116 protein-coding genes and 2 tRNA genes (1 of these 118 running past the window's edge) are annotated in these 110,876 nt (G+C 68.5%); 71 read left to right on the forward strand and 47 right to left on the reverse strand.

Translation table 11 applies throughout. The features are described from left to right. Positions 1-314 precede the first annotated feature (314 nt). The 8 genes from ASG69_RS19075 to ASG69_RS19110 all read left to right on the forward strand — a co-directional run bounded on the left by ASG69_RS19075 (position 315) and on the right by ASG69_RS19110 (position 8,060). Positions 315-986, forward strand: a complete 672-nt coding sequence (locus ASG69_RS19075; RefSeq protein ID WP_056443308.1) for a SipW-dependent-type signal peptide-containing protein — start codon at positions 315-317, stop codon at positions 984-986. Positions 987-1,007: 21 nt separating this feature from the next. Then, positions 1,008-1,682 (forward strand): hypothetical protein, encoded by a 675-nt coding sequence (locus ASG69_RS19080; RefSeq protein WP_056443312.1) that lies wholly within the window; start codon positions 1,008-1,010, stop codon positions 1,680-1,682. Positions 1,683-1,730: 48 nt separating this feature from the next. Further along, positions 1,731-2,261 carry a signal peptidase I gene (locus ASG69_RS19085; RefSeq protein ID WP_056443316.1) on the forward strand — a complete coding sequence of 177 codons (531 nt, stop codon included), beginning with the start codon at positions 1,731-1,733 and terminating at the stop codon, positions 2,259-2,261. Positions 2,262-3,007: 746 nt separating this feature from the next. Further along, positions 3,008-3,727, forward strand: coding sequence for a hypothetical protein (locus tag ASG69_RS23160; RefSeq protein ID WP_235579012.1), 720 nt, complete (start codon positions 3,008-3,010; stop codon positions 3,725-3,727). A 50-nt stretch (positions 3,728-3,777) separates the two neighbouring features. Beyond that, the gene (locus ASG69_RS19095) at positions 3,778-4,443 is read left to right on the forward strand and encodes an HAD family hydrolase (protein WP_056443322.1); all 666 of its coding nucleotides are present in this window, start codon (positions 3,778-3,780) and stop codon (positions 4,441-4,443) included. Further along, positions 4,440-6,248: a glycoside hydrolase family 15 protein gene (locus tag ASG69_RS19100; RefSeq protein ID WP_056443326.1), complete on the forward strand. Its 1,809-nt coding sequence runs from the start codon at positions 4,440-4,442 to the stop codon at positions 6,246-6,248. Before ASG69_RS19095 ends, ASG69_RS19100 begins: the two co-directional genes overlap by 4 nt. 6 nt (positions 6,249-6,254) lie before the next feature. After that, the gene (locus ASG69_RS19105; protein ID WP_056443328.1) at positions 6,255-7,055 is read left to right on the forward strand and encodes an SDR family NAD(P)-dependent oxidoreductase; all 801 of its coding nucleotides are present in this window, start codon (positions 6,255-6,257) and stop codon (positions 7,053-7,055) included. Between the two features lie 15 nt (positions 7,056-7,070). Next, positions 7,071-8,060: an LLM class F420-dependent oxidoreductase gene (locus ASG69_RS19110; protein ID WP_056443331.1), complete on the forward strand. Its 990-nt coding sequence runs from the start codon at positions 7,071-7,073 to the stop codon at positions 8,058-8,060. A 12-nt stretch (positions 8,061-8,072) separates the two neighbouring features. On the opposite strand, the gene ASG69_RS19115 is transcribed toward ASG69_RS19110, so the two are convergent. From ASG69_RS19115 to ASG69_RS19140, 5 genes are all read right to left on the reverse strand, one after another. After that, entirely contained in the window at positions 8,073-9,464 is a 1,392-nt protein-coding gene (locus ASG69_RS19115; RefSeq protein WP_082544397.1) for a nucleobase:cation symporter-2 family protein, read from the reverse strand. Between the two features lie 78 nt (positions 9,465-9,542). Continuing rightward, on the reverse strand, positions 9,543-9,821 hold the full coding sequence (locus ASG69_RS19120; RefSeq protein WP_027506667.1) for a hypothetical protein: 279 nt from the start codon (positions 9,819-9,821) through the stop codon (positions 9,543-9,545). 13 nt (positions 9,822-9,834) lie between these two features. Beyond that, complete coding sequence (locus ASG69_RS19125) at positions 9,835-11,397, reverse strand: DUF2207 family protein (protein WP_027506668.1); 1,563 nt, start codon at positions 11,395-11,397, stop codon at positions 9,835-9,837. A gap of 51 nt (positions 11,398-11,448) precedes the next feature. Continuing rightward, entirely contained in the window at positions 11,449-13,716 is a 2,268-nt protein-coding gene (locus tag ASG69_RS22920; RefSeq protein ID WP_235579056.1) for an FGGY family carbohydrate kinase, read from the reverse strand. 2 nt (positions 13,717-13,718) lie between these two features. Next, complete coding sequence (locus ASG69_RS19140; protein ID WP_051613560.1) at positions 13,719-14,750, reverse strand: LacI family DNA-binding transcriptional regulator; 1,032 nt, start codon at positions 14,748-14,750, stop codon at positions 13,719-13,721. Between the two features lie 75 nt (positions 14,751-14,825). On the opposite strand from ASG69_RS19140, the gene ASG69_RS22300 reads away from it, so the two are divergent. Further along, positions 14,826-16,043 carry an HAD-IA family hydrolase gene (locus tag ASG69_RS22300; RefSeq protein WP_162246755.1) on the forward strand — a complete coding sequence of 406 codons (1,218 nt, stop codon included), beginning with the start codon at positions 14,826-14,828 and terminating at the stop codon, positions 16,041-16,043. Here the strand turns inward: ASG69_RS22300 and ASG69_RS19150 are convergent. Both ASG69_RS19150 and ASG69_RS19155 read right to left on the reverse strand, forming a co-directional pair. Then, a complete protein-coding gene (locus tag ASG69_RS19150; protein ID WP_027506670.1) occupies positions 16,032-17,042 on the reverse strand; it encodes a LacI family DNA-binding transcriptional regulator in 1,011 nt (336 codons plus the stop codon). The two genes, ASG69_RS22300 and ASG69_RS19150, sit on opposite strands and share 12 nt — an antisense overlap. 40 nt (positions 17,043-17,082) lie before the next feature. Further along, positions 17,083-17,823, reverse strand: a complete 741-nt coding sequence (locus tag ASG69_RS19155) for an SDR family oxidoreductase (protein WP_027506671.1) — start codon at positions 17,821-17,823, stop codon at positions 17,083-17,085. Positions 17,824-18,192: 369 nt separating this feature from the next. Between ASG69_RS19155 and ASG69_RS19160 the strand changes: the two genes are divergently transcribed. The 6 genes from ASG69_RS19160 to ASG69_RS19185 all read left to right on the forward strand — a co-directional run bounded on the left by ASG69_RS19160 (position 18,193) and on the right by ASG69_RS19185 (position 23,850). Beyond that, complete coding sequence (locus ASG69_RS19160; protein WP_082544399.1) at positions 18,193-18,951, forward strand: nucleoside/nucleotide kinase family protein; 759 nt, start codon at positions 18,193-18,195, stop codon at positions 18,949-18,951. Continuing rightward, positions 18,948-19,727 (forward strand): ATP-binding cassette domain-containing protein, encoded by a 780-nt coding sequence (locus tag ASG69_RS19165; protein WP_027506672.1) that lies wholly within the window; start codon positions 18,948-18,950, stop codon positions 19,725-19,727. The genes ASG69_RS19160 and ASG69_RS19165 overlap by 4 nt, the downstream gene beginning before the upstream one ends. Continuing rightward, positions 19,724-20,821: an ABC transporter permease gene (locus tag ASG69_RS19170; RefSeq protein ID WP_027506673.1), complete on the forward strand. Its 1,098-nt coding sequence runs from the start codon at positions 19,724-19,726 to the stop codon at positions 20,819-20,821. Before ASG69_RS19165 ends, ASG69_RS19170 begins: the two co-directional genes overlap by 4 nt. 72 nt (positions 20,822-20,893) lie before the next feature. Continuing rightward, entirely contained in the window at positions 20,894-21,862 is a 969-nt protein-coding gene (locus ASG69_RS19175; RefSeq protein WP_056443334.1) for an ABC transporter substrate-binding protein, read from the forward strand. A 107-nt stretch (positions 21,863-21,969) separates the two neighbouring features. Beyond that, on the forward strand, positions 21,970-23,436 hold the full coding sequence (locus ASG69_RS19180) for a mannitol dehydrogenase family protein (RefSeq protein WP_056443337.1): 1,467 nt from the start codon (positions 21,970-21,972) through the stop codon (positions 23,434-23,436). Between the two features lie 48 nt (positions 23,437-23,484). Beyond that, positions 23,485-23,850 carry a DUF1330 domain-containing protein gene (locus ASG69_RS19185; RefSeq protein WP_056443341.1) on the forward strand — a complete coding sequence of 122 codons (366 nt, stop codon included), beginning with the start codon at positions 23,485-23,487 and terminating at the stop codon, positions 23,848-23,850. A 69-nt stretch (positions 23,851-23,919) separates the two neighbouring features. Here the strand turns inward: ASG69_RS19185 and ASG69_RS19190 are convergent. Both ASG69_RS19190 and ASG69_RS19195 read right to left on the reverse strand, forming a co-directional pair. Further along, positions 23,920-23,993, reverse strand: a tRNA-Pro gene (locus ASG69_RS19190). 36 nt (positions 23,994-24,029) lie between these two features. After that, the gene (locus ASG69_RS19195; RefSeq protein WP_056444262.1) at positions 24,030-24,995 is read right to left on the reverse strand and encodes a metallophosphoesterase; all 966 of its coding nucleotides are present in this window, start codon (positions 24,993-24,995) and stop codon (positions 24,030-24,032) included. 75 nt (positions 24,996-25,070) lie between these two features. Here ASG69_RS19195 and ASG69_RS19200 point away from each other — a divergent pair, with 75 nt between their 5' ends. Beyond that, positions 25,071-25,544, forward strand: a complete 474-nt coding sequence (locus ASG69_RS19200) for a GatB/YqeY domain-containing protein (protein ID WP_027506679.1) — start codon at positions 25,071-25,073, stop codon at positions 25,542-25,544. A 30-nt stretch (positions 25,545-25,574) separates the two neighbouring features. On the opposite strand, the gene ASG69_RS19205 is transcribed toward ASG69_RS19200, so the two are convergent. Next, complete coding sequence (locus ASG69_RS19205; protein ID WP_027506680.1) at positions 25,575-27,944, reverse strand: penicillin-binding protein; 2,370 nt, start codon at positions 27,942-27,944, stop codon at positions 25,575-25,577. A gap of 285 nt (positions 27,945-28,229) precedes the next feature. Between ASG69_RS19205 and ASG69_RS19210 the strand changes: the two genes are divergently transcribed. The 3 genes from ASG69_RS19210 (at position 28,230) to ASG69_RS19220 (ending at position 30,468) form a co-directional block, all read left to right on the forward strand. Next, a complete protein-coding gene (locus tag ASG69_RS19210) occupies positions 28,230-28,553 on the forward strand; it encodes a WhiB family transcriptional regulator (RefSeq protein WP_027506681.1) in 324 nt (107 codons plus the stop codon). Positions 28,554-29,131: 578 nt separating this feature from the next. Then, the gene (locus ASG69_RS19215) at positions 29,132-29,800 is read left to right on the forward strand and encodes a hypothetical protein (RefSeq protein WP_056443346.1); all 669 of its coding nucleotides are present in this window, start codon (positions 29,132-29,134) and stop codon (positions 29,798-29,800) included. Between the two features lie 8 nt (positions 29,801-29,808). Continuing rightward, the gene (locus ASG69_RS19220; protein WP_056443348.1) at positions 29,809-30,468 is read left to right on the forward strand and encodes a hypothetical protein; all 660 of its coding nucleotides are present in this window, start codon (positions 29,809-29,811) and stop codon (positions 30,466-30,468) included. Between the two features lie 10 nt (positions 30,469-30,478). On the opposite strand, the gene ASG69_RS19225 is transcribed toward ASG69_RS19220, so the two are convergent. After that, the gene (locus ASG69_RS19225; protein ID WP_056443351.1) at positions 30,479-31,603 is read right to left on the reverse strand and encodes an ArsA family ATPase; all 1,125 of its coding nucleotides are present in this window, start codon (positions 31,601-31,603) and stop codon (positions 30,479-30,481) included. After that, on the reverse strand, positions 31,600-32,646 hold the full coding sequence (locus ASG69_RS19230; protein ID WP_307109624.1) for an ArsA-related P-loop ATPase: 1,047 nt from the start codon (positions 32,644-32,646) through the stop codon (positions 31,600-31,602). Before ASG69_RS19230 ends, ASG69_RS19225 begins: the two co-directional genes overlap by 4 nt. Before the next feature lie 41 nt (positions 32,647-32,687). On the opposite strand from ASG69_RS19230, the gene ASG69_RS22925 reads away from it, so the two are divergent. Together ASG69_RS22925 and ASG69_RS19235 are read left to right on the forward strand one after the other, a co-directional pair. After that, positions 32,688-32,852, forward strand: coding sequence for a hypothetical protein (locus tag ASG69_RS22925; RefSeq protein ID WP_197027831.1), 165 nt, complete (start codon positions 32,688-32,690; stop codon positions 32,850-32,852). A gap of 1 nt (position 32,853) precedes the next feature. Further along, positions 32,854-33,315: a RidA family protein gene (locus ASG69_RS19235; RefSeq protein WP_056443354.1), complete on the forward strand. Its 462-nt coding sequence runs from the start codon at positions 32,854-32,856 to the stop codon at positions 33,313-33,315. Between the two features lie 10 nt (positions 33,316-33,325). On the opposite strand, the gene ASG69_RS19240 is transcribed toward ASG69_RS19235, so the two are convergent. Further along, positions 33,326-34,210 (reverse strand): Gfo/Idh/MocA family protein, encoded by an 885-nt coding sequence (locus tag ASG69_RS19240; protein ID WP_056443355.1) that lies wholly within the window; start codon positions 34,208-34,210, stop codon positions 33,326-33,328. 62 nt (positions 34,211-34,272) lie between these two features. Here ASG69_RS19240 and ASG69_RS19245 point away from each other — a divergent pair, with 62 nt between their 5' ends. Next, entirely contained in the window at positions 34,273-35,073 is an 801-nt protein-coding gene (locus ASG69_RS19245; protein WP_056443358.1) for an MBL fold metallo-hydrolase, read from the forward strand. On the opposite strand, the gene ASG69_RS19250 is transcribed toward ASG69_RS19245, so the two are convergent. Further along, the gene (locus ASG69_RS19250) at positions 35,070-35,744 is read right to left on the reverse strand and encodes a Crp/Fnr family transcriptional regulator (RefSeq protein ID WP_027506688.1); all 675 of its coding nucleotides are present in this window, start codon (positions 35,742-35,744) and stop codon (positions 35,070-35,072) included. The genes ASG69_RS19245 and ASG69_RS19250 overlap by 4 nt on opposite strands. 150 nt (positions 35,745-35,894) lie before the next feature. Further along, positions 35,895-36,167, reverse strand: a complete 273-nt coding sequence (locus tag ASG69_RS19255) for a hypothetical protein (RefSeq protein WP_027506689.1) — start codon at positions 36,165-36,167, stop codon at positions 35,895-35,897. Between the two features lie 184 nt (positions 36,168-36,351). Here ASG69_RS19255 and nth point away from each other — a divergent pair, with 184 nt between their 5' ends. From nth to ASG69_RS19285, 6 genes are all read left to right on the forward strand, one after another. Next, on the forward strand, positions 36,352-37,038 hold the full coding sequence (gene nth, locus ASG69_RS19260; protein ID WP_082544442.1) for an endonuclease III: 687 nt from the start codon (positions 36,352-36,354) through the stop codon (positions 37,036-37,038). Further along, positions 37,035-37,700 carry a TlpA family protein disulfide reductase gene (locus tag ASG69_RS19265; protein WP_056443364.1) on the forward strand — a complete coding sequence of 222 codons (666 nt, stop codon included), beginning with the start codon at positions 37,035-37,037 and terminating at the stop codon, positions 37,698-37,700. Before nth ends, ASG69_RS19265 begins: the two co-directional genes overlap by 4 nt. Continuing rightward, entirely contained in the window at positions 37,697-38,392 is a 696-nt protein-coding gene (locus ASG69_RS19270; protein ID WP_056443367.1) for an NUDIX hydrolase, read from the forward strand. Before ASG69_RS19265 ends, ASG69_RS19270 begins: the two co-directional genes overlap by 4 nt. After that, a complete protein-coding gene (locus ASG69_RS19275) occupies positions 38,389-39,579 on the forward strand; it encodes a MarP family serine protease (protein WP_056443370.1) in 1,191 nt (396 codons plus the stop codon). Before ASG69_RS19270 ends, ASG69_RS19275 begins: the two co-directional genes overlap by 4 nt. Positions 39,580-39,830: 251 nt before the next feature. Beyond that, on the forward strand, positions 39,831-40,958 hold the full coding sequence (locus tag ASG69_RS19280; RefSeq protein ID WP_156380588.1) for a GGDEF domain-containing protein: 1,128 nt from the start codon (positions 39,831-39,833) through the stop codon (positions 40,956-40,958). A 16-nt stretch (positions 40,959-40,974) separates the two neighbouring features. Next, positions 40,975-42,000 (forward strand): Rv1355c family protein, encoded by a 1,026-nt coding sequence (locus tag ASG69_RS19285; protein ID WP_056443373.1) that lies wholly within the window; start codon positions 40,975-40,977, stop codon positions 41,998-42,000. On the opposite strand, the gene ASG69_RS19290 is transcribed toward ASG69_RS19285, so the two are convergent. Together ASG69_RS19290 and ASG69_RS19295 are read right to left on the reverse strand one after the other, a co-directional pair. After that, positions 41,988-42,962 (reverse strand): alpha/beta fold hydrolase, encoded by a 975-nt coding sequence (locus ASG69_RS19290; protein WP_027506695.1) that lies wholly within the window; start codon positions 42,960-42,962, stop codon positions 41,988-41,990. The two genes, ASG69_RS19285 and ASG69_RS19290, sit on opposite strands and share 13 nt — an antisense overlap. Before the next feature lie 24 nt (positions 42,963-42,986). Next, positions 42,987-43,517, reverse strand: coding sequence for a phage holin family protein (locus ASG69_RS19295; RefSeq protein WP_056443376.1), 531 nt, complete (start codon positions 43,515-43,517; stop codon positions 42,987-42,989). A 356-nt stretch (positions 43,518-43,873) separates the two neighbouring features. Here ASG69_RS19295 and ASG69_RS19300 point away from each other — a divergent pair, with 356 nt between their 5' ends. Then, positions 43,874-45,166 (forward strand): MFS transporter, encoded by a 1,293-nt coding sequence (locus ASG69_RS19300; RefSeq protein WP_082544444.1) that lies wholly within the window; start codon positions 43,874-43,876, stop codon positions 45,164-45,166. Positions 45,167-45,235: 69 nt separating this feature from the next. On the opposite strand, the gene acs is transcribed toward ASG69_RS19300, so the two are convergent. Beyond that, on the reverse strand, positions 45,236-47,203 hold the full coding sequence (acs, locus tag ASG69_RS19305; protein WP_056443379.1) for an acetate--CoA ligase: 1,968 nt from the start codon (positions 47,201-47,203) through the stop codon (positions 45,236-45,238). A gap of 429 nt (positions 47,204-47,632) precedes the next feature. On the opposite strand from acs, the gene ASG69_RS19310 reads away from it, so the two are divergent. The 5 genes from ASG69_RS19310 to ASG69_RS19330 all read left to right on the forward strand — a co-directional run bounded on the left by ASG69_RS19310 (position 47,633) and on the right by ASG69_RS19330 (position 53,659). Continuing rightward, complete coding sequence (locus ASG69_RS19310; RefSeq protein WP_027506698.1) at positions 47,633-49,249, forward strand: peptide ABC transporter substrate-binding protein; 1,617 nt, start codon at positions 47,633-47,635, stop codon at positions 49,247-49,249. An 86-nt stretch (positions 49,250-49,335) separates the two neighbouring features. Beyond that, a complete protein-coding gene (locus ASG69_RS19315; RefSeq protein ID WP_027506699.1) occupies positions 49,336-50,259 on the forward strand; it encodes an ABC transporter permease in 924 nt (307 codons plus the stop codon). A gap of 5 nt (positions 50,260-50,264) precedes the next feature. Then, positions 50,265-51,191, forward strand: a complete 927-nt coding sequence (locus tag ASG69_RS19320) for an ABC transporter permease (protein WP_051613564.1) — start codon at positions 50,265-50,267, stop codon at positions 51,189-51,191. Between the two features lie 5 nt (positions 51,192-51,196). Continuing rightward, complete coding sequence (locus ASG69_RS19325; protein WP_056443382.1) at positions 51,197-52,885, forward strand: ABC transporter ATP-binding protein; 1,689 nt, start codon at positions 51,197-51,199, stop codon at positions 52,883-52,885. A 21-nt stretch (positions 52,886-52,906) separates the two neighbouring features. After that, entirely contained in the window at positions 52,907-53,659 is a 753-nt protein-coding gene (locus tag ASG69_RS19330; protein ID WP_056443385.1) for a hypothetical protein, read from the forward strand. Between the two features lie 376 nt (positions 53,660-54,035). Here ASG69_RS19330 and ASG69_RS19335 read toward each other — a convergent pair whose 3' ends face one another. Further along, positions 54,036-54,851, reverse strand: a complete 816-nt coding sequence (locus tag ASG69_RS19335) for an HAD-IB family hydrolase (RefSeq protein ID WP_056443389.1) — start codon at positions 54,849-54,851, stop codon at positions 54,036-54,038. A 342-nt stretch (positions 54,852-55,193) separates the two neighbouring features. Here ASG69_RS19335 and ssd point away from each other — a divergent pair, with 342 nt between their 5' ends. From ssd to ASG69_RS19370, 7 genes are read left to right on the forward strand one after another with little or no spacing between them, the layout of a single operon-like run. After that, entirely contained in the window at positions 55,194-56,252 is a 1,059-nt protein-coding gene (ssd, locus tag ASG69_RS19340; RefSeq protein WP_056443393.1) for a septum site-determining protein Ssd, read from the forward strand. Then, the gene (locus tag ASG69_RS19345) at positions 56,249-57,430 is read left to right on the forward strand and encodes a TadA family conjugal transfer-associated ATPase (protein ID WP_056443395.1); all 1,182 of its coding nucleotides are present in this window, start codon (positions 56,249-56,251) and stop codon (positions 57,428-57,430) included. The genes ssd and ASG69_RS19345 overlap by 4 nt, the downstream gene beginning before the upstream one ends. Then, positions 57,430-58,203, forward strand: a complete 774-nt coding sequence (locus tag ASG69_RS19350; protein WP_056443398.1) for a type II secretion system F family protein — start codon at positions 57,430-57,432, stop codon at positions 58,201-58,203. The genes ASG69_RS19345 and ASG69_RS19350 overlap by 1 nt, the downstream gene beginning before the upstream one ends. Continuing rightward, positions 58,200-58,769, forward strand: a complete 570-nt coding sequence (locus tag ASG69_RS19355) for a type II secretion system F family protein (RefSeq protein WP_027506706.1) — start codon at positions 58,200-58,202, stop codon at positions 58,767-58,769. The genes ASG69_RS19350 and ASG69_RS19355 overlap by 4 nt, the downstream gene beginning before the upstream one ends. 57 nt (positions 58,770-58,826) lie before the next feature. After that, positions 58,827-59,027 (forward strand): DUF4244 domain-containing protein, encoded by a 201-nt coding sequence (locus ASG69_RS19360; RefSeq protein WP_027506707.1) that lies wholly within the window; start codon positions 58,827-58,829, stop codon positions 59,025-59,027. Positions 59,028-59,062: 35 nt separating this feature from the next. Continuing rightward, the gene (locus tag ASG69_RS19365; protein ID WP_197027832.1) at positions 59,063-59,368 is read left to right on the forward strand and encodes a TadE family type IV pilus minor pilin; all 306 of its coding nucleotides are present in this window, start codon (positions 59,063-59,065) and stop codon (positions 59,366-59,368) included. Continuing rightward, on the forward strand, positions 59,361-59,705 hold the full coding sequence (locus tag ASG69_RS19370; protein WP_037186496.1) for an Rv3654c family TadE-like protein: 345 nt from the start codon (positions 59,361-59,363) through the stop codon (positions 59,703-59,705). Before ASG69_RS19365 ends, ASG69_RS19370 begins: the two co-directional genes overlap by 8 nt. 157 nt (positions 59,706-59,862) lie before the next feature. On the opposite strand, the gene ASG69_RS19375 is transcribed toward ASG69_RS19370, so the two are convergent. Further along, the gene (locus ASG69_RS19375; RefSeq protein WP_056443401.1) at positions 59,863-60,474 is read right to left on the reverse strand and encodes a DUF998 domain-containing protein; all 612 of its coding nucleotides are present in this window, start codon (positions 60,472-60,474) and stop codon (positions 59,863-59,865) included. 113 nt (positions 60,475-60,587) lie between these two features. Here ASG69_RS19375 and ASG69_RS19380 point away from each other — a divergent pair, with 113 nt between their 5' ends. After that, the gene (locus tag ASG69_RS19380; RefSeq protein WP_056443404.1) at positions 60,588-61,925 is read left to right on the forward strand and encodes a cytochrome P450; all 1,338 of its coding nucleotides are present in this window, start codon (positions 60,588-60,590) and stop codon (positions 61,923-61,925) included. Here the strand turns inward: ASG69_RS19380 and ASG69_RS19385 are convergent. Next, positions 61,922-64,216 carry a DEAD/DEAH box helicase gene (locus ASG69_RS19385; protein ID WP_056444270.1) on the reverse strand — a complete coding sequence of 765 codons (2,295 nt, stop codon included), beginning with the start codon at positions 64,214-64,216 and terminating at the stop codon, positions 61,922-61,924. The genes ASG69_RS19380 and ASG69_RS19385 overlap by 4 nt on opposite strands. Positions 64,217-64,560: 344 nt before the next feature. On the opposite strand from ASG69_RS19385, the gene ASG69_RS19390 reads away from it, so the two are divergent. The 4 genes from ASG69_RS19390 to ASG69_RS19405 all read left to right on the forward strand — a co-directional run bounded on the left by ASG69_RS19390 (position 64,561) and on the right by ASG69_RS19405 (position 69,207). Beyond that, complete coding sequence (locus ASG69_RS19390; protein ID WP_005248460.1) at positions 64,561-64,764, forward strand: cold-shock protein; 204 nt, start codon at positions 64,561-64,563, stop codon at positions 64,762-64,764. 128 nt (positions 64,765-64,892) lie between these two features. Next, positions 64,893-65,480 carry a hypothetical protein gene (locus ASG69_RS19395; RefSeq protein ID WP_056443407.1) on the forward strand — a complete coding sequence of 196 codons (588 nt, stop codon included), beginning with the start codon at positions 64,893-64,895 and terminating at the stop codon, positions 65,478-65,480. A 167-nt stretch (positions 65,481-65,647) separates the two neighbouring features. Next, the gene (gene topA, locus ASG69_RS19400) at positions 65,648-68,596 is read left to right on the forward strand and encodes a type I DNA topoisomerase (RefSeq protein ID WP_056444273.1); all 2,949 of its coding nucleotides are present in this window, start codon (positions 65,648-65,650) and stop codon (positions 68,594-68,596) included. 62 nt (positions 68,597-68,658) lie between these two features. After that, positions 68,659-69,207 (forward strand): mycothiol transferase, encoded by a 549-nt coding sequence (locus ASG69_RS19405; protein WP_056443410.1) that lies wholly within the window; start codon positions 68,659-68,661, stop codon positions 69,205-69,207. Here the strand turns inward: ASG69_RS19405 and ASG69_RS19410 are convergent. Then, complete coding sequence (locus tag ASG69_RS19410) at positions 69,204-70,331, reverse strand: hypothetical protein (protein ID WP_056443413.1); 1,128 nt, start codon at positions 70,329-70,331, stop codon at positions 69,204-69,206. The genes ASG69_RS19405 and ASG69_RS19410 overlap by 4 nt on opposite strands. Positions 70,332-70,363: 32 nt before the next feature. On the opposite strand from ASG69_RS19410, the gene ASG69_RS19415 reads away from it, so the two are divergent. The 3 genes from ASG69_RS19415 to ASG69_RS19425 all read left to right on the forward strand — a co-directional run bounded on the left by ASG69_RS19415 (position 70,364) and on the right by ASG69_RS19425 (position 72,654). Further along, entirely contained in the window at positions 70,364-71,317 is a 954-nt protein-coding gene (locus tag ASG69_RS19415; protein WP_056443416.1) for a DUF808 domain-containing protein, read from the forward strand. Between the two features lie 11 nt (positions 71,318-71,328). Beyond that, positions 71,329-72,516, forward strand: a complete 1,188-nt coding sequence (locus ASG69_RS19420; protein ID WP_056443419.1) for a DNA polymerase III subunit delta' — start codon at positions 71,329-71,331, stop codon at positions 72,514-72,516. 62 nt (positions 72,517-72,578) lie between these two features. After that, positions 72,579-72,654: transfer RNA gene (locus tag ASG69_RS19425), tRNA-Thr, on the forward strand. A 64-nt stretch (positions 72,655-72,718) separates the two neighbouring features. On the opposite strand, the gene ASG69_RS19430 is transcribed toward ASG69_RS19425, so the two are convergent. The 3 genes from ASG69_RS19430 to ASG69_RS19440 all read right to left on the reverse strand — a co-directional run bounded on the left by ASG69_RS19430 (position 72,719) and on the right by ASG69_RS19440 (position 75,635). After that, a complete protein-coding gene (locus tag ASG69_RS19430; RefSeq protein ID WP_056443421.1) occupies positions 72,719-73,105 on the reverse strand; it encodes a VOC family protein in 387 nt (128 codons plus the stop codon). After that, positions 73,102-73,923, reverse strand: a complete 822-nt coding sequence (locus tag ASG69_RS19435) for an alpha/beta fold hydrolase (protein WP_056443423.1) — start codon at positions 73,921-73,923, stop codon at positions 73,102-73,104. The genes ASG69_RS19430 and ASG69_RS19435 overlap by 4 nt, the downstream gene beginning before the upstream one ends. 95 nt (positions 73,924-74,018) lie before the next feature. Then, a complete protein-coding gene (locus ASG69_RS19440; protein WP_056443426.1) occupies positions 74,019-75,635 on the reverse strand; it encodes an MFS transporter in 1,617 nt (538 codons plus the stop codon). A gap of 146 nt (positions 75,636-75,781) precedes the next feature. Here ASG69_RS19440 and ASG69_RS19445 point away from each other — a divergent pair, with 146 nt between their 5' ends. Beyond that, complete coding sequence (locus tag ASG69_RS19445; protein WP_056443428.1) at positions 75,782-76,189, forward strand: alpha/beta hydrolase; 408 nt, start codon at positions 75,782-75,784, stop codon at positions 76,187-76,189. Positions 76,190-76,197: 8 nt separating this feature from the next. On the opposite strand, the gene ASG69_RS19450 is transcribed toward ASG69_RS19445, so the two are convergent. The 3 genes from ASG69_RS19450 to ASG69_RS19460 form a co-directional block, all read right to left on the reverse strand. Beyond that, positions 76,198-76,857: a sigma-70 family RNA polymerase sigma factor gene (locus ASG69_RS19450; protein ID WP_162246756.1), complete on the reverse strand. Its 660-nt coding sequence runs from the start codon at positions 76,855-76,857 to the stop codon at positions 76,198-76,200. A gap of 238 nt (positions 76,858-77,095) precedes the next feature. Then, complete coding sequence (locus tag ASG69_RS19455) at positions 77,096-77,608, reverse strand: MarR family winged helix-turn-helix transcriptional regulator (RefSeq protein ID WP_056443434.1); 513 nt, start codon at positions 77,606-77,608, stop codon at positions 77,096-77,098. A 55-nt stretch (positions 77,609-77,663) separates the two neighbouring features. Further along, positions 77,664-78,020, reverse strand: coding sequence for a nuclear transport factor 2 family protein (locus ASG69_RS19460; protein WP_056443437.1), 357 nt, complete (start codon positions 78,018-78,020; stop codon positions 77,664-77,666). Between the two features lie 247 nt (positions 78,021-78,267). On the opposite strand from ASG69_RS19460, the gene ASG69_RS19465 reads away from it, so the two are divergent. Both ASG69_RS19465 and ASG69_RS22930 read left to right on the forward strand, forming a co-directional pair. Next, positions 78,268-78,432: a hypothetical protein gene (locus tag ASG69_RS19465; protein ID WP_156380590.1), complete on the forward strand. Its 165-nt coding sequence runs from the start codon at positions 78,268-78,270 to the stop codon at positions 78,430-78,432. Positions 78,433-78,477: 45 nt separating this feature from the next. Next, the gene (locus ASG69_RS22930; protein WP_200933861.1) at positions 78,478-78,636 is read left to right on the forward strand and encodes a hypothetical protein; all 159 of its coding nucleotides are present in this window, start codon (positions 78,478-78,480) and stop codon (positions 78,634-78,636) included. Between the two features lie 9 nt (positions 78,637-78,645). Here the strand turns inward: ASG69_RS22930 and ASG69_RS19470 are convergent, their stop codons facing one another. The 3 genes from ASG69_RS19470 to ASG69_RS23170 form a co-directional block, all read right to left on the reverse strand. Next, a complete protein-coding gene (locus ASG69_RS19470) occupies positions 78,646-79,215 on the reverse strand; it encodes a maleylpyruvate isomerase N-terminal domain-containing protein (protein ID WP_056443441.1) in 570 nt (189 codons plus the stop codon). Positions 79,216-79,486: 271 nt separating this feature from the next. Then, positions 79,487-79,876 carry a transcriptional regulator gene (locus ASG69_RS23165; protein WP_051613526.1) on the reverse strand — a complete coding sequence of 130 codons (390 nt, stop codon included), beginning with the start codon at positions 79,874-79,876 and terminating at the stop codon, positions 79,487-79,489. Beyond that, on the reverse strand, positions 79,873-80,367 hold the full coding sequence (locus tag ASG69_RS23170) for a hypothetical protein (RefSeq protein WP_056443444.1): 495 nt from the start codon (positions 80,365-80,367) through the stop codon (positions 79,873-79,875). Before ASG69_RS23170 ends, ASG69_RS23165 begins: the two co-directional genes overlap by 4 nt. A gap of 74 nt (positions 80,368-80,441) precedes the next feature. Between ASG69_RS23170 and ASG69_RS19485 the strand changes: the two genes are divergently transcribed. After that, a complete protein-coding gene (locus ASG69_RS19485; protein WP_056443447.1) occupies positions 80,442-80,918 on the forward strand; it encodes a hypothetical protein in 477 nt (158 codons plus the stop codon). Further along, the gene (locus tag ASG69_RS19490; protein ID WP_056443450.1) at positions 80,915-81,583 is read left to right on the forward strand and encodes a hypothetical protein; all 669 of its coding nucleotides are present in this window, start codon (positions 80,915-80,917) and stop codon (positions 81,581-81,583) included. The genes ASG69_RS19485 and ASG69_RS19490 overlap by 4 nt, the downstream gene beginning before the upstream one ends. A 6-nt stretch (positions 81,584-81,589) precedes the next feature. Here ASG69_RS19490 and ASG69_RS19495 read toward each other — a convergent pair whose 3' ends face one another. After that, positions 81,590-82,015 carry an SRPBCC family protein gene (locus tag ASG69_RS19495; protein WP_037186314.1) on the reverse strand — a complete coding sequence of 142 codons (426 nt, stop codon included), beginning with the start codon at positions 82,013-82,015 and terminating at the stop codon, positions 81,590-81,592. Between the two features lie 95 nt (positions 82,016-82,110). Between ASG69_RS19495 and ASG69_RS19500 the strand changes: the two genes are divergently transcribed. Next, positions 82,111-83,349, forward strand: a complete 1,239-nt coding sequence (locus tag ASG69_RS19500) for an AGE family epimerase/isomerase (protein ID WP_156380591.1) — start codon at positions 82,111-82,113, stop codon at positions 83,347-83,349. A gap of 130 nt (positions 83,350-83,479) precedes the next feature. Here the strand turns inward: ASG69_RS19500 and ASG69_RS19505 are convergent, their stop codons facing one another. Both ASG69_RS19505 and ASG69_RS19510 read right to left on the reverse strand, forming a co-directional pair. After that, complete coding sequence (locus tag ASG69_RS19505) at positions 83,480-84,166, reverse strand: phosphonatase-like hydrolase (RefSeq protein ID WP_056443453.1); 687 nt, start codon at positions 84,164-84,166, stop codon at positions 83,480-83,482. After that, positions 84,163-84,924: a GntR family transcriptional regulator gene (locus ASG69_RS19510; protein ID WP_156380592.1), complete on the reverse strand. Its 762-nt coding sequence runs from the start codon at positions 84,922-84,924 to the stop codon at positions 84,163-84,165. Before ASG69_RS19510 ends, ASG69_RS19505 begins: the two co-directional genes overlap by 4 nt. Before the next feature lie 182 nt (positions 84,925-85,106). Here ASG69_RS19510 and ASG69_RS19515 point away from each other — a divergent pair, with 182 nt between their 5' ends. The 5 genes from ASG69_RS19515 to ASG69_RS19535 are packed head-to-tail and all read left to right on the forward strand — an operon-like array spanning position 85,107 to position 89,846. Further along, positions 85,107-86,240, forward strand: a complete 1,134-nt coding sequence (locus ASG69_RS19515) for a TIGR03364 family FAD-dependent oxidoreductase (RefSeq protein ID WP_056443454.1) — start codon at positions 85,107-85,109, stop codon at positions 86,238-86,240. A 48-nt stretch (positions 86,241-86,288) separates the two neighbouring features. Beyond that, positions 86,289-87,203 (forward strand): phosphate/phosphite/phosphonate ABC transporter substrate-binding protein, encoded by a 915-nt coding sequence (locus ASG69_RS19520; protein ID WP_056443457.1) that lies wholly within the window; start codon positions 86,289-86,291, stop codon positions 87,201-87,203. Continuing rightward, positions 87,200-88,000, forward strand: coding sequence for a phosphonate ABC transporter ATP-binding protein (locus ASG69_RS19525; protein WP_082544404.1), 801 nt, complete (start codon positions 87,200-87,202; stop codon positions 87,998-88,000). Before ASG69_RS19520 ends, ASG69_RS19525 begins: the two co-directional genes overlap by 4 nt. Next, complete coding sequence (gene phnE / locus ASG69_RS19530) at positions 87,997-88,818, forward strand: phosphonate ABC transporter, permease protein PhnE (protein ID WP_056443461.1); 822 nt, start codon at positions 87,997-87,999, stop codon at positions 88,816-88,818. The genes ASG69_RS19525 and phnE overlap by 4 nt, the downstream gene beginning before the upstream one ends. Beyond that, a complete protein-coding gene (locus ASG69_RS19535) occupies positions 88,815-89,846 on the forward strand; it encodes a zinc-binding dehydrogenase (RefSeq protein WP_056443464.1) in 1,032 nt (343 codons plus the stop codon). The genes phnE and ASG69_RS19535 overlap by 4 nt, the downstream gene beginning before the upstream one ends. Here ASG69_RS19535 and ASG69_RS19540 read toward each other — a convergent pair. Genes ASG69_RS19540 through ASG69_RS19560 form a run of 5 tightly spaced genes read right to left on the reverse strand, consistent with a single transcriptional unit; the run spans position 89,823 to position 96,346 of the window. Further along, positions 89,823-90,464 carry an isochorismatase family protein gene (locus tag ASG69_RS19540; RefSeq protein ID WP_056443467.1) on the reverse strand — a complete coding sequence of 214 codons (642 nt, stop codon included), beginning with the start codon at positions 90,462-90,464 and terminating at the stop codon, positions 89,823-89,825. The genes ASG69_RS19535 and ASG69_RS19540 overlap by 24 nt on opposite strands. Beyond that, on the reverse strand, positions 90,461-92,350 hold the full coding sequence (locus ASG69_RS19545; protein ID WP_037186312.1) for a hydantoinase B/oxoprolinase family protein: 1,890 nt from the start codon (positions 92,348-92,350) through the stop codon (positions 90,461-90,463). Before ASG69_RS19545 ends, ASG69_RS19540 begins: the two co-directional genes overlap by 4 nt. A 35-nt stretch (positions 92,351-92,385) precedes the next feature. Further along, complete coding sequence (locus ASG69_RS19550; RefSeq protein ID WP_056443473.1) at positions 92,386-94,440, reverse strand: hydantoinase/oxoprolinase family protein; 2,055 nt, start codon at positions 94,438-94,440, stop codon at positions 92,386-92,388. A 38-nt stretch (positions 94,441-94,478) separates the two neighbouring features. Continuing rightward, the gene (locus tag ASG69_RS19555) at positions 94,479-95,684 is read right to left on the reverse strand and encodes a CaiB/BaiF CoA transferase family protein (protein WP_056443476.1); all 1,206 of its coding nucleotides are present in this window, start codon (positions 95,682-95,684) and stop codon (positions 94,479-94,481) included. After that, entirely contained in the window at positions 95,681-96,346 is a 666-nt protein-coding gene (locus tag ASG69_RS19560) for a GntR family transcriptional regulator (protein ID WP_027506512.1), read from the reverse strand. Before ASG69_RS19560 ends, ASG69_RS19555 begins: the two co-directional genes overlap by 4 nt. Positions 96,347-96,483: 137 nt before the next feature. Here ASG69_RS19560 and ASG69_RS19565 point away from each other — a divergent pair, with 137 nt between their 5' ends. Further along, complete coding sequence (locus ASG69_RS19565) at positions 96,484-97,380, forward strand: hydroxymethylglutaryl-CoA lyase (RefSeq protein ID WP_056443478.1); 897 nt, start codon at positions 96,484-96,486, stop codon at positions 97,378-97,380. A 163-nt stretch (positions 97,381-97,543) separates the two neighbouring features. On the opposite strand, the gene ASG69_RS19570 is transcribed toward ASG69_RS19565, so the two are convergent. From ASG69_RS19570 to ASG69_RS19585, 4 genes are all read right to left on the reverse strand, one after another. After that, positions 97,544-97,945, reverse strand: a complete 402-nt coding sequence (locus ASG69_RS19570; protein ID WP_056443480.1) for an ASCH domain-containing protein — start codon at positions 97,943-97,945, stop codon at positions 97,544-97,546. Between the two features lie 116 nt (positions 97,946-98,061). Then, positions 98,062-98,571, reverse strand: a complete 510-nt coding sequence (locus ASG69_RS19575) for a GNAT family N-acetyltransferase (protein WP_056443483.1) — start codon at positions 98,569-98,571, stop codon at positions 98,062-98,064. Beyond that, positions 98,568-99,779, reverse strand: coding sequence for an MFS transporter (locus ASG69_RS19580; RefSeq protein ID WP_082544405.1), 1,212 nt, complete (start codon positions 99,777-99,779; stop codon positions 98,568-98,570). The genes ASG69_RS19575 and ASG69_RS19580 overlap by 4 nt, the downstream gene beginning before the upstream one ends. Continuing rightward, a complete protein-coding gene (locus ASG69_RS19585) occupies positions 99,757-100,401 on the reverse strand; it encodes a TetR/AcrR family transcriptional regulator (protein WP_027506507.1) in 645 nt (214 codons plus the stop codon). The genes ASG69_RS19580 and ASG69_RS19585 overlap by 23 nt, the downstream gene beginning before the upstream one ends. 150 nt (positions 100,402-100,551) lie before the next feature. On the opposite strand from ASG69_RS19585, the gene ASG69_RS19590 reads away from it, so the two are divergent. The 9 genes from ASG69_RS19590 to ASG69_RS19630 all read left to right on the forward strand — a co-directional run bounded on the left by ASG69_RS19590 (position 100,552) and on the right by ASG69_RS19630 (position 108,469). Then, a complete protein-coding gene (locus ASG69_RS19590) occupies positions 100,552-101,355 on the forward strand; it encodes an SDR family NAD(P)-dependent oxidoreductase (protein WP_042574244.1) in 804 nt (267 codons plus the stop codon). A gap of 57 nt (positions 101,356-101,412) precedes the next feature. Continuing rightward, positions 101,413-102,540: a DUF5938 domain-containing protein gene (locus ASG69_RS19595; protein WP_056443486.1), complete on the forward strand. Its 1,128-nt coding sequence runs from the start codon at positions 101,413-101,415 to the stop codon at positions 102,538-102,540. A gap of 1 nt (position 102,541) precedes the next feature. Next, positions 102,542-104,074: an AMP-binding protein gene (locus tag ASG69_RS19600; protein ID WP_056443491.1), complete on the forward strand. Its 1,533-nt coding sequence runs from the start codon at positions 102,542-102,544 to the stop codon at positions 104,072-104,074. An 87-nt stretch (positions 104,075-104,161) separates the two neighbouring features. Next, positions 104,162-104,446: a hypothetical protein gene (locus ASG69_RS19605; RefSeq protein ID WP_056443494.1), complete on the forward strand. Its 285-nt coding sequence runs from the start codon at positions 104,162-104,164 to the stop codon at positions 104,444-104,446. A gap of 123 nt (positions 104,447-104,569) precedes the next feature. Continuing rightward, positions 104,570-104,851 carry a hypothetical protein gene (locus ASG69_RS19610; RefSeq protein WP_056443497.1) on the forward strand — a complete coding sequence of 94 codons (282 nt, stop codon included), beginning with the start codon at positions 104,570-104,572 and terminating at the stop codon, positions 104,849-104,851. Between the two features lie 36 nt (positions 104,852-104,887). Further along, entirely contained in the window at positions 104,888-105,775 is an 888-nt protein-coding gene (locus ASG69_RS19615; RefSeq protein WP_056443500.1) for a LysR family transcriptional regulator, read from the forward strand. A 74-nt stretch (positions 105,776-105,849) separates the two neighbouring features. Next, the gene (locus tag ASG69_RS19620) at positions 105,850-106,977 is read left to right on the forward strand and encodes a TDT family transporter (protein ID WP_056443502.1); all 1,128 of its coding nucleotides are present in this window, start codon (positions 105,850-105,852) and stop codon (positions 106,975-106,977) included. Between the two features lie 35 nt (positions 106,978-107,012). Next, on the forward strand, positions 107,013-107,582 hold the full coding sequence (locus tag ASG69_RS19625; RefSeq protein ID WP_027506500.1) for a hypothetical protein: 570 nt from the start codon (positions 107,013-107,015) through the stop codon (positions 107,580-107,582). Next, positions 107,582-108,469, forward strand: coding sequence for a polysaccharide deacetylase family protein (locus ASG69_RS19630; protein ID WP_056443505.1), 888 nt, complete (start codon positions 107,582-107,584; stop codon positions 108,467-108,469). The genes ASG69_RS19625 and ASG69_RS19630 overlap by 1 nt, the downstream gene beginning before the upstream one ends. On the opposite strand, the gene ASG69_RS22610 is transcribed toward ASG69_RS19630, so the two are convergent. Genes ASG69_RS22610 through ASG69_RS19640 form a run of 3 tightly spaced genes read right to left on the reverse strand, consistent with a single transcriptional unit; the run spans position 108,450 to position 109,686 of the window. Beyond that, positions 108,450-108,626: a hypothetical protein gene (locus ASG69_RS22610; protein WP_155957085.1), complete on the reverse strand. Its 177-nt coding sequence runs from the start codon at positions 108,624-108,626 to the stop codon at positions 108,450-108,452. The two genes, ASG69_RS19630 and ASG69_RS22610, sit on opposite strands and share 20 nt — an antisense overlap. After that, positions 108,623-109,174: a DUF2231 domain-containing protein gene (locus ASG69_RS19635; protein ID WP_027506498.1), complete on the reverse strand. Its 552-nt coding sequence runs from the start codon at positions 109,172-109,174 to the stop codon at positions 108,623-108,625. The genes ASG69_RS22610 and ASG69_RS19635 overlap by 4 nt, the downstream gene beginning before the upstream one ends. Continuing rightward, positions 109,171-109,686: a hypothetical protein gene (locus ASG69_RS19640; RefSeq protein WP_056443507.1), complete on the reverse strand. Its 516-nt coding sequence runs from the start codon at positions 109,684-109,686 to the stop codon at positions 109,171-109,173. Before ASG69_RS19640 ends, ASG69_RS19635 begins: the two co-directional genes overlap by 4 nt. A gap of 81 nt (positions 109,687-109,767) precedes the next feature. On the opposite strand from ASG69_RS19640, the gene ASG69_RS19645 reads away from it, so the two are divergent. Further along, positions 109,768-110,514: a 3-hydroxybutyrate dehydrogenase gene (locus ASG69_RS19645; protein ID WP_027506496.1), complete on the forward strand. Its 747-nt coding sequence runs from the start codon at positions 109,768-109,770 to the stop codon at positions 110,512-110,514. Here the strand turns inward: ASG69_RS19645 and ASG69_RS19650 are convergent, their stop codons facing one another. After that, a protein-coding gene (locus ASG69_RS19650) for a GAF and ANTAR domain-containing protein (RefSeq protein ID WP_056443510.1) crosses the window boundary here: on the reverse strand, positions 110,515-110,876 show its end. It continues 451 nt past the right edge of the window; the window shows 362 of its 813 coding nt (coding positions 452-813); its start codon lies beyond the right edge, outside the window — the gene reads right to left on this strand; the stop codon is at positions 110,515-110,517.

Raw genomic sequence — 110,876 nt, forward strand, 5'->3', positions numbered from 1 at the left:
TCGCACCCTCAGCGGGTTCGGCGGGCGTTGCCGTGTGTGATGTAGATCACGTTTGAAACGTGTGGTCAGAATTCTCTGCCGGCTCGCTGCTTCGGGCACCGAAGCGGCGGCGGCAACGCCGACAGGCTCACGTCCCGGCCCGGTTCATCGAACGGCCTCGTCGTATCGCCCCGATCGGTCTGTGTGACCCCGAGTACCGATCAATGGTTCGCAGAAGTTGAAGAACGTTCGGTATGTGTGGTTTCGAGAATGGATCTACAGTTCGCTCGCAGCCATTGCGGTAATGGCTCGTCGAAGCGAAACGGGGACCTGCCATGACCACCGATCTCACCGTCGAGACAGAGCGTGAGCAGCGTGATGTCCGTCGCCGCAAGGTTCGAGCGCTCCTCGCGGGCGGGTTGGTTCTCGGCGTCGGAGCGGCGGTGACATTGGCTGCATGGAGCGACAACGTGTTCGGCACCGCGCAGTTCACAGCGGAGAACTGGAACGTGCAGGGTGACTTCTCGGCCGCCGGCAGTGGGGCGTGGCAGGAATACAACACCGCCGAGACTGCGGGCACTTTCAACTACACGACGGGCTTCTCCGCGCTGAGCCCCGGCACGACGGTGTACGCGCCGGTTGCCCTGCGCGTCGGCTTGGGAACCAGTGCAGGCGGCGCATACGACGCGGCCGTGACCCTCCGAGGGGCCACGCCGACGACGGGGGCGCTGACACCCCTTCTCACCTATCAGGTCGTCAGCGGCGTCACCGCGGCGAACTGCGCGGCCGGAACGATCACCGGAGGCGCGAGTGTCGTCCCCGTCGGCAGTGCCCTCGGCACGGGAAGCGCCTCCAAGGCCATCACGCTGCCGAAGACCGGCACCGCTCTTCCTCTGTGCTTCGCCGTGACCCTGCCTGCGACCGTGACCGCGGACCAGGCGGCCGGTAAGACCACCAATACGGTCACCTGGCAGTTCCAGGCCGAGGCCGTGGTGCCGACGCCGTAATCGGCTGCTCCTCGTCACCCCATGTCTCGTCACGCACCATCTCGGCACACTGCGGCGGAACCGCGGACGCACGACGCCGTCGTCGGACGACGGGCTCGGCTCGGTGCCGTGATCGGTCTGGTCGTAGGACTCGTCGTCGCGGCACTCTCGGCCACCGACGTCGCGGCGTCGTGGACCGACCGGGTCCTGGGCGGATCGGCATTCAGCACAACACCGTTCGGCTTCGAGTCGGCGACGCTCGGGGCGCCCTTCGCGACCCACTCGGAGGCCGCGCCTGCCGTGCTCTCTCTGCTTCCGGCTGCGCCGCTGCTCCCGGGTCAGTCGGTCTACGGCGCGATCTCGTTGCGTTCGGTTGCCGGGTCGCCGGCGGTGGCCGTGACCATCGACGGCACGGCGTCGGTGCCCTCGGGCCTCGCATCGTTGTTGCAGTACGCAGTCGTTCGATCGCCCACGTGCGACAGCACCTCGTTCGGCTCGACGGCATCGTTCGTCGTCGGCTCGGTCACGGGCGGTGTCCCGTTGTCCGCCGATTCGGCGAGCGGGGCCGTCGTACTCCCGGCAGGATCGCCGACGACCACGGGAACCGTTGTGCCTCTGTGCTTCAGGATGACGCTGCCCGACACCCTCGCGGTGTGGACCGCCGGGGCCGCGTCGTCGACCGTTCGGGCCACGTGGACCTTCCTCGGTACCGCCTGAGTCCACGTGCCCGATCACCCCTTCGCGCCACCAGAAAGTGCTCACACCATGTCGACTCGTCACGCAGCGCCCCCTCGGCGTCGTTCGGCCTTCTCCCGCCTGGGTGACGCCGTTCTCAACGTTCTCGCGCTCGGCGGTGTCGTCTGCATCGTGCTGGTGGTTCTGTCGTTCACCCTGAACATCTCGTTGATCATGTTCAAGACGGGATCGATGGCACCGACGATGCCGACGGGGTCACTCGCGGTGGTGCGGGAGGTACCTGCGGACTCCGTCGTTCCCGGGGATGTCGTGACGATCGCACGGGTCGGCGAGCTGCCTGTCACGCACCGTGTGGTCGAGACCTCGCCCGGCCGCGACGGCGCAACGTTCCTCGAGCTGAAGGGCGATGCCAACGAGTACGAAGATCCGGCCGGATACGACGTCACCGAGGTGCGCAAGGTGCTGTGGTCGGTGCCCGGCCTCGCGAAGGTGGTGGTGTGGTTCTCTAGTCCCCTGGTTCTGGCGCTTCTGACCCTCTCGATGGCGGCTCTCGTCGTGGCGATGTTCTGGCCGAGAACGCCGAAGCGGCCGGTACCGTGAGCCGCCCGCGCTCGGTGGCACTGGTCCTGATCGCTGCTGTGCTGACGGTCGTGTCGGTGGTCTCGAACACCGATGGCACCGTTGCCGCCTGGCAGGGGCGGGACCACGCAGCGGCCACCGTGTCGATCGGATCATGGCCCAGCGCCGGAAGCGCGTACGCGGAGATCGGACGCGTCGGTTCAGCGTCGGGTCTCGCATTCGATCTGCTCGCGGGCGGAACGAACCCGCCGTGGCCCGGACCGGCAGCGACGCGATCGCAAGCGGCTCCGGGAACAGTCACCAGCACCACGGCCGGGCCGTACAGCAGCGCCGGGGTACTCGGGTTGGCCAACGAGCTGACTTCGCGAGGCGCTGCTCCGGGAACACCGATTCAAGGCTCGTCGTGCGCGGCCTACGGATGGGCGCCGAACACGCCGGCACCGTGCACGACGGTCCCGTCGCAGAGAGTGAACGCGCGCGCAACTCTGTCGTCCTACACGCTGTACGCGTCACTGCTGTCGCTTCTCGGCCTTGGGTCGACAGACGTGGTCTCGGTGCCGTCGCCTGTGACATCGGCCGCATCCTGTGACCTGACCACCTCCGGGCCGACCTACACGGCAACACCTCCGAGTGCGGCAAACGTGACGACGCTGAACCCTCGGGGTTCGATCACCGTTCGAGGCGGAAACGCCGTCGCGATTCCGCCTGCGGGCGGCACGGTGTCGTTCGATTTCCCCCAGAGCGGGTCCACCGTCGTGGTGCCTGGCGTGTCGGGAACACTTCGCAGTGTCGTCGACAACTCGTCGTCTGCGCGCTCGAGCCTCGTGCTGGAGAACGGCCGGATCCTGAGGCTGGGACTGCTCGGGGGCATCCTTCTCGACATCAGGTTCACCCTGGTGCTGGTCGACGCGGCGTGCGGAGGCGGACCGACCGGGCCCGTGTCGATCACCGCCGCATCTGCGCGAGTAGCCGCAGCGGAACCGCCGGCTGCGACGACACCGGTCACGACGACACCGGTCACGACGACACCGGTCACGACGACACCGGTCACGACGACAGCGGCCGCGACGACAGCGGCCGCGACGACAGCGGCCGCGACGACACCGGTCACGACGACCAGCGCTCAGCCGTCGGCGTCCTCGGTGGTGTCACCGACCGACGCGACGACGATTCCTGCATCGTCGAGCACCGCCGCAACGACCACGACGTCTCCGGCGCCGACCACCACCACCACCACTCCCGCTGCAGCCTCCGCCACGGTGTTCTCCGGGGCGGGGCCCATCACGTCGATCACGACATCCGACGGGCTCGAATGCTCCGTCGGTCCTGATGCGGTCACCTTCACGTGTTCGGACGGCAGCACCCTCGTCTTCACTCCGGTGGCGCTGTCGCCACCTGGCATCGCCGCTGCCACGACCGACGGGCTCTGGTCGCCGAGGACGCTCACGGGGGAGACGGTGCCGGTGGAGGCGGCCACCCGGTCGTGACGCTGCCCTCCCGCCGTTTGTCGTCCCCCACCCCCGGGTAGTCGAGGAGGGTGACTTCTCCCGCCGTTCTGTTCGACATCGACGGCACGCTTGTCGATTCGAACTACGCCCATGTCCACGCCTGGGCTCGTGCCTTCTCCGACGCCGGTATCGCTGTGGACTCGTGGCGGATTCACCGCTCGATCGGCATGGACGGCGTGAAGCTGCTCTCGTCGTTGGCGGGTGACGCACCCGAGGGCGCGGCGGAACGCGCGAAGGAACTACACACGCAGTACTACGAGGAGATGTCCTCCCTGCTGTCGCCGCTGCCCGGTGCGCTCGACCTGCTCGGCGCGGTAGCAGACCGCGGGCTGCAGGTGGTGCTGGCCACCTCGGCACCGGAGAACGAACTCGCGATCCTTCGCGGACTTCTCGGGGTCGAGGAGATCGTCTCGGAGTTGACGTCGTCGGAGGACGTCGAGACGGCGAAGCCTGAGCCGCGCATCGTCGACATCGCGCTGGACCGTGCCGGCGTCGGTGCCGAGCGCGCCGTCTTCGTCGGGGATTCCGTGTGGGACGTGAAGGCATCCGTCACAGCGGGCGTCCCGTGTATCGGAGTGCGCAGTGGCGGCGTCTCGAGTGCCGAGTTGACCGAGGCCGGCGCCACCGCGGTGTACGACGATCCTGCAGACCTGTTGGCGCACATCGACAGTTCGATGATCGCGCGCCTCGGATGAGAGAGAACGGCTACGCACCGATCGAGAACTACGCGGCGATCGGCGACGGCCGCACCGTCGCGCTCATCGCGGACGACGGGCGCATCGACTGGTTTCCCGTTCCCAATCTCGACACCGCGCCGGTGTTCGCGGCACTGCTCGACGCCGAGTCCGGCGGCTACATCTCGATGCGCCCGGCGGAGGAGTTCACGACCACGCGTCGGTACGCCGACGGCACCAATGTCCTGGTCACGACGTTCACCACCGAGTCGGGCGTCGTGAACGTCACGGACTCGCTGAACACCGGTGTGGCGGGACGCCTTCCGTGGACCGAGCTCGCACGGCGCGTCGAGGGCGTCGAGGGCAGTGTCGACATGGAGTGGTCCGTCGCTCCGGGGACGTGTCTGGGAACGGCGTCGCCGTGGTCGTACGAGACGGTGCACGGTACGGTGCTGCGCGTCGACGGTGTCACTCTGGGCGTGCGCACTCTCAATGCCGACGACATCGAGCTCGAATCTCGTTCCATCAGTGGTCGATTCACCACCGCGGTCGGTTCGCGCTCCCTCGTGGCCGTGGTCGGTACCGAGGTGGAACCGTTGTATCTCCCGGTGCCGGAGGACGTCGATTCGGGCATCGATCGCACGATCGCCAACTGGCAGATGTGGTCCGAGGAGTTCCGGTACGAGGGCCCCTGGCACGACGAGGTCCATCGCAGCGCCCTCGCACTGAAGCTGTTGTTGTACAGCCCGTCCGGTGCCATCGCGGCGGCGGCGACGACCTCGCTGCCGGAGCGGTGGGCCGGTGCCAAGAACTGGGACTACCGCTACGCGTGGGTGCGTGACACCGCGTACACGATCAAAGCGCTGATCCGCTTCGGTCTTCGCGAGGAGGTCCACGCCGCGGTGGCGTGGCTGCTGCGCATCATCCGCAGCAACGAGCAGATCACGCAGGTGTTCTACACCCTGAACGGTGAGATCCCGGGCGGCTCGACATATCCCGACGTGCCGGGGTGGCGCGGGGTCGGTCCGGTGATCAACGGAAACGAGGCGGCAACTCAGTTGCAGCAGGGGATCTTCGGTGACCTGTTCGACATCGTTTCCCTCTACGTGGACGCGGGCAACGTACTCGACGCGCCCACGGGCCGACTCCTTGCGGAGATCGCCGACACGACGTGTGACATCTGGCGCCGCAAGGACGCCGGAATCTGGGAGCTGCCCACGATCCGGCACTACACATCTTCCAAGATGGGCTGCTGGCACGCGCTCGACCGTGCGGTGCACCTCTCCGAGCAGGGCATGATTCCCGGCATCGCGGACAGGTGGGTGACCGAGCGCGACCACATCGCCCAGTGGATCGACGACAATTGCTGGTCCGAGTCCCGCGGCGCCTACGTCTGGTACCCGGGCACGGATGAGCTCGACGCCTCCGTGTTGCTGCACGCGGGCAGTCGGTGCGTCGACGACGAGCGGATGTCGAGGACCGTCGACGCTCTGCGCGACGAACTCGGTTCCGGCGACCACCTCTATCGCTACTCCGGCATGCAGATGGTCGAGGGTACGTTCGTCGCCTGCTCGTTCTGGGTCGTCGGCGCCCTCGCCAAGCTCGGCCGCGACGACGAGGCCACCGCACTCATGGATCGACTGGTCACCAGCGGCAACGACGTCGGCCTCTTCGCCGAGATGATCGATCCCGACCGGTCGGCCGAGGACGAACCGTCGACCTTTCTGGGCAACTTCCCGCAGGGGCTCTCCCATCTCGCTCTCATCAACGCTGCGCTCACGCTCGCCAGCGGCCACGACCACACGACCTCCGACACAGGAAAGTAGGACCACATGGACCTCGGAATCACGGGCAGAACTGCTGTCGTCACCGGCGCGGACTCGGGAATCGGGTGGTGCACGGCGCAGATGCTGCTCGACGAGGGTGTCCGGGTCTTCGTCACGGACAAGGACCAGGACAAGCTGGCCGCCGGCGCTGCCGAGCTCACCGGACCGGAGGGTGCCGTCACGGCGTTCGCCGCGGACGTGACGAAGCCCGCCGACGTCGAGGCGATGCACGCGAAGGCGGTCGAGGCGCTCGGCACCGTGGACATCCTGGTGCAGAGCGCCGGCATCACCGGCGCACAGGGCATGTTCCACGAGATCGACGACGACGGGTGGTCGACGACGATCGAGGTCGACCTTCTCGGGCCGGTGCGCGTCGTGCGCGCCTTCCTTCCCGAACTCCGCGCGGGCGGATGGGGACGCATCGTGTTGCTCGCGTCCGAGGACGCGGAGCAGCCCTACATCGACGAGCTGCCCTATTGCGCGGCCAAGGCCGGCATCCTCTCGCTGGTCAAGGGACTGTCGAAGACGTATGCGTCCGAGGGTGTCCTGGTGAACGCGGTGTCTCCGGCCTTCATCCACACCCCGATGACGGACGCGATGATGGACAAGCGAGCCGACGAGCGTGGCACCGACCGCGACGAGGCCATCGAGAGCTTCCTGAAGGAGGACCGGCCGTTCATGGAACTCGGCCGACGGGGTACCCCGGAGGAAGTGGCGTCGGTGATCACGTTCCTGTGCTCGGGGCGCGCCAGCTTCGTCAACGGCTCGAACTACCGCGTCGACTCCGGTTCCGTCGCGACCATCTAGAGAGGACCCACGCCCATGACACGTTTCGGCTACACCCTCATGACCGAGCAGAGCGGACCCAAGCAGCTCGTCGACTACGCCGTGAAGGCGGAGGACGTCGGGTTCGACTTCGAGGTGTCCAGCGATCACTACTCACCCTGGTTGTCGTCGCAGGGACACGCGTCCTACGCCTGGACGATGCTCGGCGCGGTGGCGCAGGCGACGTCCCGAGTCGGCCTCTACACGTACGTGACCTGCCCCATCATCAGGTACCACCCGGCGATCGTCGCGCAGAAGGCGGCAACGCTGCAGATCCTCGCCGACGGCCGTTTCACGCTGGGCCTGGGAAGCGGCGAGAACCTGAACGAGCACGTCGTCGGCGAGGGTTGGCCCTCGGTGGACAAGCGTCAGGACATGTTCGAGGAAGCGGTCAAGATCATCCGGCAACTTCAGTCGGGTGAACTGATCACGTGGCAGGGCGAGCACTACCGCGTCGACTCGGCGCGCCTGTGGGACACCCCCGAACACCCGCTCGAGATCGGCATCGCGGTCTCGGGGTCGAAGTCGATCGAGCGGTTCGCGCCGCTCGGCGACCACATGATCTCGACGGAGCCGAAGTCCGAGCTGGTCGAGGGCTGGGACAAGGCCAGGCACATCGGCACGGGCCTGAATCGGGAGTCGAAGAAGATCGGCCAGATCCCCATCTGCTGGGGTCCGGACGAGAAGGCGGCCACCGAGCTCGCGCACGACCAGTTCCGCTGGTTCGCGGGTGGGTGGGCCGTGAACGCGGACCTGCCGACGACGGCCGGTTTCGCGGGTGCGACACAGTTCGTCCGAACGGAGGACGTGGCCGGAACCATCCCCTGCGGACCGGATCTCGATGCGATCGTCGAGAAGGTGGCGCCCTACTGGGAGGCCGGTTTCACCGACATCGCACTCGTGCAGGTCGGCGACGAGACCCAGGAGCGCTTCCTTTCCGAGGCCGCCGGGCCACTGCTCGAGAAGCTCCGCGCAGCGTCGTCCTGACCGACGGATCGATCAGAGCGCCGGTCCACGCACAGCATCGTGGGCCGGCGGATCCGTGTCGGTGGACAACTTGTCGCGCAACGACTCCGAGTTCAGCAGCATGTTCAGGACCACCGCGCACAGCGCACCCGCGCTGATGCCGGAATGGAAGATGGTCTGAAACCAGTCGGGGAACCGGTCGTAGAGGTCCGGCGACACCGTGGGCAACAGTCCGACGCCCACCGCGACGGCGACCACCAGGATGTTCGTGTTGTTGAACGACACCTGCGCGAGCGTGCGGACGCCACTCGCGGCCACCATGCCGAACAGTGCGATGCCCGCGCCACCGAGCACGGGAAGCGGCACACCCTCCACCACGGCACCGAGTTTCGGCAGCAACCCCAGCAGGATGAGGATGCCGCCGGCGAACGTGGCCACATGGCGGGTCTTGACGCCCGTGATCGCCACCAGCCCCACGTTCTGCGCGAACGCCGTGTACGGGAACGTGTTGAAGATGCCACCGAGCATCGTCGACAGGCCGTCGGCGCGCAGACCGTCGGCCAGACGGCGAGGCGGAACCTTCTTGTCGACGATCTCGCCGACAGCGATGATGTCGCCCGTGGTCTCGGTCATGATGACCAGCGCGACGATGCACATGGTGATGATCGCGCTGACCTCGAACGTCGGGAATCCGAAGTGGAACGGCGTGGTCACGCCGACCCAGTCCTGTTCCCGCACACCACTGAAGTCGGTCATGCCCAGCGGGATCGCGATGACGGTGCCGGCGACGAGTCCGAGCAGGATGCTCAGTCGCTTGGCGGCCGGGGGAGCAAACCGTTCGATCAGCAGGATGATCAGCAACGTGAGTGCGCCCATCCCGATGTACTTCGGATCACCGAAGTCCTCGGATCCCGTTCCGCCGCCGAACCATCCGGCCGCCACCGGCATCAGCGACAGGCCGATGATCAGGATGACCGTGCCCGTGACCAGAGGCGGGAACAGGTGGAGCAGCTTCGCAAACACCGGCGCCAGCGCCATCATGAACACGCCGGACGCGATCACGGAACCGTAGATGGCGGTGACGCCGTACTGCGAGCCGATGGCGATCATCGGCGTCACCGCGGCGAACGTGCAGCCCTGCATCAGCGGTAGTCGTACCCCGAAGCGCCAGAACCCGACCGCCTGGATCAGTGTCGCGATCCCGGCGACGAACAGGTCGGCCGTGATGAGGTACGGCAGGTCGCTCGACTGCAGTTCCCCCGCAGCGACCAGGGCGCTGCCGACGATGAGAGGGACGGCGACCGCGCCCGCGTACATCGCGAGCACGTGCTGCAAGCCGAGTGGAGCCAGCACCGACAGCGGGGGAATGTGGTCGACCGGATGCGTGCCCGCCCGACCGCGAGTGAACCTCGACAACGACACCATGGGACACAGTGTCGGCCCTGCCCGTGTCGTTCGTCGGTCTTCTCGGTTTCCGCGCCGTTACGGCGGCACTCCGTCGGCTCAGAGGGTGGTGGCGGCGAAGGACACGAAGACGACGAACAGTGCGGCGCCGCCCAGCGCGGCTCCGATCATCGCCTCGCGGCCGTTGGTGGCCGTGCCGTCCTCGTCCCGGCCGATACCGACCCATCCGCACACCACCGCGAGGATGCCGGTGGGCACCGCGACGATGTCTCCCACGAAGGGCACGAACGCGCAGACCAGCGCGACGATGCCCGCGACCAGCGCGCTGCTGCCCGCGCCGTTGCGATACGCGGGACGTGATGACGGAGTGTCGGTCACACCCGGAATGGTCTCAGGTGCTCCCCGCGGCGCCGCCACCGCCACCCGCGCCGGCCCCGGACACCGTGCCGGCGCTGCTGTTGGTCGAGGTGAACACCGAGGAGAAGACGACCCAGTTCAGCAGTGCCGGGTCCGAGGCGTGCAGTGATCCGGACGGTGAGGCGAAGGCACGCAGCGTCGTTCCGCCGTCCGCGTCCGTGGCCGCCTCGAGGCGCTTCGTGAACGTGGAGCCGAGCCCCAGCGCGACGATGTCGGGCAGTGCGTCGTCCAGATCGAGCGAGGAGTCGTCGTCCTTTCCCGACTGCTTCAACCCGTCACGGTAGGCCTCCCAGGGACGAGCGGCGTCGAGACCGGCAGCCGAGAATCGTGAGTAGGCGACCGTCATGACGAGGCCGGCGATCAGCAGGATCCCGCCGGGAATCGCGGCGACCAGCATGATCGGGGCCCCGGAAGCAGCGACCACGCCTGCGCCCACCATGACTGCACCGCCGAGAAGTGCCAGTCCGACCAGACCCCAGCGTGGTCCGGCCGTACCGTGGCGCACCCACCCGTTCGCCTCGAGGTGCGCGTCGACGACGGCCTTCGTCGCGCCGTGACCCTGCGCGAGCTTCGTGAGCGCGGCGCTGTCCACCACGTCGCCCTCGGCCTTCTCGGACAGCATGGTCCAGACGGCGTCCTGCACGTCGCCGCGTACCTTGCCGCGGTCGAGCAGTCGGACTCGGAGCGTGTCCTTGCCACGTTTCTTCGACCCGGAACCCGGCTCGGACTCGAGAGCCACTGCGTCGGCCGCCGCGAGCGCCAGCAGCGTGGCCGGCACCGCACTCGCCTGCGCGCTCCGATGGACCAGAGCCGTGACGATCGCGGGATCGGTGGTGTGATCGGGTCGGTAGGTCGTCGGAGGCTGCGCCGACACCGTGGGCCGCGAACGGCGACGGTAGATCTGCGCCGCGCCCGCGGAGCCGACCAGCACGACGGCGAGACCGGTCCACGGGAGCCACGTCGACCCCGGCCCGGCGGCGAACTCGTCGAGCGCCGTCACCGGTGGCCCGACCAGGATGGAGGACTCGAGCCGGTCGATGCCGTTCGTCAGACTGCCCGCGACGTCACCGTCGCGCAGCGGCGGCACCAGGGCGTCCTCGATGATCGCTTCCTGCTCGTCGCGGGGAACATTGCCGTCGTCGAAGGTGGAACCGAGGAAAATCCCGGCCCGAGCCTCGTCGTCGGTACCGGGCTCGCGGTTGATCAGGATGGCACCGGCGACGTCCTGATCGACGTCCGCCGTCGACACCCACGCCTGCTGGAGTGCCTCCACCTGATCGAGGGTGTCGTCCGAGTCGGCGTCCAGTTCGCGGACGTACGCGACGACGTCGGCCCCGGTCTCGGCGCGCAGCGCGTCGAGTCGCTGCTCCAGCGCCTCGACGTCGGCCGGACCCAGCGAGTCCCCGGTGCGGTCGTACACGCGTTGACCGACCGTGAGCCCGTCGAACTGTGTGTCACCGGAGCTGTCGGAGCAACCGGCGAGACCGAGCACTGCTGTCGCCGCGATGAACGCGACCGCGAACCGGAACCGTGTCATGCCGTCATGATAGGCAGACTCGACGGTCCGGTATCGCGTGTCGCGTGTCGGTCAGCGGTTGTCGACGGCCTCGGCCAGCTCGCGCAGGCGCGGCAGCGCGCGGTCCGTCAGCAGCTGCTCGCGGGTGTCGGCCGAGACGGCCATGCTGTCCTTCCAGAGGGAGCGACCCGCCATCGCGCCGCTGGCGCCGTTCGCCACGGCGGTGCGCACCTGCTCGATGAACGTCTCGTGATCCACACCGGCGGACAGGACGGCCCACGGCACGCCGTTCGCGGCGGCGGTCACGGCGGCACAGGCTTCGGCCGATCCGGGGTACTGCAGCTTGAGCACCTTGGCACCGCACTCGACGGAGATGCGGGCGGACTCGGCCACGAGGGACGGGAAGCGCTCCGCGTAGTCGACGGCCGATTCGCCCTCGAGCCGGTACGTGAGGATCTCGACGATCAGCAGCAGACCCTCGGCCGAGCACGCCTTCACCAGTTCGGCGATCTCCTGGCCGACCCGCGAGTCCGCCGTCTGACGGTCGGGGCGCATGTACCACAACATCTTCGCGACATCGCCGCCCAGATCGCGCACCACGCGCGGGGTGACGCCGTCGACGAAGCGGGTGAACTTCAGGCCGTCCACGGTCTCGAATCCCGAGGCGTCCATCCCGACCACGAGCGCGGTGTCCCGCGACAACGTGCCCTCGTCGACGACGCGGGGGAGCGCCACCTCCGGGTCGAGCAGGATGGCGGGAGCGTGGTTGCCGAGGTACCTCACGAGATCGCCCTTGGCATCGGCGAGTTGATCCTTCGAGATGGAGTCCGGACCGTCCGGGGCGTCGTTCATGACGGCCTTCATGCCGTTGCGCTGGTCGCCGGCCACGATCAGCATGTTGCCGTTCGCAGTGGAGATGGCGGCCATGCCGCGTCGTTCCAGTGTGGTGAGGTCGTTCATGTCGGAGCTCCTGTCGGTGGTGCGAGATGGGGTTCGGTCGCTCGAGTCGAGCAGTCTGGAGGCGAACAGGGCTGCGCCGTAGGCGGTGTCCTGTGTTCGGCCGGAGGTGGTGATGTCGGGCAGGACGGCGGCGCGGGCGTCGCGGACGCAGGCCATGCTCGCCCAGCCACCGGTGAGGATGCTGCGCCGTGCGGGCGGGACCTCACGGTCGAGCGCGGCGACCAGCAGGGCCACCTCGTCGTTCCCGTGGAGCAGCACGGCGCGGAAGAGTTCGGCGGCGTCCACCCCGTCGGTCCGGATGGTCAGTGCGAGCACACCGTCGTCGTTGCGTGCACCGGAGACGGTGACACCACCCTCGGCGACGGATCCCGCGGACGGCAGTGCCTGCACGCGCTGGTCCAGCCCGTCTCGCCCGGCGCGATCGGTGATGTCGCACAACTGCAGTGCGCGGCGCATGAGCAGTCCCGACTTCACACCGGCCACCAGCACGTACTTGCCGGGCACGACGTGGCGGACCGAGTTGATCAGGTGCTCGGCCAGTCGCGCGCGACTGGCCGCGGACGGTGGCGTGTCCAGGACGCGCAACAACACCTCCGCGGTACCCATCGAGACGAGGTAGGTGTCGTCGGCGATGTCGCCGCCGGACACCGCGGACACGAGGTGGTCGTGGCCCGCGACCGTGAGGGCGGCCCCGCGTACGAGCTCGGGAAGCCATGGCGCCGAGGCGAATCCGAGTGCGGTGCCGGCAGCGACGAGCGGCGGGAGGAAGGTGTCGTCGACACCGAGGTGCGCCAGCATGTCCCGCCAGGGGGCGCCGGTGTCCTGGTCGAGCAGCCCCGTTCGCGACGCCAGCGAGTACTCGCTGACAGCCCGTCCGCCGAGAGCGGCGACGACGAACGCGGGCAGATCCAGCCATCGGAGTCCGGTGAGGTCCAGTCCGCCGGACTGCAGATGCAGGATCTTCGCGACCGAGACCTGCACCCCGAGAGGGATTCCCGTGGTCGCTGCGAACGCGGCCCGCAGCGGCTCGGGCAGGGCGGCGACCTGCTCCCCGCCGCGCGGGTCGAACCACGCGAACGACGGCGCCACGACCTCCAGCCCTGCGTCGACGAGGAAGCCCGTCTCGCCCATGCCCGAGACGGCGACGGCATCGAGCCGGGCGTTCGGATCACCGGTGACGTCCGGCAGTCGGCGCGCGACGATCTCCACCAGGTGACGCACGGTGTCGAGGAGATCGTCCGCCGCCATGTCGGTGGTACCGCCGGCCCCGTGCGTCCAGGGAGTGGCGAGTTGCTCGATCAGGACCTCGGAACCCGAGGAGTCGCTGACGAGGATCTTGATTCCGGTGCTGCCGAGGTCGAGACCGGCGACGAGGGACATGCTCACGGGCGGTACCGCTTTCCAGCGCTGGGGGACTGTCGATTCGGGGGAGCGAGATGCGAGCTGCGCTCGACGAGTGTCGTGTCGGCGAGGCCGGCCACGGCGTCGAGGGTGGGATCGTCGAAACGCAGCAGCAGACGGTCGAACGCCGCGGCTCCGATCTCGTACGGGTTCTGGTCGATGCAGGTGACGGGCGGATCGACGGCGTCGGCCAGAGCGAAGCTGCCGAACGACACCATGGCCACGTCCGTGCGGTGGATCTCGTGCAGGACCGACACGACGGCACTGGCGTGGCGGGCGTTGGAGACGAACAGCGCCGTGGGGGGTTCAGGGAGGGCGAGCAGGTCGAGCACCACCGGGCGCACCGCGTCCGGCGACGGCGCCACTTCGGGAATGCCGTCGCCCGGGGCGCTGAGACCGTGCTCGGTGAGGACGTCGACGTACGCGTCGCGTCGACGTTGCGCCGTCTGCAGTCGCGCATCGTGACCGACGAGGGCGATCCGCCGGTGCCCCGCGTCGACCAGCACCCGGACGGCGCGTCGAGCCGCCGAGTAGTCGTCGACGGTGACGGAGTCGAAACCCGGGATCGAGCGGTCGACGGTCACCACCGGCAGGGTGTGGCGGCGCGGGGTGAGGAACGACGAGTGATCGCCGACGGGGGCGAGCACGATGCCGCGCACGTGTTGACCGGCGAGGCGGGTGAGTTGCGACAGTTCGCGCTCGGGATCGAACCCGGTGCTGCCGACCATGACTCCCATGCCGCGATCGAGCGCACGCTCCTCGATCGCGCGTACCAGGGAGGCGAAGAAGATGTCGTCGATGGAGTCGACCACGATGCCGATGGTGGTGCCGGATCCGGACTTCAGTGATCGTGCGGCGGAGTTGGGAACGTAGTTCAGTTCCGCCACCGCCGCTTCGACGCGCTCGCGCAGCTCGGGGAGCACCGTGTCGACACCGTTGACCACGCGCGAGACAGTCTTGAAGCTGACGCCTGCCAGTGCGGCGACGTCCTTGATGCTGGCGCGGTGGGTCACGGGAGAACTCTCGATCGAGGGTGGGTGACGGTCCGGCATTGCTGCGAGACAACGTTGTCTTCTATGATCGTCATCGTGCACACCTCCTGTCAAGAGATCGCGTGGAACAGCGGCCCGCACGTGGTGATCGCCGGGGTCGCCGGCAGTGGCAAGTCGACCCTCGGAGCAGCGGTCGCCCGTGATCTCGCAGCGCCGTTGCTCGACCTCGACACCCTGACGGCGCCGCTGCTCGACGTGCTAGTTCCGCTGCTGGGCAGTGGACACTGGAACGACTCCGGCGACGCGGCGCCCCTGATCCGTGCCGGTCGATATGCCGTGATGCGTTCCGTCGCAGAAGAACTGACGTCGGTGGGCGTGCGGTCCGTGATGGTCGCGCCGTTCACCCGCGAACTGCAGGGTGGTGACGAGTGGGCGGCTCTTCTCGAGTCCGTGGCCCCTGCGCCGGTGGTCGTCGTCCATGTCGACGGCAGCGAGGCGTTGCTCGCCCGGCGCCGCGCGGACCGCGGTCTGGACCGGGATCGCCACCGCGCCGACACGCCGCACTCGAGCCCCACGGTCCCGCATCTGCGCGTCGACGCGTCTCTCACCACCGCGCAGCAACTGTTCCGTGTCCGCCGGGCGCTGGGACTGGTGTCCCCGCCCGCGAACCGGGGTGGTGTCGTCGGGCGGACGTTCGACGCGATGCTGTTCGACCTCGACGGCACTCTCGTCGACTCCACGGCGGCCGTCGCGCGGTGCTGGGCCGAGGTCGGCGCGGAGTACGGATTCGCGGTCGCGGACATCGCGCACGGAATGACGGCGGCGGAGTCGATGGCGCTGCTTCTCGGCGACGTGGAGGGGCCGGCAGCGGCGCTGCGGCTCGGTGATCTGGAGACCCGCGACGTGGCCGACGTGGTCCCCACTCCCGGTGCGCTGGAGTTGTTCTCGGCACTGCCCGCCTCGCGGGTGGCGATCGTGACGTCGGGTGCACCCCCCGTGGCGCACGCCCGTCTCGCAGCGGCGGGTCTGGCCGCACCCACCGCGATGGTGACCTCTGCGGACGTGGCACACGGCAAGCCGGACCCGGAGCCCTATCTCCTCGCGGCGCGCACGCTCGGGATCGATCCGAGCCGCTGCCTGGTCGTCGAGGACGCGCCCGCCGGAGTGCGATCGGCACGGGCCGCGGGCTGCACGGTGATCGGTGTGGGAGGCACGCACGACCGAGCCGACCTGGACGCGGACCTGCAGGTCGACACCCTGGATCAGCTGACGGTCACCCTCGCCGAGGGAGGCGTCACCGTGTCACTGCGGTGACGCGGCGCCGTCGGGGAGCGTGCACGATTCCCTCTCGATCAGCTCGACTCCGAGCACGTTGCGGCGGCGGTAACGCCGGCGCGGGTTCTCGATGCGTCCGAGAATGCGATCGATCGCTTGGAGCCCGAGTTCGGCTGGGTTCTGGTCGATCACGGTGACGGGCGGGCACAGAGCGTCGGCCAGCGGGAAGTCGCCGAAGCCGACGTACGCGGGGCGCGTCGCTCCGCGCTTCTGCAGTTCGGGCACGCACGCCATCGCGGTGCGGGCGTTGGACAGGAACAGCGCCGTGGGCGGCGCGGAGGAGTCGAGCAGTGTGCGCATCGCCTCCCGTGCCTGATCGCGGCCGAGGACTCCGGTGACGACCAACGTGTCGTCGTACTCGATCCCGTTGCTCTCCAGCGCATCTCGATACCCGGAGAGGCGGTTGAACGCGGTGCTGATGGAGATGTCGTCGCCGACCAGAGCGATGCGCCGGTGGCCCCGATCGAGAAGATGGGTGGTGGCCGTCCAGGCACCGCCGTGATCGTCGTCGACGAACGTGTCGGCGGTGAGCCCGGAGGGCGCGCGGTCCACGAACACGGTGGGGGTGCGCTCGGCCCACCGCTTGAGATAGGCGTGGTCGGTACCGATGGGCGCGATCACCAGGCCGCTGAGTTGTCTGCGCAAGAGCGATTCCACCAGTGAGCTCTCGAGGGACGCGTCGTGACCGAGGCTGGTCATGATGACGGCCATGTCGTGCAGCCGGGCTCGGTTCTCCACCGCACGCGCGATCGACGCGAAGAAGGGATCGTCGATGTCCGGAACGGCGACCCCGATGGCACCGGTGTGGCCGGCGCGGAACGATGTCGCGATGGTGTTGGGAACGTAGTTCAACGATTCGAGCGCCGCGTTGACCCGAGCGCGAGTCTCCGGATCGACGTGCGGATCGTCGTTGTAGACACGGGACACCGTCTTCGCGCTGACGTTGGCCAGTGTCGCGACATCCTGCATCGTGGTCATCGGGCCACCTTCTTCGTACGTGCCGGGACAGTATGACGGGTCAGCGGCTGGTGTACCCGCCGTCGACCGGAAGAGACACCCCGGTGATCATCGAGGCGTCGTCGCTGAGCAGGAACGCGATGGGGGCCGCGATCTCGGCCTCGGTGGCCCACCGACCGAGCGGCATCTGCGACAGGAACGGGCCCTCGATCTCCGGGCGCCCCCAGTAGAAGGCGGACATCTCCGTCATGACGACGGTGGGATTGACGCTGTTGACCCGGATGCCGTGCTTCCCGAGTTCCAGTGCCGCGACGCGAGTGATGTTGTCCAGGGCCGCTTTCGAGGATCCGTACGAGATGTGTCCGGGGAGCGCTGCGAGCGATGCCTGGCTCGAGACGTTGACGATGGCCCCGGCTCCGGCGGCGATCATCGCGGGAGCCGCGTACTTGATGACGAGGAGGCTGCCGCGCGCGTTGATGGAGATGACCTTGTCGAAGATGTCGATGTCGGTGTCCTGGGGGGTGGCGATCTCGCCGCCGAAGCCGCCGCAGTTGACCACGCCGTAGAGCTCGAGGCCCGACAGGGCCTCACGGATGCTGTCCTCCGACGTGAGGTCGAACGGCAGCGGACGTGCGCCGGTCTCCTCCTGCAGAGCAGCGAGCGCGGCCTCGTTCCGTCCGGACGCGATGACGTCGGCGCCGTCGGCGACGAGGCGCCGCACGGTGGCGGCGCCGATACCGCCGCTGGCCCCGGTGACGAGGATCGTGCGGCCGCTGAACTTCGACGGGGAACTCTGCGACATGTCGGTTCTGCCTTCTGGGGAGTCGTGGGTGTGGCGGTGATGCGATGTCATCGATGTCATGACCTCCGTTGCGGTGGTCCATGACATCGATGACACGGACCGTACGTCACCGTGTGCAATTCTGCGCCCGATTGCCGAGAAACATCGCTGAACTGCGCTGATCCTTCTCTCGGGAGTGTCCTCCACGAATCGGGGAGGCTCGACCGATCGGTGCCCATGTCACCGGTGACATGAATTTTCGCGAAACGCGTGACACGGTGAGTTGCGTGGGTCACACTGATCCGCATCGCGATGCGGCTCGGGCCGCACGACGACCCGCCCCCACGATGGTCGGGTCGATCGAGTTCCGCGATTCGACGAGGGACGGACATGTACGCAGCTTCGAACGACGCCGGCACGCCGGACGGCCGCGAGGACCGTCGGCGCTACGCGCCAGCCGATCTCACCGAGATGGTGAGCCACCTGGCGTCCGTGCTGCGCGACGGATCCGGCGGTCGCCGGCTGCTGGGTGTCACCGGTGCACCGGGCGCGGGCAAGTCGACCTTCTGCGCACTGCTTCAGGCGGAACTCGGTACCGACTCCACGCTGGTGGGGATGGACGCGTTCCACCTCGCCGACGAGGAGCTGATCCGGCTCGGGCGCCGTGGACGCAAGGGTGCGCCCGACACCTTCGACGTCGACGGATACGTCGCGCTCCTGCGCCGCCTGCGGAACCAGACGGCGGAGACGATCTACGCACCGCGGTTCGAGCGGTCGATCGAGGCCGCGATCGCCGGCGCCGTCCCCGTGCAGCGCGACACCGCGATGGTGATCACCGAGGGCAATTACCTCCTGCTCGACGACGGCGGGTGGGACGCGGTGCGCTCGGAGCTCGACGAGGTCTGGTACCTCGACGTTCCGAAGACGGTGCGCGCGGAACGACTCGTGGCCCGACACCGACACCACGGCAAGTCGCGTGCGGACGCCGAGCAGTGGACCCGCGACGTCGACCTCCGCAACGCGGAGATCGTGGCCGCGGCGGCCCGCCGCGCCGACCTGATCATCGAGGTGCCGAACGACCCGCTTCTCGCACCCGCTCACGACACCGACTCATCACGCGACACCGACTCATCCGAGGAGCTCTCATGAGCAACCACCCCGACGGCGCCACGCCCGTCCTCGAGGCACGCGGGCTCTCCCGCAGCTTCGGGAACGTGCGCGCGCTCGACGACGCCGATTTCGACATCTACGCGGGCGAGGTGGTCGCACTCATCGGCGACAACGGCGCCGGCAAGTCGACGATGGTCAAGGCGCTGTCCGGCAGCCTGGCGCTGGACTCCGGCGAGATCCTCTACGACGGCGTGACCGTCGACCTGGACAACCCCACCGCAGCAGCAGATCTGGGCATCGAGACGGTGTTCCAGGACCTGGCGCTCGCTCCGCACCTCAACGCGGCCCAGAACATGTTCCTGGGGCGCGAGATTCCCGCGGCGGGCCTGCTGGGCAAGCTCGGCTTCCTGAACACGGCCGAGATGCGCACGCAGTCGCGTGCGGCGCTCGACGAACTGGGGGCCACCGTCCGCAGCCTCACCGATCCGGTCGGAGCCATGTCCGGTGGCCAGCAGCAGGCCATCGCCATCGCCCGCGCCGTGGCCTGGGCCAAGGGTGTGGTGTTCCTCGACGAACCCACCGCCGCACTCGGCGTGGTCCAGACCCGCAACGTGCTCGACACCATTCGTCGAGTGGCCGACAAGGGCGTCGCCGTGGTGTTCATCAGCCACTCGATGCCGCACGTCATGGAGGTCGCCGACCGCGTCCAGGTATTGCGCCTGGGCAAGCGCGTCGCGACGCTCGATGCCAAGAACACGACCATGGAAGCACTCGTCGGCGCGATGACCGGCGCGACGGTGGGAGCCGCGAGATGAGCAATCAGACCTTGCCGAAATCAGCGGGATCCTCGGCCCCCGAACCGTCGTCGAACGGCAGCTCGTTCGATCTGCGGAGCAGCCTCGCCGGCCTCGCCCGTGTCCAGGTGTTCCAGATCGTCATCGTGCTGCTGGCGATCAGCATCCTGTTCTCGATTCTCGCGCCGAACAGTTTCCCCGAGTGGGGCAACATCCGGCAGATCATCCAGAACGTCTCGATCCTCGCCGTCCTCGGCATCGGGATGACGTTCGTCATCGTCACCAGCGGTATCGATCTCTCCATCGGCTCTGTCCTCGTCTTCTCCGGCGTCGTCGCCGCGAAGGTGATGCGGGCCGTCGGCGGCGAGGGCTGGAGTGTGGCCGTCATCGGTATCCTCGTGGCTGTCGCCTGCGGGCTGGCGTGGGGGCTGCTCAACGGGTTCCTCATCGGTATCGCGAAGGTGCCTCCGTTGATCGCGACGCTGGGTACGCTCGGCGGCGCACTGGGTCTCGCCCAGGTCATCACCGGTGGTGTCGACATCCGCGACGTGCCGCCGGTGCTGGTCGACACGATCGGCTACGGCAACGTGCCCGCGACCACCATCCCGCTCATCTCGTTCATCGCCCTGGTGTTCGTCATCGTGTTCGGTATCGTGCTGCACCGCACAAGGTTCGGCCTGCACACCTTCGCTGTCGGGTCCAAGGAGCAGTCCGCCCGGCGCGTCGGCATCAAGGTCGACCTGCACCTGATCAAGGTCTACGCGCTGTCCGGCACGCTCGCCGGTCTCGCGGGCATCCTGTCGCTCTCGCAGTACGGCACCACGGCCATCGCCGGCCAGTCGCAGACCAACCTCAACGTCATCGCCGCGGTCGTCATCGGCGGCACCAGCCTCTTCGGCGGTGTGGGCACCATGTTCGGCACCGTCATCGGACTCTTCATTCCCGCCGTGCTCCAGAACGGCTTCGTCATCGTCGGTGTGCAGCCCTTCTGGCAGCAGGTCGCCGTCGGTGCCGTGCTCATCGCCGCCGTGTACTTCGATCAACGCCGCCGAGCCGCCGCCACCCGCGGGGCGTCGACGTCTTCACTGAAACGACTGTGGGCTCGAAACCCCTGACGTACCACCGTCGCTCGGCCTCATCGCACACTCCACTCACCACGCTCGGCCTACCGGAAAGATCACTCACCCATGCGTACATCCCGGACCGTCGCCGCCGCTGCGCTGGCAGCCGCGTCACTCTCCACCTTCGTGCTCGCCGGCTGTTCGTCCGACTCGGGCGGCGGTGAGAAGAAGCTCGCGTTCATCCAGGGCGTCAGCGGCGACGAGTTCTACATCAGCATGCAGTGCGGCATCCAGGACGCCGCTCAGGCCGCCGGTTACACGGTCGACGTCCAGGGTCCCGCCAAGTTCGACCCGACCCTGCAGAAGCCGATCGTCGATTCGGTCGTCGCCTCTCGTCCCGCCGCGATTCTCATCGCCCCCACCGACGTGTCCGCGATGCAGGCACCGCTCGACGCCGCCGCGCAGGCCGGAATCAAGGTCGTCCTCGTCGACACGACGCTCGAGGATCCGTCGAAGGCCGTGTCGGCCATCTCGTCGGACAACGAGGGCGGCGGCGCCGAGGCGTTCAACGCGATCGAGGGGTTGAACCCGAACGGCGGCAAGGTCATCGTCATCTCCACCGACCCCGGCGTCTCCACCACCGACGCCCGCGTCAAGGGATTCGAGGACGCGGCCGCGGGCAACTCGGCCTTCCAGTACCTCGGAGTGCAGTACAGCCACAACGATCCGGCCGAGGCCGCTCGTCTGATCTCCGCCGCCATCGCCAAGGATCCCGACATCGTCGGTGTCTTCGCCACCAACACCTTCGCCGCGGAGGGCACCGCGACCGGCGTCCGCCAGACCGGGAAGCAGGAGCAGGTCAAGATCGTCGGCTTCGACGCCGGCCCCGCCCAGGTGAAGCAGCTCCGCGAGGGAACGGTCCAGGCGCTCATCGCCCAGCAGCCGGCCACCATCGGCACCGACGGCGTCGAGCAGGCCGTCGCCTCGCTCGAGGACAAGCCCACCGAGAAGGACATCTCCACCGGATTCCACGTCATCACCGCGGACACGATCGACGGCGACGGCGCGCAGTACGTGTACAAGTCGGCCTGCTGACCGGCCGTCCCCAACTGCGGTGGCGCTCTTCTGTCTCACCGGCTCGATCCCGGTGAACGGGAGCGCCACCGCGTTCCACGTCGTACCACTCGAAAGGCACCGCTGCCGTGACCATCTCGATCCAGGACGCCCTCACCGCACCGCCTGCGGGTGTGACGGTTCCGCGTCATCGAGTGGACGGCTCGACCCTGGTGTGCGGCATCGTCCACATCGGTGTCGGCGCCTTCCATCGGGCGCACGAGGCGATGTACGTCGACCGGTTGCTCGCCGCGGGGCACCTCGGCTGGGCGATCTGCGGTGTCGGTGTCATGCCCGCCGACGCGGCGGCGCGTGACACCGCCGCTGCCCAGGACCAGCTCTACACCCTCAGCACGGTGCATCCGGACGGCGCGGAGGACACCCGCATCGTGGGGTCCATCGCCCGCTACCTCTACGCGCCGGACGACCCCGATTTCGTCGTCGCGACGCTCGCGGCACCCACCACGCACATCGTCTCGCTCACCATCACCGAGTCGGGCTACGGCATCGACGACGCGACCGGTGCCTTCGATCCCCGGGACGACGCCACGCGCCACGACCTGATGTCTCTCGACGCGCCGGTCAGCGTCCTCGGGTTCCTCACGGTGGCACTCCGCCGTCGCCGCGACGAGGGCACCGCGCCGTTCACCGTCATGTCGTGCGACAACATCGTCGGAAACGGTGCCGTGGCCCGTGCCGCGCTGGTGTCGTTCGCCCGTCACCACGACGGCGCGCTCGCCGACTGGATCGACGACTCCGTCGCGTTCCCGAACTCCATGGTGGACCGGATCACCCCTGCGACGTCGCCGGCCGTGATCGACTCGGTGCGCCGCCGGACGGGCATCGACGACGCCTGGCCGGTGCGGTCCGAATCGTTTGCGCAGTGGGCTCTCGAGGACGACTTCTCCGACGGGCGGCCACCGTTCGAGGACGTGGGCGTCCAGGTGGTCACGGACGTCGTGCCGTTCGAGCGGATGAAGCTCCGACTCCTCAACGCCTCCCATCAGATGCTCGGGTACCTCGGTGTGCTGGCCGGGAAGACGTTCGTGCACGAGGTGATGGCCGACCCCGACCTCGGGGCCTTCGTGGCCTCCTACATGCGCCACGAGGCGGCGCCCACCGTGGGACTCGTTCCCGGCGTGGACCTCGACACGTACATCGACGATCTGCTCGCACGCTTCGGCAGCCCGGCCGTGCAGGACACGGTGGCGCGTCAGGTGGTCGACGCGACGTCGCGCATCCCGAAGTTCGTCCTGCCCGTCGTGCGGGACAGACTGCGCGACGACCGGTCGATCGATCACGCGGCCCTGATGCTCGCGGCGTGGTGCGCATGCATCGAAGGGGGAGTGGCGCTGCCCGACCGGGCGGCGGATCAGCTCTGCGCACTGGCGCGGGCCGACCACGACAGCCCCGGTGCGTTCCTGGCCCAACCCGACGTCTTCGGGGACCTGACGACGAGCGTGCGACTGCGCGTGGCGTACCAGCGCGCGAAGCGTCGGCTGCAGGACGACGGCCCGATCGGGACGGTCCGGCTGCTCGTGGCATCACCGGTCTGACGCCGGGATTCGGCTGTTCCGACGGCGAGTGTCTCTCATACTGGAGACATGGCCATCGATCCTCGTGGAAGAGACCTGAAGCGTTTCCTGGAAGACGATCCCGGGGGACCGGTGGTGATGCTCAACCTCCTCCGCTTCGCGGAGGGTGGTCGGGACTCGTACGCGGACTACGCGCGGGAGCTCGACGAGACCTTCCTCCCCCGCCACGGGGGCGAGGTCCTGTTCGCGGGCGACGGCTCGACAACGCTCGTCGCGGAGACCGGACAGAGCTGGGACGCGGTGCTTCTCGTCCGCTATCCCTCGCGAACGGCATTCAGCGAGATGGTGGCCGATCCGGAGTATCAGAAGGTGACGGAGCTCCGCACGACTGCGCTGCAGGAAGCGGTTCTGCAGGCCACTGTCCCCTGGCCCTGACCCCGACATGACGGAAGGCCCTGTACCGGCATCCCGGTGCAGGGCCTTCCTTCGTGTCTCAACCACGAGTCGGGGTGGCGGGATTCGAACCCACGACCTCTTCGTCCCGAACGAAGCGCGCTACCAAGCTGCGCCACACCCCGTGGCCGTTCACTCCCCGTCAGGGCAGCTCTGCAACTCTATCGCACCATGGCTTCGGAACGCGAAACGCCCTGTTCGGGTGAGGTCCTGGGCGGACGCTTCGCCGGAACGAGGATGATCAGGGTGGCCTCGGGACGGCAGCAGAAGCGGTACGGCGCATACGGCGACGTCCCGAGTCCGGCCGAGACGTGCAGTCGGGTGTGGGCACCCCAGCGCGAGGGTCCCTTGACGCGAGAGCGGTCGAGCTCGCAGTTGGTCACCAGTGCGCCGTAGAACGGGAGGCACAGTTGGCCGCCGTGGGTGTGTCCCGCGAGCACCAGGTCGTATCCGTCCGCCGCGAAGCGATCGAGCACGCGCGGCTCGGGAGAGTGGGTGATGCCGATGCTCACGTCGGCGATGGAGTTCGGCGCGCCGGCGATGGTGTCGTAGCGATCACGCTTCAGGTGCGGATCGTCCACCCCGGCCGTCGCGATCCGGACGCCGGACACCTCGAGCTCGCGGCGGACGTGGGTGACGTCCATCCACCCGCGCTCGGTGAAGGCCGCCCGCAGGTCCTGCCACGGCAGCGGGTTCCCGAACACCTTCTTGTGATTCTTCGAGAAGTACTTCAGGGGGTTCTTGGGCACGGGCGCGAAGTAGTCGTTCGAGCCGAACACGAACAGCCCTGGCCGACCGAGGAGCGACCCGAGCGACTGCACCACGGCCGGCACCGACCGCTGGTGGGACAGGTTGTCGCCGGTGTTCACGACGAGATCGGGTTCGAGCCGATCGAGCTCACGCACCCAGTTCTGCTTGAGTTTCTGGTCCGGCATCATGTGCAGGTCGCTGATGTGCAGGACACGCAGCGTCGACGACCCCGGGGCGAGCACCGGCAGGGTGGTCTCCCGCAGCGCGAAGGCGTTCCGCTCGATGGCCGTGGCGTAGGTCAACCCCACCGCCGCCGATCCCGCGGCGAGAGCCGCGATCCCTCCGGGAGTGGCGAGAGAACGCGCGGCCGACTGCAGACTCGGAAGCGAGTGCGCCGAGCGACGGGGGAACGCTGATGTACCGGACACCTCGTCGACAGTACCGTTTCCGACATGGCCGAGAACTGTGACATGGAAAAGCGCCTGCGGGCGGATCTGACGACATCGATGAAGGCGAAGGACAAGCTCCGGACGGCGACGCTCCGAATGCTGCTGTCGGCGGTACAGACCGAGAAGGTGTCGGGCAAGGAAGCGCACGAGCTCACCGACGAGGACGTGCTGCGCGTGCTGGCCAAGGAATCGAAGAAGCGCGGCGAGTCCGCCGAGATCTACACCCAGAACGGGCGCGGTGAACTCGCCGCCACCGAGCGTGCCGAGGCGCAGATCATCGACGAGTACCTGCCGACGCCGCTGACCGACGCCGAACTGGCCGACGTCGCCGACACGGCCATCGCGCAGGTGGCCGAGGAACTCGGTGAGCGCCCGGCGATGCGACAGATGGGACAGGTCATGAAGGCCGCCACGGCGATCGCCGCCGGCAAGGCCGACGGCTCCCGCATCTCGGCCGCGGTCAAGGCTCGGCTGTAGAGCACTCGCCGCCGCACGGCACTGCCGCGGCTAGCGCGGCGGTGCCGTCAGCCCGGGGATCGCCGGCAGGGTGACCCCGGGCGGCAACGCCGGGAGCTGGATCCCCGGCGCGGGTGCCGCCGGTGCCGCCCGGACGGACCCGTCGCTGATGTAGATCGTGACCGTCGATCCCGGAATGGCGGAACCCGAGGGTGACGTGCTGACCACGGTGCCCCGACCCTCCGACGACGCGGTGGTCGCCACCTGCACTCGGAACCCTGCGGCCTGCAACTGCGAGGTCGCGGAGTTCTGCGTCAGGCCCGTGACGTCGGGAACCTGGCCGTTGGCCGATCCGCGCACGTACTTCTGGTCGACGGCCGGGAGTCCGACGTCGCCGAAGTTCGTGGCCACCGGATCCATCGCGTCGTACCAGGTCCGTGCAGGCTCGTTACCGCCGAACAGGTTGCCCGAACCACACGGGCGCAGGGGGAACGAGCAGATCTCGCTGGGAGTCGGGGAATCGCCGTAGGTGTAGGCGGCGGCCGCGTACCGGTTCGTGAATCCGAGGAATCCCGAGGACCGGTGCGATTCCGTGGTGCCGGTCTTGCCGGACATCGGCAACGACCAGCCCACCGAGCTCGCGGCGGACGCCGACGTGCCGCCGGGCTGATCGTCCTTGCTCATCGCGTTGGCCAGTGTGTTCGCCAGTCCCGGCTCCACGACCTGCTCGCACGCCTGCTGCGTGACGGGGATCTGCTTGCCGCTGCGATCGAAGACGCTGTCGATCGGGTTGGGCGGGCACCACTTGCCGCCGGACGCGAGGGTCGCGGCCACGTTGGACAGTTCCAGCGGATTGACGTAGGTCGGTCCGAGCGTGAAGGAGCCGAGATTCGCCTCCTTCTGGTAGTCGGCGAGGCTCTGGTCGGTGCCCTGGCCGGCTGTGCCGGGCAGCGTGTACGAGCGCAGGCCCAGGCGGACGGCCATGTCGACCGTCGGGGTGACGCCGACCGACTCGATCAGCTTCACGAAGGCGGTGTTGGGTGACTGTGCCAGCGCATCGGTCACCGAGAGTGACTGCGGGTAGTTGCCGGCGTTGGTCACGCAGTACGTCGAGGGAGGGCACCCGCGCGCACCGCCGTCGCCGAGTCCCTTGACCTCGACGCGGTTGGGCACCTGCAGGACCGCGGACGTGCCGAGGCCCTTCTCCATCGCGGCGGCGGTGGTGAAGATCTTGAAGATCGACCCGGCACCGCTGCCCACCAGGGAGTACGGCTGCGGCTGCACGGTCTCGTTGGCGTCGCCGTTCAGGCCGTAGCGCCGCGACGACCCCATCGCGAGGATGCGGTGCGAGTCCTGTCCCGGCGCGATGACGTTCATGACCGTCGCGACACCGTCGAGATCCGGGCTGCTGTTCCCGGACAGGGCGGCGCTCGTGGAGGACTGCACGGCCGGGTCGAGAGTGGTCTTGATCAGATAACCGCCCTTGTCCACCTGGTCCTTGCTGATGCCGGCGTCGGCCAGGTACTGCAGCGCGTAGTCACAGAAGAAGCCACGATCACCGGCGGCGATGCAGCCGCGCGGCAACTGGTTGGGCTCCGGCAGCACGCCCAGCGGCTCGGCCTTGGCGGCCTCGATCTCCGCCGCGCGGTCCGGGATGTTCTGGATCATCGTGTCGAGAACGGTGTTCCGTCGCGCCATCACGCCGTCGTAGTTGGTGTACGGGTTGAGGGCGGAGCTGGACTGCACCATGCCCGCGAGCATCGCCGCCTGCGTCAGGCTCAGCTGGCTCGCGTCGATGCCGAAGTACGTCTGTGCCGCGTCCTGGATGCCGTAGGACGAGTTACCGAACGGCACCAGGTTGAGGTAGCGCGTGAGGATCTCGTCCTTGGTCAGCTGCTTGTCCAGCGTCAGCGCCATGCGGATCTCGCGGATCTTGCGCGCGGGAGTGGTCTCGATGGCGGCGCGGCGTTCGGCGTCCGTCTTGGCGACGACGAGCAGTTGGTAGTTCTTCACGTACTGCTGATCGAGGGTGGACGCGCCCTGCTCCACCTGTCCGCTGGTGGTGTTGGTCAGGAAGGCGCGCACCGTGCCCTGCCAGTCGACGCCCTCGTGCTCGGCGAACCGGCGGTCCTCGATGGAGACGATGGCGAGCTTCATCTCGTTGGAGATGCGGTCGCTCGGCACCTCGAAGCGTCGTTGCTCGTAGAGCCACGCGATGGGGTTGCCCGCGGAGTCCACCATCGTGGACACGGCGGGCACCGTTCCCTCGACGAGTTCCGCGGAGACGTTGTCCACGGTGTCGGCGGCGCGGTTGGACGCGAATCCGAACCCGCCGGCGAGCGGGAACATGACTCCGGCGAGCAGCGCGCCGGCCAGGGCGGAGCACCCGGCGAGTTTGGCGACAGTCTTGGCGATCGGCACGAACAACAGAGTACGTGGCTCCTCCGGGACACAGCCCGTACCGGACATGTGGACGGCTGACCTGCTCCGATGTGACCGATCGCACGGGCGTACCAGAAAAGTGATCCCCCACCTTGCTTCCCGCGCGGCCTTTCCCCTACATTGATGGACACGATGTGATTCAGATAACAATCACATCAGTTAGTGGGGTGCTCCTCAGTTCGCTGTGCAGCGTGAGCTGCGTCGGCGGGTGGGACGCCCGGAACGCCAGGGAAACGGTGTTCGCCGACGGTAAGGGGTCAACGAATGCACACAGGAACGCCGAATGCAGCGCTCGACATCGGGGAAGCCGAAGCGCGCATCGCATGGGTATCGCAGGCGCGGTGCCGGGGAGTGGATCCCGATCAACTGTTCGTCCGCGGCGCCGCGCAGCGCAAGGCCGCAACGATCTGCCGTCACTGCCCCGTGCTCATGCAGTGCGGAGCCGACGCCCTCGACAACCGTGTCGAGTTCGGCGTCTGGGGCGGCATGACAGAGCGTCAGCGCCGGGCCCTGATCAAGCAGCACCCAGAGGTGGACTCCTGGGCCGAGTTCTTCGAGACCCAGCGTCACCACCAGTCGGCCGTCTGACCCACGCCGCCGCCGGGCGACCGGCCACGGTTCCTGTGATCTCCCACCGCGATGTCCGATTCGCGGTGGGAGATCTCTCGTCGCACCGCATGAACTCTTCGTGAACGCCCGACGACGCGTCGGGACCCGTCCGGGGCGCAGGGTGTCTGTCACGCCCGCCCGTGTCGATCGACCACACGCGACAGCGCGGACGAATCGGACCTCCATCGAGTCTGTGTGCGTCACAACGGAATCGGTCGTATCGGAAGAAGCGTGACGCACGGTCGCTCGGCTGCCGCGCCCGCGCGGGAAGGCTTTCCACGCTCTGACCTGCGCCGTCGTCGACGCGGACCGTGGGGGGCGCCCGCTCGCCTGCCGCCGCGCCGGTCGTGCCCGGCACCGAATCGGACCCGGCGTTCGGTGGCCCCGGCCGCGCCCGGTCCGTGTGTCGGCCCGTCCCTCGCGGTTCGCTTTCCGTTGTCTCGCACGTCGATTGACACCGTCTCACCGTGACCGTTGAATCCTGCTCGGCACTCGCCGCTTGACGGATCCGACGATCAGCGCGGATTCGCTCCCACTGCGAAAAGGACTCGACGGGCATGAAGATGAACAAGATCGCGGTTGTCGCCGCGATGACGATCGTGTCGCTGGGCACCGCCTCCGCGACCGCGTACGCCGATCCGGCACCCGCCGCTGCTCCCGAGGTGCACTGGAACGCCGTGGCCGCGGGCACCGGGCTGCTCGTGACCACCGACTCGGGAACCCTGAGCAACGAGAACAACCACCTGGTCATCCGCGACGACTCGGGTGTCGTCGTCGATTCGGTGCCGCTGGCTCTCGCCGTCGACGGACTGGCGCATCCCGTGTCCGCTCAGGTCGAGGGCAACACCGCGACCCTCGCGGTCGACGCCGCTGCGCCCGCCGCGCCGGTCTACGACATTCCGGGCCTGAACCAGGTGGACCTGCCCGCCGCGGTCGCCGGCGTCAAGGACAACCTGTCGCTCACCGCCACGGTCGGTGGATTCCTCGGTGCCGCAACCGGTCTCGTCGGCGGCTGCCTCCTCGGTGCGGCCGCGGCCGGCGTCGTCTCCGCTCCCGTCGCGCTCCTCTTCGGTGCGGGCCCGATCGCCGGATGCATCGGTGGCGCCCTGCTGCTCGGCGCCGGTGGATCGCTCGCCGGTACCGCCATCGGTGGTCTCGGTTCCGCCGTGGCCAATGCGCAGCAGTTCGTCACGCTGCTCGAGGCGCCGCCCGCAGTGAAGAAGTAGTCACACCGATGCGAGTACTTCTGGTCGGTCTCGCCGTCCTCTGCTCGCTCGTTCTCGGCGGCGGGGCTCAGGCCTCCGCCGCCGAGCGCGTGGAGCTGGGCGGGGGTTCCGGGCTGGTCCTGACGCAGGACGGACGAGAGACCCTGTGCAGTCTCACCGTGATCGGTGCGGACACCGCCGGGCGCACCATCGGGCTCACCGCAGGCCACTGCGGGCGGGTCGGCGACACCGTGGCGAGCGAGAGCGACTCCGCCGCAGGAGATGTGGGCTCCGTTGTCGCGGTTCTGCCCGCGTACGACACGGCGATCATCGAGTTCGACGCGGAGCGGGTGGCCCCGGTGGCCTCCGTCGGCAGCACCACCATCACGGCTGTCGGGGACTCCGCACGGCTGGCCGAGACCGTGTGCAAGCAGGGTCGTACGACCGGTGCGACGTGTGGAGTCTCCTACGGTGACATCCTGAACTCCCAGCAGGTGTTCGCCCAGGTGTGCGTGAACGCCGGGGACTCCGGTGCGCCGGTGGTGCGGGGAACGTCCGTGGTCGGCATGGTGAACGCCTACCTCGTGGCACCCTGCATCGGCCCCGCCATCGTCACCGACCTGGTGTCGATCCTGCGTGCGATCGACGAGAGCGGCGGCCCCGGCGCGGGCCTGCGGCTCACCGCCTGAGCGCAGAGGCTCAGGCGGTGCCGGTCAGCTGATCGGCGACGGCACGCAGTGCGTCGAGATCGGACACCTCGAACGGCAGAGAGGGCACCCCCACGACGGGAACACGGGGGTGAGCGGCGGTGAAACGACGCAGCAGTCCGATCTCGCGCTTCGCGGTGACGGCCCGATGCGCGTGCACGCGAAGCACTCCCGCGGCCAGAGCGGCATCGGGGGTGCCTTCGGCGTCCAACTGGTCGGCGGCCGTGACGGCGTGGTCGGACGGCAGCGAACTCAGCGTCGGGTGCGTGCGGTTGAGCACCAGTCCGGCCAACGGCATGCCGTCCTCGGACAGGCGGGTGACGAAGAAGGATGCCTCCCGCAGCGCGTCGGGCTCCGCGGCCGCGACGACGACGAAATGGGTTCCGTCCTGACGCAGCAGGTCGTACGTGTGGCGCGCACGTTCGCGGAAGCCACCGAACATCGAGTCCAGCGACTGCACGAAAGCGGAAGCGTCGGAGAGCATCTGGCTGCCGACGATGGACGAGACGCCGCGCATCGCGAGACCCACGGCGCCGGTGACCACTCGGCCCAGCCCGCGACCCGGGGCCATCAGCAGCTTGATCATGCGACCGTCGAGGAACGACCCCAGACGCTGTGGGGCGTCGAGGAAGTCCAGCGCGTTGCGCGACGGCGGCGTGTCCACGACCACGAGATCCCAGTCACCGCTGGCGGCGAGCTGCCCCAGCTTCTCCATCGCCATGTACTCCTGCGTCCCCGAGAAGGACGACGCCACAGTCTGATAGAAGGAATTGTTCAGGATCTGCTGTGCCTTCTCCGGCGTCGAGTGCTCCATCACCATCTCGTCGAACGTCCGACGCATGTTGAGCATCATCGCGTGCAGTTCGCCGGTGGCGCCGGGCCCGAGGGCGACCGGCTGCGGAGTGTTGTCCAGCTCGCCGACGCCGAGAGCCTGGGCCAGGCGCCGTGCGGGATCGATTGTCAGCACGACTACCCGGCGCCCGTTCTCGGCTGCCCGCAACGCCATCGACGCCGCGGTGGTGGTCTTGCCGACACCGCCGGAGCCGCAGCACACGACGATCCGCGACGACGGATCGGTCAGGATGGACCCGATGTCGAGAGTGGGAACGGTGCTCATCGCACTCCCTGTTCCGTGAGGTGGTGGGCGAGCTCGTACAGTCCGCCGAGGTCCATGCCGTCGGCCAGAGCCGGGAGCGTCAGGCGCGGCACCGCGAGGTCACCGAGACGCTGTTCGCTCTCGCGCTGGGCCGCGAGCCTCGACGCGTGCTCGATGGACTCGGTCAGCAGGCCGGCGAAGTCGTCCTCCGACAGCGTGATTCCGGCATCGGCGAGTTTCTTCTCGATCGCGGCGGCGTCGAGGTTCCCGGAGGCCGCCTCGGCGAGCGCCTCCGCCGGAAGGAACGACTCCTCGGTGCGGTTGACGACCACGGTGCCCAGTCGGAGATCGGCCGCTGCGAGTTCCGCAGCAGCATCGGCGGTCTCCTGCACCGGCAGCGCCTCGAGCAGCGTCACCAGGTGCACCAGTGTCTGCTCGGAGTGGAGCAGCTTCACCACACCCTCGCTCTGCGATCGCACCGGGCCGGTCTTGGCGAGGTCGCGCATCGCCGTCGTCACGTCCAGGAAGCTCCCGATCCGCCCCGTCGGCGGCGAGTCGACGACGATCTCGTCGTAGAGCAGCCGACCGTTCTTCTCGGTGCGGACCGCACGCTCCTTCACCTTGCCGGTGAGGAGTACGTCGCGCAGACCGGGGGCGATGGTGGTGGCGAACTCGATGGCTCCCACCCGCCGCATCGCCCGGCCGGCGAAGCCGAGGTTGTAGAACATGTCGAGGTACTCGAGGAACGCGGTCTCGATGTCGATGGCCAGCGCGTACACCTCACCACCGCCGTCGGCGGAGGCCACCTTGGTGTCCACCGGGCTCAGCGGGGGGACGTCGAAGAGCTGGGCGATGCCCTGGCGTCCCTCGACCTCGACCAGCAGAACCTTGCGCCCACCTGCGGCGAGGGCCAGGGCGAGCGCGGCGGCGACGGTGCTCTTGCCCGTCCCACCCTTGCCCGAGACGAAGTGCAGTCGAGCGCGGTCCGCTTCGGGCGGCCATCCTCGCTCCGCCTGGGGGGACGATCCGGTGGGGTGCGACGTCGCACCTGCTGTCTCCGACACGTCCTCGACCTTACTGACCCGGTGCGCTATAGGCTCCTGCCATGAGCGCATCGACGACGTGGGAATACTTCACCGCACCCCTGCTGATCCACAACACCAAGGCCATCCTCGACAACTTCGGTGCCGACGGCTGGGAGCTGGTCACGGTCATGCCCGGCCCCACCGGCGAGAACCTGGTCGCCTACTTCAAGCGCCCGAAGAGCTGACATGGGTGTGACGGAGAAGCTCGCCGAGCTCGGGCTGACCCTTCCGCCCGTCGTGCCGCCGGTCGCGTCCTACGTTCCCGCGGTGCGGTCGGGAGATCACGTCTTCACCTCGGGTCAGCTGCCCATGGTGGACGGCGCGCTGACCGCCACCGGCAAGGTCGGGGCCGAGGTGTCGGCCGAGGACGCGACCGCCGCCGCCCGCGTCTGTGCGTTGAACGCACTGGCCGCGATCGACGCGCTGGTCGGCATCGACTCCGTGGTCCGCATCGTCAAGGTCGTCGGATTCGTCGCGTCGGCACCGGGATTCACCGGTCAGCCCGGCGTGATCAACGGTGCGTCGAACCTGCTCGGGGAGCTGTTCGGCGACGCCGGCATCCACGCTCGGTCGGCTGTCGGAGTCGCCGAGCTGCCCCTGGGCGCAGCCGTCGAGCTGGAGATGATCGTCGAGGTCGCACCCGCCTGACGGGTGTGCGTCACCGGCCGCTCGCCACGAGGGTCCGGCACTGCTCGATGACGCGCTGCAGAGCGAGTCCGCGATGTGCCGAGCACTCGTGGCGGGTACCGGTCCGGACGGACTCCAGGAACTCGTCGAGCAGTACCGCGTAACACCGGTCGGGTGGCGTGGTGCGGTCCGACAACTCGACCAGGCCGCCCGGTCCGCTCGCGCCGACCCGCAGCACCGACGGGCGCACAGGCGTCCGCATGGACAGCGTCACCAGGCTCGTCCGGACTCCGGCTGTGCTCCCGTGCTGCAGAGCCAGCGACCACGTGTCGGACGCGTCGTCACGCCTCGCCCACGCCACGGACTCGACCGGTCCGAGCACCTCCATCGCGAGATCGAGAACGTGCGGGCCGACGTCCATGAGGGCGCCGCCCGCCTGCCGCCACGTCGAGCCGGCGTACTCGCCGCCGAGCAGGGCGCCGGACAGCCAGGTCGCCGTCACGGTCGCGACCTCCGTGTCGCGCACGGCGTCGAGGAATGCTCGGGTCTCGGGTGCGAAGCGACGCGTCAGCGTGACCATCGACGAGACCTTGGCCTCGTCGATCGCGGCCACGAGAGTGGCCGCATCCGCCGCAGAACCGGCGATCGGCTTGTCCAACAACACATGTCGACCCGCGGCAGCCGCCCGACGGGCGAGATCGAACTGCACCTCGGGGGGTACCGCGAACGCGACGGCGTCGACGGAGTCGATCAGTGCATCGACGTCGTCGACGTACGGCACCTCGGGAGCCGTCTGTGCCGCGGCGTCGGGACGGCGGGCCCAGATGCCGGCGAACTCGATGTCGGGATGCGCGGTGAGTGCGGGTGCCGCGGCCTGACGAGCCCAGGGTCCGGCACCGATCAGACCGATTCTCATGGTGCGAGCCTAGGTTCTGTCCCGGTCGGCACCGAACCTGCGTCGGCTGGCACAGTGGTCGCATGGCGGAGAAGGATCCCACGGCATCGGAGAAGCACCCCGCGTACGGACGGCTGCGGCGCGTGACGTCGACCGCGTCCGTCCTCCTGGCCGAGAACCCCGGGAAGATGACGCTGGACGGCACGAACACGTGGATTCTGCGAGCCCCGGGGCACGAGCAGTGCATCGTGGTCGATCCGGGCCCGCGCTCCCGGTCGCACGTCGACCGCATCGCGGCGCAGGGACGCGTGGCGCTGATCCTGATCACCCACCGCCATCACGATCACACCGGCGGTATCGCCCGGCTGCACCGGTCGACGTCCGCGCCGGTGCGCGCGGTCACGTCCACGTACCTCCGAGGTGACGCCGCGCCGCTGGTGGACGGCGAGGTGATCGCGGCCGCCGGGGTGGAACTCACCGTCGCGGCGACACCGGGCCACACCGCCGATTCCGTCAGCCTGGTCCTCGACGACGCGGTGCTGACCGGGGACACCATCCTCGGTGCCGGATCGACCGTCCTGGACGGGAAGGACGGGGATCTCGGTGACTACCTGGCCTCACTCGACCGACTGGAGCAACTCGGTGAGGGACGCGTCGCGCTGCCCGGCCACGGGCCGGACCAGCCCGACACCGCGGTGCTCGCCCGCGCCTACCGGGCCCATCGCGAACAGAGACTCGACCAGGTGCGGGCAGCGCTCGACGTCCTCGGACCCGACGCCACCCCTCTGAAGGTGGTGCGTCACGTCTACGCGGACGTCGACAAGAAGCTGTGGCCCGCGGCGCGGATGTCGGTCAAGGCCCAGCTGACATATCTGCGCGGTTAGCGTGCGCGCCGGGCGAGTCGCTCGGAGTCGGAGATGAGCACGCTCTTGCCCTCGAGGCGGAGCCAGCCGCGGTGCGCGAAGTCGGCGAGCGCCTTGTTCACGGTCTCGCGAGAGGCGCCGACGAGCTGAGCGATCTCCTCCTGCGTGAGGTCGTGGACGACGCGCAGCGAGCCGGCCTCCTGGGTGCCGAAACGCTGTGCGAGCTGCAGCAGTGCCTTGGCGACGCGGCCGGGAACATCGGTGAAGATGAGGTCGGCCAGGCTGTTGTTGGTACGACGCAACCGGCGGGCGAGCACCCGGAGCAGCTGCTCGGCGATCTCGGGGCGCTGATCGATCCAGGCCTTCAGGGCGTCGCGATCCATGCTCACCGCGCGCACCTCGGTGACCGTGGTGGCGGTGGAGGTGCGGGGGCCGGGATCGAAGATCGAGAGCTCACCGAACATGTCGGACGGACCCATGATGGTCAGGAGGTTCTCGCGACCGTCGGGGGAGCGGCGGCCGAGCTTCACCTTGCCGCTGACGATGATGTACAGCCGATCGCCGGGCTCACCCTCGTTGAAGACCACGTGGCCACGCGGGAAATCGACCGGTTGCAGCTGCTTGGTCAGCGCCGACACCGCAGACGGCTCGACCCCCTGGAAGATGCCGGCTCGTGCCAGTACCTCGTCCACGTGTACTCCCTTGCCCTGAAAGATCGGCAGATCTACGAATGTGTCGTCTTCATGTGTCCGGTCGGAGTCTACGTCGCCGGGCGGCCACAGGAGTGATCACAGCCACCCTCGACGCGTCGGCGTCGGACCGGGAGCCGTGTCGGCGGGTGCTCAGCTGGCGCGGCGTGCCCTGTCGTCGAGAAGAGCGACGTCCTCCTCCATGACGTCGCCACCGCGGCGACGTCGGGTGCGGAACCGTGCGAGGGCGTTCGGGAAGCCTTCCGCGGCCAGGGTGGCGACCTCGGCGGAACTGGCGGCGTCCAGGAATTCCTGAACCTCCTGCTCGCGGACTCCTGCGCGGTTCAGCCGCGCCTCGAAGCGCTCCATGGCGAGGGCGAACAGCATCAGCAAGACCGGGAACAGAACCACAGCGAGTGCTTGCATACCGAGGAGTAAACACTGTCGACGTCTCGAAAAGAACACGGCGGGGTCACCGGTGCGGACACGACCGGAGCGTGCTGTCGGGGGCGTTCCGTAGAGTCGTGGCGTGCAGAAATCAGCCGCCGGTCCCTCTCACGTGGGCAAACGAGACGAGTCCGCCCTCGCGCTCACGCGCCGGGCACGCCGGATGAATCGCGACCTCGGCGTGGTCTTTCCGCACGTCTACTGCGAGTTGGACTTCACCACCCCGCTCGAGCTCGCGGTGGCCACCATCCTCTCCGCGCAGTGCACCGACAAGAGGGTCAACGAGACCACGCCGGCACTCTTCGCGAAGTACCGGTCGGCGCGCGACTACGCGGAGGCCGACCGGACGGAGCTCGAGGAGTACATCCGGTCCACCGGCTTCTACCGCAACAAGGCCAACTCCCTCATCGGGCTGGGCCGCGAGCTCCTCGAGCGGTACGACGGTGAGGTTCCCGCCTCGCTGAAGGAGCTGGTGACGCTGCCCGGTATCGGGCGCAAGACGGCCAACGTGGTCCTCGGCAATGCGTTCGACATTCCCGGCATCACCGTCGACACCCACTTCGGCCGACTCGTCCGCCGCTGGGCCTGGACCGAGGAGGAGGATCCGGTCAAGGTCGAGCACGCCATCGGTGCGCTGATCCCGCGCAAGGAGTGGACGATCCTGTCCCACCGCGTGATCTTCCACGGCCGCCGCGTGTGCCATTCGCGGACGCCGGCGTGCGGTGTCTGCCTGCTGGCGAAGGACTGCCCGTCGTACGGGCTGGGGCCGACCGACCCCGTCAAGGCCGCGGCATTGGTGAAGGGGCCGGAGACGGACCACATCCTCACCCTGGCCGGCATCGAGACGTGAGCAGGTCGTCCGCGGCGAGGTGGAGCCTGGCCGCGCTCGTGGTGGTCGTCGCCCTCATCGTCGCCATCTGGCCGCGCGGGGACGATCCGACGGGACCGGCGAGCTTCGCCGACTACCGCGACACTTTCGGCGCGGCGCCCACCGACGACGCGACGGACACGGAGCTGGCCCCCTTGCGCACCGAGGCCGCGCTCGCCGCGTGCCCCGTGCCGGCGGCCGGCGCCCCGGCGCCCGCCGGCCCACTGGCGGGTCTGCGCACCACCTGCCTGGCCGACGGAGCGCCGGTCGATCTCGGTGCGGCCGTCGCCGGCACACCGACTCTGCTCAACCTGTGGGCCTACTGGTGCGGCCCGTGCGCGGAGGAACTGCCGTATCTGCAGCAGTACGCCGAGCGTGCGGGCGGTGCCGTTACCGTGGTGACGGTGCACGAGGATCCCCGCCAGGGCAACGCCCTGACCCGACTGGCCGACTACGGCGTCCGACTACCCGGCGTGCAGGATCCGTCCGCTGCCGTCGCCGCTGCCGTCGGAGCTCCGGCCGTGTTGCCCGTCAGCGTGCTGCTCGCCGCCGACGGATCCGTCGCCGCGGTTCTCCCGCAGCCGTTCCGCTCCGTCGACGAGATCGCGGACGCCGTACGCACCCACCTCGGAGTCTCGGCGTGACGGATCACGCGGGCACGCCGCCGTGGCTGTCCCGTCTGGCCGCCGTGCACACCGTGCGCGACGACGCGAGCAACCCGGTGATCGCCCGCCACGCACCGGACGGGGCGACGGGCAGACCGGCCGCGGTGCTGGTGCTCTTCGGCGGGCGGCCCGACGCGGCGGAGTTGCCCACCGACGCCACGGTGCTCCTGACCCAACGCGCGTCCTCGCTGCGGCAACATCGCGGTCAGGTCGCCTTTCCCGGCGGCGCAGCCGATCCCGGCGACGACGGACCCGTCGGCACCGCTCTGCGGGAGGCGCAGGAGGAGACCGGGGTGGACCCGGACGGCGTGGAGCCGCTCACGGTGCTCGACTCCATCTTCGTGCCCCCGTCGGGCTTCGAGGTGACACCGGTGATCGCGTATTGGCGCGTCCCGAGCGAGGTGTCCGTCGTGGACACCGCCGAGACGGAGCGTGTCGTCGCCGTGCCGCTCACCGATCTTCTCGATCCGGTCAACAGATTCGTGGTGCGCCACCCCCTCGGTTATCGGGGCCCGGCGTTCGCAGTGGGAGGAATGCTCGTGTGGGGTTTCACGGCCGGGGTGCTGTCCGGCGTCCTCGAGACGGCGGGCTGGTTTGCCCCCTGGGACACCGAGGACGTCCGGGACCTCGAGACGTCGCTCGCCGCCGTCGGTGAGGAGTTGCACCCGTGACGGGATCGACCTGGCTCGACATCGGTGTGGCACTGGTGGCGTTGCTCGCCGCGTCGTCGGGGTGGCGGCAGGGCGCGGTCGCGTCCGCCTTCGCCTTCTTCGGTGTCGTCCTCGGTGCCGTCGCCGGCATCCTGCTCGCACCGCGCGTCCTCGACCACGTCGAGGAGGGGCGGATGCGCGTGCTCGTCGGCGTCGCCCTCATCGTCGTCATGGTGATCGTCGGCGAGATCGCGGGCATGGTGTTGGGACGAGCGTTGCGCAGCGGGATCCACAGCCCGGCGGCGCGCTCGGTGGACAGCGTCATCGGTGCCGGTCTGCAGGCGGTGGCCGTGCTCGTCGCGGCCTGGTTGCTGGCCGTCCCGCTCACCGCGGCGTCGCAACCGCAGATCGCCGCGGCCGTGCGCGGATCGTCGATCCTCGGCGCCGTGGACGACGTGGCGCCCGAGTGGGTCCGCGAGATCCCCAACGAGTTCTCGGCTCTGCTCGACACGTCGGGTCTCCCCGACGTCATCGGCCCCTTCGGCCGTACTCCCGTGGCCGAGGTCGGTCCGCCGGATCCCAGCGTGCTGGCGTCGCCGATCGCGGCGGACCTCCAGGACAGCGTGCTGCGGATCCGCGGTATCGCCGAGAGCTGCCAGAAGGCGCTCGAGGGCTCCGGTTTCGTCATCGGGCCGGGCCGTGTCATCACCAACGCGCACGTCGTCGCCGGCACCTCGTCGGTGGCCGTCGACACCGCGGACGGCCCGCTCGACGCGGAGGTCGTCCTGTTCGATCCCGCCGTCGACATCGCGGTACTGAACGTGCCGGATCTGACCGCCGACGTCCTGCCGTTCGCGACGGGGCGCGCGGAATCGGGAACCGACGCGGTGGTGCTCGGGTATCCCGGCGGTGGCCCGTACACGGCATCGTCCGCGCGGGTGCGCGAGACACTGAACCTCACCGGGCCGAACATCTACCGCACCGGGACGGTGGACCGGGAGGTCTACACCGTGCGCGGATCGATCCGTCAGGGCAATTCCGGCGGACCGCTGGTGGCCACCGACGGCACGGTTCTCGGCGTCGTCTTCGGCGCCGCCGTCGACAACTCCGATACCGGATTCGTGTTGACCGCAGCAGAAGTCGCCGACGAGGTGGCAACGGGGCTGCAGAACGGGCAACCTGCCGGTACGGGATCCTGCGTCGGGTGAGGATGCATCGGCTGTCATGCCGAGGAGCGCCCGCACCGCGTACCGTGATCACGAAGGTGGCGAGGAGACGACGTACTCCGCGTCCCCGGCTCGACGGGGGGAGCATCGATGGGGGTACGTCGACGCCGTGACGCGGTGATGACGACACGGGTTGTTCGAGGGGCGCGCGACGTGTGTCCGATTGGTCCGACGGTTCCCGGGGAATCATCCGACGGTCTGCGGCGCGCGGACACGGGATGTGACGGGTGACGGTGACGACGGGAGACGAGGCGAGGATGGGCCGCCGCGGCGGTCGGCAGCTGACGGCGGCCGGCAACTACTTCGACACGCGGTCGAAGGCGGTCATGGCAAGTGCCTCGGGGGCGCTGCCCCTGCTCGTCATCGCGATTCTCCAGCCCACGTTCCTGCGGCCGGGCACGCTGCCGCTCCTGGCCGTCATCGTCGCGTTCACCGTGGTCACCGTGGGCATCACCCTGCGTGCCGGTCGTCTGTCCGACCGGCAGTTCACGGTGCTGGGGTCGGGTGGCATGGTCGGTGTCGCCATCTCCGCCTATCTGATCGCCGATCCGTCGGGGTCGCGCGCGGTCACGGCGATGCTGGCCGTCGTGCCCGCCATCGCGGCGTCCGGATCGCCGCCCAAGGTCACGATCTCGCTCACCGGCGCCGCGGTGATCATGGCGACGGCACTGAGCATCAACGGCTCCGAGGGCGCGGTGCGGTTCGTCGCGGCCGGCGCCGCGGTCACCACCGTGGTGGTGCCGGCGGTGTTGATCGCCACCATGCGCAGCTCGCTCGAATCGGTGACAGCCCGCCTCGAGACCCTGGCGAACACCGATCCGCTCACCGGCCTGCTCAACCGCCGCGGCATGTTGCCGCGGGTGAGCGCCATGCTCGCGGAGGCATCGGAGAAGTCCGACGCCATCGTCGTCTCGCTCGTCGACGTCGATCACTTCAAGTCCGTCAACGACACTCGCGGTCACGCGGCCGGTGACGTCGTGCTCACCACGGTCGCCGAGGCGATCGCCGCCTACGTTCCTGAGGACGCGGTGGTCGCCCGGCTGGGCGGGGAGGAGTTCCTGGTGCTCGGCCTCAGCAAGTCCGTCGCGGGGCTCGAGGAGAAGGTGCTCGAGAGCGTTCGCTCCGCGTGCGACGTCACCGTCAGCATCGGAGTGGCGCAGGCGAACGTGGTGTTCGACGAGAGGGGCGGCAACGACGTCGAGGCCACCCTCGACCGACTGACCTACGCGGCCGACCGCGCGCTGTACGCGGCGAAGACGGCGGGCCGCGATCGAGTGGCATTCGCGGTGGAGGACGTCGTCCGGTGGTCACCGACCCTGACGCCGGTGCAGCGCCGCGACAAGACGGAACCCCTCCCGTGACGGCAGAGGAGTGAGCATGAGCGAGCACCGCGTCCTGGATCCGACCGACCTCGGCGATCACGAGGTTCTCGATCGACTGATGTCCGAGATCGGGGACGACGCGATCCTGGACACCACCGCCGAGCAGCTCCAGTCGCTCGACGCACTGCTGCCCACTCCGTCGTCCGAGCTCCTGGACGAGCCGACCCGGTGGGTGCACTACCCCTGGCGTCGCTCGCTCGTGCGGGTGCTCGGTCCGCGCGGGTTCCGGTTGCTGCGCCTGGACCGGAACCGCAACAAGATCACCGTGGACGAGCAGGATGCTGCGCGGCGCCTGCGCGTCGGCGTCGTGGGTCTGAGCGTCGGCCACGCGGTAGCGCACACCCTCGCTCTCGAAGGGCTGTGCGGCGAGCTCCGGTTGGCCGACTTCGACGATCTGGACCTGTCGAACCTCAACCGTGTGCCCGCGTCGGTGTTCGACCTCGGCGTCAACAAGGCGGTGCTGGCGGCTCGCCGCATCGCCGAACTGGATCCGTACCTCGAGGTGACGACGTTCCCGACCGGGATCGACGAGGCGACCACGGACGCCTTTCTCGCCGACCTCGACATCGTCGTCGAGGAGTGCGACTCGATCGACGCGAAGGTGTTGGTGCGGCAGGAGTGCCGTCGCCGCGGGATTCCCGTGATCATGGAGACCAGCGACGGGGGCGTGCTCGACATCGAGCGCTACGACCTCGAACCCGACCGACCGTACTTCCACGGGTTGCTCGGCGACGTCGACGCCGCGGCGGTCGCGGGGATGACGCCGCGGGAGAAGGCGCCACTGGCGGGGCGCATCCTCGAGATGGAGCGCATCACGCCGCGCATGGCGGCATCGTTGCCGGACATCGGTACGACATTGTCGACGTGGCCGCAGTTGGGGAGTGACGTGGCTCTGGGCGGCGCGTCGGTGGCCGCTGTGGTGCGGTTGTTCGGGCGCGGGACACCGCCTCCGTCGGGACGCGTCCGTGTCGGTCTCGAGGCGATCATCGAGAGCACCCTCGTCGACCCCTACAAGGGCTGACCGCTCGCTCGGAGATGGCGCAGCAGAACGTCGGTGACCTCGTCCGGGCGTTCCTGGTGCACGTAGTGCCCCGATCCCGTCACGCGATGCTCCACGAGCTGCGGTGCCCAGTGGGAGTCGCGGCGCGCCGTTGTCGGCAGGACGTACGGGTCGGCGGATCCCAGGATCTGCAGCGCCGGTAGATCGACGGTCCGGTCGATCGCGGCGCGGAAGCGGCGACCGTCGGAACGGAACTGGCTGCGGAACGCCCAGCGCTGATACTCCAACGTGCTGTGTGCGACACCGGGGATGCGGACGGCCGACCGCATCCTCGACACGACGTCGCCGAACTCCGTGGACGACTGCCACTGCGCGGACGACCGGGCACGGACGAGTCGCTCCACCTCGGCACCGTCGTCGGCGACGAGCGTCTTCTCGGGTGTGAGCGGAACCTGGTAGCGCAGGAACGACGGCAGCAGCGCCGCGCGTTGCGCCGAGTCCCGGATCGCGGCCCGTCGCAACGAGATCGGATGCGGTGAGGCGAGCAGCGAGATCGAGCGAACAGCGCGAGGGTGCAGCGCTGCGGTCGCCCAGCACACGAGTCCGCCGTCGGCGTGCCCGACGAGATCCGCCTCGGAGTGTCCGAGCGCGCGAACGAGGCCGGAGATATCACCGGCGAGGGTCCAGCCGTCGTAGCCGCGAGGCGGCTTGTCGCTGTCGCCGTAGCCCCGCAGATCCACTGCCACGGCGTGATAGCCGGCGGCGCCGAGAGCGGTCAGCTGGTGGCGCCACGACCACCAGAGGTCGGCGAAGCCGTGGACGAGAACGACCAGCGGCGCCGGCCGACTCGGATCAGGGCGTCCCGGGTCGGCGGACGCCGAGGTGTCCGCCTCGGCGATGTGGAACCGGATGCCGTTGGCGCGGATGTCGCGGTGCTGCCACGGGCCGGGATATCGGACGGTCGACGGGTCGGGTGCGGCCACTGTCGTCGGTACGCAGGCGCGGTGTCAGCGCGAGAGCGGGGCGCGCACGTCGAGCGCGTCCAGCTGCTTCTTCGGCGATGCGCCGTCGCCCTGGCCCGGCAGCACCGAGGAGGCCGCCTTCAGCGAGTCGATGGTCTTCTCGGGCTTGCGCAGCTTCTTCACCCGGAGGTAGCCGAGGAACGCGAGCAGCGCCGTGATGACCACCATGATCAGGAAGACGATGAGGAACGCGAGCCACCGCGTGACCCACACGTTGAGCAGCTCGGCGAGGAAGAAGAAGAAGAAGAACGAGCTGAAGATCAGGACCGCGAGTGCGAGGATGAAGAGGACGCTGCCCTGCAGTCCCTTCTTGATCTCGCCGGTCACCTCGGCCTTGGCCAGTTCGACCTCGGCGCGGACCAACGTGGAGACCTGTGTCGTCGCGTCCTTGACCAGGGTGCCGATGCTGGCCGTGGCGGGGTTGCTGCGACTGTCGACGTCCGTCAGCGGGATCGAGGAGATACTGGCCGGAGCGGTCGTCCGACCGCTCGTGTCGGTGCCTCGGCTGCTGCTCACGTGCAAGTCCCTTCGAAGATGTTCGTCGCGCTCGACAGTGATCGTCCGGCGATACCGGCCAACCTTATGTCCTTACCCGTTCGGGGCTCACACTATCGCCGCCGGACGGGGCCGGTCCCGCCGGACGTCGGTCCCCGCGTGGTGAGCACTCACGAACCGAGTGGCCGGTATCGGCCCTCACGTCACGATGCGTCGGGTAACTTCCTGCTGACGAACCCGCCTCCCAACAGGAGAAACCCGTGACAAGCACTTCCGCGGACCGCGTTCCGAACCCCGACGGTTCGAACATCGCCGGTCCGGACTCCGATCTCGATGCAGTGGACGGCGTACCTCGCAGTCGCATCGTGATCGCCTCGATGGTCGGAACCTCCATCGAGTTCTTCGACTTCTACATCTATGCCACCGCCGCCGTCCTCGTCTTCCCCCGGCTGTTCTTCCCCGCGGGCAACGACACGACGGCCCTGCTCGCGTCGTTCGCGACGTTCGGCCTCGCCTTCGTCGCGCGGCCCATCGGTTCGGTGCTGTTCGGACACTTCGGTGACCGCATCGGCCGGAAGGCGACCCTGGTCGGGTCCCTGCTCACCATGGGCGTCGCGACCTTCCTCATCGGACTGCTGCCGACGTACGACAGCGTGGGCATCATCGCCCCGATGTTGTTGGCGCTCATGCGTTTCACGCAGGGTGTCGGCCTGGGCGGCGAGTGGTCGGGCGCTGCACTGCTCGCCACCGAGACCGCCAAGGAGGGCAAGCGGGCCTGGGCCGCGATGTGGCCGCAGCTCGGTGCCCCCATCGGCTTCCTGATGGCCAACGGGATCTTCCTCGTCCTGACGTTGTCGATGGACTACGACTCCAAGACGTCCGGATCGGACCACGCCTTCCTCACGTGGGGATGGCGTGTGCCCTTCCTGCTGAGCGCGATCATGGTGATCATCGGCCTCTACGTGCGACTCAAGCTCGAGGAGACACCGGTGTTCAAGCGCGCCGTGGCCAACGGCCAGCGCGTCAAGACGCCGGTGGCGGAGGTCTTCAAGACCAGTTGGCGTCCGCTGATCCTCGGCACGTTCGTCATGCTCGCGACGTACACGCTGTTCTACGTCATGACGACGTGGGTGGTCAGCTACGGCACCGGCAAGGTGGTCGATCACAGCGGTGTCGCCGTGACCATCGCCTACACGGACTTCCTGGGCCTGCAGCTCATCTCGGTGTTGTTCTTCGCCGCGTTCGTCCCGGTCTCCGGCTGGCTCGCGGATCGGTTCGGCCGCCGCATCACACTGATCGTCATCACGACCGCGATCATCCTGTTCGGCCTGTCGTTCAAGTGGTTCGCTGCTCCCGAGTCCGCCACCGAGAGCCGCATGCTGCTGTTCATGTGCGTCGGCCTGGCGCTGATGGGTCTGACCTTCGGACCGATGAGTGCTGTTCTGCCGGAGCTGTTCCCGACCAACGTGCGCTACACCGGATCGGGTATCTCCTACAACACGGCCAGCATCCTGGGAGCGGCCGTGGCGCCGTTCATCGCGACCTGGCTGGTGAACTCCTACGGCGTCGCGTGGGTGGGCGTGTACCTGGCCGTCGCCGCGGCACTGACGCTGTTCGCACTCGTCGTCATGAAGGAGACGCGCGGACGCGATCTCGACACCGTGTCCTGACGGACTGCCGACAGCAGAGAGGGGCTCGTGCACTCGGTGCACGAGCCCCTCTCTCTGCGTGACGCGTGGTTACTTCTGGCCGGCCTTGGCGATCGCGTCGAAGACGGCGGGATCGACGAGGGTCGAGGTGTCGCCCAGATCCCGGCCCTCGGCGACGTCGCGGAGCAGGCGGCGCATGATCTTTCCGCTGCGCGTCTTGGGGAGCTCCGGGACCACCGTGATCTGTCGCGGCTTGGCGATCGGCGAGATCTCCTTCGACACCTGAGCCTTCAGCTCGGCGATCAGCGCGTCGCCGGTGTTCTCGATGCCCTCGCGCAGGATGACGAAGGCGACGATGCCCTGGCCGGTGGTCTCGTCCGCCGCGCCCACGACGGCTGCCTCGGCGACGCCGGGGTGGGTCACCAGAGCCGACTCCACCTCGGAGGTGGAGATGCGGTGACCGGAGACGTTCATGACGTCGTCGACGCGTCCGAGGACCCAGAGGTCGCCGTCGTCGTCGAAGCGCGCACCGTCACCGGCGAAGTACCAACCCTCGGTGGCGTAGCGGGACCAGTAGGTGTCCTTGTAGCGCTCCATGTCGCCCCAGATGCCACGCAGCATCGACGGCCACGGCTCGTCGAGTACGAGGTACCCGTTGCCACCGGGCCCGAGCATCTTCGCGTCTTCGTCCACGATGGCGGCCGAGATGCCGGGGAGCGGTGTCTGGGCCGATCCCGGCTTGGTGGCGGTGACGCCGGGCAGCGGCGAGACCATGATCGCGCCGGTCTCGGTCTGCCACCAGGTGTCGACGATCGGGGCGCTGCCGGCGCCGATGACGTCGCGGAACCAGCGCCACGCCTCGGGATTGATGGGTTCGCCGACGCTGCCGAGCAGGCGGATCGAGGAGAGGTCGTGTGCGTCGGGGATCTGTCGTCCCCACTTCATGAACGTGCGCACGAGCGTGGGCGCCGTGTAGTAGATGGTGACGCCGTACTTCTCGACGATGTTCCAGTGCCGGTGCTCGTCGGGAGAGTTGGGCGTGCCCTCGTAGACCACCTGCGTGGCGCCGTTGGCCAGCGGGCCGTAGACGATGTAGCTGTGCCCGGTGACCCAGCCGATGTCGGCCGTGCACCAGTAGACGTCCTTGCCCTGCTTGTGGTCGAAGACGTAGTGGTGCGTGTAGGCGGTCTGCGTCAGGTAGCCGCCGGAGGTGTGGATGATGCCCTTCGGCTTACCGGTGGTTCCCGAGGTGTAGAGGATGAAGAGTGGGTGCTCGGAGTCGAACGCCTGCGCCTCGTGCTCGGGGGAGGCGGATCCGACGGTGTCGTGCCACCAGAGGTCGCGGCCCTCGGTCCACTGCACGTCGATGTCGGTGCGCTTGACCACCAGGACGTGCTCGATCGACGCGGCGCCGTCCACGGCCTCGTCGACCGAGTCCTTGAGCGGCGCGGCCTTGCCGCGGCGCCACTGGCCGTCGGTGGTGACGACGAGCTTGGCCTCGGCGTCGTCGATGCGCGAGCGCAGTGCGGAGGACGAGAAGCCTGCGAAGACGACGCTGTGGGTCAGTCCGAGGCGGGCGCACGCGAGCATCGAGACGATGGCCTCGGGGACCATGGGCATGTAGATGGCGACGCGGTCACCCGAGACGAGCCCGAGATCGGTGAAGGCGTTCGCGGCGCGGCTGACCTCGGCGAGGAGGTCGGAGTAGGTGATCTCGCGGCTGTCCCCGGGCTCGCCCTCCCAGTGGATCGCCACCTGGTCGCCGCGGCCCTCGACCACGTGCCGGTCGACGCAGTTGTAGGCGACGTTCAGTTCACCGCCGACGAACCACTTCGCGACGGGGGCGTCCGACCAGTCGAGCACCTGCTCGAACGGCGTGTGCCAGTGCAACCGGTTCGCCTGCTCGGCCCAGAACGCGAGGCGATCGTCCTTCGCCGCCTGGTAGAGCTCGGATCCGGCGTTGGCCTGCGCGACGAAGTCGTCACTCGGGGGATAGGACACCGGGTGCTCCGATTCCGTGTCCCTGGTCGCGCCGTCGTCGGTCACGGTCTCGGTCATCGTGGTACCTGGCCCCTCTCGGAAAAGCTGGTGTGTCGGTTCGGTGTGTCGCGACTGTGAGGGTAGTCACGTGTGACCGGCGCCGCACCGTTGCAGAGGGCTGCGACCCGGGACGTGCGGCGAGAGGTGCGTTCTGCGCGACGGGCGGTGTGCAGCAGCGATGGATGGTGACGAGACACCAAAATCGCCTCTCATCAGGCTGTCTGACCGGTGAGGTCCAGTCCTGTCAGGTTACGTCCGTATTTCGGGGCGGACCCGGGTCGTTCCGATTTCGGGGGAGTGCACGACAGACCTTTGTGAGTGTGTCTAAAGTCAAGCAAATATCCGGGTCACGCCGGTCATCGCCCGTGGCCCACCCGACACCCGCGGACCACCCGCGGACGGTGCGTGCAGTCGACCCTGTTCGTGCCGGATTCGATGGAGGACATGTTGAGAGTCAAGAAGACGATCGCGGTGGTCTCGGTGGCCATCGCCGCCGTGGGCATGCTCGCGGCGTGTGGTGGCGGGGGTGGGTCCTCGAGCGCCGAGGGCACCTACAGCCTGTACATCGGCCAGCCCGAGAACCCGCTCGTTCCCGGTAACACCACCGAGAGTGAGGGCAACCAGGTCCTCAAGGCCCTGTTCACGCCGTTGGTGAACTACAACGACGAGAGCAGCGAGGTCGAGTACACCGGCGTCGCCGAGTCGGTCGAGTCCGACGACCAGCAGAACTGGACGATCAAGCTCAAGCCGGACTGGACGTTCCACGACGGCACGCCCGTCGACGCGAAGTCCTACGTCGATGCGTGGAACTACACCGCGCTGAGCACCAACGCCTTCGGTGCCTCGTACTTCTTCGAGAACGTCCAGGGCTACGACGATCTGCAGGCCGCCGAGGGCGCTGAGCCCACCGCGACCACGATGACCGGCCTCGAGGCCGTGGACGACACCACGATTCGCGTGGCTCTGAAGGAGCCCTTCGCGATCTACCCGGTGACCCTGGGCTACAGCGCGTTCTCGCCGCTGCCCGAGGCGTTCTTCACCGATCCCGACGCCTTCGGACGTCGCCCGATCGGTAACGGCCCGTTCAAGGCCGACGAGGACTTCGTCGAGGGCCAGGGCATCACCCTGACCAAGTACGACGACTACAAGGGTGAGAACCCGGCACAGTCGCAGGGCGTGCAGTTCAAGGTCTACACGGAGCTGAGCACCGGCTACACCGACGTTCAGGCCGGCGGCCTCGACGTCATGCTGGATCTGCCGCCGGACGCCTGGGCGACCGCACGTGACCAGTTCGGTGACCGGTACGGCGAGCGCGCTCGCCCCGACATCACCTCGCTCGCGTTCCCGACCTACGACCCGCGTTTCTCGGATCCCCGTGTGCGTGAGGCGTTCTCGATGGCGATCGACCGTCAGGCCATCACCGAGGCCATCTTCACCAACACCCGCACGCCGGCCACCTCCTTCGGTTCGCCCGTCGTCGACGGCTACCGGGACGATGCCTGCGGCACCAAGTGCGAGCTGAACGCCGCTCAGGCCAACACGCTGCTCGACCAGGCCGGCTTCGACAGGTCGCAGCCGGTGGAGCTGTGGTTCAACGCCGGTGCGGCACACGACACCTGGATGACCGCCGTGGGCAACCAGCTGCGCACCAACCTCGGAGTCGACTACGTGCTCCGTGGCGATCTGCAGTTCGCGCAGTACCTCCCGCTGCAGGACGCGCAGGGCATGACCGGTCCGTTCCGTTCGGGCTGGATCATGGACTACCCGTCGCTGTACAACTTCCTGTCGCCGGTCTACAGCTCGGCAGCACTGCCGCCGGCGGGCTCGAATGTCAGCTTCTACTCCAACCCGGAGTTCGACGCCGCCCTCTCGCAGGGCAACAACGCGGAGTCGATCGACGCCGCGACGACCGAGTACCAGCGGGCCGAGGACATCCTGTTCCGCGACCTGCCGGCCACTCCGCTCTTCTACGGTCTGAACCAGGCCGTGTGGAGCGAGCGGGTCGACAACGTCAAGATCGACCTGTTCGGTGACATCGAGGTCGCGGACGTCACGGTCAGCTGACCTCTCTCTCGACTCGGTGGGGCGCCGTGCAGACGCAGGGCGCCCCACCGACGCGTGAACCGTGAGACCCCGAAGAGGAGAACCCAGTGGGTCGCTTCATCACGCGCCGATTGCTGTTGACCATCCCGGTCCTGATCGGCGCCTCGTTCCTGATCTTCGCGATGGTGTACGCCCTTCCCGGTGATCCCATCCGCGCGCTCGCGGGCGATCGCCCGCTCGCCCCGGCCGTCGTCGCGCAGTTGCGTGCGCAGTACAACCTCGACGACCCGTTCCTGGTGCAGTACGTCAAGTACGTCGGCGGGCTCCTGCAGGGTGACTTCGGTACCGACTTCGCCGGGCGCCCGGTGCTCGACACCATCTCCCAGCGTCTTCCGGTGACGGTGCGGCTGACCATCGTGGCCATCGTCTTCGAGGCCGTCATCGGCATCGCGGCCGGTGTGCTCTCCGGTCTGCGCCGCAACTCCTTCTTCGACAACCTCGTGCTGGTGTCGACGACGCTGCTGGTGTCGGTTCCCGTGTTCGTCTTCGGCTTCGTCGCCCAGTACCTCTTCGGCTACAAGTTCGACCTGTTCCCCATCGCGGGTATCAACGACGGGTGGTACAGCTACCTGCTGCCCGGCCTGGTCCTGGCGTCGCTGTCCATGGCGTACGTCGCGCGTCTCACGCGGTCCGCGGTGTCGGAGGCCATGGCGGCGGACTACATCCGCACCGCCCGCGCCAAGGGCGTGGGGTACCGGCGCATCGTCCTGCGTCACGCACTGCGCAACAGCATGATTCCCGTCGTGACGTTCATCGGCGCGGACATCGGTGCGTTGCTGGGCGGCGCCATCGTCACCGAGTCGGTGTTCAACCTGCCGGGCCTCGGACGCGCGATCTTCGACGCCGTGCAGCGTCAGGAAGGCGCGGTGGTCGTCGGCATCGTCACGCTGATGGTCTTCTTCTACATCTTCTTCAACCTCGTCGTGGACGTGCTCTACGCGCTCCTCGATCCCCGAATTCGATACGAGTAGGCGCTATGACCAACGATGCACAGCATGTCGCCGCCGAGGGCGAGCCGGGCAACGTCGTGACCGGTGAGGCACAGGAGCTGGTCGGCCAGGCGAGCCTGTGGGGTAACGCGTGGAAGAAGCTGCGGCGCAGCGTTTTCTTCTGGTTCGGTGCCGTCATCACCGCGGTGCTCGTCCTGATGGCCGTGGTGCCCCAGCTGTTCGCTCGCGGGATCGATCCGCGCGCCTGCGACCTGTCGGACACCCGGCTCTCGCCGAGCTCCGAGCACTGGTTCGGAACGGACCTGCAGGGATGCGACTACTACGCCAACGTCATCTACGGCGCCCGCATCTCGCTGACCATCGGACTGCTCGCCGTCATCGGCGTGCTGATCATCGGCGTCCTGATCGGCGCGCTCGCCGGGTACTTCGGCGGCGTTCTCGACAGCCTGCTCGCCCGCTTCACCGACATCTTCTTCGGCATCCCGCTCCTGCTCGGCGCGTTGGTCCTGCTCACCGTCACCAGTGAGCGGACCGTCACCACGGTGGCGCTGGCCCTCATCGCCTTCGGGTGGATGACGGCCATGCGGCTGGTCCGCTCGTCGGTCATCTCGATCAAGCAGAGCGAGTACGTGCAGGCCGCACAGGCACTGGGCGCGAGCACGTTCCGCATCCTGGTCCGCCACATCCTGCCCAACGCCCTCGCACCCGTGCTCGTGTACGCGACCATCGCCGTCGGCACGTTCATCGCGGCCGAGGCCACGCTGTCCTACCTGGGTATCGGGCTGCAGTTGCCGGCGATCTCGTGGGGCCTGCAGATCAACCTCGGCCAGAACTACATCTCCACCTCGCCGCACCTGGTGCTCTTCCCCGCCGGGTTCCTGTCGGTGACCGTGCTGGCCTTCATCCTCATGGGCGATGCGCTGCGAGATGCGCTCGACCCGAAACGGAGCTGACGGACATGAGTGACGACAAGACCGGCCCGATTCTCGGAGTCTCGGATCTGACGATCGACTTCGAAGTCGACAAGACGTGGCGTACAGCCGTACGGAACGTCTCGTTCGACCTCGCTCGCGGTGAAATCCTGGCCATCGTCGGCGAATCGGGCTCGGGTAAGTCCACCACCGCCATGGCGGTGCCCGGCCTGCTGGCCGACAACGCCCGCGTGAGCGGCAGCATCACGCTCAACGGTCGCGAACTGATCGGCCTGAAGGAACGTGAGCTGAACTCGGTGCGCGGCAAGGACATCGCCGTGATCTTCCAGGAGCCGATGACGGCTCTGAACCCCGTCTACACCATCGGGTGGCAGATCACCGAGGCCATCCGCGCGCACAGCGAGCTCGGTAAGGCGCAGGCCAAGGACCGTGTCATCGAGCTGCTGCGGCTCGTCGAGATGCCGGAGCCGGAGAAGCGCGTCAAGTACTACCCCCACCAGTTGTCCGGTGGCCAGCGCCAGCGCGCGATGATCGCCCAGGCGTTGGCATCCGAGCCGTCCGTGCTCATCGCGGACGAGCCGACCACGGCACTCGACGTGACCGTGCAGGCCGAGATCCTGCAGCTCATGCGCGACCTCCGCGGTCGGGTGAACGCGGCGATCCTGCTCATCACCCACGACATGGGCGTGGTCGCCGACATGGCCGACCGCATCCTCGTCATGCGCGGTGGCGACATCGTCGAGCAGGGCACCTCCGGCGACATCTTCCATCGTCCCGATCACGCCTACACCCGCGAACTCCTGGCCTCCGTGCCCCACCTCGGTTCCCGGACCGGGCAGGCGGGCACCGACGACACCCCCGACGTGCGGTACGCGCTCGAACTCGTCGACGCCGTCATCGAGTACCCGGGTTCGCGTCGCTCCGGTGGCTTCCGCGCGGTCGACGGGGTGAGCCTGAGCATCGAACCGGGCGAGGTGGTCGGTCTGGTCGGTGAGTCCGGATCGGGCAAGTCGACCATCGGCAAGGCAGCCGTCGGCCTGCTCAAGCTGCATTCGGGGTCGTTGTCCATCGCCGGAACGGACATCACGTCGATGTCGACCCGCGACCTGCGTCCGGTGCGCAGCAAGGTCGGCATCGTGTTCCAGGATCCGGGTTCGTCGCTGAACCCGCGGTGGCCCATCGGCCAGTCGATCGGCGAACCGATGCTGCTGCACACCGAGATGGACCGTGGTCAGCGCAACACCAAGATCGAGGAGTTGCTCGATCAGGTGCACCTGTCGCGGGACATGCGCAACCGCTACCCGCATCAGCTGTCGGGTGGTCAGCGCCAGCGTGTCGGCATCGCCCGCGCCCTGGCTCTCGAACCCACCCTCCTCGTCGCGGACGAGCCGACGTCCGCGCTCGACGTGTCCGTACAGGCCAAGGTGCTCGAGCTCTTCCAGGAGCTGCAGCGGGAGTACGGCTTCGCATGCCTGTTCATCAGCCACGACCTCGCCGTGGTCGAGGTGCTGGCTCGCCGCATCGCGGTCATGAGTGCGGGCAAGCTGGTGGAGTTCGATCGGACCGACACCATCCTGCGCTCGCCGGCCGACCCGTACACGAAGCGGCTGCTCGCCGCGGTGCCCGTTCCGGACCCGGAGCAGCAGGCCGTCCGGCGCCGCGAGCGTGCCGAGTTGATGGCTGCCGAGCGGAACGCCGGATCCGCCGCGACGTAGGACCACCGATAGCCTGACCGGATGACCAGCTCAGCCACAGATCCCCTCGGCCCGATCCTGGAGCTCGAGGGGGTGCGCGACGCCGCCGAGCGGGCGCGGAACGCGTTGGGCGAGGTGCACCGGCACAAGGCCAACCGGCGCGGATGGAAGGCGACGGCAGCCGAGGCGGCGGTCCGGGCCGCGCGGGCCTCCGCCGCGATGGAGGGTTCCTCCACGGCGATGCCCGAGGACGGTGAGGCCGCTCCGCCCCTGCTCGCCGGCGCGCTGCGGGTGGCCCAGGCTCTCGACGGCGACTCCCTGCCGATCATGGTGGGCGTCTGGCAGCGGGCGCCGCTGCAGGCACTCGCGCGGCTGCACCTCCTGGCCGCCGCGGACCTGGCGACGACACAGGACGATCTCGGACGACCCCGTGCGGACGCAGCCGACCGCCTGGCGTTCCTGGCGGATCTCGTGACCGGCGCCACGAAGGCGCCCGCCCCGGTGCTGGCCGCCGTGGTGCACGGAGAACTGTTGGCGCTGAAGCCGTTCGGCACGGCCGACGGCATCGTGGCCCGGGCGGCCTCGCGGCTGGTGGCCGTGTCCACGGGCTTCGACCCCCACAATCTCGGTGTCCCGGAGATCAGTTGGGCGAAGCGGCTCGCCGCGTACCGCACCGGCGCCGACGGTTTCGCCCGCGGCACCGAGCAGGGCGTGGGGAGCTGGGTGCTGTTGTGCTGCGGCACCTTCGAGGCCGGAGCGGCCGAGGCGACCACCATCGCGGACAACTCCGTCTGACGCATGAAACGGGCGACGCTGCCGAGTTCTCACCTCGACGACGTCGCCCGTCAGCACGAACGTCGGTTACCAGGCGTGCAGAGTGGGTTGCGGCGGAGCGGACTCCGCGAGGCCTCGGCGAGAAATCGTGCGCCCGGGACTCGTGTCCGCAACCAGTGCGAAGTTCTCATCCCTGATGCGCGACTTTCGCAGGCCCACAACGCTTGTGCCATCATAGCGGCGCGCTACGCGTGGGTACTGATCGGTCGTGCTGGGGAAAGCCCGGCTGGGAGAGCGATCCTTCTCTTCCGGCCCGCTCTTGGCCTTCCGTCTTCCCGTACGACCATTTGTACTCTGTGACTCGCGCCACAGCAAGGGTTTCGCGAACCCGATCGATTCAGCGTCGCCGATGCAGCAGCGTGTACGTCGCGGCGCCCGCGGCCAGGGCGCCGAACGAGACGGCGGCCATGCCGGCCACCGTGCCCGACGACGGGGCCTGGAACCGGGCGCGCAGCGAGACCGGGTCGGAGAACGTGAGGATCGGCCATCCCCTGGCCGACGCCTCGCGGCGCAGGCCTCGATCCGGGTTCACCGCGGTGGGATGTCCGACCGCGTCGAGCATCGGCAGATCGGTGATCGAGTCCGAGTAGGCGTAGGACCGAGACAGGTCGTATCCCTCGCGCTCGGCCAACTCCTCCATGGCGGTGACCTTGCCGGGCCCGTAGCAGTAGAACGAGAGCTCGCCCGTGTACTTGCCGTCCTCGACGGCCATCCGGGTACCCATGTCGTGGTCCACGCCCAGAGCCTCCGCGATGGGCGCCACGACCTCCTCGCCGGAGGCCGAGACGATGACGACGTCGTGGCCGCGCAGCTTGTGGTCGGCGATGAGGTCGGCAGCCTCGGCGAAGACCAGCGGATCGACGATGTCGTGCAACGTCTCGGCGACGATGGCTCGGACCTGCTCGACGTCCCAGCCGGTACACATGTTGGCGATGTGGATGCGCATCCGTTCCATCTGGTCGTGATCCGCGCCCGACACCAGGAACAGGAACTGCGCGTAGCTGCTCTTGAGCACGCTCCGGCGGTTGATGAGACCCCCGTCGAAGAAGGGCTTGCTGAAGGCCAGCGTCGAGGACTTGGCGATGATCGTCTTGTCCAGATCGAAGAACGCGGCGACGCGGCCGGGGGCGTCCGGGCGGAGGGGTGTGCTCACCCCGTCAGCCTAAGGGTGCCCGGAGGTGGATCGCGGGTCACGGTGTCTCCACCTGCTTCGACGGCGCGACGGACCGACGGTCGTCCGTGTCGGTGCGGGTGGTCGGCGGTGTAAGATTTCGACTACCCGGTCTCGAACCGGGCGTGTTCAGCCCGACCCCCCGGGGCTGAACTCCGACGACCCCCGCCTCCTCCCCCCCCCCCTGGCGGGGGTCGTCCCCTACTTCCGGTGCGCTAGCACCTTCTCCGCGCTGGCGCAGGCGCCGTCCCCGGGTACCGAGTTGTCCACAGGTTCGGCTCGTCGCCCTGGCGGACCGACCGCGGACGCCGCACGATCGACGGCGTGACCGACCTCGATTCAGCACTCCTGGTGATCGTGCCCGACACCGCACTCTCCGATCGCGTCCGGCGCATCGCCGCCGCCGCGGGTCGGGAGTCGTCGCACCTCGGCGCGCTGCCGGACCGCGCGCTGTGGCAGTCCTCGGACGTCGTCGTGCTGGGAACTGCAGCTGCCGAACGAGCAGTGCGGGAACACCTTCCGAGGCATCCCGGTGTCGTCGTGGTGACCGACGGACCGGCGGACGTCGAGGCCTGGCAGAGCGCGTCGCGGCTCGGCACCTCCCGTGTGCTCGCGCTGCCGGCGCAGGAGGCCGATCTCATGGGGGTGCTGTCCGCGGCCGCACGCGTCCCCGTCGGTGGCGGTGTGGTCGTGACGGTGGTGGGCGGTTGCGGCGGCGCCGGTGCGTCCGTGTTCGCCGCGGCATCGGCCGTCGTCGCGTCCCGGTCCGGGCGCACCGTGTTGGTGGACGGAGACGCGGCGGGCGGCGGGATGGACCTCGTCACGGGACTAGACGGCACACCGGGCCTGCGCTGGCCGGAACTGGTGATCGACGGCGGAACCGTCACGGCGGAGGCACTGCATCACGCGCTGCCCGGGCGCGGCGATCTGGCGGTGCTCTCGACCCGGCGCGAGCAGACGAACACCATCACGGCAGCGGCCTGGCGCGCCGTCGTCGACGCCGGAGTCACGGCGGGCGAGGTCGTCGTGTGCGACGTACCGCGCGCAGGCCCCATTCACGAGATGTCCGTGCAGGCGGCAGATCTGGTGGTCGTGCTGGTCCCGGCGACGGTGCGGTCGGCCGCGGCGGCGCAGTGTCTCGCCCGGTCGATCACCTCGACATCGGCCAACGTGGGAGTGGTGGTCCGCGGTCCCGCGCCGTCCGGACTGACGGCCGCGGAGGTGGCCGACGTGGTGGGTCTTCCCCTGCTCGCCTCCGTGCGCCCCGAGCGTCGACTCGCCGCGATGCTCGACGGGCGTGGACTGGTCCTCGGCCGCCGATCTCCCCTGGCGCGAGCTGCCGGCGACGTCCTGGCACTGCTCACCTCGGCGCCCACGACATGACGGGATGGGTGTCGACGGATCTGCTCGATCGCGTCCGGGTGCGCCTCGTCGACGCCGACCGGGATCCGACGCCCGCCCTCATCGCGGAGGCGCTCCGGGCCGAGGCGGGCGGCGTGCTCGGTGACGCGGATCTGCTGCGCGCACTGCATCTCCTGGACACCGAGTTCCGCGGTGCCGGCGTGCTCGACGCCGTCCTGCGCGAGCCCGGCGTGACCGACGTGTTGGTCACCGGACCCGACGACGTGTGGGTGGACCGGGGGCAGGGTCTGCGGCGAGCCGGCGTCGGGTTCGGGGACGAGGCCGCCGTGCGCCGCCTCGCCCAGCGGCTGGCGCTGTCGGCCGGGCGGCGGCTCGACGATGCGCAGCCGTGGGTGGACGGTCGTCTGCCCGGAATCGATCCCGGGTCGTTCGGAGTGCGACTGCACGCCGTTCTCGCGCCGGTGGCGCAGGGCGGGACGTGCCTGTCGCTCCGCGTGCTCCGTCCCGCGACGCAGGGTCTGGCAGCGCTCGCCGCGACCGGCGCGTTCGCCGACGGCGCCGAGGATCTGTTGCGCCGCATCGTGTCCGGACGCCTGGCCTTCCTCGTGGTCGGTGGTACCGGGACAGGGAAGACCACCCTGCTGGCGGCACTGCTCGGTGAGGTGGACGCGGCGGAGCGCATCATCTGTGTCGAGGACGCCGCCGAACTGGCGCCCTCGCACCCCCACGTGGTGCGGCTCGTCGCCCGGCCCGCGAACGTGGAGGGAGTGGGTCAGGTGGGGGTGCGCGATCTGGTGCGTCAGGCCCTGCGCATGCGTCCCGATCGCATCGTGGTGGGCGAGGTCCGCGGTGCCGAGGTCGTCGACCTGCTCACCGCGCTCAACACCGGACACGACGGCGGTGCGGGCACCGTGCACGCCAACTCACCCGACGAGGTACCCGCACGACTCGAAGCGCTGGCGGCCCTCGGTGGCATGGACCGGGCGGCGTTGCACAGCCAGTTCGCCGCCGCGGTGCAGGTGGTGCTGCACACCGCCCGCACGCCGAGCGGGAAGCGTGTGCTGTCGTCCATCGGCGTGCTCGAACGGGACGACCGCGGGCTGTGCACCGTGGTCGACGCCTGGTCGCGAACGCGGGCACGAGGTCCAGGACTCGACGCTCTCACCGCGATCCTGCGCCGACGGGAGGGGTCCGCGTGATGCTCGCGGCGGTCTGTCTCGCGGCGGCTCTGCTGGTGCTGCCCTGCACGGATGCGCGCCGGCGCCTCGGACCGGTGCGCCGACACTCGCTCGTGTCCGTGCGAGTGCCGGCGCCTGCCTGGATACCGGTGGCGGCAGGCGTGGCAGCGCTGGGCCTCGGTGCCGCGGCGGGCGCTGCGGTGGCCGTCGTGCTGGGAACCGTCGCCCTGCGGCGCGGCCGAGGCGCCGTGCGGGCGGACCGGCGGCGCGCGGGGGACACCCTGGCGGCAGCGCTCGAGACGATGGTGGCCGAACTCCGCGTAGGAGCCCACCCGGCCACGGCCTGCCGCACCGCTGCACGCGAGCACCCCGGGCCGGTCGGCACCGTCTTCGCCGCGGCCGCGGCTCGTGCGGAACTGGGCGGCACGATGTCGGATGCCGTGCGTGTCGGCGGACACGGGCCGGCGTGGGATCGGGTGGGTGCCGTGTGGCGCGTGGCCGAGGTGCACGGGCTGGGTCTCGCGGCACTGCTCGACGCGGTGCGCTCCGATCTGCGCGATCGCGGACGCTCGGCCCGGCGCATCGAGGCGTCCATGGCCGGCCCGCGCGCCACGGCGATGGTCCTCGCCGCGCTGCCCGCCGTCGGCGTCCTGCTCGGCCAGGCCATGGGCGCAGCGCCCCTCGCGGTTCTCACCGGAGGCGGCGCCGGCGGCATCATGCTGGTCGTCGGAGTGGCCCTCGCCTGCGCCGGGCTGCTCTGGACCGACGCCATCGTCGCGAAGGTGGCACCGTGACGATCACTCTCGTGCTCCTCGCCGCCGCGGTGCTCGCGCTCCCGCCCGCCGTCGGTGTGCGCGCCCGGCTCCGGGTGCCGGGCGCGAACGGTTCCGCATCGGTGGGGGTGGCGCCGACGGACCACCACGCCACCGCGGGCGCGTTGGACCTGCTGTCCGCCTGTCTCCGTGGGGGACTCGACATCGGCAGCGCATCCTCGGCGGTGTCCTCCGTCGCGCCCGAACCCATGGCGTCGGCACTGCGCCGCGCCGCCCAGTTGCTCACTCTCGGAGCGGATCCCGATGCAGCCTGGTCGGCGCTGGCGGCGCATCCCGACACCGAGTCGGTGGCACGCGTCATCCTCCGCTCGGCGCGGTCGGGAACCTCGATGGCCGACGCGACCGCCGAGGCGGCAGCCGATCTGCGCGTGCGGGCCGACGATGCCGCCGCTGCCGCGGGCGAACGCGCCGGAGTCATGGTGAGCGGACCGCTGGGGCTGTGCTTCCTGCCCGCGTTCGTCTGCCTCGGCATCGTGCCCGTGGTGATCGGGCTGGCCGGGTCCGTCCTGAACGGCGGGGTGATGTGACCCCCGCCCGAGAACGCCGAGGGGGAACGTCCTCCTCGGAACACGAAGGGGGAGAACATGAGCAAGTTCCTGACCGAGGTGGGCGCGCGCATCCTGATGGTGGCGCGGGAGGACGACGGGATGTCGACGGCCGAGTACGCCATCGGAACCATCGCGGCGGCGGCGTTCGGTGCCGTGCTCTACACGGTGGTGACGGGCGACAGCATCGTGACCGCGCTGACGTCGATCATCGACAAGGCGCTGCAGACGCAGGTCTGACGGGGGACTCGGGTCTCACGGGCGACAGCGGGGCGGTGACGGTCGAGGCGGCGCTGGCGATCTCGTCGATCGTCGCCGTCCTGGTGTTGTGCCTCGGTGCGCTGGTCACCGTCACCGAGCACATCCGGTGCATCGACGCGGCGCGGGAGGGTGCCCGGCTCTCGGCGCTCGGAGACGAGAGCGCGGTGACGTCGGCGACGGTGGTGGCCCCGCCCGGTGCGCGGGTGACGGTATCGCGCGTCGGCGATCTGGTGACGGTGCGGGTGGAGGCGTCGTCGCCGCTGCCGGGGTTGACGGTGTCCGCGAGTGCGGTGGCGACGGCGGAGCCGACGGGTGGATGACCGCGGTTCGGCGACCGTGGTGGGGGCATTCGTCACGGCGGCGCTGGTGGTGGTGACCGCGGCGGTGGTCTCGGTGGGTGCCGCCGTCTCGGCCCGTCATCAGGCGCAGTCGGCGGCGGACCTCGCTGCGCTGGCGGGTGCCGCCGCACTGACGTCGGGGTCCGAGGCGGGGTGCGCGGCGGCGACGGCGTCGGCTGCCCGGATGGATGCGGTGCTGGACGGATGCGCGGTGGAGGAGTGGGACGTGCAGGTCCGGGTGCGGGTGCGGATCGCGCTGCTGCGCTTCGGGGAGAGGGACGCGGTGGCCTCTGCGCGGGCGGGGCCGGTGGAGCAGTGATCGTGGACCAGCACCTCGGTATGTCGGTCAGCGCGACTCGGCGAGCCTGCGTACTTCCGGTGCGACGGGGCGGCCGGTCTTCACACTGGCGGCCACGGCGGCTCGTGCAGCAGCCCGCCTCACAGAGACACGCAACTGGTGCCTCGGTGATCGTGGACTATCGACCCCGGATTCCGGGGCCTGGATTCCACGATCGCGCCAGCAGGAGCACGCCCATGCCGATGGTCCACACGTTCAGGGTGTCGAGGGTGAGCCGCTCGGTGACACCCGAGCCCAGTCCCCATTTCCCGGGGCTGAGGAAGGCGATGCCGCCCACCACGGCGATCGCACTGCAGGCGTAGGTGAATCGCGAGGCGACTCGACCGACGGATCGTGCGACACACAGCATTCCGGCGAGCTGCAGGCCGAAGTGCACCTGCGCCGCGACGGTGTGGGGGACCGGTGCGACGTCCATCGGGAGGAACCCGACGGCGCACGTCGCGAGACCGGAGAGCGCCACGAGGATCCACCCCGTCCGTGCGATGCCCACCGAGGGACGTAACAGGAGCGCCGCGCCCGCTGCGGTGGCGCCGCCCACGGCCACGAACGTCGCGTTCATGACGACGTGGTCGGGCGAGCAGTAGTCGGTGCACGTCGCCGCACCGAGGGCGCTGATGACGTCGTCACGCCAGCTGTACGGGGTGGTCCAGGAACGCGAGACGATCACCTGCATCGGCCAGTAGAGGACTGTGGCGATCCACAAGGAGGCGACGCTCCGACGCAGGGTCATGACACGACGGTAGACACCGGCGTCGTGACCGGCGCATCATGAGGTGAGTCACACGTGTGACGTGCGGTAACGCGCAACCGGGTTATCGCAGGCCGAGCATCGGGGGAATCGGAATGTCGAGAGTGGCGGACGTCAAGGACGAGGCACGATCGCGGCTGCGGTGGTTCGCGGTGCACGGAGTGGTGCGCTTCTTCGCCAAACGCGGCATCAAGATCGGTGACCCGCAGGCCAAGCTCATCGCCGATCCGGTGACTCGCGCGAACCCCGGTGTCGTCTACCAGGAGATTCGCGACCGGGGAAAGATCGTCAAGGGCCGCGTCGCCTACCTCACCGTCGACCACGGGCTGATCTTCGACCTCCTGCGCTCGGACGACTACCGCACCGTCGTCGTGGGCGGCAATCTCCCGAAGCCGCTGCGGGCGATCGAGCGTCGCACCCGAACCGCCGCTCTGCACCCGCTGGCGCCGCCGTCGCTGCTGTCGGTCGAGCCGCCCTCGCACACCCGCTACCGCAAGCTGGTGTCGTCGGTGTTCACCGCGCGCGCCGTCAACGCGATGCGCGACAACGTGCAGCTGGTGGCCGACACGCTTCTCGACGAACTCGTGGCCGCGGGCGGCGGCACGGTCGACATCGTGTCGTCGTACTGCGCCAAGCTTCCGGTCGCCGTCATCGGTGACATCCTCGGCGTGCCGGAGGCGGACCGCGACAAGGTGCTCGAGTTCGGCGAACTCGCGGCGCCCAGTCTCGACGTCGGCCTGACGTGGTCGCAGTTCCGCGAGGTCGAGCAGGGCCTCGAGGGCTTCGACCGGTGGCTCGCCACCCACATCGCGGGACTGCGCGACAACCCGGGCGACGATCTGATGAGTCAGCTCATCGCGGCGTCCGAGGACGGGGTATACCTGAACGATCGGGAACTCCGCGCCACCGCGGGTCTGGTGTTGGCGGCAGGGTTCGAGACGACGGTCAACCTGCTCGGCAGCGGCATCAATCTGCTGATGAACAACCCCGACCAGCTCGCGCGACTGCAGGACGATCCGTCGCTGTGGGGAACGGCCGTCGACGAGATGCTGCGGCTCGAGTCGCCGGTGCAGATGACGGCCCGCGTCGCGAAGGGTTCCGTCACCCTCGAAGGCATGGACCTCGAGGCCGGCGATCTGGTGGTGTGCGTCCTCGCGGCCGGTAATCGGGACCCGCAGGTCTTCGACGACGCCGACACCTTCGACGTCGGTCGGTCCAACGCCAACAAGCACCTGTCGTTCTCGGGTGGGCGCCACTACTGCCTCGGCGCCGCACTCGCGCGCGCGGAGAGCGAGGTGGGACTGCGCACGCTGTTCGACCGCTTCCCGCATCTGTCGTCGGCCGGCACCGGCGTCAAGCGGGACACCCGTGTGCTGCACGGGTTCCGCACGCTACCGGTGGCGCTCGGCGAACCGGCCACCGTGTCGGCCTAACCCTCCAGACAAGCGAGGACGGCGTCGAGCACGCGCACGGCGCCGTCCTTGTCCAACGGATCGTTTCCGTTGCCGCACTTGGGTGACTGCACGCAGGACGGGCACCCCGAGACACACTCGCACGACGCGATGGCCTCGCGGGTCGCGGAGAGCCAGGTGCCGATGACGGCGTGGCCGCGGTCGGCGAATCCGGCGCCACCGTCGTACCCGTCGTAGACGAAGACCGTCGGCAGGCCGGTGTCGGCGTGCAGTGCCGTCGACACGCCGCCGATGTCCCATCGGTCGCATGTCGCGACGAGGGGCAGCAGACCGATGGCCGCGTGCTCCGCCGCGTGGAGCGACCCGGGGACACGTTCGGCGGTCACGCCGGCGGACTCGAGCAACTCCGGCGTGATCGTGTACATGACTGCGCGCGTGTGGAGTTCCTGCATCGGCATGTCGAGTTCCACAGAGTCGAGAATCTCTCCGGACGGCAGTCTGCGGAGGTATCCGACCACCTGGTGGCTCACCTGGACCTGCACCAACGCGACGTCGACCTCCCCGTACGACTGCTGTTCGTGCACGTCCTCGATCACGATGTCGGTGATCTCGCGCGCCGAGGTGGTCCACTCGGGCTCCTCGGGGTGCACCACCGCGAGGCCTTCCTCGAAGTCGAGCGTGTCCACGACGAACGACTCGCCCTGATGGATGTGGACAGCGCCGGGGTGGGTCGTCGAGGGCGCGCGGCCGGCGTCGACGGTGCCGAGCATGCGTCCGGTGGAGCCGTCGACGATCGCGATCTGCGACCCGATACCGCCCCGGATGTCCACCGCCGCATGGGGGGTCGCGTCCGCGGTGATGTACCACCCGTGCGGCCGACGGCGGAGCAGACCCCGGTCCGCGAGGGACTGCGCGACGTCCTGAGCGCCGAGCTCGATCACCTCGTCGTCGGTCAGCGGGAGTTCCATGGCCGCGCAGAGCAGCTGTGGCCCCAGCACGTAGGGGTTGGTGGGATCGGTGACCGTCGCCTCGATGGGCTTGTCCAGCAACGCGGCCGGATGGTGCACGAGGTACGTGTCGAGCGGGTCGTCCCGGCCCACCAGGATCACCAGCGATCCCTGGCCGCGGCGACCGGAGCGGCCGGCCTGCTGCCAGAACGACGCGACCGTCCCCGGGAAGCCGGCGACGACGACGGCGTCGAGCCCCGCGATGTCGACGCCGAGCTCGAGTGCGTTGGTGGTGGCCACGCCGAGCAGGGTGCCGTCGGACAGCGACCGCTCTAGTTCGCGGCGGTCGTCGGCGAGGTATCCGGCCCGGTATGCCGCGATGCGCTGCGGCAGATCGGGATCGACGTCCGCGAGCAGCCGCGCGGTACCCAGTGCCGTCAGCTCCGCGCCGCGTCGGGAACGGACGAACGTCAGTGTTCGGGCGCCCTCGACGACGAGGTCGGCCATGATGCGTGCGGCCTCGGAACCGGCGGCGCGCCGGATCGGCGCCCCGTTCTCACCCGTGACGTCCAGAAGCGGTGGCTCCCACAGGGCGACGGTCCGGGGACCGTGGGGAGATCCGTCCTCGGTGATCTCCTCGCACGGTGCACCGACCAGGCGACTGGCCGCAGCCCCGGGATTCGACGCGGTGGCGCTGGCGAGAACGACGACGGGCGCGGCGCCGTAGCGCGCGGCGATGCGCCGGAGTCGTCGCAGGATCAGGGCGACGTTGGAGCCGAACACCCCTCGATACGAATGACATTCGTCAACGACGACGTACGCCAGGTTGCGGAAGAAGTGCGCCCACCGCTGATGGCCCTTGAGCAGCGAGATGTGCAGCATGTCGGGGTTGGTGAAGATCCACCGTGAATTCGCCCGGGCCCACTGGCGCACCTCGAGGGGTGTGTCGCCGTCGTACGCACTCGGTGCGATGTCCGGGAAGCCCCGCGCGGCGAGCGAGTCCGTCATGTCCACTGCAGCCCGAAGCTGGTCTGCCCCCAGCGCCTTGGTGGGCGCGAGGTAGAGCGCGGTGGCACGCGCGTCGGTCGACAGACGGGACAGCACGGGCATCCGGTACGCCAGCGACTTGCCCGACGCCGTGCCCGTCGAGACCACCACGTTGCGGCCCGACCACGCGAGCGACGCGGCCTCTGCCTGGTGGGTCCACGGCTGCGGGATCCCGCAGTCCTGGAAGACCTCGACGACCGCGGGCTCGAGCCACTGCGGCCATGCGGCGTACCGGGACTCACGTCCCGGCAGCTCCGCCGCATGGGTCAGCGGAGACTCTCCCGGCGGCGTTCCCGCCAGCGCTCGTCCGAGCAGCATTCCGCCGAACGAGGAGGCCGGTGCGTCGGTCGTCGTGCTCACTGTCTCTCACTCCCTCGGTGCTCGTGTCGATCGTAGAAGAACGGGCGGACAGAGCCCGCGAGGATATTTACGAAGTTGTTGTCTCGTCGACTGTCGCGCCGCCGTCCGACGTGGTTCACTGTTCTCGGTCGCAGCTTCTGTGTTCGTTTTCACGCTCGCAGGATCTAATGTTGCGAGCGCGGTGCGTGAAGCTCTGCCCACGGGGTGACTCTTGGGGGGGATCATCACAGCGGTCGGAACCGGCCCGATGGACTGTAAGTGCCGTTCATCGCATCCGGTGTTCAAGAAAAGGATAGACAAGCATGGCACAGGGAACTGTGAAGTGGTTCAACGCCGAAAAGGGCTTCGGCTTCATCGCACCCGAGGACGGCTCCGCTGACGTCTTCGTCCACTACTCCGAGATCCAGGGCAGCGGCTTCCGCACCCTCGAGGAGAACCAGCGCGTGGAGTTCGAGGTCGGACAGGGCACCAAGGGCCCCCAGGCCACGGGCGTCCGCGCCGTCTGATCTCGATCGGACAGTCTCTACCGACACGTCCCCCGTCGCCTTCCGAGGTGGCGGGGGACGTCTCGTTTCCGTGACACTGCGTCGCGGACACCACGCCGGCGGGGCGTTCGTGGCTTACTGTCGCGATCGTGAGCCAGTTGTCCTTCTTCTCCGCCGAGTCGACGCCGCCCGACGCGGCCGACCTCGCCGGGCTGCTGGCTGCGCAGGGTCAGCCCGTGATCGTGTCGGGGCGCACGCGCATCTCCGTCGTCGTCGATGCCACCTGGCGTGCCCACGCGGTGGCCGACCTGATCGAGTCGTGCGGCTTCGACGCCGAGATCACGACGACCGACGAGGGACGGCCACTGGTCCGGACCGAGCCGGTGCCCGAGCTGGCGTCGCTCGCCGCGGAGTGGGTCCGGGGAGCGGTGAAGGCGGTGCCCGGGGGTTGGGTGCCCGGACCGCGCGCCCTGCGGGCCTGGGTGGTCGCGGCGGGACGGCAGGAGGCCGGCGGCGCCCGGTTCGTCCTCGGACTCGATCCGCATGCCCCCGACACGCATCCGGTGCTCGCCCAGTCGTTGATGCGCGCCGGTGTGGCGCCGACTCTGGTGGGAACCCACGGAGGGTCGCCGGCACTCCGAATCACCGGTCGCCGTCGGGTGACCAGGCTCATCGAGAACATCGGCGAGCCGCCACCGGGCGCTCTCGCCGCGGGCGGGTGGCCCGTCCTCGTGTAGAGGAAGAGGGGGACTCGGACGGAGGTCACCGACGGTCGATGGGCCGCGGTGTCACATACGAGTTGCACGTGTGTGTCACTCTGTAGTGTGTCGGCTTCGAACGGTTCGGGGTATCGACGCAGGTGAACGGGTTCCCTCTCGCGGGGACCAGGAAGGTTCGGCAGCAGGTGGCAGCAGGAGACAGCACGGGGAACTCGTCGTCCGGCGCGTCCGGGCTTCGGCGTCTCGTGATCGTCGAGTCACCCACCAAGGCCAAGAAGATCGCGCCCTATCTGGGCAAGAACTATGTGGTCGAGGCCTCGGTCGGGCACATCCGAGATCTCCCGCGTGGTGCTGCAGACGTTCCGGCCAAGTACAAGGGCGAGTCCTGGGCTCGTCTCGGTGTCGACGTGGACCACGACTTCGAGGCTCTCTACGTCGTCAGCCCGGAGAAGAAGGGCAAGGTCGCCGAGCTCAAGAGCTTGCTCAAGGATGCCGACGAGCTCTACCTCGCCACCGACCCCGACCGCGAGGGCGAGGCCATCGCGTGGCATCTCCTCGAGACGCTCAAGCCGAAGATTCCGGTTCGACGGATGGTCTTCCACGAGATCACCGAGCCGGCCATCCTCGCCGCCGCCGCCGACACCCGCGAACTGGACACCGACCTCGTCGACGCCCAGGAGACGCGCCGCATCCTCGACCGCCTGTACGGCTACGAGGTCTCGCCGGTGCTGTGGAAGAAGGTCATGCCGAAGCTGTCGGCGGGCCGCGTCCAGTCGGTGGCCACACGTGTCATCGTGCAGCGCGAACGTGAGCGCATGGCGTTCCGATCGGCCGAGTACTGGGACATCTCGGCGCAGCTCGACGCCGGCGCCGAGGCGACGCCGCGGGCGTTCGGTGCGCGCCTGGTCAACGTCGACGGCTCTCGTGTCGCGTCGGGACGCGACTTCGGTGCCGACGGCAAACTCAAGTCCGAGGGCGTCACCGTTCTCGATGAGGCGCGCGCACGCCGGTTGTCCGAGGCTCTGGACGGTGTCGATCTGACCGTCGCATCGGTCGAGTCCAAGCCGTACACGCGTCGTCCGTACCCCCCGTTCATGACCTCGACCCTGCAGCAGGAGGCCGGGCGCAAGCTCCGCATGTCCTCCGAGCGCACCATGCGTATCGCGCAGCGGTTGTACGAGAACGGCTACATCACCTACATGCGTACCGACTCGACGAACCTGTCGGCGTCGGCGATCGATGCCGCACGTCGTCAGGCCACCGAGCTGTACGGCCCGGAGTACGTGCACGACACCCCGCGGCAGTACACCCGCAAGGTCAAGAACGCCCAGGAGGCGCACGAGGCCATCCGCCCCGCGGGTGATTCCTTCGCGACTCCCGGTCAGTTGCACAGCTCGCTCGACACCGACGAGTTCCGGCTGTACGAGCTGATCTGGCAGCGCACCGTCGCCTCCCAGATGGCGGATGCGCGCGGAACCACTCTGTCGCTGCGTATCTCGGGCACCGCGGGTACCGGTGAGGAGTGCACCTTCGCCGCGTCTGGACGCACCATCACGTTCGCGGGCTTCCTCAAGGCTTACGTCGAGAGTGTCGACGACCAGGCCGGGGGACAGTCCGACGACGCCGAGTCCCGGTTGCCGGTTCTCGAGCAGGGGCAGGCGGTCACGGCCACCGGTCTCGATCCCGATGGTCACACCACCAACCCACCGGCCCGCTTCACCGAGGCGTCGCTCATCAAGACGCTCGAGGAACTCGGCATCGGTCGCCCGTCGACGTACTCGTCGATCATCAAGACCATCCTCGACCGCGGGTACGTCTACAAGCGCGGCAGCGCCCTGGTGCCGTCGTGGGTGGCGTTCTCCGTGATCGCGTTGCTGGAGGCGCACTTCGGCAGGTTGGTCGACTTCGACTTCACCGCAGGCATGGAGGACGACCTCGACGCCATCGCCGGTGGCCGCGAACGACGTGGAGACTGGTTGTCCGCCTTCTACTTCGGCGGTGAGAACGGCACGGAGGGGTCGGTCGCACGGTCCGGCGGACTGAAGAAGATGGTCGGCCAGAACCTCGAGGACATCGACGCTCGCGTCATCAACTCGATCCACCTGTTCGACGACTCCGAAGGTCGCGACGTACACGTCCGCGTCGGTCGCTACGGCCCGTACCTCGAACGGATGGTGCAGAACCCAGACGATCCCGACGGGGATCCGATCTCGCAGCGCGCCAACCTGCCCGACGACCTTCCGCCGGACGAGCTGACGCTCGAGTTCGCCGAGAAGCTGTTCGCGACCCCGCAGGAGGGTCGCAAGCTCGGTGTCGACCCGCTGTCGGGTCACGAGATCGTCGCCAAGGAAGGACGATTCGGGCCGTACGTCACCGAGGTCATCCCCGAGGAGCCCGAGCCCACCCCGGACATCGTTCCGGTGGAACAGCATTCGTCCGATGGGGGCGGCGGCACCGCCGTGGCCACCAAGGCGGCGAAGAAGGCTCCCGCCAAGAAGGCCGCCAAGAAAGCGACCGCACCGAAGCCGCGAACGGGTTCGTTGCTCAAGTCGATGGATCTCGCGACGGTCACGTTGGACGACGCGCTGAAGCTGCTGTCGTTGCCGCGCGTGGTGGGCGTCGACCCCGAGAGCAAGGAAGAGATCACGGCGCAGAACGGGCGCTACGGTCCCTACCTCAAGAAGGGCACCGATTCCCGCTCGCTGGCCACCGAGGACCAGATCTTCACCGTCTCCCTCGAGGAGGCTCTGAAGATCTACTCCGAGCCCAAGCGTCGCGGACGTCAGGGTGCGGCCACGCCGCCGCTGCGCGAACTCGGTGTGGACACTGTCAGCGGTCAGCCGATGGTGATCAAGGACGGCCGCTTCGGTCCGTACGTCACCGACGGTGAGGCCAACGCCAGCCTGCGCAAGGGCGACGAGGTGGGCACCATCACCGACGAGCGGGCCATGGAACTCCTCGCGGATCGTCGCGCTCGCGGGCCCGTGAAGAAGAAGGCCACCAAGAAGGCGCCGGCGAAGAAGGCTCCCGCCAAGAAGGCGGCAGCGAAGAAGACGCCGGCCAAGAAGGCTCCCGCGAAGAAGGCGGCCGCCAAGAAGACCGCTGCGAAGAAGACGCCGCCCGGCGAGTCCTGAGGACCGCACCTGTCCGCGATTGCCCTTAGCGTTCTCCTCACACACGAGGAGAGGGGCACATCATGGCGGGGACGTACACATCCGTGGGGCCGTCGGTCGACGTCACAGGCGAGAAGCTCGATCTGGTCACCATCCTGGCCGATCAGCGCGGGATGCTCGCGATCACGGCGCGGGGGATCACCGATGAGCAGGCGCGTCGGCGCACGACCGTCAGTGAGTTCACGCTTGCCTCGCTGATCGCGCACGTCGCGTCGGTGATCCGCGGGAACGTGACCATGCTCGAGGAGCGCGACGAGAACTCGACCGTCGACTTCTCGGGATCGGGCGAGCCTGAGGTGCCCGAGTCGATCGAACAGGTGCTGGCCGAACTCGACTCCGCCGGCCGAGCTCTCGAGCAGTGCATCGCCGCGCTCGGCAACCTCGACGACCTGATCCCGCAACCCACCGCACCGTGGGCGCCGGAGCGCATCTGGTGGACGGCGCGGCGCGTACTGCTGCACCTGTTGCGCGAGATCGCCCATCACAGCGGGCACGCCGACATCCTCCGCGAGGCTCTGGACGGGCAGTCGACGATGGGTGTGGTGGCGGGTGACATGGGGTTGGAGTTCTAGGCGCGATTGCCGTCCTGGACGCGCACCTCCCCGCAGTTCGCGACCGTCCCGTGCCTGCGCGTACTGCCGAGGGGTGCGCGTCCTTCTGCTGCTGTGAGCGCTGCCCGGAGACGATCGGCGAGAGCCGACGTCGCCAGGTCGTTCCACGTCCACCGTTCGATCCGCCACTCCAGTGAGCGCAACCGGTCCTCGCGCAGTTTCTCGGCGATCACCACATCCGCTGCATCCCCGTACTCGCGGTACTTCGCGAGCCCGTCGAACTCGCCGATCACTCCGTCGAACAGGAAGTCCGGCCGTCCCACGAAGCGTCCGCTCTCGTCGAGGACGTCGCATTGGAGCGCAGGAGCGGGGAGGCCGTGCCGGTGCAGGTAGACCCGGCTCCGAGACTCACCCACGCTCTCGGCGCCACCGTCCATGAAGGCGATGGCCCGCCGCGCCCTGTCGATCCCGCGACGACCGTGCGCTCGGGCCAGCGTCGCAGCCAGATCGTCCGCCGATGTTCGGCGCAGAGCAGCATCGCCGGAGCAGACCGAGGACTCGAACGGCCGACTACAGGCGAGGTCGACCACTGTTCTGGCGAGCGAGGTGACACGCACCCCGTCGACCGTCGTCACGTCGTCCGGGTGCAGTGGCGATGCGTGCACGACGCGCGACGTGCCGGCCCGACCACCGCCGGATCGATTCGCCGTCAGGTGTGCTCGACGATCGATGTCGGGCCACAGGTCGATGCCGTGGACCAGCGCTGCCGAGCTGTGGCTCACCACCAGATCGCTGTCGGAGGAGAGGACGGCGGCGCGTAGCTCGAGCAGTCGGCGGGTGCGGTCGTCGGACAGGTCGGTCGTCGCCGGATCGACGTAGACGCCGCGGCGCACGGGAACGATCGAACCGGACCGGACAGCAGCGCGGACCTCACCGTCGGACACGCCGCGTCGTCGGAGACCGGCTCGGGGGATCAGAGACATGTATCGAAGGGTGCGCGATCCGGCCGTCGAGTCGTCGGCCGTGATCCACAGGCTGGGGATGGAGAACGTACGCGCACCCCTCGGCAGTTCGCGACGGTCCAGGGCCTGCGCGAACTGCTGCGAGATGCGGGGTCGAGCCCACCCCTGGAGCGGTACTCTCACTCTCGAACCACTGACCTACTTCGGGAGTACTGATGGCCGGCGGACTCGTAGCCCTGCTCGACGACGTGGCAGCGCTTGCCAGGCTGGCGGCGGCGTCGATCGACGACGTCGGTGCCGCGACAGGCAAGGCGACGGCCAAGGCCGCCGGTGTGGTCATCGACGACACCGCCGTGACGCCGCAGTACGTGCGCGGCCTCGCCGCCGAACGTGAGCTCCCCATCGTGCGGCGCATCGCCCTCGGGTCGCTCCGTAACAAGCTGCTCATCATCCTGCCGATCGCGCTGCTGCTGAGCCAGTTCCTGCCGTGGCTGCTGACGCCGATCCTCATGGTCGGCGGTGCCTACCTCAGTTACGAAGCGATGCACAAGATCTGGGGCGCCATCTCCGGACACGGCGCTCACGATCACGAGGAGGACGGACCTCGCGACGAGGACGCTGTCGTCGCCGGAGCTGTGCGCACCGACCTCATCCTGTCCGCCGAGATCATGGTCATCGCGCTCGACACCATCGCCGCCGAGGGTTTCTGGAGCCGACTGATCATCCTGGCCGTCGTCGCCGTGGTGATCACCGTCCTCGTCTACGGCGTGGTCGGTCTCATCGTGAAGATGGACGACATCGGTCTGCGGTTGGCCGACACCTCGTCGGGCATCGCGCAGACCGTCGGGCGCGGCCTGGTCAAGGGCATGCCCAAGGTCATGGCGGTGCTGTCCGTGGTGGGCACCGCGGCGATGCTGTGGGTCGGTGGCCACATCCTGCTCAACGGCATCGACGAGCTGGGGTTCCACCCGATCTACGAGTTCGTCCACCACATGGAGGACGCGGTCCGCGACGTCGCCGGTATCGGGGGTGTGCTGGCCTGGATCGTCAACACGCTGGCATCCGCGCTGATCGGTCTCGTCGTCGGCTCCATCGTCGTGGCCGTGATGACCGGGGTGTCCTCGTTGCTGGCCAAGCGTCGCGGTGGGGCTGTCGCACAGGAGCACTAAGCTCTCCTCCCATGGCGCGAGTGTTCGAACGGCTGGTCGGTCAGCACGAGGTGGTCGCCGAGCTGTCCGACGCGGCGGCGGCTGCGCGTGAGGGTGACATCGGTTCCCGCATGACGCATTCGTGGTTGTTCACCGGGCCTCCCGGGTCCGGCCGCTCCATCGCCGCTGTCTGCTTCGCGGCTGCGCTGCAGTGCACGGATCCGGACGTCATCGGGTGCGGCCACTGCCACGCCTGCACCACCACCATGCACGGCACCCACGGCGACGTGCGCCGCATCGTGCCGCAGGGCCTCAGCATCTCTGTCAAGGAGATGCGCGAGGTGGTGCAGATGGCAGCGCGTCGCCCCACCACGGGGACGTGGCAGATCGTGGTCATCGAGGACGCGGACAGGCTGGGCGAGCGCGCCTACAACGCGCTCCTCAAGGCGGTCGAGGAGCCGCCGACCCGCACCATATTCCTGCTCTGCGCACCGTCCGTGGATCCGGAGGACATCGCCGTCACCATCCGCTCGCGCTGCCGGCACGTGGCTCTGGTGACGCCAAAACCCGCGGACATCGCACGCGTACTGCGGGAGAACGATGGCCTGGACGAGAAGACCGCCGCGTGGGCCGCCTCGGTGGGCGGCGGACACGTGGGCCGCGCGCGCCGCTTGGCGACGGACCCCGAGGCACGCGAGCGACGGCAGCGGGCACTGGGCATCGCCAAGGCGGCGCTCCGCCCCGCCACCCAGTACGCGGTGGTCGAAGAACTGGTGAAGGCCGCCGAGTCCGACGCGGTGCAGATCAACGCCGACCGCGACGAGCGGGAGACCGACGAACTGCGGACGTCACTCGGCGCCGGCGGCACCGGCAAGGGTGCAGCGGGCGCGCTGCGAGGATCCGCCGGCGTGCTCAAGGAACTGGAACAGCGGCAGAAGTCGAGGCGCACTCGTACCGGTCGAGACTCGCTGGACCGGGCACTCATCGACCTCGCCGGGCTGTACCGCGACGCTCTCGCACAGTCGTACGGCGCCTCGTCGACGATGACGCACCCCGACATGGAGGACCAGGCCCGTGGCCTCGCCTCGGTGTCGACTCCCGAGTCTTTGCTGCAGTGCATCGAGGCGATCCTCCGGTGCCGCGAAGCGCTGGAGATGAACGTCAAGCCCAAGTTCGCGGTCGACGCGATGGTCGCCACACTGGGCGCGGCGGCCCGCTGACCCCCGTTTTGGGTTCGGGCGGGGGGACCGGTTAAACTTGCGATGGCTCCTCAGGGAGCCGCGCCGCCTTAGCTCAGTCGGTAGAGCATTTCACTCGTAATGAAAAGGTCAAGAGTTCGATTCTCTTAGGCGGCTCCACACAGTTCAGAAAAAGCGGCCTCGCGATACGCGTGGCCGCTTTTCTGGTCTCTGATCCCCTGTCCTAGCCGTTGACATCCATCTCTGCGGGAGCCTGTCGCACCGAGAACAGATTGCCGAACGGATCGAGCAGCTGGCACAGACGTTCACCGGTGAAGACCGTCTTGGGTCCCCGGTGTGCAACCGCTCCGTGGGCTGTCCAGTCCGCGACGATCGCATCCACGTCGGTCACGGTCCAGTAGGCGGAGACTCCGGCCGGCCCGGACGAGTTGTAGTCGTCGTTCTCGTGCAGCGTGAGCCGCACCCCGTCGATGTCGTAGGCCACCAGTGCCCCGCCCCGCTGGATCGGTGTGCGACCCAGCCGGGCGGAGTACCACTCGACTGCGGCCTCGAGATCGTCGACGAAGTAGAAGACGTTGCCGACGGGCCCGAGGGCGAGGGGGGTGGTCATCGGGCGAGGAAGTCGAGAATGTCTGCGTCCAGGGCCTTCTGGTAGTCGCCGTAGATGCCGTGCGGTGCGCCCGGGTACACCTTCAACGTGCCGTCCCGGACGAGGTCGATGGACTTCTGGGCCGCCGCCGCGATGGGGACGATCTGGTCGTCGTCACCCTGGGCGATGAAGATCGGGACCGTCAGCGCCTTCAGATCTTCGGTGAAGTCGGTCTCGGAGAACGCTTTCACGCAGTCGTAGGCGGCAGCGAGGTTGACGAGCATTCCCTGACGCCAGAAGTCGTCGATCGCGCCTTGCGAGACCGCGGCGCCGTCACGGTTGGCGCCGAAGAACGGCTGCGCGAGATCCTGGTAGAACTGCGAGCGGTCGGTCAGCACGCCGTCGCGGATGTCGTTCAGTGCCTCGATCGGAGTGCCCTCCGGGTTGGACTCCGACTTCAGCATGATGGGCGGGACGGCGCCGGCAGTGATGACGCGGGCGACGCGGGATCCGCCGTGCTGGGCGGCGTAGCGGACGACTTCGCCGCCGCCGGTCGAGTGGCCGATCAACGTCAAATCCTGTAGATCCAGAGCCTCGACGAGCTCGGCGAGGTCACGGGCGTAGGTGTCCATGTCGTTGCCGGTGTAGGTCTTGGACGACCGGCCGTGTCCGCGGCGATCGTGGGCGATGGCTCGGTAGCCGGCGTCGGCGAGCAGCTTGAGCTCGACCTGCCAGGCATCCGACGACAGCGGCCATCCGTGGCTCAGCACCACGGGCTTTCCGGTGCCCTGCTCGGTGTAGTAGATCTCGGTTCCGTCGGTGGTGGTGATGTAGGGCATGGCGACCTCCAGGTTTCGTGGGTCCCGATCAGTGGCTGACGACAAGGTTCCTGCACGCCTGACCGGGGGTCGTCACGTCCGGCCGGGGTCTCGCACTACCGGTCGGCCGGTACGCCGAACAGGTGTTCCTCCTTCTCGGTCGTACCGGTCACCGTGTAGGACAGAGCCTCGGTCATCCGCTGGTGATCCGACTCGGTCCAGCGCTCACGGTGCTGCCGCTCGAGATCGCCCCACGACCGGGCGGTGAACTGCTCGACACGCAGAGACGGGTCCTCGCCGTTCCTGAACAGTGCCCAGGAGTACCCGCCGGTCCGGCGGCGGGCTTTCCCGACGGCCGCCATGGCGCGGTCGAAGTCGGTCGTCGAGTCGGGCCGCACCCGGTACGTCACCGAGACGACCACCGGGCCGTCGTCGGGTTCGGGTTCGAACATCACCATCGGTGTCGGCCACGCCGTCGACACCCCGCGCGGCAGCGTGCCGGTGTCGGCGCGCAGAGGCAGGACCGTGACGCTGGCGGCGGTGACCATCAAGAGCACCGCCGAGATCAGTAGCGCTGCAGCGAAACCGACGTGCGATGCGACCAGACCCCAGACGAACGAGCCCAGCGCCTGGGAGCCCATGAACACCAACAGGTAGATCGACATCCCCCGAGCTCTCACCCAGTGCGCGAGAGAGAGCTGAATCGCCGCGTTGAGTGTGGTCAGGGTGGCGATCCACGCGGCGCCCGACAGCAGCAGCAACGGGACGGCCGCGCCGGCGGGGAGGTAGGCCACGGAGACGACGCCGACGGCATAGGTGACCGCGGACAGTGCCAGCACGGCGTTGCCCGACATCGACTGTCGCAACCGCGGGTAGAGCGCCACGCCGGACACTGCGCCGACACCGAGCATTCCCAGGACGAGCCCGTACCCCGACGCGCCGAAGTGCAGGTGGCGCGACGAGGCCAGGGGCAGCAGGGCCCACAGCGCCGATGCCGGGAAGGCGAACAGGGCCGAGCGCAGCAGGATCCGGCGCACGATCGGTGCGGACTGCATGTAGTGCAGCCCGGTCAGCATGGACCTGCCGAGGCGCTCTCGGTCGACGGACCGGTCGTCTGCGGGCCGACGCCACCACACGAGCGCGCCGATGATGACGACGAACGTCAGGGCGTTGATGGCGAACACCGCGGCGGGTCCGGCCGCAGCCACGATCACGCCGCCGATGGCCGGGCCGACGGCGCGCGCACCGTTCACGGTCACGCCGCCCAGGGCGGATGCTGCCGGGATCTGTTCGGCCGGAACCAGTTCGGGTTGGATGGCCTGCCATGCGGGAGACGACAGCGCAGAGCCGCACCCCAGCAGGAACGTCATCGCCAGCAACATCACCGGGGTTAGCACGTCGGTGAAGGCGAGCACCGCGGTGGCCGTCGCGGCGACGGCGGTGTACGTGCTGATCGCGATCAACAACCTGCGACGATCGAGCAGATCGGCGAGTCCGCCGGCGAGGAGGGCGAAGAACAAGGTGGGCAGCAGGCTGGCCGTCTGCACGAGGGCGACCAAGGTCGCGCTGCTGTTCTGCTCCACCAGGAACCACTGTGATCCCACCGTCTGCATCCACAGGCCGATGTTCGACACCAGCTGAGCGATGAACAGCGTGCGATACACCCTGCCACGCAGCGGCGCCCATGCTGAGGACGAGTGGGTGTCGGGGCCTGCGGCGAGGTCGGCGGTCATGGGTGGACCTTCCGGTCGGTCGATGCGTGCGCGGTGGCGACGATGCCGCCAGGCATATCACGACCACCGGGCGGTGTCGACACGGTGCAGCACGGGTCGTCCATCCGCCTCCTCGCGGTGAGGATGAAGCCCCCGGAGCCACATCCTTGACGTGGTCACGGCGGCGTGAGGACCGAATCCACTGCCCGGAGGAGGAAGTCGAGCTCAAACGGAGAATTCAGGAGATCGCGCCGTTCACGGACGCGGGACTCGGTCCGGAGGGGGCTCGTGATCCGTGCGAGTTCTGGCCGGCCGAGCCGACACTCGGAATTCCCTACGCACAGGATGTCGAGGGCGTTCCCGACACTCTGACGATCTCGATCACCGGTGATCCGTCCACGCCCTACGAAGGAGGTGTGAACCTCGCGGACACTCTGGGCGGAACGCTGCTCCCCGTGGACGGCGAGCAGCACACCGTCGCGATCTCCGGTGCGAATGCCTGCGTGAACGACATCGTGGCCGACTATCTCGTCGAGCTGGCCACACCCGAGGCAGGGACTCGCTGCACCCTCTGAGCGCTCGCTCAGGCGGTGCGCGCGAGGTGAAGTCGCAAGCGCAGCACGGCGTCTCGCACGCGGGTCTTGACGGTGGCATGCGGTACGCCGAGCCGCTCGGCTGCTTCGCGGCACGACAGGCCCTGGAAGTAGACCAGGTCGACAGCGGTTCTCTGCAGACTGGTCAGTTCGATCAGCGCCTTCGTCAGCAGATCGTTGTCGGCGTTCGTCCACACCGCTTCCCAGACGCCGTCGTGGTCGCGGTCGAAATGCGATGCGCTGTACTTCGTGTCCCGTCTCGCCGACGCGGTGTCGGAGCGCGAACGGTCGATCGCTCGTCGGCGCGCGAGAGTCGCCAACCAGGCGTGAGGTGTCCCTCGGTCGGAGTCGAACGTTCCGGCCGAGGTCCACACCTGGAAGTACGTCTCCTGAGCCGTGTCCTCGGCGCGCGCACGGTCTCCGAGAACTCGCAACGCCGCTGCGAACACCACGGGTCGAGTGACCAGCATCAGTTCGACCATCGCACGGTCGTCCCCGGAGGCGATCAGGCCGAGCAGGACACCGCATCGGTCGCGAAGGTCTCGGTCCAGCGCAGCGGCGTTCGCCTCGGTCGCTGCACGATCGGACCGATCGACATCGAGAAATGGTGGGCGCGCTCGTCGCGGAGATGCGTACTCCGCCGTGGTCATGGGCTGATTCTGCATCATGCGGGCCCCGACGCTCGCATGAACGGACACCGCGTATCTCGCGTCGTGCGCCGTGCGGTCCGTTTCCTGAGCAGCGGGCGACCAGGAGTTCGTGAATCGCGCCAGTCTCGGTGTCAGGAAGTGTTCGAGGGTCGGTAACCCGTGAGAAGCGCCGTGAGATCGGATGTGTCGTTGCTCTCCCGGGTTCCCGTCCGACTCCGACTGATCGGCGTCGGGTGACTCACGGATGGTCGACAGGCCGGGGCAGTGTCCCGTGTCGGATCAACTGGTCGTAGATGCCCTCGAACATCGTCGACATCTCCTGCACCTGAGGGGGAGTGAGGGCATCGAAGAAGACGGACCGCACGAAGTCGATGTGTCGCGGCGAGACATCGGCGAGGGTGTCGTTACCTCTGTCGGACAGTGCAACTCGGGTCACTCGACGGTCGTCGGGGTCGGTCGCCAGGGTCACGAGTCCCCGTGCGCTCAGGCTGCGGAGCTGATGCGAGACCCTGCTGCGCTCGGAGCCGATGCGGGTGGCGAGGTCGGACACCGAGAGCGTGCGCTCGGGATCGCTGACCAGCGCCACCAGTACGTCGTAGTCGGCCAGGGAGATGCCGTGATCGCCGCGCAGCTGGTGATCCATCTCGTAGCGCAGCCGCAGGTGCACCTTCATGTAGGCGTACCAGGCCCGTGTCTCCTCCTCGCCGAGAAAGGCGTAAGGAGACTCGGATGCCACGTCGTACTCGGTCATCGTCCTGTTGTACCCGGCCGACGACGCACGGCCCGCATCGAGGCGGCCACCGACCTCAGGTGAGGATGACGGTGTAGACCTGTGCCAGGAGGCCGTCGCGAACGATGCCGACATCGGCTCCGCGGACGACGGGATCGGAGCCCTCGGGTCCGAGTGCCCACGCCAGGTAGCCGGCGTCCTGCATGAGGTGAACGCTGCCGTCCGCGGTGAACACGAATCCCGGTGCGTCGTCGAGGATCGCCTGCACCTTGGCATCGAGTGCGTCGTGGCCCTGCACCCGAGCCTCGGCATCGGAGAAGACGACGTCCTCCGTGTACGTCCGCGCGATGGCGGCCCGCCTCGCCGCGGGGTCCCGTTCGCCGAAGACCTGCAGGAGGTTGGCGTGCATCAGCTGCTCGATCGACTCTGCCATCGCTGGGCTCCAGTTCCATATGGGTGAAGGTTCACCCAAATTAGGCGCGGCCGGTCTCCACGTCTACCGCGTCGCGAGAGGGTGGCGCCACAATGGAACGGGTAAATGGACCGTCCGTGGGGGATCTGCCATTCATGCCCGAGTCGACCTCCGGTGATGGATCCTGATCGTGGAGATCGAGAGTGTGGTGTGACCTGCCGGGTCACCCTCGCGGTCAGAGCTGAGTCGGGCGATGAACTATGCGGAGATGTCCACCGATCTGTTGCAGGAACGGTACGAGCGGCTGGTGACGGACCGCCGTTCCGCCATTGCCCGCGACGCGCCACCGGACGACGTCGTGTCGGTCTCCAACGAGTGCACCCGGGTGCGCCGCGAGTTGGACCGTCGAGCCGGTCGATCTGTCGCGGGGTGAGATCGTCCGACGTGTGACGGACGGATCTGCGGGTACGCCGCACTCATGACCGATCCACACGACGAACCCACACTCGACGACGTCCTGGTTCCCACGGAGGACGCGCACCCGGACCGCCGGGCTCACGCCAAGACACCGAGCCATCTCGACGACGACGAGCTCGAGCAGAGAACGCAGCACGAGCGAGACGAAGTGCAGGACTGACGCGGCGCCTCAGCGCCCGAGGAAATGCGGATCGCGCCCGATGAATCCGAGAAGCCTCGTCTGATCGTCGGCGTCGTCGGGTACGGCGACAGCCGGCCCGTACTGGCCGGACGACCGCATGAGTTCCTCGATCGGCTGCATGCCGTCGACCAGTTCGGCGCAGTAGTCGCCGTCGAGTGAGAGGTCCTGCCCGCCGGCCGCGGCGAGATCCCACGAGTGCATGAAGACGTCGGGTACGTAGAACTGGCCGACCGCCGCGGGAAGTGGCATCTCGCCGATCATCGGATGGTGGAACGGGGTCGCGGCGTCCGGCCCGTCCAGCACTCTCTGCACGGCGTCGCTGTGGACACGCCAGGCATCGACCGGGTCCTCGAGTGGTGAGCGCCCACGATCGAGTTCCAGCCCGGTGGCCGTCGCCAGAAACGCCGGGAACCAGTCGACGAGGTGCGCCACCACATCACGTGCGGTCCAACCGTCCACGGGCGCCGGGGCATCCCAGGCCGACGTGGACTCGACGAGCGTGGTGAAGGTCGCGGCGACGGCGCGGTGACGGTCGGCGGTCTCGCGCGGCACTGTCATGCGCGCACTGTGCTCCGTCGTCGCCCTCACGTCAATCGTGCGCGAGCGAGTCCGAGCCGAGCAGGGTGCCCGTGTCGGCGGGCGCTCGGATCGTTGCGTCACCGGTCTCCCCGCGCACAGGATGCGACCCGAATTCTGTCTGTGCCGCTGCGCTGTTCGACGGTGACGGGTCATTGATATCGAGCCCCGGTGAACTCGAACGGCGGGTGAGTCGACGTCGGCGTGAACAACGTGGATACGACGTGGATCAGGCGACGACGCCGTGCGGTCGTCAGCCGAATTCGGGTGTCGGTCCGAAGTGGGGAAGTCTCGTCGACAGTGGTTGCCGAGCCGTCGACTGTTCCGGGCGACCGTGCGCGATGAGTCCGAGTTCTGCGATGTGAGAGTCGAACGCATCGCGACCGACCCGGGTCAGCTCGACCCACGTCACCAGTCGCGAGTCGCCGCGGGAGAGTGACGTCGTCTTCTTCGTCGACAGGTAGCCCGCGTCCGACAGAGCTCGGAGATGTTTGGACAGAGACGCATCGCTGATCTCGAGGGTGTCGCGGATGATGGCGAAATCGATCTCGTCGACTCGGCGTAGAAGCCCGCAGATGCGCAGCCGGACCGGTGCGTGGATGACGGCATCGAATCGTGGTTCGGGGCCGCGATCCTCGGTCACGACCGTGGTCCGGAGTGCGCCCGGCCGGACGGGCGTCGGACGTCGTCTGCGTGCAGATGGCGGCGATACTCGCGGTCGAACAGGCGGCCGCCGAACAGCACGAGCACGAAACACAGCGCCTGTGGCACGAGGACCCACCACGCGGACAGAGATGCCACCAGACCGTAGGAGACGCTCAACGATCCGAGCACGGTCACCAGCAGCCCACCGAGAACACACCACCCGACCACACCCACTCCTGATGGGCGTACCCCCGTCAGGCGGGGACAGAGCACCGTCGTCACGATCGCGGCCGCGACCAGAACAGACGTCGACACCGAACGCACGTGGCCATCGGGCAGCGACGGTGTACCGACGTACAGGGCGGTCAGTGCCGCGAAGGTCGGATAGAACCATGTCGGCGCCACGAGACGGTCGGCGAGAACGACTCGGTCGGCATGGATCTCACTCAGCAGGGCGCGAGCATCGTCCGGCGACCGATGACTTTCCATGACGGAAACACTAACACTTTCCGCGCCGGAAAGTGTTACGTTCGGCGGGTCGTGCAGTCCACTCGAGGAGGGTCATGAAGAAGCGCCCGATCAGCACTCGCGCCGTCGTCGTCACCGGCGCCCTGACGGCAGTCGTCACGGTGGGTGGCACCGTGAACGCCGGTGCGCAACCGATGTACTTCTCACCGGAGCAGCGCATCCACACTCTCGCCGAGGTTCCCCAGTGCCTCGCCGGAACGGTCGATGTCAGAGTGACCAGCGGCTACACCCCTGACGAGATTCACGCTGACTTCACGACCCATCTGTACAGCCCCGCGTGGGTGGGGCTGGCCGACTACGAGTGCTACGTGACCATGTACGCGGACTGGCACAATCACGACACCGGCGCTCGCGGTACCGCTGAACACCGAGTGGCGAGCTGGCGTTTCCAGGGCCCCAACGTGACCAACCCCTATCTCGACATCGACACGGGTGCAGGCCCGGTCACCGTCACGTTCAGGACGAACACCCCGCACACGCCGAGCCCCACTTTCGAGGTGCCGGCCCGATGACGGCGATGCGGACGTTCGTCGCTCCGATCGCTGCACTGTGTGCGTCGGCTCTGATGGGGTGTTCCGGCGGGGATTCCGCGACGGATGCACCGGCTGCTGGGACCACGGTGGCCACGTCGACGGTGGAGTCGACCACCGCGACACCGGCGGTGAAGTCGACCACCGCGACACCGGCGTCGGAGGAGTCCACTGCCACCCCACCGGAGCGAACTCCGGAGGAAGCGGCCGATCTCGTGCCCGGGGGTGCGCCCTTCCAGCCGTCCGGCAACGAGGCAGGCAACGTCGATCCCGCGGTGTTCCTGACCGAACCCGGGAAGTACAACTTCACGTCGCCGATGGGAAACCTGCACTGCGGTATCTGGGCGTCGGACGGTCCAGAGGGACGAGTGGGATGCCAGGCCGAGGACGGCCGAAACCCAGTCGAGGGTGCGCAGTGTTCGAACGCGGCCAACGACAAGGTGGCAATTCGTGTCACCGGTGCGGGTTCGGGGAGCTTCTGCACGACGCAGGGCATCTACGTCGATCAGAACGCTCTGGTGCTCGACGTCGGCCAGGTGCTCTCTGTCGACGGGGTGGTGTGCAAGTCCGGGCCGGACGACATCATCGCCTGCACCGCACCCACGGGCGGGTTCACGTTCTCCCGCGACATCAACTACACGTACTGACCGACGTCAGGGAACGAGGTTGCCGATCTTGGCGGAGATGGTCGAGGTGAGAACCTTCGCGACCACGAGAGCCAAGCCGGGAACGGGCGCGTCGAATCCGATGGTGTAGTCGAGAGCGGTGCCGCCGTCGGTCGTCGGGGTCAGGCGCTGGGTGCCCCAGTGTCCGCGCAGCGGTGAGCCCTTGGTGATCTTGTACTCGATGAGGGTGTTCGGTTCGGAGACGATCGTCGTCTCGTGGAAGGCGGGCAGCGGGCCGAGCTTCAGTGCGCGGGTGGAGCCGACACCGTTGCGCGAGCTGTCTCCGTCACGAACACGCGTGATCTTCGCTCCGAACAGGGGGCCGAGGTTCTCGTGCTCCGACAGGGCTGCGAACACGACATCCGGTGCGGACGTGAACGTGTGGGTGACGTGGACGCGCGTGGGTGCTGCCATCAGAGGGACTCCTGTTCGATGCGGGACCCGATCATGTCAGCACCGGTGCCGCTGTTTCGAGCCGGGAGGCGCCGACGGTCTCGTAGGGTGACGCGGTGTCCTCGAACGAGATGCCTGCGGGTCCCTCCTGGCCGACGCTTCCGTCCCACAGGTCGTGGCTCGACGGCGAATCCGCCCGGTTGCTCGACTTCGGCCGCACGCTCGATCACCCGTCGGGAGGCGCGGCGTGGCTCGACGACACGGGCGAGCCGGACCTGACACGGCCGGTGTTCACCTGGATCACCGCGCGCATGGTGCACGTGCAGTACCTCGGTGCGCTGCTCGGGCATCCGAGCTCTCGCCGCAGAGCCGACCGACTGTTCGACGGACTCCTGACGGTGCTGCGCGACGACCGACACGACGGCTGGGTCGAGTCGACCGACGACGCGACCAAGTCGGCCTACACGCACGCCTTCGTCGTTCTCGCGGCGTCGACGGCCACCGCGGCGGGTCACCCTCGCGGACCTGCACTGCTCGCCGACGCACTCGCCGTCGTCGATGCCCGGTTCTGGGACGACCGCAGTGGCATGTGCGTGGACACCTGGAACGCCGACTGGTCGGAGCTGGACGACTATCGCGGGATCAACGCGAACATGCACATGGTGGAGGCGATGCTCGCGGCAGTGGACGCCGGCGCCCCCACAGTGTGGCGCGAGCGGGCCGCTCGCATCTGCGACAGCGTCATCGAATGGTCCGAGGCCAACGACTGGCGCATCCCCGAACACTTCACCACCGACTGGGAACCGCTGCTGGAGTACAACTCCGACAGTCCGGCCGATCAGTTCAAGCCCTACGGTGCGACGGTCGGTCACGGTTTCGAGTGGTCGCGCCTGATGCTGCAGGTCTCCCTCGTGGCCACCAGCGCGCGCGGGCACGACCACGTGGACGTCGCTCGATCGCTGTATCGGCGCGCCGCTGCCGACGGATGGCAGGAAGGGTCGACGCCCGGCTTCCTCTACACGACCGACTGGACCGGCCGGCCCGTCGTGACCCAGCGATTGCACTGGGTGCTGTGCGAGGCGATCGCCGCCGCCGCGACCCTGCTGCGGTGGACCGGAGAAGGGCGGTACGAGAACGACTATCGCGCGTGGTGGGATCACGCAGCCGACTGCTACATCGACCGAGCGCACGGATCGTGGCACCACGAACTCGACGAGCACAACACCGTGGCGACGAGTGTGTGGGGCGGGAAGCCCGACATCTACCACGCAGCCCAGGCGGTGTGGATCAGTCGGTATCCCACGGGATCGAGCCTTGCGGCGGTGCTGAGCGGCGGTATGCCCGGTCCACGGTGACCCGATGCCCGTGCGCGTCGTCGCACGGTTCCCCTACTCGCTCACGCTCGGCGACAGTCGAATCGGAGCGACCGCGACCGATGCCGTGGTGGCAACGACGAGTGCCGTGGATGTGACCTGCCGCAGCGGTCTAGAGCAGGTCCACTGCGCCGACCACGCTGGGCAGCACGTGCGTCGCAGCGGACAGAGCGGCGGCGTCGAACGACCCACTCAGCACTCCGACGACGAACCCGGCGCCCGCATGATGGCCTGCCAGAACGTCGTTCGGGGTGTCACCGGCGACGAGCACCCGGCGCACGTCGACCACGCCGGTCGCCTCCATGCACCGGAAGATCAGATAGGGAGCGGGGCGACTCGCCGGCACCGTGTCGGAGGTGATCACTGCGTCGACAGTGTCTCGGGGGTCGGTACCGACGGTCCACCCCAGCCCGTCCAGGATCGCCTTCGTGATCCCTGCCGAATAACCGGTCTGCAGCGCTACTTTCACTCCGCGCTCGCGCAACTGCCGTAGGGCGTCGGGCACACCCGGGACGGGCGACGGGGGAGTCTCCCGGTAGGCCTCGGCCAGTCGTGTCGTGAAGTCGTCGAACACGACGTCCACGTGCCGGTCGTCGGTCGACGCTCCGAGGCCGTCGAGCAGACCGACGATGGCCTCGCGCTTTCCGGTTCCCTTCCATCGGGACAGAAGCTCGTCGGACACGGAACTGTTCGTCGCGTCGGACACGGCCGCGGCGAGCACGGTGTACACCAGCCCGCCCTCGTCCACGGTGGTGCCGGCCATGTCGAGGCAGGCGAGGTCGAACGAGCGGGCTGTCATGAGCTCTCCTTGACGATGCGTAGGTCGTGAGCCGCGCCGTGCACGGCGGACTGCGTGTTGTCGATGGTGAAGGCGACGCGGTCCGGCCGATACCGGTCGTCCGCGTACTCGAGGGGGGTGCCCGTGCTGTCCGTCGCCCGGCGCCGCTCGCGGAGAAGTGGCGCTCCGGGATCGGTGTCGAGATGGGCGGCGTCGACATCGGTGGCGGACACGGCGTCGATGGTGTGTCGGCCGCCGTGCAGGTCCACCCCCTCGCCGATCAGGTAGGCGTAGATGGACCCGGAATCGGGATCGAAGTCGAACAGTCTGCGGCCGACCGATTCCACGAAACTGGATCGCTCGAGCAGAGCGGGTGCCCCGTCGAGGGTTCGCAGGCGCAGGACGTCGATGACCACGGTGCCGGCATCGAGACCGAGCGCGGCTGCGGCGACGGGTCCGGCGGCCCGGCGTGCCACCTCGAGGGTGCGCTGGCCGGGAACCCTGCCGATGGAGTCGGCCCAGGCGGTGAAGGACATGAACGTCTCGAACGGTTGCGCGACGGCGGTTGCGCACACGACGGGAGGACGACCGCGACCGCCGGCGATGAGCCCCTCGTGGCGGAGTGCGGCGAGGGCGGCGCGGACCGTGCCCCGCGACGCGTCGAACAGCGCGCACAGGCGCGCCTCGGACGGGAGCGGCGCACCGACGGGCAACGTTCCGTCGGTGATCTGACCGCGCAGCGCATCGGCGACGCGGCCGTGCAGAGGTAGAGACATCATGCGCACCCTCCGGTGGATCGGGGTATGGGCGACCTGACTGGACAACTGGTCGTACCGATGACGACTATGCCGCATCGTGCACGGCCGCGGGGCCATGAACTGGATGAACGGTCGGTAAACATGTATGTACAAGTCGCGAGAAGTTCTTGACCGGGCCGAGTTCGGGGAGCAACGTCGTCGCCGTGACCGAGACCCGAGAACCATCGACACCTCCACCGTCCCGTGCCGACATCGTCGTCGTCGGCGCCGGCATCGTCGGATTGGCGCACGCTGCGGAAGCGGTGCTCCGCGGACTGTCCGTCGTGGTCGTCGAACGAGACGATCACGCGGTGGGAGCGTCGATCCAGAACTTCGGACACATCTGCACGACGGCACAGGCAGGGGACGCGCTGACCTACGCTCTCGCTGCGCGCGAGAGGTGGCTGACGCTGGGAAGCAAGGCCGGGTTCGGAGTCCGCGAGTGCGGAACTCTCGTGGTGGCTCGCGGGGCGGACGAACTCGCGGTCCTCGAGGAGTTCGCTGCCGAACGCGGGACCGAGCAGGTCGACATGGGTGTCTGCGCCGGGCCCTTCGACCGCCCCGGCGTCACCGGTGCCGCGCGGTTCACTCACGATCTTCGAGTCGATCCTCGTGAAGCGATTCCCGCCCTCGCCTCGTGGCTCGTCGCGGAGGGAGTGCAGTTCCGCTGGGCGACGCACGTCACGGCGATCGAGTCGAGCGGTGCCGGCGCGACCGTACACACTCCACACGGCGAGATCATGTGCGACGCAGTGGTTCACGCCGTCGGACACGACGTGGATCGACTGTTCCCTAACATCGCGGCGGGTATCGGAATGGAGCGCTGCCGTCTTCAGATGCTGGAGGTGTCCGCACCCAGCGGTGTCGTGATCGAGCCGGCAGTGCTGACCGGCCTGTCCATGCTGAGATACGCCGGACTGTCGGCGATGCCGTCCGCCGCACTCGTTCGGCGACGGATCGCCGAGGACTCGCCCGAACTTCTCGACGTGGTCATGAATCTCATGCTCACCCAACGTCCGGACGGCGCCGTCGTCCTCGGCGACACCCACCACCATGCCCGGACACACAGCCCGTTCGACGACGAGTTCGACGCCGAGCTTCTTCTCCGTGAGGGCGCGCGCCTGTTCGGCGCTCCCCTCACCGTCCTGCGGCGGTGGCGGGGTGTCTACGCCAGTAGTCCGGACACCGACTTCCTCACCGCTGCACCGTTGCCCGCCGTACGCGTGGTGTCCGTGACCTCGGGCATCGGCATGACCACGGCATTCGGCCTGGCGCCGACCGTTCTCGACTCTTTCTGACCCCGTCCCGCTCGTACCCACGCTTCCCCCAGACCAGGAGACCTTCCCATGCGCGTGTCCCGTTCGACCGCCGCCGTCATCACGGCCGCGGTCACCACTCTCGCTCTCGGCGCCTGCGGTTCGGGTGGTGACGCGGTGGATGCGTCACCGACCTGCCCCGGTGGCGCCATCCGCTTCGGCGTGGAGCCTTTCGAGGATCCGGCGAAACTCACCCCGGCCTTCCAGGTGGTCGGAGAAGCCCTGTCGGAGAAGCTGAACTGCCCGGTCGAGGTGACCGTGGTGGACAACTACTCGGCGGAGGTGCTCGCGATGCGCAACGGGCAGCTCGAGCTGGGAGTCTTCGGTCCGCTCGGGTACGTCTTCGCCAGCCAGGAGGCGGATGCGCGGCCGCTGGCGTCGTTCGGAACCGCCGACGGGGTGTTGTCGACCTACACGGCCGGCGTCTGGGTTCCGAAGGACTCCGACATTCAGTCGATCGAGGATCTGCGTGGCCGCAGTCTCGCGCTGTCCGAGCCGGGGTCGACCTCGGGTGATGCGCTTCCGCGGATGGCGCTGCGCGACAGTGGCATGCAGGATTCCGACGTCTCGATCACCTACGCGGGTGGTCATCCGGAGGCCCTCCTCGCCCTGGCGAACGGCAAGGTCGACGCAGCGGAGATCAACTCCCAGCAGTTGGCGACGTCCACGGGCGAGGGCCAGTTCGACACCTCGCAATTCCGGCAGGTCTGGGCATCCGATCCGATTCCGAACGACCCCATCACGGTCGCCGGCGGCACGAGTGAGGAATTCCAGAAGGCGGTCGCGGACGCGTTGCTCGATCTGCCCGCCGATGCGGTCGCCGAGGCCGGAGCACTCCTCGACGTCGAACCCGCAGGACAACTCCTCCCGGTCGACAAGAGCACATATCAGCCGCTGTTCGATCTCGCGACCACGCTGGGTCTGACGTCCGAGGACGCGGGATGAGCGCACCCACCTCGACATCGGCGCCGGCGGTGACAGCGCCGCTTGCCGCCCCGGGTTCCGGCGGCGCTGCCGCACTGACGGTGCGCGGCGTCAGATCCTCGTTCGGTGACCGGACCGTGTTGCACGGCATCGATCTCGACGTGCACTCGGGCGAGGTGGTGGGCATCCTGGGTTCCAACGGATCCGGGAAGTCCACACTGCTGCGGTGCATCGTCGGTCTCACCGAGATGGACGCGGGAACGGTCACCATCGTGGGAGACGCGACCGCGTCGATGGTGTTCCAACAGATCCACCTGGTCGGGCGGCGATCGGTTCTCGACAACGTCTGCGCCGGCGCGTTGGGGCGGTTGTCGCTGCGACGATCGTGGTCGACGTTCGCCTTCGGTCGTGAGCTCCGGGAGGAGGCGATGGGCTGTCTCGATCGAGTGGGTCTCGCCGACCGTGCCCACGACAGGGCCGATCGACTGTCCGGCGGCCAGCAGCAACGTGTGGCCATCGCTCGCGCGCTGTGCCAGCGCGCTCCTGTGCTGCTGGCGGACGAGCCTGTGTCCGCGTTGGATCCGGCGTCGGCGATGCAGGTCATGGAACTCCTGCGCTCTCTCGCGTCCGACGGCATCGCTGTCGCGGCCGTCCTGCATCAACCGGATCTCGCCCGCCGCCACTGTCATCGCATCGTCGGAATGGACCAGGGTCGCGTCGGATTCTCCTGCGCCGCCTACGACCTCGACGACGACACGGTCGCGGCACTGTACGGGTCCGGCGCCATCGCACTCGACGAGAAGGACTCGGATCGATGACCACCCTCACTGTCCGGCGTCTGGCCGTCCCGCCGCGTCCCCGCCGCCGACTGGTGGTGCTCGCCACCGCTGCCGTCGTCGTCGGACTGATCTTGCTCCACGCCTGGGCCGTCGAGGAGACCGATGTCTCGGTGTCCGCACTCGTCGGTGGGTGGGAAGGGATAGTCCGCTTCCTCGAATCAGCTGTGCCGCCGGACTTCACGTGGTCGACGGTGGTGCGCCCCGGAATCGAGGCATGCCTGGTGACCCTGGCGATCGGACTCGTCGGGACGACGTTCTCGATTCCGTTCTCGGTCGCACTGGCGGTGCTCGGTGCGCGCACCACCAACCGCAACGCTGTCGTCTACCAGGCCTCGCGGGGAGTGATGTCGTTCCTGCGGGCCGTGCCGGACATCGTGTTCGCTCTGATCTTCGTCACCGCCGTCGGTCTCGGTCCGTTCGCGGGCGTACTCGCGATCATTCTGCACAACACGGGAGTGATGGCGAAGCTGTGGTCCGAGGCGATGGAGGAGATGGACGAGGGCCCGATCGACGCGCTGCGGGTGTCCGGCGCATCGAGCAGCCAGGTGGCGGTGCACGTGGTGCTCCCCACCGTCGTTCCCCAGTTCGTCGGACTTCTGCTGTACCGCTTGGACGTCAACGTCCGTTCGTCGCTCGTGCTCGGACTGGTCGGTGCCGGCGGTATCGGCTTCCTGATCAATCAGTCCATCTCACTCTTCCGCTTCGACGAGATGATGACGTACATCCTCATGGTCCTGGTCCTCGTCGTGGCCGTCGATCTGCTGAGCGGCGCCGTGCGCAAGCGGTTGGGCGCGTGACGCCGATCGCCGCGGTCTGGTCGGGTGACAGATTCTCGATTCGCGAACTGCCCCGGCCGGAACTGGATCCCGGGGACGTTCTGGTCGAGGTGGAGATGTCGACCGTGTGCGGAAGCGACCGCCACACCGTCGCTGGGCATCGCCGAACGCCGGTGCCCACGGTGCTGGGCCACGAGTCGGTCGGCCGCGTGATCGAGGTGCGCGGCGATGCCGGCGTCGCCGTCGGGGACCGCATCGTCTGGACGGTGGGGACCGCATGCGGCGCGTGCCGGCCCTGTGCCGGCGGAGTGCCGCAGAAGTGTCGGAACGGACGCAAGTACGGTCACGAGCGCATGACCGAGACATGGATGTTGAACGGAGGCTTCGCGTCCCACGTTCATCTGGTGTCCGGAACCGGCACCGTGGTGGTACCCGAGCACCTTCCCGCCGCACTCGCCGCACCGGCGGGCTGTGCGACCGCGACCGTCGTCAATGCGGCCCGTCGGGTCGGTCTGGGGGAGGGTGACCGTGTCGTCGTGCTCGGGTGCGGGATGCTCGGCCTGACGGCGATCGCCTACGCCCGCGACCGGGGTGCCGCGTCGATCGTCGCGTGCGATCCCGATGCGGACCGGCGAGCGGCAGCACGCGAGCTCGGCGCGGACGTCGGATGCGCCCCGGAACATCTGGCGGACGCCGCGGCGACGAACGGGGCCGACGCCGTGTTCGAGATGTCCGGGGCACCGTCCTCGGTGCGTGCCGCAATGGACGTCGTCTCGATGGCCGGGCGAGTCTCGCTGGTCGGGTCGGTGTTCCCGACGTCTCCCGTGTCCGTCGATCCCGAACACCTGGTGCGCGAACTGATCACCGTGGTGGGAAGCCACAACTACCGACGAGACGACCTCGTGGAAGCGGTCGCCTTCCTGGCACGAACACCCGCCGCCACGCTGCTCGCGGACCTCGTGGGTCCGTGTCTCCCACTGGCCGACGTCGGTCGCGCGTTCCAGGACTCCGGGCCGTCGTCCTCGTTACGCACCGCTCTCGTCGTCTGACCGTCCCCAGTGCCCCACCGCCTCGTCGAGGGTGAGAACGTCCGCGTACTTCGCCCGCAGGTCGAGCAGGTTCGACTCGTGCATCCCCGCCTCCCGATCACCACATGCGTCCGCGACCACGAGTGGCCGGAATCCGTGTTGCAGAGCGTCGGTGGCGCTGGCGCGGATGCAGCCACTGGTGGTCAGGCCGCAGATGTAGAGGGTGTCGACACCGCGTGCGGTGAGGGTCGCGGCGAGCGACGTGCCGAAGAAGGCACTCGCGTACTGCTTCGTCACGACGGTCTCGCCCGCTGCGGGCCGCGGGGCCGACGGGAAGTCGCCGAGATCCGAGCCCTCCTCGAACACGCTCAGCGCCGGGATCTTCCGCATGAACAGCCCGCCGTCGGCGCCGCCGGCCTGATAGCTCACGCGAGTGAAGACGACCGGTACCCCGGCGTCGCGGGCTGTCGCGACGAGAGTCGCGGCAGCGGCGACGGCGTCCTCCACGGGAGCGCGCAGGGGCGACCCGTCGACGAGGTACGCCTGCACGACGTCGACCACCAGTACCGCCGCGCTGCGCCCCGGTCCGAGATCGCCGGCGAAACCCGACTCGCGATACGACCCGAGCGTGTCCGTCACGCGCGCACCGCCTTCCGTACGTTGACGGGCGGACGTGGCGCCGGCAGACCGGTCTCCTCCTCGCACCGTTCGAGGATGACTTCGAGGGACGGACCCTTGTCGAACACCTCGATCTCGCCCCGCTCGGCTGCCATGCTCTCGCGTCGGCCCGCGGATGCGTCGGCATCGATGACACCGTCCGCGTCGCAGACGACGCCGTAGCCGGTCAGAGCGCCGTCGGCGCTGACGAGGCCGCGACGCACCTCGAGCGCCACCAGCTCGGGATCGCGCGTCAGCGGGTCGCCCCAGCCGCCGCCACCCCACGTCACGAAGTGCAGCACATCGCCCCGCGACACCTCGACGTCGTGAATCTTGCTGGGGAGGATCTCGGTCTCACCCGACGCGCGGATCAGCCACTTACGTCCGCGTGCACCGGGTTTGCCGCCGTTCACACCCCACGGATAGGTGAGCCAGCGATCGTCGTGGATCGCGATGGTGCCCGGCTCCTCGAAGTAGTAGGCCACGTCCACGCCGTTGCCGCCGCGATGCAGACCGGCGCCGCCCGTGTCGGTGACCGTCTCCCACCGCTCGATGCGCAGCGGGTAGTACGACTCCAGGTACTCGCAGGGGATGTTGACGAACGACGGCCACAGCGAATGTCCGTCCGGACCGTCACCCATCGGTCGGCCGGGGATGCCGCCGAAACCGATGGAGTACAGCTGGAACCACTCACCGTCCCGCGGTCCGCCGTCGTAATGGCCCGAGTACATGAAGTGGGGTGACGACGAGAACCCGGCGGCGTTGAGGATGTCGGGATTGTTCTTGCCCAGGAGCCCACCGAAGAGGTCGAACACCCGCCCGATGCCGTGGTTGCGGCCGTTGAGCGCCGCGGGATAGCGCGGTTTCCAGAACGAGTCCTCGGGAATGGTGACGTCGATCAGCGGATAGAAGCCGTCGTTCCAGAGGATCTGCGGATCCGCCACGGTGATGACGTAGATCCCGAAGAACATCCGGACGAGGTTCTCGTTGATGAAGTAGTTGATCGGACCGACCGCCTGCGGCGCCGCCTTGCTGAAGTCGAGGTGGATCTTCTCGCCGTGCCGGGTCAGTGTGATCGCGAGTTCGTAAGGCCCGTAACCACATCCGTCGTCGCAGATGAAGTCGTTGAACTCGATCGTCTCACCGTCGACGAAGAGCATCGCGAGCAGCACCTTCATCGCCTGGTAGTTGCGGTCCAGCAGTGCGTCGAGGGCGGACAGGTAGACGTCGACACCGAATCTGTCGCACAACTCGACGATGCGCCGGGACGCCGTCGAACACGCGGCGACGAGACCGTTGAGATCGGCTCTGTTCCAGTCGGGCTTGCGGACCTGGTTGAGGATGATGTCGAGCGCGGTCTCGTTGAGCTGCCCCTCGCTGTACAGCTTGAAGGGCGGGATGATGACGCCCTCCTCGAAGATGGTGTGCGCGTCGGTGGGCATCGACGACGGGGTCTTTCCGCCGACGTCGGACATGTGGCCGAACATCGACGACCATCCGACGACGCGGCCGCTGTGGAAGATCGGCAGCACGATGAGCCAGTCGTTGGCGTGGCTGATGGCGGCACCGCACGCGTACGGATCGGAGGTGAGGAGGATGTCGCCCTCACCGACGGTGCCGTTGAAATTGTCGAGGAAGTCGGGCACGGACAGACCGAACTGCCCGACGACCATCTTCCCGCTCGGATCGGCGATGAGCGGGAACTCGTCGTGCTGCTCGCGGATACCGGGTGAGAGTGCGGTACGGAAGAGCACCTCGTCCATCTCGTATCGCGCGTTACGGAGCGCGTTCTCGATGATGTCGAGCGTGATCGGATCCACGGGAACCGTGGTGAAGGGCGTGGTCGAGGTCTCGATGATCGTGGCCATCAGGTCTCCTGAGATGAGTTCCGGGCGAGAGGGGATCAGCGGGGAGCGATGAGAAGGCTGGCGCTGGAATGGACCGTCGCGGCGTGACCGGAGAGGACCAACGTGGTCGAGTCCATCTCGGTGATCACGGCGGGTCCCTCGACGACGTTGCCTGCCAGCAACTTCGCCCGGTCGTAGATGCCGGCCTTCGCGTACTCGCCGTCCATCCACACGTCGTTCGTGGACACCAGTGCGGCCGACGGATCCGCACCGCCCTCCTCGAGCGGCTGGAAGGCCACGTCCGGTCGCGGCCCGCTGACCGTGACGCGCAGGTTGATGACCTCGCGTTCGTTCTTCAACAGGAACGAGAAGAGACGCTCGTGCTCGGTGTCGAATGCCGTTCCCAGAGTGGACAGCAGATCGCCGGACTCGAGTGCGCTCGCGTCGAGATCCACGGGGATCTCGAAGCCCTGGCCCTGGTACCGGAGATCCACCTGGTACTTCGCCGTCTGCTGATCCGCGGGCACGCCCTCGGCCGACAGTCGTGCGGCCGCGGACGTCGCGAGTTCCGCCAGGGCGGTGCGCAGCTCGGCGTCGTCGGTGTCGGAGAACGCACGGATCATCGTGCGAGCGCTCTCGTCGCGGACGCAGGTGGTGGCGTCTCCGTAGGCGCAGAGGACGCCGGGCGACGGCGGGACGATGACAGGCCACGCGCCGGTGAGACGCCCGAGTGCGTTGGCGTGCAGCGGACCTGCGCCACCGAACGACACCAGTGCGAAGTCGCGGGGGTCGTAGCCTTGCTGCACGCTCACCAGTCGGAGTGCGCCGAACATGTTCTCGTTGACGATGTCGACGATGCCCGACGCCGCTTCCTCGGGACTGCCGAGCCCGATGGCGTCGGCGATGGTCGCCACTGCCGTCCTGCTCGCGTCGACGTCGAGGCTCACCTCACCGCCCGCGAGGGCGGCAGGCAGGTACCCCAGCACGACGTTGGCGTCGGTCACCGTCGGCTCCGTGCCGCCGTTGCCGTAGGCCGCGGGTCCGGGGTCGGCTCCCGCGGATTGCGGACCCACCCGCAGCGCCTTCGTGAGCTCGGGGACATGGGCGATCGACCCGCCGCCGGCACCGACCGTCCGGACGTCCACACTGGTGGCGCGCACAGCGAGGTCGCCGACCTTGGTCTCACGACCGATCCGCGGCTCACCGCCGAGGACCAGTGCGACGTCCGTCGACGTGCCGCCCATGTCGAAGGTCAGGAAGTCGGAGTAGCCGGCCTGCTCGGCGAACCGCACCGCGCCGGCGACGCCTCCCGCCGGGCCCGACAGCAGCAGGGACACCGGTGACTCGGCCGCCTTGGCCGACTGCACCAGGCCACCGTCACTGCGCAGGATCGACAGCGGCGCCGTGATGCCCTTCTCCTGCAGCGACCGGTCGAGGTTCCGCACGTAGCTAGAGACCTCCGGCTGCACGTAGCTGTTGGCCACCGTCGTCAGAGTGCGTTCGTACTCGCGCATCTCGGGAAGCACCTGGCTCGAGATGGAGACCGGAATGCCTGGCAGTTCGCTCTCCGCCCAGGCCGCGACCTGCTTCTCGTGCGCGTCGTTCGCATACGAGTTGATCAACGAGATGGTCAGCGCCTCGATGCCCGCACCGGCCAGTCGACGCAGTTGCGCGCGGGCCTGCTCCTCGTCGAGAGGAGTGATCTCCGACCCGTCGGCAGCCAGTCGCCCGACCACCTCGACGGTGTTCTCGAGCGCCGCGAGCGGTTCCGGCTTGGGCCAGATGATCCACCCCGCGAGCCCGCCCGGGACGAAGGAGCGCGCGATCTGCAGCACCTGGCGAAACCCGTCCGTGGTGACGAGCCCGACGCGCGCACCACGTCCCTGCAGGATGGCGTTGGTCGCGACCGTGGTGCCGTGCAGAACCTGCCCGATCTCCGACGGCTCGATCTCGGCCTCCGCGCAGACCTTCGCGATGCCGTTGAGCACACCGATCGACTGGTCCGCAGGGGTGGACGGTGTCTTGGCTCTGAAGGTGGTGCCGGTCGTCTCCTCGAGAAGCAAGACGTCGGTGAAGGTGCCGCCGACGTCGACGCCGAGTCGATAACGCATGGTGTTCTCCCGTGCTGTGAGGGTGAGAGGAGCGAAGGTCAGATGATGCCGCGCTCCGCGAGCGCCGCCCGGTCGGATTCCGTGACTCCGAGGAGTCGTCCGTAGATGTCGGAGTTGTGTTCTCCCAGTTCGGGTCCGGCGTGCCGGACCGAGCCGGGACTGTCGCTGAGCTTCGGTGCGACGTTCGCCATGGGGATCTCGCCGAAGTCCGGGTGCGCCAGACGCACGATGGCCTCGCGCGCGGCGAAGTGCGGATCGTCGAACATGTCCCGCGCTGTGTAGATGCGACCGGCGGGAACGCCCGCCTCGTGCAGGAGGTCGAGCACGGTGTCGGTGTCGAGGGCGGACGTCCAGGCCCCGACGATGTCGTCGAGCTCGGTCATGTTCTTCCCGCGCGCCTCGTGGTCGCGGTAGCGGGCGTCCTCGATCAGGTCGGTCCGGTCCATCGCGGTGACCAATCGGCCGAACACCGAATCCTGGTTGGCCGCGACGAGGATCATCTCGCCGCCCAGGGTGGGATAGACGTTGCTGGGCGCGATGTTCGGCAGCACGGAGCCGGTCCGCTCACGCTGGTACCCGCCGATCTCCCACTCGGGCAGCAGGGATTCCATCATGGCGAGCACCGCTTCGTAGATGGCCGAGTCGACGAGCTGCCCCCGTCCGGTGTTCTCCCGGTGATGCAGCGCGGTGAGGACGCCGATCGTGGCGAACACGGCTGCGAGTGAATCACCGAGGGAGATGCCGGTACGAGACGGCGGCATCTCGGGATTGCCGGTGACGTAGCGGATTCCGCCCATGGCCTCGCCGATGGACCCGAAGCCCGCCCGCGGTGCGTAGGGGCCGTTCTGGCCGTACCCGGTGACCCTGGCCATGATGAGGCGCGGATTGATCTCCCGGAGTGCGTCGAACCCGAGGCCCCAACGCTCCATCGTGCCGGGGCGGAAGTTCTCCACCACGATGTCGGCGTCCGCGATGATCCGGCGGGCGAGGTCCTGACCCTCGGCGCTGCGCAGGTTGCAGGTCACGGACTTTTTGCCGCGCGCGACGACGGGCCACCACAGGGACTTGCCGTGCGGCTTCTCCCGACCCCACTGGCGCATCGGATCGCCGGTGCCGGGCGGCTCGAGTTTGATCACCTCGGCGCCGAAGTCGGCCAGCAACTGTCCGCAGAAGGGGCCGGCGAGAAGCTGACCCATCTCCACGACACGCAGATCGGACAGTGGGCCGGTGGGGGCCTCGCTCATGAGGACTCCTTCGTCTCGTCGGTCGTGAGGGCTTGGAGCAGAACATGTTTGGCGGCGCGGACGTGGGCGCGCATCACCGAGTCCGCCCACGTCTCGTCGCCGGCGCGCAGAGCCGCGACCAGGTCGCGATGGTGGGCGTGACTGCGTGCGAGATCGACGGGGGCATAGCGATGGAAGGTGCGCATCACCAACGGCAGCTGGATCACCGCTCCGAGCATCGAGATGAGGCGGGTGCTGGCCGCGGCAGTGCGCACGATGGCGTGGAACTCGTCGTTGAGCTGCGCCATCAGGTCCAGGCGTTGATCTGCTCCCTCCCCGGCCGCGGTTTCCATGAGGTCGCACAGCTCGGCGAGTCGGTCGATGTCCTTCTCGCCGATACGTGAGGCCGCCCGTGCCGCGGCCATGGCCTCGAGCGTCATCCTCAGGTCGTAGATCTCCTCGAGGTCGTCCGCCGTCCACTGGTACACCCGAGCCCCGCGATGCGGCAGAACCTCGACGAGTCCCTCCATCTCGAGCTGTCGCAGCGCCTCACGCACCGGTGTCCGGCTGGTCTCGGTGAGTTCGGCGATCTCGACCTCTCCGAGACGTGCACCGGGCGCATACGTCCCGGACACGATGCTGTCGCGGATGTGCGCGTAGACGCGGTCGACGGCCCTCGCCATGGATGCGACTCCCTGTGGTCGGTGGTGAATTGTTCACAATGTAGGCCCATGACGATGGCGTGTCCCGGTAATCGGCGTTAAATTCTCGTTTCCGATCAGCTATTGCATACAACGGGGTGTCGGCGCAAGATGGGCCTATGACTGCGGTGCAACTTGTCGAGGTGGGTCCCCGTGACGGACTGCAGAACGAGGACGCTGTCCTCTCCGTCGACGACAAGATCGAACTGATCACGCGCAGCGTCGCCTCGGGTGCCACGCGCATCGAGGCGGTGAGCTTCGTGAACCCGAAGCGGGTGCCGCAGATGGCCGGCGCCGAGGAGGTCATGGCAGGCGTCCCGCGTGACGGCTCCGTCTCGTACATCGGGTTGGTGCTCAACCGACGTGGACTCGACCGCGCGCTGGCGGCCGGCGTCGACGAGGTCAACGTCGTGGTCGTCGCGACGGAGGAGTTCAGCAGGCGCAACCAGGGGTGCTCCGTCGACGAGGCGGTGGCGGCGGCGCACGACATCATCACGGATGCGCGTACTGCGGGGGTGCCGGGCACGGTCACCATCGCCGCATCGTTCGGGTGCCCGTTCAGCGGTGAGGTGGATCCGGTGCGAGTCGGCGAACTCGTCGCACGGATCGCCGAATGCGCACCGGCCGAGATCGCCCTCGCCGACACCATCGGCGTGGGAGTACCCGCGCAGGTGCGTCGCCTGGCGGAGCTCGCCACCCGGAACGCTCCGAACATCCCGCAGCGCTGGCACTTCCACAACACGCGCAACACCGGTTACGCCAACGCGCTGACCGCACTGGAGATGGGGGCGCAGGCCCTCGACGCCAGCATCGGCGGCTTCGGTGGGTGCCCGTTCGCACCCGCCGCCACCGGGAACATCGCGTCCGAGGACCTGATCTACGCGCTCGACCGCTCCGGCGTCGAGACGGGAGTGAGCATGGACGTGCTGGTCGACGCCGCGACCTGGCTCGGCTCGGCGCTGGGCAAGGACGTGCCGGGGTTCCTCGGGCGTGCGGGTGGCTTTCCTCCGCGGTGACCTGCGGGAAAGACGGCCGTGACTCGTGTTCCCGCGGGCGTTTCGTGTTCCCGCGGTAGATGCAACGCCTACGGGAACACGAAAGGCAAGCGGGAAGGCCGGAGGCCGGCCGTGACTCGGGAAGGCCGGAGGCCGGCCGTTTCTCAGCGGGAAGGCCGGAGGCTCAGACGACCCGGAACCGTTCGAGGACCACGAGAGTCGAGTCGTCGATGGTGAGGCCGGCCAGCGTGTCCGCCATCTCGTCGGATCGCCAGAACCGTTCGTGCCCGGCACGCCATGCGGCGACGTCGGCGTGACCCTCACCCTCCGCGACGGCGTGCGTATCGTCGACGTCGCCGAGAGCGCTGACGCGTACGTCGGTGATCTCGATGACGCAGGCAGTGGCGCCGCCGGAGTCGATCACTCTGTGACGCTCGCCCACTCGGGGCAGCGGCTCGTTCTCGTACTCCACCCGCAGTGAGGTGGTCGCCGTCTTGCGGCCTGCGCCGATCGCCGACACGAGGGTATCGCGCAGCGGCCCGGGGAAGGCGAACTCGGCCACGGGGAGAGAGTCGATGTCGGCCATTCCTCGAGTATGGCGCACGCGGGTCGGGGTTCCCGCGGACGTTCCCGGTTGCTGCGGATGCTGCAACACTTACGAGAACCTGTGCGGTCAGCGGGAAGGCCGGAGGCCGGTCGAGGTCAACGGCTCAGCGAGTACACGAGCGTGTCCGTCCACTCACCCTTGCACCAGCAGTCCTGCAGGCGCAGTTCCTCGTCGCGCAGTCCCACGCGCTGGGCGAGACGTGCGGAGGCTGCGTTGCGCGCGTCCATCTCGGCGGTAACGCGCCGGACCCGGTCCAGAGCGAGTACCTCGTCGAGCACTGCCAGCACCGCTTCGGTGGCGTAGCCGTGGCCGGAGACGTCGCGCGCGAAGGTCCACCCGAGTTCGACAGTGTCCTCGGCGACGAACCACGCGGAGACAGTGCCGATCACCCGGCCGTTCAGCTCGACCAGAGCATTCAATGCCCCCGTGTCGAGACTCGTTCGCTCGCACCGTCTCTGCACTGCGATCCGTGCGTCCTCCGCCGTCCACGGCTCGTGCATGAGGTACCGGCAGACCTCGGGATCGGTGTAGAAGTCGAGCCGGTGCTCGTCGTCCGGGGAATAAGTGCGCAGCGTGAGCCGCGCGGTGACGGCGACGATGGTCACGAGCGCGGCCTCGTGACCGCTGCCAGGACGAGGAGGAGAGCCGCCGCGGCGCCACCGACCAGAAATCCTGTACCGGGAGAACGGGAGTCGACCACCACGCCGATACCCGCGGAGGCGAGAGCAGCGCCCGCGTTCACCGCGGTGTTGATCCAGCTCGACGCCTCGGTGCGCACGTCCGCGGTGGTGAGGTGATCGGACAGCAGGTACCCCGTCACCAGGGCGGGTGCGATGCAGAAGCCCAGCAGGAACAGTCCGACATGCAGCGGCACCGTGGTCGAGACCAGCGACAGCAGGGAGGTGAGGACGGCCATCATCAGGACCGTCAACAGAAGTCGACGGGTCAGCGAGCCGGCCCAGCTCTGGCGCCCGTACAGCAGTCCACCGCAGACACTTCCGGCTCCGAGCGCCGCGAGAAGCGTTCCGGCCGATCCGATGGCTCCCTGCTTCGCGGCGAAGGCTGTGGCGGCGATCTCCACGGTTCCCAGGACGGCCCCGACCCCTGCCATCGCTGTCAGGACACCGACGAAGCCGGGCCGGCGGAGTGGGCGCGACGAGGGAGTGGTCCCTGTCGTGCGCGGGCCGTGTCCGCGCGAGTGCCGGCTGGTGGTCATGCCGACCGTGCCGACGACGGCGACGCATCCCGTGGCGGCGAGTGCGATCGACGGGGACAGGGCGGGGACGAGGGTGGCGCCGAGGAGGGGACCGATGGTGAACATCGACTCCTCGCTCACGGCATCGAGACTGTAGGCGCGGGTGCGGGTCGGCCCCGGCGGCGTCAGCGAGCTCCAGACGACACGCATCGAGGCACCGAGTGGGGGAGGGAAGAATCCGGTGACCAGACTGCCGAGCACCAGGGACCAGGCCGGGGCATCGACGTACGTCAGAACGGCCAGAGTGCCCAGGGCCGTAGCGAATCCGACGGCCATCGAGACGAGGGCTCGCCGCTGACCGATGCGGTCGACGAGACGTGCCCGATACGGTGACGCCACCACATTGGCGACACCGAACGCACCCGTCGCGGAACCCGCGACCGCGAACGATCCGGTGGCACGCTGCACCGCCAACAGGATGACCAGTCCGACCATCGCGAAGGCCAGGCGGCCGAGCAGTGCGGGGAGGAAAGCGCGTGCGGCACCGGGTAATCGGACGATGCCGAGATAGCCGAGCGGATCCGCGGCGCGGTCGTCAGTGGGAGGAGGGTACGCCACCGGTCACCATGTCGAAGACAGCGTCGAGTTGAGCCCGGCCCTCGTCGACGTCGGGGTGGCGCTCGGCGATCTGGTTCAGCAGGGCGCGCTGGAAGATGCCGTCGATGGTGATGTAGGCGGTGGCCGGCGTGAGAACAGGCGCCGCTCCGACGAGTTCGCAGTACCGGGCGACGACGCGCCAGATCATCTCCTCGCGCCGGGACTCGATCTCGAGGACGTCGGCACGGAAGGAGGAATCGAACAGGCTCTGATTGCGCAGGTCGTACCAGAGGCGGTGGATCGCCGCGTCGGCGAGCAGAGTGCCGAAGAAGGTCTCGGTGAACGAGCGTCGCAGCTGCTCCGCGGACTCGGCCCCGGCGACGACGTCGTCGTACCGCGTCACACAGATCTCCTCGTACTGCCGCACGGCATGCGCGATGAGATCGAGCTTGTTGGAGAAGTAGTAGTGCAGGACGCCGTGCGAGTACTCGGAGTTCTGAGCGATCTCGCGGAGGCTGGTGCGGGCGTAACCGAGTTCCGCCAACGTCGCGAGAGTCGCCAGTGCGAGCTCGCTGCGACGCGCCTCGAACTTGTCTCGAGAGCGCTCCTCGACGCGAAGTCGGGGGTCGGTGGTCTGGGTCACCCGGAAAGCATACCGCCGCATCGACGAACTCTTGACAGTCGTCAAGATTTTTCTTGACGACTGTCAAGACTTGTCCCTAGTGTTGCCTGCATCACATCGAACAGCGGATGTGATCCCACGCGAAGAACGCTTCGAACAAGGAGAGCGGACATGACGAGTTACGACCTGACCGGACGAACGGCACTGGTCACAGGCGGTGCGCAGGGTCTCGGCGCGGGAATGGCGCAGGCTCTCGCGGCGGCAGGAGCGTCCGTCGCCATCGCCGACATCAATGCCGCGGGTGGTCAGGAGACGGTCGAGGCGCTGCGGGCCACAGGAGCGAAAGCGGAGTTCGTCCAGCTCGACGTCACGGACGACGCGGCCTGGGAGGCGGCGGTCGAGTCGACCATCGGCGCACTGGGCGGCCTCGACATCGTCGTCAACAACGCGGGTATCGAGGTCACCAGTCTCATCGCCGATCTCGACGCCGAGGCGGCGTCCGCGATGCTGCAGGTCAACGTCATCGGCACCGCACTCGGCGTGAAGCACGCATTCCGCGCGATGCGCCCCGGTGGCAAGGCCGGTAAGGGAGGATCGGTGGTCAACATCGCCTCGGTCGCCGCCACCATCGCGTTCCCCGGAATCAGCCTCTACTCCGCCACGAAATCGGGCATTGACCGACTGACCCGGGTCGCGGCCGCCGAATCGGGAAAGCTCGGCTACGGCGTGCGCGTCAACTGCATCTATCCGGCACTGACCCCGACCGCGATGGGCAACAAGCTCGCGGTCGACACCGCGGAACTCGGCCTGTTCCCGTCCGTCGAGGCGGCAGTGCAGACCGTCGTGGAACTGACGCCCCTCGGTCGACTCGGCCAGGTCGACGACATGGCGGACGCCGTGGTGTTCCTGTCGTCCGACGCCGCGAAGTTCATCACCGGCGCGGGGCTCCCCGTCGACGGCGGCATGGGCATGTGACCTGCCGCCCCACCAGCACGGCTCTCGACCACCCCACTTCGAACCAGGAGATCAACCATGCCCACTGACAAGCGCGTCGTCGTCTACGGAGCGTCCGGCTACACGGGTCGCCTCATCTGTGAGTACCTGCGCGAGTACAACATTCCCTTCCTGGCCGCCGGCCGCGATCACGCCCGCCTGAAGGATGCCGTGAGTGCCGTGCCGGGTATCGATACCGTCGAGCACGAGATCGTCGAGGTCGAGCACACCGTGGAGGCGCTGACCGAGGCCTTCCGCGGCGCGACCGTGGTCCTCAACACCGTGGGACCGTTCGCCCGCTACGGCCACGAGGTGGCGCAGGCCTGCCTGGCCATCGGTGCGCACTACACCGACACCAACGGCGAGCAGAACTGGATGATCGACGCCGAGGCGCAGTACAGCGCCGACTTCGCCTCGCAGGGACTCGTTCTCACGCCCGGCCTGGCGCAGATGTATTCCATCGGTGAGATCGCGGCCAACATCTGCCTCGAGAACCCCGGTCTGAACAGCCTCGACATCCAGGTGTTCTGGAAGGGCCATCCGACGGTGGCGTCGACCAACACCATTCTCACCAACGCCGCATTCTCCAAGGCCTACTACCTGGAGGAGAACGAGTACGTCGAGTGGCCCGCCGACGCCGGGCTCTACACCGTGAGCGTTCCCGGTCAGCACGATCTCGGCCTGGCGTTGCCGTGGGGCGGCACGTCGCACCCGGTCTGGTTCAAGAACGACCCGCGGGTCACCACCGCGAAGGCTCTCGGCGGTGTCTTCAATCCGCCTCTGATGAAGGCGGTTCCGCTGTTGGTGGCCGCCGCGCTCGAACAGATGGAGGGCAAGTCCGACGAGGAGAAGTACCGCATCATCGACGAACAGTCGTCCGCGATCCGCAGCGAGATGCCGCCCCGGGAGAATCCGCGCCTGAACACCTCGCTGGACTCGGTGTACGCATCGGGTCCGCTGGGCCGCGCACACTGCGTCATCCACGGCAACTGCAACTACAAGCAGACCGCGCTGCTCAACGCACACGGGGCTGCCGCACTCCTGCAGGGAGCTCCGCGCAAGGTCGGATTCGCCTCCAGCTGTGAGGCGTTCGGTCATCGCGAGTTGCTCGGCACGCTGCGGGCGTTCGGTCTGGTCCTGGACCCGATCGTCTCCGTGCACCGCTGAGATGCGACTCTCCGACTACCTGGACAAGGGCGTCTCGCTCGGCCGTGGGGCACCGTGCCTCACGGCCGGGGGTGACACCTCCACCTACGGTGAGGTGTACGACCGGTCGGTCGAGATCGCCGCGGCGCTGCAACACGACGGTGTCGAGGCCGGCGATCGCGTCGCCGTCCTGTCCGGTAACGATCCGCTGGCGCTGACGTGCGTGTTCGGCATCTCGCGCGCCGGCGCGGTGTGGTGCCCGGTGAATCCGCGGAACGAGGCCGACGAGAACCGCCAGCTGTTCGATCTCTTCGGATGCCGAACTCTGTTCTTCCAGAGCCGATTCACCGATCTGGTCGACCGGATCCGAGGCGATCTGCCGCACCTCGTGCGACTGGTCTGCCTCGACGGTGACACGGAGTGGTCGATCCCGTTCGAGTCGTGGCTCGCCGAACACCGCGGCGAGCTCGACGCGGACAGGCGGCCGCCGCGCGGGCTCGCGATGCTGGCGGGAACGGGCGGCACCACGGGAAAGCCGAAAGGGGTGCGGCTGACCGAGGACAACATGATGACCTCGACGGCGCTCGCGCTGATGAGCTATCCCTTCGGTGTGCGTCCGCGGTATCTCGCGCTGGCGCCGCTCACACACTCCGCCGGTGTGCTGACGTTCCCGATCCTGAGTCTCGGCGGCGAGGTGGTCATCATGGCGGCCCCCGACATCGGGGAGTTCCTGGCGCTGATCGAACGGCACCGCATCACCCATGCGTTCCTGCCTCCGACGGTGATCTACGGCGTGCTCGACCACCCGGATCTGGATCATCGGGAGCTGTCGTCTCTCCGCTGCCTCTGGTACGGGGCGGCGCCGATGTCGCCGACGCGGCTCGAGGAAGCGCTCACGCGCATCGGGCCCGTGCTGGGGCAGCTGTTCGGACAGACCGAGGCGCCCAACATGATCGCCACCCTGGCGCCGGCGGACCACTTTCGTCCGGACGGCACGGTGGCGACGGAACGGCTCACCTCGGCCGGTCGTCCGACACCCTTGACCACGGTCGCGATCATGACCGAGAAGGGCGACCTCGTCGGCACCGGTGAGCGTGGCGAGATCGTCGTGCGCGGTCCCCTGGTCATGGACGGCTATCACGACAATCCGGCGGCGACGGCAGAGGTGGGCGCTCACGGTTGGCACCACACGGGCGACATCGGGTACCTCGACGACGACGGGTTCCTCTTCGTCGTCGACCGTGCCAAGGACATGATCATCACGGGCGGATTCAACGTCTACTCGGCCGAGGTGGAGCAGGCACTGCTCGCGCATCCCGCGGTCAAGGAGTCGGCCGTGGTGGGACTTCCCGACGAGAAATGGGGAGAACGGGTGGTGGCCGCGGTCGAACTGCGCGCCGGGCAGGAGGTGGATCCCGCCGCATTGATCGCCTTCGTCAAAGAACGCATCGGCAGTGTGAAGGCACCAAAGAACATCGAGGTCTGGGATCTTCTGCCCCGGTCGAAGGTCGGAAAGATCCTGAAGAACGAGGTCAGGTACACCATGACGATGTAGTGGGTGGGTCGCTCGACCTCTGTACACGGCGGACGGCCGGGCCTACCGTGAACGGACCGATCGGTACGCCTAGCCAGGAGGTCCATCATGTCTCGTCGAATCACCCGCGCACTCGTCGGCGCCACGGCCGTCGGCGCCGGAGCGGTCGCCATCGCGCTGTCGGGCGGTGCGACGGCGTCGGCGGCACCCGCTCAGGGACCCATCTACTGGCAATCGTTCGGCGTGCTCGTCATTCCTGCGAGTGAGAACTGCCAGAACACGGCGGCACGGTATCGCGAACGGGGCGACATCATCCTCGTCGACTGCGCCGTCAATCTCGCGTACCCCGGCTATCAGCTCGTCGGAATCCGCACGGATCTCTTCGGGAGCTGATCGCCGGCGAACTCGATCGACGAGTTCCCGCGGGAAGCGGCACGCAGCTCGACCTCTGTACACGGCGGGAGACCGGGTCTACCGTAAACGGACCGAACGGTACGTCCAACCAGGAGGTCCACCATGTCTCGTCGAATCACCCGTTCACTCGTCGGTGCCACCGTGGCAGGCGCCGGAGCCGCCGCGATCGTGTTGTCCGGCGGGGCAACGGCGTCCGCAGCACCGTCGATCGGCCCGCTCTACTTTCAGACCTTCGGCGAGTTCTACTTCCCGCCTGCGAAGAATTGCCAGGAGACGGCGGCGGAGTACCGCGAACGAGGCGACATCATCCTCGTGAACTGTGCTCCCGGCTTCGCCTTCGGCACGTACCAGCTCGTCGGTATCCGCGCAGGCTTCGGTAGCTGAGCCCGAGCCCACCGGCTCAGTCGTTACGGTGGGCGGATGCCACTGTCGCCGCGGGTACCGGACCTCGGAGCCCTCGATGTGATGGTGTCCGTCGCCCGGTTGGGCAGCATGACGGCAGCGGGCCGCGAACACGGGTTGAGTCAGCAGGCGGTCAGCGCGCGAGTGCGTGCGGCGGAACGGGACATCGGTGTTCGCATCTTCGATCGCGGGACGAGCGGTGTCGCCCTGACCCCCGAGGGCGTCGCGGTCATGGAGTGGGCGGGCGGCATCCTCGACTCGGCCGAGAAGTTCGCGACAGGAGTGACATCGCTTCTGCGCGAGGGCAATGCGACGCTCACCATCGCCGCGAGTATGACCGTCGCCGAGCACCTCGTGCCGGCGTGGATGCTGTCGATGCGCAGACAGTCGCCCGACGTCCAGGTGCAGATGCGACTGATGAACTCGGCGGAGGTCGCCGAGCAGGTGCTGGACGGGCGCGCGGACATCGGCTTCGTCGAAGGGCCCGACGTGCCGGCCGGGCTCGGGGTCGCCGTCGTCGCGCACGACGAGTTGATCATCGTCACGGGACCGTCCCACCCGTGGGCGACCAGACGTGCGGCGTCGATGGAGCTGCTGCAGACGACGGCTCTGGTGCAACGGGAGCCGGGGTCGGGAACCCGCACCACGTACGAGAGCGCCGTCCGCCCGACGGTTCCGCCGCTCATCGAGCTCAACTCCGTCACCGCTGTCAAGTCTGCTGCCATATCGGCGAATGCGCCGGCGGTGGTGTCGTCCCTCGCGGTGGAGGGGGAGCTGCGGAGTGGCGCGTTGGTGCGCATCGACGTTCCCGGTCTTTCGATGACGCGTGAGCTGCGCGCGGTCTGGAGCCTGTCTGCAGCACTGCGCGGTCCACGTCGCGACTTCCTCGACATTGCCCGGCAGTAGCCACAAACAGCGGTTGTGGGGTGACAAGAGCACGACCACTACTGATCGTCGCCGTCCCGGCGCACTGTGAAGGCATGACGACCTTCCGGACCGCGACATCGCACGGGCTGCTCCGCGATCTCGACTCGCCAGGCAGCGTGATCGAGCACATCACGCCGAACTGGTTCGCATCGGTGATGGGGACCGGAATCGTCGCCACTGCCGCAGCAACGCTGCCCGTGCAGAATGTCGTGCTCCACATGGCAGCCGTCGTCATGTGGCTGCTCGCCTCGACTGTCCTCGTCGTCGTGTCGACCCTGTTCGCCGCGCACTGGCTCGCGCACCGCCGCGTCGCGCAGGCCCACGCGGCCCACCCGGTCATGATGCAGTTCTACGGCGCGCCGCCCATGGCCCTGCTCACCGTCGGTGCCGGCACGAGCCTCCTCGGCGTGGACATCATCGGGCAGAGCCTGGCCACCTCGATCTTCGTCGTCCTCTGGACGGTGGGTACCGCGCTGGGGCTCGCGACCAGCGTCGTCGTCCCGTACGTGATGATCACCCGCCGCCGCAGCGCCGACACGGTCGCGCTCCCGGCATGGCTGATGCCCGTGGTGCCGCCGATGGTCTCGGCATCCACCGGTGCACTTCTCCTCCCGCACATCGCCGACGGGCAGTGGCGGCTCGCGATGCTCGTCGGCTGCTACGCGCTGTTCGGATTGGCACTCGTGACCGGGCTGATGGTGACGACCGCGGTTCTCGGTCGACTGCTGCACGGCGCCGTCCTCCCGGTCCAGGCTGCACCGACGATGTGGATCACTCTCGGCGTCATCGGCCAGTCCGTCACCGCGGCCAACCTCCTGGGTGCCGATGCGGCGATGGTGTTCACCGGTGACCGGAGCGAGGTGGCGGTGGTCCTGCGTGCGGCGGGAATCCTCTTCGGAATGGTGATGGGCGGCTTCGGAGCGATGATGTTCGCCCTGGCCACGGCGCTGACCGTGCACGCGGCGCGCCGAGGACTGCGCTTCTCGTTGGCATGGTGGTCGTTCACCTTCCCCGTCGGAACGTGCGTGACCGGCGCGGCGGCGTTGGGGCGCGCGCTGGAGTCGTCCGTCGTCGAGGCACTGGCGGTCGTGCTGTTCGCCGTGCTGGTGACGGCGTGGACGACGGTGGCGACGAGGACGGTGCGCGAGGCGTATCGCGGCCGGGTGTTTCTTCCGGCGTGAGAGTCGCACGACGGCGAAGTGGGCACACTGGAGGCATGGAGATCACCGGTCACCTCACGCCCGACGAGTTCTGGACCCAGCAACGCGCGATCGAGGATCAGATCCGCGCCGAGTCGACCACCTTCCCGACCTACACGGTGAACGGGTGGAACGGGGTGCGGGTGATGGGCCCGTGGTCGCGGGAGAACGACGTACTGACCAGCGTGACACTGCGGCACGGTGAGGTCGACTGGGACGGCGACGACATCGACGGTCCCTTCGTCGAGGTCACCACCACCACGAAGGACGCGCACCGCACGGCGCTGAAAGCGATGCTGTCGGCGATCGGTCTGACGCCGATGTCGCCCGAGTACAAGCGGCGACGTGAGGCCATCGCGGCGACGGAGGCGCGTCGCGTCGTCGTGCCGGTGAACGGCGCGGACACCGACTTCGAGATGCACGGCGGGCAGGAACGGTGGTGGGCGTCGGCGACGGTGGGCGACCACGGTGTGGTGATCGAGGCGCGGCACCACCCTGTCGAGGCGGTGGCGCTGACGTCGGAGACCGACATGGAGCCCTATCTCGACGGCCTCCGCGCCGCGATCCGTACGAGTCGGGGCGAGTGATGGCACTGCCCTCGCACGGCCGATTCCCGTACTCGCCCATCACGTCCCGTCCGTCGTTCTCGTGGCCGGGCGGCGCGTCCCTCGCGGTGTACGTCGCCGTCAACTGCGAGCACTTCCCGTACGACGACGGAGCTCCCGGGCTGGGATGGACGCCGGGAATGGACCAGCCGAACACCTACAACTGGGGTTGGCGCGAGTACGGCAACAGGGCGGGCGGCTTCGCGTTGGCCGACACGTTGCGCGACAGCGGAATTCGTCCGACTCTGCTCGTCAACGCCGAGATCTACGAGCACGCTCCCGATCTGGTGGCGGCGTATCGCGCACTCGGCGCGGACGTCGTCGCCCACGGCCGCACCAACGCCGAGCAGCCGAACCAGCAGGACGAGGACGCGGAACGTCGCACCATCGAGGCGGTACGACGGGCGATCGAGTCACACGAGGGTTCGCCGCCTCGGGGTTGGATGAGCCCCGGCGCGAACCCGAGCCGGGTGACGGAGGACCTGTTGGCGGAGCAGGGATTCGAGTACACGCTCGACTGGCCGATCGACGACCAGCCGGTGTGGATGGCCACGCGCGGTGGACCTCTACTGAGTGTTCCGTACCCGCACGAGGTCAACGACCTTCCGGTGTTCGTCCATCACCACGGGTCCGCGGAGGATTTCGAGCACATCGTCGTCGACTCGTTCGACGAGCTGAAGGAGCAGTCGCGGCGCGCACCGCGCGTGTTGGCCATCTCCACCCACACGTTCCTCACCGGGCAACCGCACCGGCTCAGACGCTTTCGTCGCGCGCTGGATCACCTGACGTCGCACGCCGACGGTGTCTGGTTCACCACCGCCGGCGACATCGCCGAGCACTATCGGACGGTCACTCCGCCGCCTGCGTGACGTAGTCGTGCAGCTGCGCCTCGGTGAGGTTCGCCTCGGTGAGTGCCGCGAGGGCCTCCGGATCGAGGTTCTCGGCACTGCCGTCCGCGAAGCGCCGTGCACCCTCGGCCGTGACACCGCGTGCTCGCAACTGGGCGAACACCTCGTCGGTACTCACACGCCCGCCGGGAGTGCCCGTGCCGCGACTCCCGCTCCCATGTTGTACCCGAGATGACCGCCGAGAGCGCCTCCCAGACCGGCGACGGCGAATCCGGCGAGTGCGAGCGCCTTCGACGTGGTGTCCGGCGGCGACGACGCGTCCGCTGCCTTCGCGCGCCGGCGATACGACGCCGTGAACAGAGCCAGGGCTACGGCGTTGGTGCTCGCGTGGATCAGACCCACTCGTCGCTGTTCCGCGTTGAGCGTCGACCACGTCGCCCACCCCGTCACCAGTGCGGTGGGGGCGGTCACCAGTCCGGCACCGATGAGGCGCCGCGCTGCCGCGGAGTCTCCACCGGTGACATCGAGAAAGACTGCGCTGGTCCACAATCCGACCGAGGAGTAGGCCATGATGGGATGCATCGGGTGGCCGACGAAGGTCCCACGGAGGAGGCCGTCGACCTTCGTCCCCTCGAGAGCGGATCGGAGCTTCCCGGCGACGGGGTCGCTGACCGGATCCAGGAACGTCGCCTTCTCGAGCGGGTGGAACAGCGGTGTGAGATTCATACCGTGTCGGATACCCGCAGCGGTCGAGGGTAACCGCGACGCACGGTGCGCTCGAGAATGCCGAGGGTCACGCGCAGGGACGATCCGGACACCACGGGGAATATGTCACGCTCCCGCCAGTCGGGATCAATGTCGGACCAGTCGTAGTAGGACGTGACGAGGGTGCCCTCCGTGCCGTCCTCGAAGGAGTGCGGCGCGAGCCGGTACCCGTAGCGGTGGCCGATGGGCGGTCGGACCGTGCCGACGATCGTCCACGAGATGTCCCGATCGCGCTCGAAGGTCGCGATGGTGACCTCGACGTCGTAGGTACCCATCGGGAGGTCGCCGAGTGCCTCGCGATCCATGTGCACGACGAAGGTGTCTCCCGCGGACGTCACGGGTGCGCCGTCCGCACTCATCAACATGCCCGAGCCGTCGATGGCGACGTGGCCGTCGGGATCGCAGAGCACGTCGAAGATGTCCGCCGCGGGCAACGGCATCACGCGCTGAAACTCGAGTCGTTCGTCGGTCATGGGTCCAGTCTGCACTTGTGCAGGAAGCGGGTGCGCAGGTCGTCATTGAAGACGGAGCGCGACGGGCACAGACTCGTGACCATGACGGACCTCACAGGACGATCGGCTCTCATCACCGGTGGTGCCAGCGGAATCGGGGCCGCGATCGCCCGCGCCCTCGCGGCGAACGGCGCTCGGGTCACCGTCGCCGACCTCGACGGTGACGCCGCCACGGCGCTGGCACACGAGATCGGGGGAGACGCGTGGCAGGTGGATCTCTCCGACGTCGACGCGCTCGCGGACCTCACCCTCGAGACCGACATCCTGGTGAACAACGCGGGAATCCAGCACGTGTCGCCGATCGAGGACTTCGACCCGGTGATGTTCCGCCGCATCCTGACACTCATGGTGGAGGCACCGTTCCTGCTGGTGCGTGCCGCTCTGCCGCACATGTACGAGTCCGGGTACGGACGCATCGTCAACATGTCGTCCGTGCACGGCATCCGGGCATCGGCCAACAAGTCGGCGTACGTCACGGCGAAGCACGCGCTGGAGGGACTGTCGAAGGTCACCGCTCTCGAAGGCGCCGAGCGGGGCGTCCGCAGCAACTGCGTCAACCCCGGCTACGTGCGAACACCCCTCGTGGAGAAGCAGATCGCCGATCAGGCGCGCGTCCACGGCATCGACGAGTCCGAGGTGCTCGAGAAGGTGCTGCTGACCGAGAGTGCGATCAAGCGGATGGTGGAGCCGGAGGAGGTGGCCGCACTGGTGTCCTTCCTCGTCGGAGACGAGGCATCGATGATCACCGGCGCGTCGTACACGATGGACGGCGGCTGGAGCGCGAGCTGATCACTCGCCGCGCGAGACGCTCTCCACGAAGTCGCGGGCGATGTCACGGAGCTTGCGGTTGGCACGCTGTGACTCCGCGGACAGCATGCCGAACGCGGTGTCGCTGTCGACGCCGTGCAGCGCCATGAGAATGCCCTTGGCCTGCTCGATGGGGGCGCGGTGCTCGAGTGCGTCCTGCAGGCCCGACGCGACCTCGCGGGCCGACCGCACGCGCGCGTAGTCGCCGATCGCCGTGGACACGGTGGACGTCAGCAGCTCGAGGATCGACTCGTCGATCGACCCGAACGCGTCGGGGGCGGTGCCGTACAGGTTGAACGATCCGAGCTTCATGTCGGCGGTGTGCAGGGGCGCGGCGAGGAACG

The sequence above is a fragment of the Rhodococcus sp. Leaf225 genome (assembly GCF_001426145.1).
Taxonomy (GTDB): Bacteria; Actinomycetota; Actinomycetes; order Mycobacteriales; family Mycobacteriaceae; genus Rhodococcoides.

What these genes read in the sequence shown, in the direction of transcription:
- ASG69_RS19175 (WP_056443334.1), top strand. Translation starts at nt 20,894, where the DNA reads ATGCGTACATCCCGGACCGTCGCCGCCGCTGCGCTGGCAGCCGCGTCA.
- ASG69_RS19560 (WP_027506512.1), bottom strand. Translation starts at nt 96,346, where the DNA reads ATGGCGAGGGCCGTCGACCGCGTCTACGCGCACATCCGCGACAGCATC.
- ASG69_RS19210 (WP_027506681.1), top strand. Translation starts at nt 28,230, where the DNA reads ATGCACACAGGAACGCCGAATGCAGCGCTCGACATCGGGGAAGCCGAA.
- ASG69_RS19100 (WP_056443326.1), top strand. Translation starts at nt 4,440, where the DNA reads ATGAGAGAGAACGGCTACGCACCGATCGAGAACTACGCGGCGATCGGC.
- ASG69_RS23170 (WP_056443444.1), bottom strand. Translation starts at nt 80,367, where the DNA reads ATGGAAAGTCATCGGTCGCCGGACGATGCTCGCGCCCTGCTGAGTGAG.
- ASG69_RS19160 (WP_082544399.1), top strand. Translation starts at nt 18,193, where the DNA reads ATGTACGCAGCTTCGAACGACGCCGGCACGCCGGACGGCCGCGAGGAC.
- ASG69_RS19385 (WP_056444270.1), bottom strand. Translation starts at nt 64,216, where the DNA reads ATGCTGCTCGGACGAGCGCTGGCGGGAACGCCGCCGGGAGAGTCTCCG.
- ASG69_RS19220 (WP_056443348.1), top strand. Translation starts at nt 29,809, where the DNA reads ATGCGAGTACTTCTGGTCGGTCTCGCCGTCCTCTGCTCGCTCGTTCTC.
- ASG69_RS19605 (WP_056443494.1), top strand. Translation starts at nt 104,162, where the DNA reads ATGTCTCGTCGAATCACCCGCGCACTCGTCGGCGCCACGGCCGTCGGC.
- ASG69_RS19490 (WP_056443450.1), top strand. Translation starts at nt 80,915, where the DNA reads ATGACGGCGATGCGGACGTTCGTCGCTCCGATCGCTGCACTGTGTGCG.
- ASG69_RS19405 (WP_056443410.1), top strand. Translation starts at nt 68,659, where the DNA reads ATGGCGGGGACGTACACATCCGTGGGGCCGTCGGTCGACGTCACAGGC.
- ASG69_RS19165 (WP_027506672.1), top strand. Translation starts at nt 18,948, where the DNA reads ATGAGCAACCACCCCGACGGCGCCACGCCCGTCCTCGAGGCACGCGGG.
- ASG69_RS19345 (WP_056443395.1), top strand. Translation starts at nt 56,249, where the DNA reads ATGACGGGATGGGTGTCGACGGATCTGCTCGATCGCGTCCGGGTGCGC.
- ASG69_RS19125 (WP_027506668.1), bottom strand. Translation starts at nt 11,397, where the DNA reads ATGACACGGTTCCGGTTCGCGGTCGCGTTCATCGCGGCGACAGCAGTG.
- ASG69_RS19285 (WP_056443373.1), top strand. Translation starts at nt 40,975, where the DNA reads ATGAGCGAGCACCGCGTCCTGGATCCGACCGACCTCGGCGATCACGAG.
- ASG69_RS19625 (WP_027506500.1), top strand. Translation starts at nt 107,013, where the DNA reads ATGGAGATCACCGGTCACCTCACGCCCGACGAGTTCTGGACCCAGCAA.
- ASG69_RS19185 (WP_056443341.1), top strand. Translation starts at nt 23,485, where the DNA reads ATGGCCATCGATCCTCGTGGAAGAGACCTGAAGCGTTTCCTGGAAGAC.
- ASG69_RS19350 (WP_056443398.1), top strand. Translation starts at nt 57,430, where the DNA reads ATGCTCGCGGCGGTCTGTCTCGCGGCGGCTCTGCTGGTGCTGCCCTGC.
- ASG69_RS19455 (WP_056443434.1), bottom strand. Translation starts at nt 77,608, where the DNA reads ATGACCGAGTACGACGTGGCATCCGAGTCTCCTTACGCCTTTCTCGGC.
- ASG69_RS19325 (WP_056443382.1), top strand. Translation starts at nt 51,197, where the DNA reads ATGAGTGACGACAAGACCGGCCCGATTCTCGGAGTCTCGGATCTGACG.
- ASG69_RS19610 (WP_056443497.1), top strand. Translation starts at nt 104,570, where the DNA reads ATGTCTCGTCGAATCACCCGTTCACTCGTCGGTGCCACCGTGGCAGGC.
- ASG69_RS19170 (WP_027506673.1), top strand. Translation starts at nt 19,724, where the DNA reads ATGAGCAATCAGACCTTGCCGAAATCAGCGGGATCCTCGGCCCCCGAA.
- ASG69_RS22920 (WP_235579056.1), bottom strand. Translation starts at nt 13,716, where the DNA reads ATGTCCCTCGTCGCCGGTCTCGACCTCGGCAGCACCGGAATCAAGATC.
- ASG69_RS19430 (WP_056443421.1), bottom strand. Translation starts at nt 73,105, where the DNA reads ATGACCACCCCCCTCGCCCTCGGGCCCGTCGGCAACGTCTTCTACTTC.
- ASG69_RS19075 (WP_056443308.1), top strand. Translation starts at nt 315, where the DNA reads ATGACCACCGATCTCACCGTCGAGACAGAGCGTGAGCAGCGTGATGTC.
- ASG69_RS19550 (WP_056443473.1), bottom strand. Translation starts at nt 94,440, where the DNA reads ATGCGTTATCGACTCGGCGTCGACGTCGGCGGCACCTTCACCGACGTC.
- ASG69_RS19235 (WP_056443354.1), top strand. Translation starts at nt 32,854, where the DNA reads ATGGGTGTGACGGAGAAGCTCGCCGAGCTCGGGCTGACCCTTCCGCCC.
- ASG69_RS19200 (WP_027506679.1), top strand. Translation starts at nt 25,071, where the DNA reads ATGGCCGAGAACTGTGACATGGAAAAGCGCCTGCGGGCGGATCTGACG.
- ASG69_RS19595 (WP_056443486.1), top strand. Translation starts at nt 101,413, where the DNA reads ATGCCCACTGACAAGCGCGTCGTCGTCTACGGAGCGTCCGGCTACACG.
- ASG69_RS19225 (WP_056443351.1), bottom strand. Translation starts at nt 31,603, where the DNA reads ATGAGCACCGTTCCCACTCTCGACATCGGGTCCATCCTGACCGATCCG.
- ASG69_RS19460 (WP_056443437.1), bottom strand. Translation starts at nt 78,020, where the DNA reads ATGGCAGAGTCGATCGAGCAGCTGATGCACGCCAACCTCCTGCAGGTC.
- ASG69_RS19565 (WP_056443478.1), top strand. Translation starts at nt 96,484, where the DNA reads ATGACTGCGGTGCAACTTGTCGAGGTGGGTCCCCGTGACGGACTGCAG.
- ASG69_RS19495 (WP_037186314.1), bottom strand. Translation starts at nt 82,015, where the DNA reads ATGGCAGCACCCACGCGCGTCCACGTCACCCACACGTTCACGTCCGCA.
- ASG69_RS19420 (WP_056443419.1), top strand. Translation starts at nt 71,329, where the DNA reads ATGGCGCGAGTGTTCGAACGGCTGGTCGGTCAGCACGAGGTGGTCGCC.
- acs (WP_056443379.1), bottom strand. Translation starts at nt 47,203, where the DNA reads ATGACCGAGACCGTGACCGACGACGGCGCGACCAGGGACACGGAATCG.
- ASG69_RS19590 (WP_042574244.1), top strand. Translation starts at nt 100,552, where the DNA reads ATGACGAGTTACGACCTGACCGGACGAACGGCACTGGTCACAGGCGGT.
- ASG69_RS19620 (WP_056443502.1), top strand. Translation starts at nt 105,850, where the DNA reads ATGACGACCTTCCGGACCGCGACATCGCACGGGCTGCTCCGCGATCTC.
- ASG69_RS19570 (WP_056443480.1), bottom strand. Translation starts at nt 97,945, where the DNA reads ATGGCCGACATCGACTCTCTCCCCGTGGCCGAGTTCGCCTTCCCCGGG.
- ASG69_RS19215 (WP_056443346.1), top strand. Translation starts at nt 29,132, where the DNA reads ATGAAGATGAACAAGATCGCGGTTGTCGCCGCGATGACGATCGTGTCG.
- ASG69_RS19380 (WP_056443404.1), top strand. Translation starts at nt 60,588, where the DNA reads ATGTCGAGAGTGGCGGACGTCAAGGACGAGGCACGATCGCGGCTGCGG.
- ASG69_RS19255 (WP_027506689.1), bottom strand. Translation starts at nt 36,167, where the DNA reads ATGCAAGCACTCGCTGTGGTTCTGTTCCCGGTCTTGCTGATGCTGTTC.
- ASG69_RS19435 (WP_056443423.1), bottom strand. Translation starts at nt 73,923, where the DNA reads ATGCCCTACATCACCACCACCGACGGAACCGAGATCTACTACACCGAG.
- nth (WP_082544442.1), top strand. Translation starts at nt 36,352, where the DNA reads ATGAATCGCGACCTCGGCGTGGTCTTTCCGCACGTCTACTGCGAGTTG.
- ASG69_RS19640 (WP_056443507.1), bottom strand. Translation starts at nt 109,686, where the DNA reads ATGACCGACGAACGACTCGAGTTTCAGCGCGTGATGCCGTTGCCCGCG.
- ASG69_RS19510 (WP_156380592.1), bottom strand. Translation starts at nt 84,924, where the DNA reads ATGATGTCTCTACCTCTGCACGGCCGCGTCGCCGATGCGCTGCGCGGT.
- ASG69_RS19360 (WP_027506707.1), top strand. Translation starts at nt 58,827, where the DNA reads ATGAGCAAGTTCCTGACCGAGGTGGGCGCGCGCATCCTGATGGTGGCG.
- ASG69_RS19105 (WP_056443328.1), top strand. Translation starts at nt 6,255, where the DNA reads ATGGACCTCGGAATCACGGGCAGAACTGCTGTCGTCACCGGCGCGGAC.
- ASG69_RS19525 (WP_082544404.1), top strand. Translation starts at nt 87,200, where the DNA reads ATGAGCGCACCCACCTCGACATCGGCGCCGGCGGTGACAGCGCCGCTT.
- ASG69_RS19240 (WP_056443355.1), bottom strand. Translation starts at nt 34,210, where the DNA reads ATGAGAATCGGTCTGATCGGTGCCGGACCCTGGGCTCGTCAGGCCGCG.
- ASG69_RS19375 (WP_056443401.1), bottom strand. Translation starts at nt 60,474, where the DNA reads ATGACCCTGCGTCGGAGCGTCGCCTCCTTGTGGATCGCCACAGTCCTC.
- ASG69_RS19440 (WP_056443426.1), bottom strand. Translation starts at nt 75,635, where the DNA reads ATGACCGCCGACCTCGCCGCAGGCCCCGACACCCACTCGTCCTCAGCA.
- ASG69_RS22925 (WP_197027831.1), top strand. Translation starts at nt 32,688, where the DNA reads ATGAGCGCATCGACGACGTGGGAATACTTCACCGCACCCCTGCTGATC.
- ASG69_RS22930 (WP_200933861.1), top strand. Translation starts at nt 78,478, where the DNA reads ATGACCGATCCACACGACGAACCCACACTCGACGACGTCCTGGTTCCC.
- ASG69_RS19320 (WP_051613564.1), top strand. Translation starts at nt 50,265, where the DNA reads ATGACCAACGATGCACAGCATGTCGCCGCCGAGGGCGAGCCGGGCAAC.
- ASG69_RS19415 (WP_056443416.1), top strand. Translation starts at nt 70,364, where the DNA reads ATGGCCGGCGGACTCGTAGCCCTGCTCGACGACGTGGCAGCGCTTGCC.
- ASG69_RS19615 (WP_056443500.1), top strand. Translation starts at nt 104,888, where the DNA reads ATGCCACTGTCGCCGCGGGTACCGGACCTCGGAGCCCTCGATGTGATG.
- ASG69_RS19080 (WP_056443312.1), top strand. Translation starts at nt 1,008, where the DNA reads ATGTCTCGTCACGCACCATCTCGGCACACTGCGGCGGAACCGCGGACG.
- ASG69_RS19245 (WP_056443358.1), top strand. Translation starts at nt 34,273, where the DNA reads ATGGCGGAGAAGGATCCCACGGCATCGGAGAAGCACCCCGCGTACGGA.
- ASG69_RS19645 (WP_027506496.1), top strand. Translation starts at nt 109,768, where the DNA reads ATGACGGACCTCACAGGACGATCGGCTCTCATCACCGGTGGTGCCAGC.
- ASG69_RS19110 (WP_056443331.1), top strand. Translation starts at nt 7,071, where the DNA reads ATGACACGTTTCGGCTACACCCTCATGACCGAGCAGAGCGGACCCAAG.
- ASG69_RS19155 (WP_027506671.1), bottom strand. Translation starts at nt 17,823, where the DNA reads ATGTCGCAGAGTTCCCCGTCGAAGTTCAGCGGCCGCACGATCCTCGTC.
- ASG69_RS19555 (WP_056443476.1), bottom strand. Translation starts at nt 95,684, where the DNA reads ATGAGCGAGGCCCCCACCGGCCCACTGTCCGATCTGCGTGTCGTGGAG.
- ASG69_RS19390 (WP_005248460.1), top strand. Translation starts at nt 64,561, where the DNA reads ATGGCACAGGGAACTGTGAAGTGGTTCAACGCCGAAAAGGGCTTCGGC.
- ASG69_RS19085 (WP_056443316.1), top strand. Translation starts at nt 1,731, where the DNA reads ATGTCGACTCGTCACGCAGCGCCCCCTCGGCGTCGTTCGGCCTTCTCC.
- ASG69_RS19465 (WP_156380590.1), top strand. Translation starts at nt 78,268, where the DNA reads ATGTCCACCGATCTGTTGCAGGAACGGTACGAGCGGCTGGTGACGGAC.
- phnE (WP_056443461.1), top strand. Translation starts at nt 87,997, where the DNA reads ATGACCACCCTCACTGTCCGGCGTCTGGCCGTCCCGCCGCGTCCCCGC.
- ASG69_RS19470 (WP_056443441.1), bottom strand. Translation starts at nt 79,215, where the DNA reads ATGACAGTGCCGCGCGAGACCGCCGACCGTCACCGCGCCGTCGCCGCG.
- ASG69_RS19520 (WP_056443457.1), top strand. Translation starts at nt 86,289, where the DNA reads ATGCGCGTGTCCCGTTCGACCGCCGCCGTCATCACGGCCGCGGTCACC.
- ASG69_RS19150 (WP_027506670.1), bottom strand. Translation starts at nt 17,042, where the DNA reads ATGACCACGATGCAGGATGTCGCGACACTGGCCAACGTCAGCGCGAAG.
- ASG69_RS19485 (WP_056443447.1), top strand. Translation starts at nt 80,442, where the DNA reads ATGAAGAAGCGCCCGATCAGCACTCGCGCCGTCGTCGTCACCGGCGCC.
- ASG69_RS19600 (WP_056443491.1), top strand. Translation starts at nt 102,542, where the DNA reads ATGCGACTCTCCGACTACCTGGACAAGGGCGTCTCGCTCGGCCGTGGG.
- ASG69_RS19505 (WP_056443453.1), bottom strand. Translation starts at nt 84,166, where the DNA reads ATGACAGCCCGCTCGTTCGACCTCGCCTGCCTCGACATGGCCGGCACC.
- ASG69_RS19635 (WP_027506498.1), bottom strand. Translation starts at nt 109,174, where the DNA reads ATGAATCTCACACCGCTGTTCCACCCGCTCGAGAAGGCGACGTTCCTG.
- ASG69_RS19450 (WP_162246756.1), bottom strand. Translation starts at nt 76,857, where the DNA reads ATGACCACGGCGGAGTACGCATCTCCGCGACGAGCGCGCCCACCATTT.
- ASG69_RS19115 (WP_082544397.1), bottom strand. Translation starts at nt 9,464, where the DNA reads ATGGTGTCGTTGTCGAGGTTCACTCGCGGTCGGGCGGGCACGCATCCG.
- ASG69_RS19630 (WP_056443505.1), top strand. Translation starts at nt 107,582, where the DNA reads ATGGCACTGCCCTCGCACGGCCGATTCCCGTACTCGCCCATCACGTCC.
- ASG69_RS19545 (WP_037186312.1), bottom strand. Translation starts at nt 92,350, where the DNA reads ATGGCCACGATCATCGAGACCTCGACCACGCCCTTCACCACGGTTCCC.
- ASG69_RS19300 (WP_082544444.1), top strand. Translation starts at nt 43,874, where the DNA reads ATGGTCGGAACCTCCATCGAGTTCTTCGACTTCTACATCTATGCCACC.
- ASG69_RS19330 (WP_056443385.1), top strand. Translation starts at nt 52,907, where the DNA reads ATGACCAGCTCAGCCACAGATCCCCTCGGCCCGATCCTGGAGCTCGAG.